Annotated in this window: 71 protein-coding genes and 3 pseudogenes; 45 read left to right on the top strand and 29 right to left on the bottom strand. The window is 60.6% G+C overall.

Annotation, left to right across the window (positions count from 1 at the left end; genetic code table 11):
* From NKH89_RS31900 to NKH89_RS31865, 8 genes and pseudogenes are all read left to right on the top strand, one after another.
* A partial coding sequence (locus NKH89_RS31900) for a sugar phosphate isomerase/epimerase family protein (RefSeq protein WP_352911249.1) occupies positions 1-725 on the top strand: 725 nt, incomplete at its 5' end.
* A gap of 11 nt (positions 726-736) precedes the next feature.
* The gene (locus NKH89_RS31895; RefSeq protein ID WP_023718630.1) at positions 737-1,045 is read left to right on the top strand and encodes a MocE family 2Fe-2S type ferredoxin; all 309 of its coding nucleotides are present in this window, start codon (positions 737-739) and stop codon (positions 1,043-1,045) included.
* Position 1,046: 1 nt separating this feature from the next.
* Positions 1,047-1,829: a TIM barrel protein gene (locus NKH89_RS31890; protein ID WP_352494522.1), complete on the top strand. Its 783-nt coding sequence runs from the start codon at positions 1,047-1,049 to the stop codon at positions 1,827-1,829.
* A gap of 9 nt (positions 1,830-1,838) precedes the next feature.
* The gene (locus tag NKH89_RS31885) at positions 1,839-2,663 is read left to right on the top strand and encodes a 3-methyl-2-oxobutanoate hydroxymethyltransferase (RefSeq protein WP_023718628.1); all 825 of its coding nucleotides are present in this window, start codon (positions 1,839-1,841) and stop codon (positions 2,661-2,663) included.
* Between the two features lie 127 nt (positions 2,664-2,790).
* Positions 2,791-3,791, top strand: a pseudogene (gene iolG, locus NKH89_RS31880) (inositol 2-dehydrogenase).
* A gap of 116 nt (positions 3,792-3,907) precedes the next feature.
* Positions 3,908-4,775 (top strand): annotated as a pseudogene (folD, locus tag NKH89_RS31875) (bifunctional methylenetetrahydrofolate dehydrogenase/methenyltetrahydrofolate cyclohydrolase FolD).
* 21 nt (positions 4,776-4,796) lie between these two features.
* Positions 4,797-5,681 (top strand): formyltetrahydrofolate deformylase, encoded by an 885-nt coding sequence (gene purU / locus NKH89_RS31870; protein WP_352911246.1) that lies wholly within the window; start codon positions 4,797-4,799, stop codon positions 5,679-5,681.
* A gap of 84 nt (positions 5,682-5,765) precedes the next feature.
* The gene (locus tag NKH89_RS31865; protein ID WP_084642600.1) at positions 5,766-6,074 is read left to right on the top strand and encodes a MurR/RpiR family transcriptional regulator; all 309 of its coding nucleotides are present in this window, start codon (positions 5,766-5,768) and stop codon (positions 6,072-6,074) included.
* Positions 6,075-6,487: 413 nt separating this feature from the next.
* On the opposite strand, the gene NKH89_RS31860 is transcribed toward NKH89_RS31865, so the two are convergent.
* The 5 genes from NKH89_RS31860 to iolD all read right to left on the bottom strand — a co-directional run bounded on the left by NKH89_RS31860 (position 6,488) and on the right by iolD (position 12,538).
* Entirely contained in the window at positions 6,488-7,621 is a 1,134-nt protein-coding gene (locus NKH89_RS31860; RefSeq protein ID WP_023718623.1) for a Gfo/Idh/MocA family protein, read from the bottom strand.
* Positions 7,622-7,653: 32 nt separating this feature from the next.
* Positions 7,654-8,724 carry a sugar phosphate isomerase/epimerase family protein gene (locus tag NKH89_RS31855; protein WP_031193888.1) on the bottom strand — a complete coding sequence of 357 codons (1,071 nt, stop codon included), beginning with the start codon at positions 8,722-8,724 and terminating at the stop codon, positions 7,654-7,656.
* 125 nt (positions 8,725-8,849) lie between these two features.
* Positions 8,850-9,665, bottom strand: coding sequence for an SDR family oxidoreductase (locus tag NKH89_RS31850; RefSeq protein ID WP_352494519.1), 816 nt, complete (start codon positions 9,663-9,665; stop codon positions 8,850-8,852).
* Entirely contained in the window at positions 9,662-10,567 is a 906-nt protein-coding gene (iolE, locus tag NKH89_RS31845) for a myo-inosose-2 dehydratase (RefSeq protein ID WP_031193886.1), read from the bottom strand. Before iolE ends, NKH89_RS31850 begins: the two co-directional genes overlap by 4 nt.
* 126 nt (positions 10,568-10,693) lie before the next feature.
* On the bottom strand, positions 10,694-12,538 hold the full coding sequence (gene iolD / locus NKH89_RS31840; RefSeq protein WP_352494518.1) for a 3D-(3,5/4)-trihydroxycyclohexane-1,2-dione acylhydrolase (decyclizing): 1,845 nt from the start codon (positions 12,536-12,538) through the stop codon (positions 10,694-10,696).
* Positions 12,539-12,646: 108 nt separating this feature from the next.
* Here iolD and iolG (NKH89_RS31835) point away from each other — a divergent pair, with 108 nt between their 5' ends.
* From iolG (NKH89_RS31835) to NKH89_RS31805, 7 genes are all read left to right on the top strand, one after another.
* Positions 12,647-13,666: an inositol 2-dehydrogenase gene (gene iolG / locus NKH89_RS31835; protein WP_352494517.1), complete on the top strand. Its 1,020-nt coding sequence runs from the start codon at positions 12,647-12,649 to the stop codon at positions 13,664-13,666.
* Positions 13,659-15,095 (top strand): NAD-dependent succinate-semialdehyde dehydrogenase, encoded by a 1,437-nt coding sequence (locus NKH89_RS31830; protein ID WP_023718617.1) that lies wholly within the window; start codon positions 13,659-13,661, stop codon positions 15,093-15,095. The genes iolG (NKH89_RS31835) and NKH89_RS31830 overlap by 8 nt, the downstream gene beginning before the upstream one ends.
* Before the next feature lie 12 nt (positions 15,096-15,107).
* On the top strand, positions 15,108-15,920 hold the full coding sequence (locus NKH89_RS31825; RefSeq protein WP_023718616.1) for an HpcH/HpaI aldolase family protein: 813 nt from the start codon (positions 15,108-15,110) through the stop codon (positions 15,918-15,920).
* Positions 15,920-16,885, top strand: coding sequence for a hydroxyacid dehydrogenase (locus NKH89_RS31820; RefSeq protein WP_031193884.1), 966 nt, complete (start codon positions 15,920-15,922; stop codon positions 16,883-16,885). Before NKH89_RS31825 ends, NKH89_RS31820 begins: the two co-directional genes overlap by 1 nt.
* Positions 16,886-17,182: 297 nt before the next feature.
* Positions 17,183-17,932 (top strand): ATP-binding cassette domain-containing protein, encoded by a 750-nt coding sequence (locus tag NKH89_RS31815; RefSeq protein WP_023718614.1) that lies wholly within the window; start codon positions 17,183-17,185, stop codon positions 17,930-17,932.
* Between the two features lie 55 nt (positions 17,933-17,987).
* Entirely contained in the window at positions 17,988-19,013 is a 1,026-nt protein-coding gene (locus tag NKH89_RS31810) for an ABC transporter permease (RefSeq protein ID WP_502895039.1), read from the top strand.
* 62 nt (positions 19,014-19,075) lie between these two features.
* Positions 19,076-20,080, top strand: coding sequence for a substrate-binding domain-containing protein (locus NKH89_RS31805; protein ID WP_352494514.1), 1,005 nt, complete (start codon positions 19,076-19,078; stop codon positions 20,078-20,080).
* Positions 20,081-20,443: 363 nt separating this feature from the next.
* On the opposite strand, the gene NKH89_RS31795 is transcribed toward NKH89_RS31805, so the two are convergent.
* Together NKH89_RS31795 and NKH89_RS31790 are read right to left on the bottom strand one after the other, a co-directional pair.
* Entirely contained in the window at positions 20,444-21,538 is a 1,095-nt protein-coding gene (locus NKH89_RS31795) for an ROK family transcriptional regulator (protein WP_352790743.1), read from the bottom strand.
* Between the two features lie 57 nt (positions 21,539-21,595).
* Complete coding sequence (locus NKH89_RS31790) at positions 21,596-22,246, bottom strand: SGNH/GDSL hydrolase family protein (RefSeq protein WP_023675551.1); 651 nt, start codon at positions 22,244-22,246, stop codon at positions 21,596-21,598.
* A 322-nt stretch (positions 22,247-22,568) separates the two neighbouring features.
* Here NKH89_RS31790 and NKH89_RS31785 point away from each other — a divergent pair, with 322 nt between their 5' ends.
* The 3 genes from NKH89_RS31785 to NKH89_RS31775 all read left to right on the top strand — a co-directional run bounded on the left by NKH89_RS31785 (position 22,569) and on the right by NKH89_RS31775 (position 26,053).
* Positions 22,569-23,648: a substrate-binding domain-containing protein gene (locus NKH89_RS31785; RefSeq protein ID WP_352790744.1), complete on the top strand. Its 1,080-nt coding sequence runs from the start codon at positions 22,569-22,571 to the stop codon at positions 23,646-23,648.
* A gap of 81 nt (positions 23,649-23,729) precedes the next feature.
* On the top strand, positions 23,730-25,241 hold the full coding sequence (locus NKH89_RS31780) for a sugar ABC transporter ATP-binding protein (RefSeq protein ID WP_352494510.1): 1,512 nt from the start codon (positions 23,730-23,732) through the stop codon (positions 25,239-25,241).
* An 8-nt stretch (positions 25,242-25,249) separates the two neighbouring features.
* Complete coding sequence (locus NKH89_RS31775; RefSeq protein WP_352790746.1) at positions 25,250-26,053, top strand: ABC transporter permease; 804 nt, start codon at positions 25,250-25,252, stop codon at positions 26,051-26,053.
* Here NKH89_RS31775 and NKH89_RS31770 read toward each other — a convergent pair.
* Positions 25,936-26,277, bottom strand: a pseudogene (locus NKH89_RS31770) (hypothetical protein); the annotation flags it as partial. The gene NKH89_RS31775 and the pseudogene NKH89_RS31770 sit on opposite strands and share 118 nt — an antisense overlap.
* Between NKH89_RS31770 and NKH89_RS31765 the strand changes: the two are divergent.
* Entirely contained in the window at positions 26,276-26,431 is a 156-nt protein-coding gene (locus NKH89_RS31765; RefSeq protein ID WP_352494508.1) for a YjiS-like domain-containing protein, read from the top strand. The pseudogene NKH89_RS31770 and the gene NKH89_RS31765 overlap by 2 nt on opposite strands.
* Before the next feature lie 10 nt (positions 26,432-26,441).
* Positions 26,442-27,425, top strand: a complete 984-nt coding sequence (locus NKH89_RS31760; protein WP_352855592.1) for an aldo/keto reductase — start codon at positions 26,442-26,444, stop codon at positions 27,423-27,425.
* 167 nt (positions 27,426-27,592) lie between these two features.
* Here the strand turns inward: NKH89_RS31760 and NKH89_RS31755 are convergent, their stop codons facing one another.
* From NKH89_RS31755 to NKH89_RS31745, 3 genes are all read right to left on the bottom strand, one after another.
* On the bottom strand, positions 27,593-29,797 hold the full coding sequence (locus NKH89_RS31755) for a calcium-binding protein (RefSeq protein ID WP_352911238.1): 2,205 nt from the start codon (positions 29,795-29,797) through the stop codon (positions 27,593-27,595).
* Positions 29,798-30,178: 381 nt separating this feature from the next.
* Positions 30,179-31,288 (bottom strand): acyltransferase family protein, encoded by a 1,110-nt coding sequence (locus tag NKH89_RS31750; RefSeq protein ID WP_352494505.1) that lies wholly within the window; start codon positions 31,286-31,288, stop codon positions 30,179-30,181.
* Between the two features lie 64 nt (positions 31,289-31,352).
* The gene (locus NKH89_RS31745; protein WP_352911235.1) at positions 31,353-32,201 is read right to left on the bottom strand and encodes a class I SAM-dependent methyltransferase; all 849 of its coding nucleotides are present in this window, start codon (positions 32,199-32,201) and stop codon (positions 31,353-31,355) included.
* A gap of 427 nt (positions 32,202-32,628) precedes the next feature.
* On the opposite strand from NKH89_RS31745, the gene NKH89_RS31740 reads away from it, so the two are divergent.
* The 8 genes from NKH89_RS31740 (at position 32,629) to NKH89_RS31705 (ending at position 43,799) form a co-directional block, all read left to right on the top strand.
* Positions 32,629-33,339, top strand: coding sequence for an AAA family ATPase (locus NKH89_RS31740; RefSeq protein ID WP_023718570.1), 711 nt, complete (start codon positions 32,629-32,631; stop codon positions 33,337-33,339).
* Between the two features lie 89 nt (positions 33,340-33,428).
* Positions 33,429-34,709: a hypothetical protein gene (locus NKH89_RS31735; RefSeq protein ID WP_352494504.1), complete on the top strand. Its 1,281-nt coding sequence runs from the start codon at positions 33,429-33,431 to the stop codon at positions 34,707-34,709.
* 227 nt (positions 34,710-34,936) lie between these two features.
* Positions 34,937-35,221: a Trm112 family protein gene (locus tag NKH89_RS31730; RefSeq protein ID WP_502896968.1), complete on the top strand. Its 285-nt coding sequence runs from the start codon at positions 34,937-34,939 to the stop codon at positions 35,219-35,221.
* A 337-nt stretch (positions 35,222-35,558) separates the two neighbouring features.
* Positions 35,559-36,782 carry a glycosyltransferase family 4 protein gene (locus NKH89_RS31725; RefSeq protein ID WP_031193856.1) on the top strand — a complete coding sequence of 408 codons (1,224 nt, stop codon included), beginning with the start codon at positions 35,559-35,561 and terminating at the stop codon, positions 36,780-36,782.
* Positions 36,779-38,035 (top strand): O-antigen ligase family protein, encoded by a 1,257-nt coding sequence (locus NKH89_RS31720; protein ID WP_023718567.1) that lies wholly within the window; start codon positions 36,779-36,781, stop codon positions 38,033-38,035. Before NKH89_RS31725 ends, NKH89_RS31720 begins: the two co-directional genes overlap by 4 nt.
* 4 nt (positions 38,036-38,039) lie before the next feature.
* Complete coding sequence (gene asnB / locus NKH89_RS31715; RefSeq protein WP_023718566.1) at positions 38,040-40,037, top strand: asparagine synthase (glutamine-hydrolyzing); 1,998 nt, start codon at positions 38,040-38,042, stop codon at positions 40,035-40,037.
* Between the two features lies 1 nt (position 40,038).
* A complete protein-coding gene (locus tag NKH89_RS31710; RefSeq protein WP_352494503.1) occupies positions 40,039-42,261 on the top strand; it encodes a GumC family protein in 2,223 nt (740 codons plus the stop codon).
* Complete coding sequence (locus NKH89_RS31705; RefSeq protein WP_051409648.1) at positions 42,258-43,799, top strand: lipopolysaccharide biosynthesis protein; 1,542 nt, start codon at positions 42,258-42,260, stop codon at positions 43,797-43,799. Before NKH89_RS31710 ends, NKH89_RS31705 begins: the two co-directional genes overlap by 4 nt.
* Before the next feature lie 181 nt (positions 43,800-43,980).
* Here the strand turns inward: NKH89_RS31705 and NKH89_RS31700 are convergent, their stop codons facing one another.
* Together NKH89_RS31700 and NKH89_RS31695 are read right to left on the bottom strand one after the other, a co-directional pair.
* Positions 43,981-45,063, bottom strand: coding sequence for an NAD-dependent epimerase (locus NKH89_RS31700; protein ID WP_084642620.1), 1,083 nt, complete (start codon positions 45,061-45,063; stop codon positions 43,981-43,983).
* 305 nt (positions 45,064-45,368) lie between these two features.
* Entirely contained in the window at positions 45,369-46,079 is a 711-nt protein-coding gene (locus tag NKH89_RS31695; RefSeq protein ID WP_031193850.1) for a helix-turn-helix transcriptional regulator, read from the bottom strand.
* 289 nt (positions 46,080-46,368) lie between these two features.
* Here NKH89_RS31695 and NKH89_RS31690 point away from each other — a divergent pair, with 289 nt between their 5' ends.
* Positions 46,369-48,108, top strand: coding sequence for a PAS domain S-box protein (locus tag NKH89_RS31690; protein ID WP_031193849.1), 1,740 nt, complete (start codon positions 46,369-46,371; stop codon positions 48,106-48,108).
* A gap of 182 nt (positions 48,109-48,290) precedes the next feature.
* Here NKH89_RS31690 and NKH89_RS31685 read toward each other — a convergent pair whose 3' ends face one another.
* On the bottom strand, positions 48,291-48,965 hold the full coding sequence (locus NKH89_RS31685) for a LuxR C-terminal-related transcriptional regulator (protein ID WP_352484593.1): 675 nt from the start codon (positions 48,963-48,965) through the stop codon (positions 48,291-48,293).
* A 509-nt stretch (positions 48,966-49,474) separates the two neighbouring features.
* Here NKH89_RS31685 and NKH89_RS31680 point away from each other — a divergent pair.
* The 5 genes from NKH89_RS31680 (at position 49,475) to NKH89_RS31660 (ending at position 54,460) form a co-directional block, all read left to right on the top strand.
* Positions 49,475-50,197, top strand: coding sequence for a nucleotidyltransferase family protein (locus NKH89_RS31680; RefSeq protein ID WP_031193847.1), 723 nt, complete (start codon positions 49,475-49,477; stop codon positions 50,195-50,197).
* 47 nt (positions 50,198-50,244) lie between these two features.
* Positions 50,245-51,381, top strand: coding sequence for a DegT/DnrJ/EryC1/StrS family aminotransferase (locus NKH89_RS31675; protein WP_352589439.1), 1,137 nt, complete (start codon positions 50,245-50,247; stop codon positions 51,379-51,381).
* Positions 51,378-52,052, top strand: a complete 675-nt coding sequence (locus tag NKH89_RS31670; protein WP_031193846.1) for a sugar transferase — start codon at positions 51,378-51,380, stop codon at positions 52,050-52,052. The genes NKH89_RS31675 and NKH89_RS31670 overlap by 4 nt, the downstream gene beginning before the upstream one ends.
* Before the next feature lie 74 nt (positions 52,053-52,126).
* Positions 52,127-53,131, top strand: a complete 1,005-nt coding sequence (locus tag NKH89_RS31665; protein WP_023718555.1) for an SDR family NAD(P)-dependent oxidoreductase — start codon at positions 52,127-52,129, stop codon at positions 53,129-53,131.
* Between the two features lie 66 nt (positions 53,132-53,197).
* Positions 53,198-54,460: a polysaccharide biosynthesis/export family protein gene (locus NKH89_RS31660; RefSeq protein WP_023718554.1), complete on the top strand. Its 1,263-nt coding sequence runs from the start codon at positions 53,198-53,200 to the stop codon at positions 54,458-54,460.
* Between the two features lie 47 nt (positions 54,461-54,507).
* On the opposite strand, the gene NKH89_RS31655 is transcribed toward NKH89_RS31660, so the two are convergent.
* Both NKH89_RS31655 and NKH89_RS31650 read right to left on the bottom strand, forming a co-directional pair.
* On the bottom strand, positions 54,508-55,806 hold the full coding sequence (locus NKH89_RS31655; RefSeq protein ID WP_352589441.1) for an HlyD family type I secretion periplasmic adaptor subunit: 1,299 nt from the start codon (positions 55,804-55,806) through the stop codon (positions 54,508-54,510).
* Between the two features lie 242 nt (positions 55,807-56,048).
* Complete coding sequence (locus tag NKH89_RS31650; RefSeq protein WP_023718552.1) at positions 56,049-57,800, bottom strand: type I secretion system permease/ATPase; 1,752 nt, start codon at positions 57,798-57,800, stop codon at positions 56,049-56,051.
* A gap of 408 nt (positions 57,801-58,208) precedes the next feature.
* Here NKH89_RS31650 and NKH89_RS31645 point away from each other — a divergent pair, with 408 nt between their 5' ends.
* Positions 58,209-58,901: a N5-glutamine methyltransferase family protein gene (locus tag NKH89_RS31645; RefSeq protein WP_023718551.1), complete on the top strand. Its 693-nt coding sequence runs from the start codon at positions 58,209-58,211 to the stop codon at positions 58,899-58,901.
* An 87-nt stretch (positions 58,902-58,988) separates the two neighbouring features.
* Here NKH89_RS31645 and NKH89_RS31640 read toward each other — a convergent pair whose 3' ends face one another.
* The 9 genes from NKH89_RS31640 to NKH89_RS31600 form a co-directional block, all read right to left on the bottom strand.
* Entirely contained in the window at positions 58,989-59,255 is a 267-nt protein-coding gene (locus NKH89_RS31640; RefSeq protein WP_023718550.1) for an acyl carrier protein, read from the bottom strand.
* A gap of 56 nt (positions 59,256-59,311) precedes the next feature.
* Positions 59,312-60,868: a class I adenylate-forming enzyme family protein gene (locus tag NKH89_RS31635; protein ID WP_352855582.1), complete on the bottom strand. Its 1,557-nt coding sequence runs from the start codon at positions 60,866-60,868 to the stop codon at positions 59,312-59,314.
* Positions 60,865-62,886, bottom strand: coding sequence for an asparagine synthase (glutamine-hydrolyzing) (gene asnB, locus NKH89_RS31630; RefSeq protein WP_023718548.1), 2,022 nt, complete (start codon positions 62,884-62,886; stop codon positions 60,865-60,867). Before asnB (NKH89_RS31630) ends, NKH89_RS31635 begins: the two co-directional genes overlap by 4 nt.
* Before the next feature lie 3 nt (positions 62,887-62,889).
* Positions 62,890-63,873, bottom strand: coding sequence for an NAD(+) synthase (gene nadE, locus NKH89_RS31625; protein WP_031193946.1), 984 nt, complete (start codon positions 63,871-63,873; stop codon positions 62,890-62,892).
* A complete protein-coding gene (locus NKH89_RS31620) occupies positions 63,870-66,608 on the bottom strand; it encodes an AMP-binding protein (RefSeq protein ID WP_352911230.1) in 2,739 nt (912 codons plus the stop codon). Before NKH89_RS31620 ends, nadE begins: the two co-directional genes overlap by 4 nt.
* Positions 66,609-66,875: 267 nt before the next feature.
* Positions 66,876-67,124 (bottom strand): hypothetical protein, encoded by a 249-nt coding sequence (locus NKH89_RS31615; protein ID WP_023718545.1) that lies wholly within the window; start codon positions 67,122-67,124, stop codon positions 66,876-66,878.
* A gap of 12 nt (positions 67,125-67,136) precedes the next feature.
* Positions 67,137-67,568 carry a hypothetical protein gene (locus NKH89_RS31610; protein WP_352494498.1) on the bottom strand — a complete coding sequence of 144 codons (432 nt, stop codon included), beginning with the start codon at positions 67,566-67,568 and terminating at the stop codon, positions 67,137-67,139.
* A gap of 98 nt (positions 67,569-67,666) precedes the next feature.
* A complete protein-coding gene (locus tag NKH89_RS31605; protein WP_031193844.1) occupies positions 67,667-68,566 on the bottom strand; it encodes a proline iminopeptidase-family hydrolase in 900 nt (299 codons plus the stop codon).
* Between the two features lie 172 nt (positions 68,567-68,738).
* Positions 68,739-69,464, bottom strand: coding sequence for a LuxR family transcriptional regulator (locus NKH89_RS31600; RefSeq protein WP_352911226.1), 726 nt, complete (start codon positions 69,462-69,464; stop codon positions 68,739-68,741).
* A 301-nt stretch (positions 69,465-69,765) separates the two neighbouring features.
* Here NKH89_RS31600 and NKH89_RS31595 point away from each other — a divergent pair, with 301 nt between their 5' ends.
* The 10 genes from NKH89_RS31595 to NKH89_RS31550 all read left to right on the top strand — a co-directional run bounded on the left by NKH89_RS31595 (position 69,766) and on the right by NKH89_RS31550 (position 80,460).
* Positions 69,766-71,439, top strand: a complete 1,674-nt coding sequence (locus tag NKH89_RS31595) for an ABC transporter substrate-binding protein (protein WP_352494496.1) — start codon at positions 69,766-69,768, stop codon at positions 71,437-71,439.
* A 107-nt stretch (positions 71,440-71,546) separates the two neighbouring features.
* The gene (locus tag NKH89_RS31590) at positions 71,547-72,575 is read left to right on the top strand and encodes an ABC transporter permease (protein WP_023718541.1); all 1,029 of its coding nucleotides are present in this window, start codon (positions 71,547-71,549) and stop codon (positions 72,573-72,575) included.
* Positions 72,575-73,549, top strand: coding sequence for an ABC transporter permease (locus NKH89_RS31585; protein ID WP_352911223.1), 975 nt, complete (start codon positions 72,575-72,577; stop codon positions 73,547-73,549). The genes NKH89_RS31590 and NKH89_RS31585 overlap by 1 nt, the downstream gene beginning before the upstream one ends.
* On the top strand, positions 73,539-74,561 hold the full coding sequence (locus NKH89_RS31580; RefSeq protein ID WP_352911220.1) for an ABC transporter ATP-binding protein: 1,023 nt from the start codon (positions 73,539-73,541) through the stop codon (positions 74,559-74,561). The genes NKH89_RS31585 and NKH89_RS31580 overlap by 11 nt, the downstream gene beginning before the upstream one ends.
* Positions 74,558-75,544, top strand: a complete 987-nt coding sequence (locus tag NKH89_RS31575) for an ABC transporter ATP-binding protein (protein ID WP_023718538.1) — start codon at positions 74,558-74,560, stop codon at positions 75,542-75,544. Before NKH89_RS31580 ends, NKH89_RS31575 begins: the two co-directional genes overlap by 4 nt.
* Before the next feature lie 345 nt (positions 75,545-75,889).
* A complete protein-coding gene (locus NKH89_RS31570) occupies positions 75,890-77,098 on the top strand; it encodes an ABC transporter substrate-binding protein (protein WP_352484604.1) in 1,209 nt (402 codons plus the stop codon).
* Positions 77,099-77,109: 11 nt separating this feature from the next.
* Entirely contained in the window at positions 77,110-77,883 is a 774-nt protein-coding gene (locus tag NKH89_RS31565) for an ABC transporter ATP-binding protein (RefSeq protein ID WP_352911217.1), read from the top strand.
* Positions 77,876-78,586, top strand: a complete 711-nt coding sequence (locus NKH89_RS31560) for an ABC transporter ATP-binding protein (RefSeq protein ID WP_352911214.1) — start codon at positions 77,876-77,878, stop codon at positions 78,584-78,586. Before NKH89_RS31565 ends, NKH89_RS31560 begins: the two co-directional genes overlap by 8 nt.
* Before the next feature lie 7 nt (positions 78,587-78,593).
* Positions 78,594-79,481: a branched-chain amino acid ABC transporter permease gene (locus NKH89_RS31555; protein WP_031193840.1), complete on the top strand. Its 888-nt coding sequence runs from the start codon at positions 78,594-78,596 to the stop codon at positions 79,479-79,481.
* Between the two features lies 1 nt (position 79,482).
* Positions 79,483-80,460 carry a branched-chain amino acid ABC transporter permease gene (locus NKH89_RS31550; RefSeq protein WP_352484608.1) on the top strand — a complete coding sequence of 326 codons (978 nt, stop codon included), beginning with the start codon at positions 79,483-79,485 and terminating at the stop codon, positions 80,458-80,460.
* Positions 80,461-80,479: 19 nt separating this feature from the next.
* Here the strand turns inward: NKH89_RS31550 and NKH89_RS31545 are convergent, their stop codons facing one another.
* Genes NKH89_RS31545 through NKH89_RS31530 form a run of 4 tightly spaced genes read right to left on the bottom strand, consistent with a single transcriptional unit; the run spans position 80,480 to position 84,506 of the window.
* Entirely contained in the window at positions 80,480-81,652 is a 1,173-nt protein-coding gene (locus tag NKH89_RS31545; protein WP_352911211.1) for an ABC transporter ATP-binding protein, read from the bottom strand.
* Positions 81,645-82,787, bottom strand: a complete 1,143-nt coding sequence (locus tag NKH89_RS31540; protein ID WP_352911210.1) for an extracellular solute-binding protein — start codon at positions 82,785-82,787, stop codon at positions 81,645-81,647. Before NKH89_RS31540 ends, NKH89_RS31545 begins: the two co-directional genes overlap by 8 nt.
* A 22-nt stretch (positions 82,788-82,809) precedes the next feature.
* Positions 82,810-83,631 carry an ABC transporter permease gene (locus NKH89_RS31535; protein WP_023718529.1) on the bottom strand — a complete coding sequence of 274 codons (822 nt, stop codon included), beginning with the start codon at positions 83,629-83,631 and terminating at the stop codon, positions 82,810-82,812.
* Positions 83,628-84,506, bottom strand: a complete 879-nt coding sequence (locus tag NKH89_RS31530; RefSeq protein WP_023718528.1) for an ABC transporter permease — start codon at positions 84,504-84,506, stop codon at positions 83,628-83,630. The genes NKH89_RS31535 and NKH89_RS31530 overlap by 4 nt, the downstream gene beginning before the upstream one ends.
* Positions 84,507-84,853: the final 347 nt, after the last annotated feature.

Here is an 84,853-nt window from a genome sequence, read left to right as displayed (position 1 = left end):
TGCACCCGACCGATCCGGCCCAAGGCCAAGGATTGAAAGACACGATCCGCGTCGCCGGAGAGATGGGCATTCGCACCGTCTGCACCATGAGCGGTCTGCCGGCTGGCAGCGCTGGCGACAGCATGCCGAACTGGGTCGTCTCGTCTTGGCCGCCGGAAACGCAGACCATCCTTAGATATCAATGGGAAGATAAGCTGATACCCTTCTGGACCGAGATCGCGGCGCTGGCGAAGGAAAACGGTGTCGATCGCATCGCGCTCGAACTCCACGGCAATCAGTGCGTATACAACGTGCCCTCGCTCCTGAAACTGCGGGAAGCGGTCGGACCTGTCCTAGGCGCCAATCTCGACCCCTCGCACCTGTTCTGGATGGGCGCTGATCCTCTCGCTGCCGCCGACGCGCTAGGCGAGGCCGTCTATCACGTTCACGCCAAGGATACGATGCTCAACCGGCCGGTTCAGGCAACGACCTCGCTGCTTGAGAATGGGAGCCTGATGAACATTCCGGCACGGTCCTGGAGCTACATTACACTTGGGTTCGGGCACGGCGAGGAGTGGTGGCGGCAGTTCTGCTACCGACTCAAGATGGCTGGCTATGACGGCTGGCTTTCCATCGAGCACGAAGACGTCCTTCTGAATTCGCTGGAGGGACTCGAGAAGTCCGTCGCGCTGCTCCAGGGCGTGATGCCGTCCGCTCCCGCAGACTTCAAACCGCAAGATATCTGAGGAGAGAATCAATGCCCTGGGTTGACGCTTGTGCCGCTGATGAAATCGAAGCCGAGGAAGCTAAACGCTTCGAGAATGGCGACCGTACCTTCGCAATCTTCCGCAACGACGCGGACGAATTCTATTGTACAGACGGGCTTTGCACGCATGAGAAGATCCACCTTGCCGACGGTCTTGTCATGGGGAATACGGTGGAGTGCCCCAAGCATGCTTCCGTTTTCGACTTCACGACCGGCGAAGTAGAGACGCCACCGGCGTGCGAGAACCTCAAGACTTACAAGACAAAGGTCGAGGACGGCCGCGTGTATATCGAGGTCTGACATGTCCGATACCTTTACGCTTGCGGCATGCGCCGAGATGCTCTGGCGCGACCGGCCGATGGAATGGCGCGTCAAGCGCCTCACCGAAATAGGCTTCCAGGTCGGCCTCTGGAACTGGCCCGATCACGACCTCGCAATGCTGGAGAAATCCGGCGCGATCTTCTCGATCATGAACGGCTATCTGCGCGGCAGGCTTGCCGACGACGAGGGTGCCGCCGAACTGTTGAAGACAGCAAAGGAGACGGCGGCGGTTGGCAAGCGCCTCGGCGTCGCGCGGCTCAATTTGCACGGCACCGGGCTCGGCGATGGCGGCATGCCGGTCACGCCTTGCGAAACGATAACCGGCGCGATGTGGCTGAAGGCGCGCGAGACGCTGAACCGTATCGCGGATCTAGCCGAGGCCGAGGGAGTGACCTTCACGCTGGAGAATCTGAACCTTCCGGTCGACCATCCCGGCGTGCCGTTTGGGCGCGCCGAAGACACACTTGCGCTGGTGTCGAGCGTCAACCGACCGGGCCTGCGCCTCAATCTCGATCTCTACCATGCGCAGATCGGCGAAGGGAATCTGATCGCGCTCTGTCGCGCCTGTCTGCCTTGGATCGGCGAGGTCCAGGTGGCCGACGTTCCCGGACGCATGGAGCCCGGCACCGGCGAGATCAATTACCGGGGCATCGCCCGCGCGCTTAAAGACATGGGCTACCGCGGGCCGGTTGGGATGGAGGCGTTTGCCTCCGGTGATCCCGAGGCGGCGCTACTAGCCTTCCGCGAAGCTTTCACCGTCTGAGGAACAAGAATGGTCACCAAGAACACCCGGCCCACCGTCGCAGACATTCGCGCCATGAAGGCGCGCGGCGAGAAGATCTCGATGCTTTATGTCACCACGGAAGAAGAGGCCGCGGCCGCGAACGCGGCGGGGATCCAGATGCTGTCGATCGAGGGGCGCTTTTTCAGTCCTCAAATGCGTGAGGCGGCTGGGCGCTGCTTCGTCCAGGTCGGTCTGCCGTATGGTGGCTGGGGAACCTTTGAGGGCCGACCTCTCGCAACTGCCGAGGACTATCTGCGAGCAGCTTTCCACTTCGCAGCGATGGGAGGTGACTGCTTCTATTGCGCTGCCTCCTATGACATCCAGAAGACATTATGCGATAATCACGTGCCAATCGTCGCACATGTCGGCCTCATTCCTTCCTACATCACCTGGACAGGCTTTCGGGCGGTGGGCAAGACCGGGCAGGAAGCCCTGAAAGTCTGGCAGCAGGTGAAGCAGCTTGAGGCCATCGGCTGCTTCGGCGCCGAGCTTGAAGTTGTCCCTGACAAAGTCGGTGCATTCATCTCGAAGAACACTTCGATGATCATGCTCGGCATGGGGGCCGGGCCGGGAGCCGATGCGCAATATCTGTTCGCCGAGGACGTGCTTGGCCATACCGATGGCCATAAGCCGCGCCATGCCAAGACCTATCGCAATTTCGCGGCCGAGTATGCGCGGCTCCAACAGGAGCGGATTGCGGCGTTCAAGGAATTCGTCGCCGACGTCGGTTCGGGAGCCTACCCGCAGCCGCAGCACAATGTTGCGATCGCGGAGGCGGAATACCGCCAATTCCTGGAGCAGGCGAAAGCCTAAACCAGATCCAGAGACATCCTTCAAATGGGGAGGGACGGGCTCGTCCCCCATCAGCGGGCAAGCGCGTTCAAAACTTTCTCGCTGATCTAAAGATCAACCAGACACACAGCAAAGCTAGAGGACAACTATGCTCAAAGTCGGCCTTCTCGGTGCCGGACGTATCGCCGGCGTTCACGCGACGGCTATCTCGTCGCATCCCGACAGCACGCTCGTCGCGGTGTCGGACATCAATGCCGCAGCCGCGGAAAAGCTCGCTTCCCAGTATGATGCCGAGGCTCGGACCACTGACGCCATACTCAACGATGTCTCGATCGACGCGGTGCTAATCGCAACTTCGACCGATACTCACTCCGACCTGATCGAGCGGGCGACTGTCGCCGGCAAGGCCGTGCTTTGCGAGAAGCCTGTGGATCTGAGCCTTGCCCGCGCACACGCTTGCCAGAAAGTTGCCGCCGGAACTGGCCGCCCGGTGATGATAGGATTCAACCGCCGCTTCGATCCGAACTTTGCATCTCTGAAGGCGGCCGCTGACAGAGGTGAGATCGGCAAGTCCGAACTCCTGTCGATTACGTCCTTCGACCCGGCGCCGCCTCCGGTTGCCCACATCAAGGTATCTGGTGGCCTGTTCCGGGACATGATGATCCACGATTTCGACATGGCGAATTTCATCATGGGAACTGCTCCCGTAGCGGTCACGTCGGTGGCATCCTCTATCGTCGATCCGGAGATCGGGGCAGCCGGAGACGTCGACTCGGCTGTCGTCACGTTGACCTACGCGGACGGCCGGATCGCGGTCATCAAAACTCCCGCCGCGCTGTCTACGGCTATGATCAGCGCGTGGAACTTCTGGGGTCCGAAGGGCTACTGCAGGCGCAGAACATGCTGGAAAACACGGTGGTGAAGTCCACCACCTCTGGCGTGACGGGGGCCAAGCCGACCTACTTCTTCCCGGAGCGCTACATGCCGGCCTATGCCGCCGAATGGGCCGGTTTTGTCGAGGCAGTCAATGGTGGCAAGGCGGTTCCCGTCACCCTAGACGACGGCATTGCCGCGCTGGCGATGGCAGAGGCAGCAACGGTGTCGGCGAAGACCGGTGCCCCCGTCAGTCTAGCGAGCGTTCTGGGCTGAGCCGGCGGATCACCAAACGTCGGGACTCTTGCCGGATCAGAAAGCATGGGCCCTCCGGCTTCGTCATTCGGAACCGGTGCAGGCAGTATCTAGCGTTTTGGAAAACAGGATTTGCCATGGAAAGTCCACGTCCTGAAATGATCATCGACGGGAAGGCCGCTGCGGCCGTTCTGGCGGGCAAGGTCACCGCTGATGTTGCGACACTCAGAGCGAAGACCGGCCTGGTGCCTGGTCTGGCGGCCGTACTGGTGGGTGACGATCCGGCCAGCGCCGTCTATGTCTCCTCAAAGCATCGCCAGACTATTGCCGCGGGGATGGCTTCCTTCGAGCACCGGCTGCCCGTGCGGACCACCGAAGATGACCTCCTCGGGTTGATTGAGAAGCTGAACGGCGATCCCGCAGTGCACGGCATCCTCGTGCAACTCCCGTTGCCGCCGCAGATCGATGCAAGCGCCGTGCTCAATGCCATTGTGCCGAGCAAGGACGTTGATGGATTTCATATCCAAAATGCCGGCAGCTTGGCGACCGGCCAGGAGGCGCTGGTGCCGTGCACACCACTTGGTTGCCTGATGCTCCTGAAGGAAAGGCTCGGCGACCTGTCCGGACTGCATGCCATCATCATCGGCCGCAGCAACATCGTCGGCAAGCCGATGGCCCAGTTGCTGCTGTCCGAAAACTGCACCGTCACCATCGCGCACTCGCATACCCGCGATCTGGCGCCGGTCAGCCGACATCCTGGTGGCAGCAGTGGGAAGGGCAGAGATGATCCGAGGCGATTGGATCAAGCCAGGTGCGGTCGTGATCGATGTCGGCATCAACCGCGTGACGCGAGACGGTAAGCCGCAGCTCGTGGGCGATGTCGCATTCGCAGAGGCGGCCCACGCCGGCGCCATAACGCCGGTCCCTGGCGGCGTCGGCCCCATGACGATCGCCTGCCTGCTTTCCAATACGCTGACGGCGTTCCGCCGCAGCCTTCAGGCGTAAGTCCGCCCAGGAAGAGAGCCAATGTTGAACTTTGCACTTCGCGTCAAATGCCGCTCGACCAGGGGGATTGTCGCGGCGATCTCGACGTTCCTCGCCGACCAAACCTGCAACATTACTGACAGCGCGCAGTTCGACGACGCCGACACCGGCAACTTCTTCATGCGGGTGAGCTTCCGCTCCGAAGGCGGATGGGGGCTGGAAGAACTCCGTTCGGGCTTCAAAGCAATCGCCTCGCAGTTCGGCATGGAGTGGGAATTCTTCGACGAGAGCGTCAAGCGCAGGGTCATCATAATGGTCTCGCGGTTTGGCCATTGCCTCAACGACCTTCTGTATCGCTGGCGTATCGGAGCGCTTCCGATTGACATCGTCGGAGTGATCTCCAATCACATGGACTACCAGAAGGTCGTCGTGAACCACGAAATCCCGTTTCACCTCATCAAGGTAACGAAAGAGAACAAGGCCGAGGCAGAGGCACATCAGATGCGCGTGGTCGAGGACGCGGGCGCCGAGTTGGTCGTCCTGGCGCGGTACATGCAGGTTCTCTCGGACGAGATGTGCCAGAAAATGTCTGGCCGGATCATCAACATCCACCATTCCTTCCTGCCCTCGTTCAAAGGCGCCAATCCGTACAAACAGGCCCACGACCGAGGTGTGAAGCTGATCGGGGCTACGTCGCATTACGTGACGGCTGACCTGGACGAAGGACCCATCATCGAGCAGGACACGATCCGCGTGACGCATGCGCAGTCCAGCGAGGACTATGTCAGCCTCGGCCGCGACGTCGAGGCACAGGTGCTCGCCCGGGCAATCCACGCCCATATCCATCGTCGGGTTTTCCTCAACGGGAACAAGACCGTCGTATTCCCCGCGTCGCCTGGATCGTTTGCTTCAGAGCGATTGGGCTGACGTGGCTCGTGAACGCCTTGCCGTCATGGGCTGGATTTCAGGGCTAGCTGGCTACCGATTCTTCGAAGGTCTGGAGGGTTTCGGATGAAATCGCCTGTACTTGCACACAGACCCAAATGTCTTGATGAGATCAAAACTGCGATCGCGAAGCGCGAGCTTCGATTGACCCCCGCTCTCGAGAAGGTAGCTCGGCAAGCACTTGAAAAGCCGGAGATCATTGCATTTGAAAGCGCGGCCGCGATTGCCCGCCGCTGTGGCGTGGGCACTACTGCGCCGACAAGGCTTGCCCGCTGTTTTGGATTCTCCGCTTTTCGCGAGATGAAGAAGTTCTTTCAGGATAGTATGCGCGTTCGGGGCGGGCGTCCTTTGCCGCCAAGCCACGAACGTGGTTGACCAGCCTGAAAATCTTCGACACGCGTGCAGAGCTAGCGTTGGTCGTCAGATTGCTATGCCGACTAATCAAATCGCATTGAGTAGCGCCGCCGGCATGATCGCGTTCCGTTTACGCCGCAGACCGGCTGGAACTCAATGCTAGAAAAGGTCAGGTGGTGACGACGTCCACCCCACCTACGGTCCGCTCTCTAAGGTCAGTAGCACGAGAGCTGCCATTCCGCGTCCAGCCCCCATGAAGTCATTCCGGAACATGCCTCCGAACGGCCGCCATTGGCGCTAACTTCTCGTTCCGGCAGCGGGAACTCCCCTTCCATCCTGACCACTTGGGTAGCCAGCTACTTGAGTTTTGACCCAGACTCCCCGGAAGGATTGAGGGCCCGCCGACCTTGCGTCGGCGCACCCCCGATGGCCTGTCAGACGGCGTGAGGTTTCAGCCATGGCTGCCCTTCGGCTTCGGCGCTATCGACGACTGCATCGACGAATGCCACACCCTTCAGCCCGTCATAAGCGGTCGGCACGTTCAACCCTATTGCCGCTGCCTTGCGCCCCTCGCGACGGGCGTGGATGGCTTCGGCAAAGCCGCGATAGAGATTGGCGAAGGCCTCCAGATAGCCCTCGGGATGGCCGGGCGGTGTGCGGGTTCGCACCTTCGCTGCCTCACTCAGATCGTCAGCACCCCGCTTGATGGTCTCGGTGCGACCGAACAGCGGTGAGAAAATCAGCTCGTTCGGTTGCTCCTGGAACCAGGTTAACCCGCCCTTTTCGCCGAAGACACGCAGCCGGATCCCGTTCGAGCAGCCGAGTGCGACCTGTGACGACCAAAGCAGCCCTCGCGCGCCCCCTTCGTAGCGCAGCAGCACATGGGCGTTGTCGTCAAGCACGCGTCCCTCGACGAAGGAAGCGAGGTCTGCTGTCAGGGACTCCAGCTTCAGCCCGGTCACGAAGCCAGCCAGATGATAGGCGTGCGTGCCGATGTCGCCGATCGAGCCGCCACGCCCCGATCGCTTCGGGTCGGTGCGCCAGGCGGCCTGGACATTGCCGGCGGTCTCGATGGCCGTCGCCATCCATTCCAGGGGATACTCCACCTGCACGATGCGGATCGCGCCAAGCTTGCCTGCTGCCACGATCTCGCGCGCCTCATGCACCATCGGATACCCCGAATAGGTATAGGTCACGCCCATGAAGCGTCCGGTCTCGCGCACCAGCTGCTCGAGCGCGATCGCGTCTTCGAGTGTGTTAGTCAGCGGCTTTTCGCAGATCACCTCGTAGCCGGCCTCGAGAAAAGCCTTGGCGATCGGAAAATGGGTGTGGTTTGGCGTGCAGATCGCCACCACGTCGATGCGATCCTCGCGATCGTTTTCCGCGGCGATCATGGCCTTGAAGTCGTCATAGGATCGGGCGGGATCGATACCTTGCGTTGCCGCGAAGCGGTGGCCGCGCGCTGCATCCGCGTCGAACGCGCCGGCTACAAGCTGGAAGGCGCCATCGAACCGGGCGGAGATGCGATGGATGTTGCCGATATAGGCGCCTTCGCCGCCGCCGACCATGCCGAGCCGAAGCGGTCGCTGAAAATCAGCAGTCACGAGCGTGCCCCCCTGTCGATACCTAAAATGGCATCGTTGATCGTGCGGTCCGCACTGGCCTTGACGAAGTCGTCGAAGGCGCGTTCGGAAACGCGGATGATGTGATCGGCGATGAAGCGGGCTCCCTCAGCCGCGCCGTCCTCTGAATTCTTGAGGCAGCATTCCCACTCGAGCACCGCCCAGCCGTCGAAGTCGTAGCCGGAGAGTTTCGAGAAAATCGCCTTGAAGTCGATCTGTCCGTCGCCTGGGGAGCGGAAGCGGCCGGCGCGCCGGATCCAGGGCTGGAAGCCGCCATAGGCGCCGGTCTTACCGTCCGGCCGGAACTCGGCATCCTTGACGTGGAACATTTTGATGCGCTCGTGATAGTGGTCGATGTAGGCGAGATAATCGATCGCCTGCAGCACGAGATGGCTGGGGTCGTACATGATGTTGCAGCGCGGATGGTTGCCGACGCGCTCCAGGAACATCTCGAAGGTCAGCCCGTCATGCAGGTCTTCGGCAGGATGGATTTCGTAGCACAGGTCCACGCCACTCTCGTCGAAGGCATCAAGGATTGGCCGCCAGCGCCGAGCCTGCTCATCGAAACCGTCGTCGATCAGCCCATCCGTCCATTGCGGATAGGGATAGAGGAACGGCCACAGCAGCGAACCTGAGAAGGTGACATGGCGGTCTATGCCGAAACGCCTCGACGCCTTGGCGGCGAGATGAAGCTGCTCGACTGCCCACGCCTGCCGTGCGGCCGGATTGCCCCGCACCTCGGGTGCGGCGAAGGAATCCGCCGGATGATCGTAGGCGGGATGCAGGGCCACAAGCTGACCTTGCAGATGCGACGCCAGTTCGGTGACAACCAGGCCGTGTTCGGCGAGCTTGCCGGCATAGTCATCGCAATAGGTCTGGCTTTCAGCCGCTTGCTTCAAATCGATGACGCGCTTGTCCCAGGTCGGTATCTGCACGCCCTTGAAGCCCTTGGCCGAGGCCCAGCCGGCCAATCCCTCGATGCTGTTGAACGGTGCTTCGTCGCCCGCGAATTGAGCCAGAAACACAGCTGGCCCCTTAATGGTCCGCATCTTGCTCTCCTTCTGGCGGCAGGGCCGCCGGTTCATCCGTTATCGGAGCCGCCCAGAAGAGTGATGTGGGTCCTCACAGGGCAGCTGCTTTCTTTTCCGTCTCCGCTTCGACGGTTCCAATGGCTTCAGAGCGCCATCGCCTTCTCAGGCACGGCCATGGGACCGGGTGCGGCGCCAAGCACGGTCTGGTCGTAATCCACCACCGCACCCGTCATGAGACCCGCATCGTCCGAAACGAGAAAGTTGACCGCTCGTGCCGCCTCGCGGGGGTCGATCAGGCGTCCGAAGGGCAGGTGTGCAACGGCTTTCGCTTCCCAGTCGGGATCGCCCTTCTCGCTCGCCTGCAATTCCCGCTCGTGGTCGGACGCCATCCAGCCGATATCCAGCTGGTTGACGCGGATGCGGTTCTTCATGACGGAAAATGCCGTGTTGCGGGTCAGTGTCGCCAGTGCCGCCTTGGTGGCGCAGTAGACGTTGATGAAGGGCTGGCCGGCCTGCTGCGAAATCGAGCCGATGTTGCAGATCGCACCCTCGATGCCATGGCCGATCATGTGCCGGATGGCTTCCTGCATGAGGAAATAAGGTCCGCGTACATTCACGGCGAACAGGGCGTCGAACAATTCTGGCGATGTGTCGAGGATCGTGCCTCGGTCCGTCCGCGCGCCTGCATTGACCAGCACGTCGATTCTTCCGAAAACGCGCTCCGCTTCCGCGATCACGCGGCGGCAATCCTCGACATTGCCAAGATCGGCGTTGACATAGTGCACGGGCACGCCCGTGGCGTGCGAAATGTCTGCGGCCACCGCGCGGCCCTTGGTTTCGTTACGACCAAGTGTGACGAGGCCAGCGGCTCCGGCTCGGGCGAGCTGGCGAGCGATAGCCGCGCCCAGTCCTTGCGTCGATCCGGTGACGACGCAGATCTTACCATCCATCCGGTTCATGCCTTGTCCTCCACTGTGTAGCCAGCCGCGGCCATGACGCGCAGCAATTCCTTGTGACCTATCTTCGCCATTTCGAGCGGCGGGCTTTTGACGGGATCCTGCTCGGCTTCAACGACGAACCAGCCTTCGTAGCCGTGGCTCGCCAAGCGCTTGATCATCGCCTCGAAGTCGAGCGAGCCGTCGCCGGGCACGGTGAAGGCTCCCTTGACCACCGCGTCGAGAAAACTTTCCCGGGTGCGGTCGAGCCCGTCCACGACTGCCTGGCGGATATCCTTGGTGTGTACATGCGAAATGCGGGCGTGGTGCTTGTCGACCACCCGCAGCACGTCGCCGCCGGCAAAGGCCATGTGGCCGGCGTCGTAAAGCAGGGCCAGACCCTCGCCGGAATGTTTCATCAGGAAGTCGAGCTCTTCCTCGGTCTCGATCGGCGCGGCCATGTGGTGGTGGTAGGAAATCGGCATGCCCTCGTCCGAACACCATTCGGCGAAGGCAGTCATCTTGCGACCATAGATTCTGATCTCGTCTTCCGAGAGCCGCCGCTTGGTGGAAAGCGGCGCGGAGCGATCACCCTGTATGGTGCCTGCAGTCTCGCCGTAGACGATGCAGGGGGCATCGACGGCCTTGAAGAGCTGCATCTGCTGGGCGATGCGGTCTTTCTCCGCTTCGATATCGCCGTCAAGCAGCAGACCGGAGAACCAGCCGCCGCAGACGCTCATGCCGTGCTGCCTCAGAATGGGCTCGAGAACCGCCGCGTCCATCGGGAAGCGGCGGCCGGTCTCCATGCCGGTGAAGCCGGCCTCACGGGCCTGCCGCAGACACTCCTCCAGCGAAACGTCGTCGCTCAATTCGGCGAGGTCATCGTTCCACCAGGCGATCGGCGCGATGCCGAGCTTGGCTCTCATCTTGATCTCCATCATCATTCCAGCTGCCGCCGCCCACTTTTGGCGCCGCGAAAAAACTGCCGGAACAATGCTCAGGGAGTGTGGCATCGTTCCGGCAGAGGACGCCCCAGGGGGCGTCCGAAAAACCTAGACTCCGATGCGCTGCCGTTTGCGGCCTTCGGCTTGAACCGAATGGGCCTCGCGCACCTCGGCCCGCTCGCTGACCTGCGGCACGCCGACATCCCACCAGGCGTCGCCGGGTGTCCAGGTGTAGCCATCGGAGACGATGGTGATCACGGTGGTGCGATCCGTCCCTTTGGCCCACTCCACAGCCTGGCCGAGATCGGCAAGGCTCTCTACCCGCCGCGTGAGGGCGCCCATGGCCTCGGCGTGCTTGGCGAAGTCGACCGAAAACGGCTCCTTGACCCGGCAATCCTTGATCAAGTTGTTGAACGACGCGCCGCCCTTGGCATTCTGCAGCCGGTTGATCACCGCATAACCGCCATTGTCACAGACGATCAGGATCATCTTGTGGCCGGCGAGGACCGATGAGTAGACGTCGGAATTCATCATCATGTAGGTGCCGTCGCCGATCATCACGATTGGCGTGCGGCTCGGATCCGCCATCGCCGCACCCCATCCGGCTGAGATCTCATAGCCCATGCAGGAAAATCCGAACTCGCAGTCGAAGGTGTTCGGCTCTTTCACGCGCCAGTTCTTCATGACTTCCCCGGGAAGCCCGCCTGCCGCGGTGATCAGCAGATCCCGCTCGCCGGCCTTCGCGTTGACCACGCCGACGACCTGCGCGTAAGTCGGAACCGGGTCATTCGTGGGTTTTTGGAATCCGTCGAGCGCGGTGTTCCACTTGGCAAACTCGACCTTGCCTTTTTCGGTCCAGCCGCTTTCGGCTTTCCAGTCACCGAGCGCGGCCTCGACCTCGTTGATGGTTTCCAGCGCATCGCCGACCACGGCGAGAGCCCGGTGCTTCGTGGCATCCCACCGCGCGGCGTTGATCGAGACGAATTTGGCGTCGGGGCTGAACGCACTCCACGATCCCGTCGTGAAGTCCATGAGCCGCGTGCCGACGGCCAGGATCACATCGGCCTCACCCGCAAGCGCGTTCGCCGATGTCGAGCCGACGATGCCAATGGGCCCGACATGGGCAGGATGGTCGTGCGTCACCGTGCCCTTACCGGCGATGGTTTCGGCAAGCGGAATACCGCGCGCCTCGGCGAATTTCGCAACAGCAGCCTCCGCACCGGAGTAACGCACGCCGCCGCCTGAAATGATCAGCGGACGCTTTGCCGCCTTGAGAAGACGCACCGCCTCTTCGAGACGCGCGCGATCCGGCCGGGGGCGCGGAATCGCATGGACCGTGGGTTCGAAGAAGGACTCGGGATAATCCCAGACGACCTCCTGCACGTCTTGGGGAAGGGCGATGAAAGCCGGCCCGCAGTCGGCCGGATCAAGCAGAACCGCGACCGCCTGGGGCAGCGAGGAGATGATCTGTTCGGGATGGACAATACGGTCCCAGTAGCGAGTCACCGCCTTGAACGCGTCGTTGACGTTTACTGTAGGATCGCCGAAGTGCTCGACCTGCTGCATCACCGGATCCGGCCGGCGGCTGACAAAGGTGTCGCCGGCAAGCATCAGTACCGGAAGCCGATTTGAATGGGCGACGCCTGCGGCGGTCACCATGTTCAGAGCGCCCGGGCCGATAGAGGTAGCGGCGATCATGATCTGGCGCCGGCGCTTCGCTTTCGCGAACCCGATCGCAGCCAGTGCCATCGACTGCTCGTTCTGGCCGCGCCATGTTGGCAGGACGTCCTGCGCGGCCTCCAAGGCCTCGGACAGGCAGGTGACATTGCCGTGACCGAAAATGGCGAACACGCCCGCAAACAGCGGAGCCTTGCTGCCGTCGATAACGGTGAATTGATTGCTTAAATAGCGCACGAGCGCCTGCGTCATGGTCAGACGAATGGTCTTCGTCATCGCTTCCTCCCTGGCGAATTTCCGTTGTGCAGACTATTACGAAATAGCCATTGACAAATCAACCTCTTCGCAACGATCATTGCAAAAATATTGTTGCGGAGGAATGCAATGCTGAGAATTGGCGTGCTCGGTTGCGGGCGCATCGGGCGCATGCATGCGGCCAATATCGCTGCACACCCACGAACGAAACTGGCGGCGGTGTATGACGTCAATCGCGCCGCCGCCGACGAAGTGTCAGCCATGCTCGGCCTTCCCGCGTTGGACTCGGCCGACGCCATGTTTGACACGGACGATGTGGACGCCGTGTTGATCGCGACGGCCACCGATACCCATGTCGACTACATTGAGCGGGCAGTGGCGGCCGGAAAGCCAGTGTTGTGCGAGAAGCCCATCGACCTTGACCTGATGCGTGTCGATCGCTGTGCCGCGAACATCCGTGGAAGCAAGCTGCCCATCATGATTGGCTTCGTCCGCCGCTTCGATCCCGGGCATGCTGCGGTGCGGGCGGCTCTCCAGAGTGGCGAGCTCGGCGAGCTCCACCAGGTGATCATCACGTCGCGGGATCCTGGCATGGCGCCAGCTGCCTACATACGCGTGTCCGGCGGCATATTTCGCGACATGACAATCCACGATTTTGACATGGCTCGCTTCATGCTCGGTGAAGAGCCCGTTGAGGTCTTTGCGACCGGCAGCCGGCTGGTCGACCCGGACCTGATGGCCGAGACGAATGACTGGGATACGGTGACCGTGGTTTTGCGCACCGCCAGCGGCAAGCAGTGCATCATCAACAACTCACGACGCGCGGTCTATGGATACGATCAGCGCGTCGAGGCTTTCGGATCGGCCGGCATGGCGATTTCCGAGAACCGACGCGCGCATGAGGCCCGTATCTATGCCGATGGGCTGAGCGATCGGGCGCAGCCATACCTTCACTTCTTTATCGAGCGATACAGGGAAGCGTTCAACGCTGAAATCGACGACTTCGTCGACGCCATCGAAAATGGACGCCAGCCGTCGGTCGTATTCGAGGACGGACGCCTTGCGCTGGTCCTCGCCGAAGCAGCGATCAAATCTGTCGCAGAGCGTCGGGTGGTCAGCACCAGCGAGATCGGTGACGGCAATGTATGACAAATACGGACTTTTCATCGACGGTGAATGGCGCGCCGCTTCCGACCGAAGCACGGCGACCGTAGCCAGTCCCGTCACCGAACGCTCACTGGGCGACACTCCAACCGCGACGCTGGACGATACACAATCTGCCTTGGCGGCCGCCGAACGTGGCCTTTCTGCCTGGCGAGCAAAGAGCGCGTTCGAGCGCGCCGACGCGCTTCACGCTATCGCCGACGAAATGGGCCGGCGCAAGGACGAAGCCGCCCGCATGATTACGCTGGAGACGGGCAAGCCCATTGCCCAATCCGAACGCGAGTGGGTTCTGGCGACGGATCAGTTCCGGTGGTACGCCGAGGAGGCTCGGCGTGTTTATGGCCGTATCATCGAGAGCCGTGTCCCCGGAGGTCGCTTCGAAGTGCTGCATGAGCCGATCGGCGTCGTGGCGGCCTTTACGGCATGGAATTTTCCGGCCGCGCTCGTCGCCCGCAAGGTCGCCCCGGCGCTTGCCGCCGGTTGTTCGGCCATCCTTCGGCCTTCGAGCCAGACGCCAGGGGTCGCGATGGTGATGATCGACTGCCTGCGTGCGGGCAGGCTCCCCCCAGGCACGGTCGGTCTTCTCGTCGGGTCCACGGCCACAACCTACGTGCCGCTGATGGCGTCGGCGCTTGTGCGCAAGGTTTCGCTGACCGGGTCTACACGGGTCGGGCAGCAAATGCTGCGCGACGCAGCCGATACGGTGAAGAAGGTGTCGATGGAGCTTGGCGGTAACGCGCCTCTCATCGTCTTCGACGACGCGGATATCGAAAGCGCGCTCAACGTGTCCGTGCCCACGAAGTTCGCCAATGCCGGGCAGGTTTGCGTCACGCCAGACCGCTTTTTCATCCACGAAAAGGTCCATGATGCTTTCGTCGACGGGTTCGTCACGCGGGCGAAGGCCCTGAAGCTGGGTGATGGTCTCGATCCGACGGTGCAGATGGGCCCCTTGATCAATGCCAGGAGGACCGACGAAATCGAACAAATCGTTACCGACGCGGAAAAGGCCGGTGCCAGGATTGCCGCAGGCGGCCGCCGCTCGCCGGCGTTCAACGCCGGTCATTTCTTTGAGCCGACGGTCCTTACCGATGTTGCTGACGACATGACCGTGTTTGCCGAGGAGAATTTTGGTCCGATCGCGGCCATCACCCGTTTCTCGTCCGAAGAGGAGGTCCTGGGTCGGGCAAACGCCTCGAAGATGGGGCTTTCTGCCTATGCCTTCACCCGGGATGCGGGGCGCGCCCGCAGAGTTGTCGCGACGCTCAAGGCCGGAATGGTCGGCATCAACAGCTTTGCGCTAGCGGCTTCCGAGGCGCCGTTCGGCGGGACCAACCATTCCGGCATGGGCCGGGAAGGCGGCGCGGAAGGTATCCGGGACTATCTCGATACCAAGCTGGCTCATATCGTATTCTAAGGAGCGTTTTTCATGATCAAGAACAGGCTCAAGCAGCTTTGGGCCGATGGGAAGCCCACCATCAATGGCTGGCTTTCGATCGGCAACAGTTTCACCGCCGAGATCATGGCGGCGCAAGGTTACGACTGCATCGGCGTCGACCTCCAACATGGAGCGCTCGATTACAGCGGCCTGCTGCTAATGCTCCAGGCGATGCGTGCCTCCGCTACGGTGCCGCTCGTCAGGGTGCCTTGGCTGGAGCCAGGCATCATCATGAAAGTGCTCGACGCAGGTGCTTACGGCGTCATCTGTCCGATGGTGAATACCGCCGAACAGGCGGCCGAGTTTGTCAGCTACGTGCGCTATCCGCCACTCGGCAGCCGAAGCTTTGGTCCGACACGTGTGAATTTCGCGGCCGGTGCCAATTACGCTTCTGAATCCAATGGCGAGATACTTGCCTTTGCCATGGTTGAGACGGCCGAGGCGATGGACAATCTCGACGCGATCGCTTCGACCCCTGGACTGGACGGGATCTACGTTGGTCCGGCCGACCTGACCCTCGGCATGACCCAGGGCCGCTTGCCGCCTGCCTTCGACCGCGAAGAACCGGAGATGATCGAGGCCATCCAGCATATCGTGGCGGCCTGCAAAAAAGCCGGCATAGCCGCGGGATTGCACTGTGGAACTCCGGCTTACGCGGCGCGTGCGATCGGGTGGGGCTACAACATGACCACCGTCTCCAACGACGTGCGCATGCTGGCCGGTGCGGCGGAAGCGAACGTCAAAAAGTTCAGGGAACTCACGGGCGGATCAAGCGTCAGCGCCGGTTCCAAGGGAGGGTACTGATGCCGCATGTTCTAGTTGCCGGGAAACTCCATCCGGCTGGAATTTCCTTGCTCGAACAGGCCGCCGGCATCACCTACGATTACGTGGAGGAAGTCTCCGAGCCAAGTTATGCCCCGCTGATCGACAAGGCCGACGGGCTGGTGATCCGCACACAGCCTCTCTCGGCGGCGACCGTTGAGATGGGGCACAGGCTCCGGATCGTGTCCCGCCACGGTGTCGGCTACGACTCTGTCGATTTGCCGTCCCTCAACAAGCGTGGGATCACGCTCGCCGTCGTCGGAGACGTCAATTCCATATCTGTCGCCGAGCACGCGATGATGATGCTCCTTGCCTGCGCCAAGCATGCTGTGCGCGGCGACCGGTCAGTTCGCGAGGGTGTGTGGAATTGGCGCAACCGGCTGGAAGCTTCGGAACTGGCCGGCAAGCGCCTGCTGATTCTTGGCTACGGCCGCATCGGCCGGCATCTCGCGAAGATGGCGGCTGCCTTTTCCATGGAAGTCGCCGCCTACGATCCGTATCTCGAAAAAATCGGATGGCCGGAAGGCCCTGCTAAAGCCGTCTCCGATCTGGCGTCGGCCCTTCAATGGGCGGATGCGATTTCCGTCCATGCTCCCAAGGGCGATGCTCCTGTGATCGGCGAGCGCGAGTTCGCCCTTCTGAAGCCGGGAGCCTGGCTCGTGAACACCGCGCGCGGCGGCGTCGTCGACGAAAAGGCACTTCTTGCAGCCCTTGCGTCTGGCAAGGTGGCGGCCGCTGGCCTCGACGTGTTCGACGAGGAACCCCCCGCCGCCGACAATCCGCTTCTGTCCTGCGATCAGGTGATCCTGTCGCCGCATATTGCCGGCCTCACCGCCGAATGCGGTGAACGGATGGCCGTGTCAGCTGTGCGCAATGTGCTCGATTTCTTCGAGAGCAGGATCGACCCGATGCTCGTGGTCAACGGCAAAGAGCTGAACGGCCATTGATAGCATCGCAGCCGCTAAGCAACCACCGGAAGCCGCTACCCAAGGTCTGTCAGTCCGGTGCAACAGGAAACCGTTGCAACAAAGCAGATGCCGCAATTGGGCAATCGCTTGAAAGCGATTCCGCATGAAGTCGCGCAAAAACATATCATATTAAAAACAGTTAGTTAATTGGCATCAAAATAGTTGTTGCAAATTATAAAACTCTGCAATAAGCATTGTTGCACAAGAACTTCATATGCAATTTCCGTTGCAAAATGAGGCGAGGCGAGACTCCAAGAGCCGCCGGTCCACGGGAGGATGAACCACGTGTCTTTGCTTGAAGTGCAGGGCGTCGGCAAAAGCTTCGGAGCAATCCGCGCGCTGTCCGACGTCAGCTTTTCGATCGAACCCGGTGAAGTGGCCGGCCTGATGGGGGACAACGGCGCCGGCAAGTCGACAATGGTCAAACTGATTTCGGGAAATTTTCCCCCGACCGAAGGGCAGATCAGAGTCGGCGGCAAGGCCTGCCACTTCCATAAGCCGCTCGATGCTCGCGCCGAGGGGATCGAGGTCGTGTATCAGGATCTCGCGCTGGCGGACAATCTAACCGCCGCGCAGAACGTGTTTCTAGGCCGAGAACTCAAAAAGGGCATCTGGCCTTTCCGAATACTCGATAAGCAGGCGATGATCGATCGCTCCGCGGAGCTGTTCAGCGAACTGAAGTCAGAAACGCGGCCACGCGATCTCGTAAAAAAAATGTCGGGCGGTCAGCGCCAGGCAATTGCGATTTCACGGACCCGTTTGTCCAACGCCAGACTCGTCATTATGGACGAACCGACCGCTGCGATTTCCGTGCGCCAAGTTGCTGAGGTCCTGGAATTGATCCGGCGCATGAAAGCGCGCGGTGTCGCGGTGATCCTGATTAGCCACCGCATGCCAGACGTTTTTGCCGTGTGCGATCGCATCGTCGTTCTACGGCGCGGAACGAAGGTTGCCGACAAACCCACCCTTCAGACATCTCCGGAAGAAATCACCGGACTAATCACGGGAGCGATCCGTGCAGCCTAGTCAACCCGAAGCGATCCAGGAAAGCCACGCCTCGATTGCCGACGTCGTCGGCATCATGGAACAAACTGCGCTTCAGAAGTTGAGAAGTAGCCAGGCCTTCTGGGTCTCGGTCGCGCTCTTCGTCCTTGTCGCGTTTATGGCAGTGTTGGAACCGAGCTTCGGCACAGCCGAAAACGCAACCAACATCACCCGGAATTTCGCGCTGATCGCCATCATGGGCCTGGGCATGACCGTGGTGTTGATTACGGGCGGGATCGATCTTTCCGTTGGGTCAGTCATGGGCCTCGTGGCCATCGTGGCCGGTCTTCTACTGACCTGGCATTATCCTTGGTACGTGGCGTTCGCCTCCGGCCTTCTCGCTGGAGTTGCCTGCGGCGCGTTCAACGGCTTTTTCGTCGCCTATATCGGCATGCCGTCCTTCGTGGTCACACTCGGCATGTTGTCGATCGCTCGTTCCCTTGCCGTGGTGCTGTCAGGCAACCAGATGCTCTACCAATTCGGACCTGACGCGCCGATCGTGAAAGCGATCGGCCAAGCGAAGTGGCCGGTGCACTCGCTGGAGGGATGGGCTCCTTACTGGATACCGCAGTTCTCGTCCCATTTCTGGGTGATGGTGATCATGGCGCTAGCCCTCGGCTGGGTATTCATCTTCACCGCGTGGGCCCGCCATCTGTTCGCGATCGGCGGTAACGAGAATGCGGCACGCATGACGGGCGTGCCCGTCGATCGGATCAAGTTCCAGGCGTATGTTTTCTCGTCCTTCTGCGCCTCGATCGCATCCCTGCTGCTGCTTGGCTATAGCGGTTCGGCGATCAACGCCGTCGGCACCGGGTATGAATTGCGCGTCATCGCCGGCACAGTTATCGGCGGCGCAAACCTGATGGGGGGCTACGGCACAGCCTTCGGCGCGGTCATCGGGTCGGCCTTCCTCGAGGTCATCCGCAACGCCCTATTGATGGCAGGCATCGATTCCAACTGGCAGGGTGCCTTTGTCGGCATCTTCATAATTCTCGCTGTGCTTCTGGGTCTGGGTACTTCCGGCAAATCGCTGAAGTCCTTCTTCACCATCAAGCGTGGCTAGAGCTCTGCCGGCTTATGCCGGTGGAATATCCTGAGGTGAACACAACAAACGGAGGAACATCGATGAAGAAATATCTTTTGGCGGCGGCGGTTGCCGCGTCCGCCCTGACGGCGGGGCAGGCCTACGCCCAGCAGAAACTCGTATTCGCGCTGGTGCCGAAGAACATGAACAACCCATATTTCGACCAGGCTCGTGATGGCTGCAAGAAGGCAGAGGCCGAGTCCAACGGCGCATTCGAGTGCATGTACATCGGACCCGGCGAGCACGGTGGCGGTGAGGAACAGGTTCAGATCGTGCAGGATCTGGTTGCCAAGAAGGTCGATGGCATCGCCGTTGCACCGGCGAACGCGGCAGCCATGGCCGTCGCTCTGCAAGCCGCGAAGGAAGCTGGTATTCCTGTTCTGACCTGGGACGCGGACGTGCTGCCCGAGAACAAGGACCTGCGCGCCGCCTATGTCGGAACGCACAACTACGAGATTGGCGTGAACCTCGCCAAGATCGTGCAGACGATCAAGCCGAAAGGCGGCACCATCTGCATCCAGTCGGGTGGCGCAGCTGCAGCAAACCATAACGAGCGCATGCAGGGCATCCGCGACACGCTCTCCGGGACCAAGTCAGCCGCTTCGCCCGGCGATCCCTTGACCGGTCAGAACGGCTGGACCGAGGCGCCAGGCTGCCCGCTCTATACAAACGACGACTTTCCGCTTTCGGTACAGCAGTTCCAGGACTACATGGCGAAGATGCCGAACCTTGACGCATTCGTGCCGACCGGCGGCTTCCCGCAATTTGTCCCGGACGCGAACCGTGCTGCGGTCGATCCCTACAAGGACAAGATCGCCAAGAAGGAACTGGCCCTTGTCGTTGCCGATACCTTGCCCACGCAGATTGACCAGATGAAGGAAGGATACTCCCTCGGCCAGGTCGGTCAGCGTCCGTTCGAAATGGGCTACAAGACGATGTTTGCGCTCAAGGACATGAAGGACGGCAAGCCTGCTCCGACCGATCCGACCTACACCGGCCTCGACGTCTGCACGCCGGAGACGGTCGCCACCTGCATCGCGAAGTAATAAAAAAGGGGGCGGGAGACATCCCGCCTTCTATTTCATGGCCGACCTACGGCCGATCCGCAAACGGCCGTCGCTGTCATGCCGGCCCTTCCAGCGCGACCCGCCGTCGTCACGACGAAAACAGATGCCGGAAGGGCCGCCATCGCTTGACGGAACTCCAACGACGTCTCCGGTGCAGCCGCGGCGCTCATGGGCCAACCAAAGGCCGGTTTGGTCTCATCGAACGCCCGCTCGCTCCATGCCGGGGTATTCGAGCGGGAATTCCGAACGGCCCTTGAGGACAACCTAAGTGGTAATGTGAGGCTGTTTTAGCAGAAGCGAGGCGAACGCCTGGGTCGGCTAGACAGAGCGGTTCGGGCACAATCACTGGATCATGAAGCGCGAGCTGAACGGCAGGCTCGCCGCTCCCACGGCCTTCGGGCTGATGGTGACCCGCGCCGGCAACGCTTCGATGGTGACGAATTCGCGGTTGATGTCGGCGCACAACGCCTTGGCGATTTTCCGCGGCGCATAGCTGGACAGGACGACCGTCCTGAACTCAACAAACTGGGTCAGCGCCGAAATCGACGCTTTCAGGCGATTGGAGCATTCCCCCAGCCATTCGCTGTAGGCCTCTCCGAGATCAGGCCACTCCGGGTTGCTGCTCCAGATGATTTGGGACGGGCGCCCGCGCTCGGTCAGTTCGCTCTCCAGGCGCACAAGGCCATGAGCGAAGCTTGCGCTGGAGTTTCCCTTGTAGATCTGGTGATTGAGGATAAGCCTGCTTTGTAGTCTCGCGCCGAGATAGAAGAACAAATAGTCGTTCAGCGGCTTTGCGACGCCGAACATGCTCTCGCCGCCGGCTGCCGCGGTGATGTCGTTCTGCACGAAAACCGGCAGCTTGCTCTGCTCTTCGATCTCGCCTTGCAGAGCCTTCAAGGAGGTGCTCGATCCGTTGCGGATTGCAGCCATGGCGTCGACTTCGTCGGGAACAGCCAGCCCGATGCCGGCGACCCGGCCGCGCGCCTCGATCGGCAGGCTCGTCATGGCCTGCCCGATCGCTCCCAGCAAATCGCTGCTTTGCGGAAAGGGATTGGCTTCATCCGCCGGCAGCTGCTTGTGGAAGCGCACGGTGCCGATGAAGTCGATGAGCGCGATGTCGATCCTGCGCCGGCTGAAGCCGACGCCGACCGCATAGGCGCCCTCCGGATCGAGCGAAAGCGGGATGGTGGGCGGCCCGACGCGGCCGCGCTGCGCCTCGCCCTGCGAGACCAGGCCTTCCTGCACGAGCGAGCGGACGATGACCGAGGCCGTCTGCGCCGACAGGCCGGTCTTCTCGCCGATTTCCATCCGCGAAATGCCTTCGTTCTGAAGCAGCAACGATAGCACCAGCCGCTCATTGTAGCTGCGGACGCTCAACGCATTCAGCCCGCTCGCACGATCCGCGATGCGCAAGGGATTGGGTGGTGCGAATCTCATGTCAGGCAAGGGTCTCCCCGTCGGTAAGAGCGCGTTGCCTGGCAGCGGTTTGGTTGCTCATGTCGAGCGGCTCCAGCCGATGGCGTCGACCGCGCGGGCCAGCTCCGTGCCCAGCAATCTGTGGGCTTCGGCATCGATGTGAAACCCGTCCGCTTCGCTGCAGGATACCACCGAGCCGGCATCGAAAAAGTGCAGTTCGAGCGAGTCCGCCAGAACCTCGAACTCGAGCGCCAGCAGGCGCGATTTCTCCGGCGCGCCGGCGAAGATGGACTTCCATTCCTTGACGTCGTCCTGCATCGGCGGCGGCGCCACGATCATGATTTCGGGCGTGGTGCCGCCCGGACCTGGCGCCAGCTCCTTGATGTCGTAAACGAGGCAGCCGATTCCCATCGCCACTTCCGACGGCGGCTTGTTGAAGCGGATCTTCAGGTCGTTAGTGCCGAGCATGATGATGACGAGGTCGAGCGTCGCATGGCTCTGCAGGCAAGGGCGAAGATAGGTTCGGCCGTTCTTGTGTGCTCCCTCGATCGGATCGTCATGGACGGTGGTGCGACCGCTCAATCCTTCCTCGATGACATACCAATCGGCCCCCAGCTGTGCACGCAGTATCCCCGGCCAACGCTCATCGGGACCATAGCGCTCGAGCGGCCCCCTGCCGGGGATCTGGCCGTGCGTGTTGGAGTCGCCGTAGCACAATACTGATCGCATGTTTTTCCCGCCGGGACTGACAGCGCGCCGAAGCCGGCGAGCGCCATTCATGATGGATAGAGGAGCGGTGAAAGGCAAGCAAGGGAATAGTCATTCAACATGACTAACTATTGACAGGCCGAATCCGCTGTGCTTCTAAAGTGCCCGGAGGAGTTCTCAACCGTCATCATCGTCCAGCCCAGGTTGGACCTCGACACGCATGTGTTCGGGGGCGGGAGAATTGCGTGCATCGGTCGGTTTGCGACGACGAGCGTGCATTGGGAGAGCGTCTCGCGGCCGTACGCATTCGTACGGCCGGGGCAACCACAAGGAGGAGAATTCAATGTTAGGATTGCTGAAAACCGTCAGTCTGGGAGTGCTCGTTGTATCAGCGCTTGCCGTAACATCCCTGGCGCATGCGGAAGATGTCAAGCTGATGGACGGCGTCGCGCCGCGCCCCGACGACACGCGCATGACCGCGGCCGGTGCGTTCAAGAAGGACCCGCCCTGGGTCATCGGAATGAGCGACTTCGGCGTCAACGCAAACACCTGGACCGTGCAGGTGGCGCACGAGGCGGAAAATGCCGCAGCAAAGGACAAGCGCATCTCGAAGTTCATCCTGCTCGATGCCGGCTTCGACCAGAAGAAGCAGGTGGCCGATATCGAGGATCTGATCGCGCAACATGTCGACGCGATCATCGTTCAGCCGGTGACCAGCACATCGGCCAACGCCAGCATCGCCAAGGCGGTCGCCGCCGGCATCCCCGTCATTCTTCATACCGGCCGCATCGATTCCGATGCCTACACCACCGAAATCCAGGGCGGCGCTGAACATTTCGGCAAGGTGATGGGCGACTGGCTGGTGAAGACCGTCGGCGAGAACGGCAAGATCTGGGTCCTGCGTGGCCTGGCCGGCCATCCGGAAGACACTAACCGCTACAACGGCCTCTTGGAATCGCTCAAGGGCACGCATGTGCAGATCACCGCCGAGGAGCATGGCGACTGGCAGTACGACAAGGCCAAGAAGCTGTGCGAGACACTCTATCTGAACAATCCGCAGGTCGACGGCATCTGGTCGTCCGGCGCCGACATGACACGCGCCTGCGTCGACGTCTTCAAGCAGTTCGGCACGCCCATTCCACCGATTTCGGGCGAGGGCAACAATGGCTATTTCGGCCAGTGGATCACGGACGGATTCAAGTCGATCTCTCCCGAATACAGCCCCGCCCAGGGCGCCGCCGGCGTGCGCGCCGCTGTTGCGCTGCTTGAGGGTCAGCAGCTCTACAAGCGCTATGTCTACAACCCCGACGGCTGGGACAAGGACAAGGCTGCCAAATACTATCGCGACGATTTGACGGCCAATGTCTGGTGGCCGAGCGAACTGCCGGAGGACAAGCTCAAGGAATATTACGGCAAGAAGTGACGGCGCCGTGGCTGGCGGGGAGTGGACAAGCATTCCCCGCAGGCCGTTCCATCTGTCGAATCCGGTTCGTTCGAGGGTTTCGTGACCAATCTTATCGAGATGTCCCACATTTCGAAGGCGTTCGGAGGGAGCAAGGCGCTCCACTCCGTTTCCCTCGATCTGAAGGCGGGCAGCGTCCACGCCCTGATGGGGGAGAACGGCGCCGGGAAATCGACGCTCATGAAGATCCTGGCGGGCGTGCATCAGCCCGATTCCGGCGAAATCTTCATGAACGGGGAAAAGCTCGATCTGAAGTCGCCGCGCGACGCGCTGGATGCCGGCATTTCGACCGTTTTCCAGGAGCACTCGCTGCTGCCCAATCTGTCGATCGCAGAGAACATGTTTCTCGGCCGGGAGCCGACGACCCGGTTCGGCTCGATCGACTATCCCGAGATGAGCAGCCAGACCGCCAAGGCGCTTGGCGAACTCGGCCTCACCCTCGACCCATCACAACTCGTCTCCAACCTGACGATCGCCGAGCGGCAATTCGTCGAGATCGCGCATTGCATCCAGGCGGACGCCAGCGTGCTCATCCTGGACGAGCCGACGGCGGCGCTGAACGCGGCCGACGTCGATGTGCTCAACCGCAACATCCGCCGGCTGCGCGATAAGGGAAAGGCTGTTGTCTACATCTCGCATCGCATGGAGGAGATCTTCGAGCTGTGCGACACGGTCACGGTGCTGAAGGACGGCGCGCTGGTCGGCACCAGGGTGGTATCCGAGATCACCACCGACGAACTCATCGCCATGATGGTCGGACGCGAACTCCAGGACCTTTTTCCCGATCGCACGGGCGACAAGGGCGACGAGATCCTGCGCGTCGAAAACCTCAGGATCACCGAGACATCGCAGCCGCTGTCGCTGACTTTGCACAAGGGTGAGATCGTCGCTTTGGCAGGGCTGGAGGGGCAGGGCCAGCAGCGCTTCCTGAGATCGCTGATCGGCCGCTACCATCCCTTTGCGGGGACGATTTCCATCAACGGCAAAGCGCTCAAGATGCCGCTCTCGACATCATCAGGCGTTCGCCATTTGCAGCAGCTGAAGGTCGGTTTCGTTCCCGAAGACCGCAAGGAAGAGGGGCTCTTTCTCGCCCTGCCGATCGCCCACAACATTGCCATCGGATTGCATTCGAGGCGATCCGAACTTGCGTCGGCGCGATCCTATCGAAGCGTTATCGCCCGCTTGATGGAGGTCATGAACATAAAGGCGGTAGGTCCATCCGCTCCGGTCGCCTCCCTATCGGGCGGCAACCAGCAAAAGGTTCTGCTCGGCCGCTACCTCGCCGCGGATCTCGATCTTCTGCTGGTGGAGGAGCCGACCCGCGGCGTCGACATCGGCGCCAAGTCGGAGATCTACCACCTGCTGCGCGACTTCACCCGCAAGGGCGGCGCGGTGCTGGTGCTGTCGCGCGAGACGATCGAGTTGATTGGGCTCTGCGACCGCATCTACGTCGTCCACCACGACACCATCGTTGCCGAAATGCCGGCGGCGCAGGCGACGGAACACAAGATCCTCGACGCGGCCCTGATGGGCGGCTCCACGCGCCAGCATTAGGGGCTTCCATGTATCATTCGCTGTTCAACATCCTGAGTGGCCGGAACACACGACAGGGCCTGTGGGGCCTGCCGCTGCTGGTCGCCTTGCTCATTTCGCTGTGGCTGACCGTCGAGACGACACAGTTCGCCACGGCCGAAAACCTTTTCAACCTGGTTGCCCAGGCGATGCCGCTGATCATCGCGGCGCTCGGACAGCTCATCGTCGTGCTGATCGGCGGGCTCGACCTGTCGGTCGGCTCGGTCATCAGCTTCACGACGGCGGTGCTGGCGCTGGACCAGCCGGCGATCGTGCTGATCCCGGCGGTCTTTCTGCTGGCCGCGTTCATCGGGTTGATCAACGGCCTGGCGATCACCCGCTTCAACGTCCATCCGATCATCGCGACGCTGTCGACGCAGTATATCGTGCTTGGCATCACGCGCATCTTACGTCCCGTCTCCGGCGGCACCGTGCCGGAAATCGTCATCGCTGCCGTTTCCGGCAGTTTCCTCGGCATTCCCTATCCGGTTTTCTGGGGGATCGTCGTGATCCTGGTGGGCTGGAAACTGCTCTACGGATCGCGGTACGGGCTGCATCTGTTCGCGATCGGCGGCGGCATCGCGTCCGGCGCCGAGAGTGCGGCCCGCAACTTCGGCGTCTCCGACCGTCGCAACAGCGGTTCGCCAATCTGCTTTTCGAGCGCGGTGACGCGTCGTCCAAGGGTGGCTGCGCTGAGGCGCGTGGTTCCCGTCGCTGCGCTCAAGCCACCCAGCCGCGCAACGTCGAGAAACAACCTCAGATCGTCCCAGCCAATATCCATTTTGCAGAAATGAAAAACTCCTTGCGACCGTGGCTGTAGCGCGAAGCGGGCATCGCGCGCAAGTATGCAGGAATTGGAGGCGTTGGATAATCTTGCCTGACGGGACAGGGATAAGCGCCTCGGCTGGCCAAGAAGCGAGCGCCATCTTTTCGATCGAGCATGCGATTCGCGCAGATGCTTTGCGCTTTCGATCAACCCAGGCGCGCGGGCATTCTGCGCGCCAAAGGAGACGACCATGTTGTATGAACTTCGATACCGTTTCACCCGCTGGATTGCCTATCGCCAGACGCTTGCGAGCTTGAGGCAGGCCCCGGACAGCACACTGGTGGATGCTGGCATTTCCCGCGATGAGATCCGCGAGCGTGCCCGCCATGCCAGCCTGCGCCGTTGAGGAAACGGGCATGGAGATGATGGAGCTTTGGGATGGCCGATCGGTGCCGCGCATCGGGATCGGCACCTGGGCAGCGGGGGGTGCCGCGCGCTGGCGCGACACGGCGACAATCTATGGCGAGGTCGACGATATCAGGTCGCAAGCCGCGCTGGCGATGGCCTATGACATCGGCGCGCGGGTGTTCGACACGGCTGCCGCCTATGGCGCCGGCAATGCCGAACTAATCCTCGGGCGGGCGTTGAAGGGTAAGGACGAAGCCGTCATCGTCACCAAGGTCGGCTATTTCGGCGATCCCGAAACGCGCAAGATCGCTCCCGAGGATGCCTCTGCCGCGGCGATCCGGACATCGATCGACAATTCGCGGCAGCGCCTGCAGCGCGATTTTATCGACGTCGTGCTGCTACACATCAACGAATATCCGATCGAACGCGCCGGCGAGGTGTTCGATACGCTCGGCCTGTTGCGCCAGGAGGGCAAGATAGGCGGCTTCGGCTGGAGCACCGATCACTGCGAACGGCTTGCGGCCTACGCGCCGCGCGAGGGTTTCGTCGCCGTAGAGAACGACTTCAATGTGTTTACCCCGGCGAACGAGCTGATGGCCGTTGCGGCGCGCGAGCACCTCGTCTCGTTCAGCCGGCTGCCGCTGGCAATGGGACTGCTCACCGGCAAATACACGCCGGCCATGAGGCTGCCCACCGATGACGTGCGCGGCGGGAATGCCGATTGGATGGTGTTTTTCAGGGATGGCGCCGCCAACCCGCAGTATCTGTCAAGGCTCTCGGCAATCCGCGACCTGCTCACCTCGGGCGGACGCACGCTTGCGCAGGGTGCGCTCGGCTGGATCCTCGCCAAGTCGGCAATCGCCTTGCCGGTTCCCGGCTTCACGCGGCCCGAGCAGGTCGCGGACAATCTCGGTGCGCTGGAAAGAGGGCCGCTGCCGGCAGCGGTGATGGCCGAGATCGACGCCGTGCTGAAAATTGCCGAGACCGCTTAGTGTTGCGAATCCGAAATTCGCATTGGTGATGATGCCGACCAACTTCGATCTCTCCGATGTCCGCCGGTATCTTATCTTCCCTTGGCCAAGCTTCCGTGGCGCAATTGAACAAAGACGGAGCGGCGGACCCGACTCCATTTGAAGGTCCGCCACTCCGGGTTTTCAGATCACAAAGACTGATGCTGCCACGGGAAATGGGTAGCGAGCTGCGCTTGAGCTGCGCCGCCGACTTCATCGCTGTCGATAGAGAGCGATCCGGTTGTACTGTCAAAGATGATGTGGTGGGAACCATCATCGGCGGCCGTATCAGCAGAGGAAGCATGCAATGAAAGCCCGCCCGACTTAAGCTCGGTAAGAGCGGGTTGATCAAGGTGGAGCTTGTCCTGGAGCTTGCTGAAGTCGAAGGCGTCGTTGCCTCCGTGGCCGGACATGATCTCGGCGGCGCCATTTTTTGCCTGGGCGCCGACATTTTCATCGGGCTGGACGGTCTGCGCGAACCCGTGGCGAACCAGGCTGGTTGCCGTTGTGTCGGACGGGTCGTTGGTCGGGAGAAGCTCCGAGCCGGCCGAAAGAGAATGGTTCAACGCAGCCAATATGCGGTCAACGCTGCTGCCCTCGCTTACCTTGTCGCCGGCATTATCGTGGGTGGTGTCAGTCGAACTGCCGTCGCTGGCAAGGAGGTGCGAAAGCGCGGTCTTGCTATCACTGCCATCGCTTGTGGTGGCGCCGGAAGCGGCGGTATCAGTCGAACTGCCATTGCCAGCGAGGAGGTGCGAGAGCGCGGTCTTGCCATGACTGCTATCGCTGATGGTGGCGCCGGAAGCGGTGGTATCAGTCGAACTGCCATTGCCGGCGAGGAGGTGCGAAAGCGCGGTCTTGCCATGACTGCCATCGCTGGTGGTGGTGCCCGAAGCGGCGGTAGCAGTCGAACTGCCGTCGCTGGCGAGGAAGGGCGAAAGCGCGGTCTTGCCATGACTGCCATCGCTTGTGGTGGCGCTGGAAGCGGCGGTATCAGTCGAACGGCCATTGCCGGCGAGGAGATGCGAAAGCGCGGTCTTGCTATCACTACCATCGCTTGTGGAGGCGGCGGTGTCGGTCGAACTGCTATTGCCAGCGAGGAGGTGCGAAAGCGCGGTCTTGCTATGATTGCTATCGCCGGTAGTGGTCTCGGCAGGGGCAGTCGCAGTCGAGCTGCTATCGCCGGTGATGGCCCCGGAAGGGGCGGTGGCAGTCGAGGTGCTGTCGCTGGGGGTGGCCCCGGACGGGGCCGTGGCAGTCGAGGTGCTGTCGCTGGGGGTAGCCTCGGACGGGGCCGTGGCAGTCGGGGTGCCATCGCCGGTGGTGGCCTCGGCAGGGGCAGTCGAGGCGCTATCGCCGGTGGTGGCCTCGGACGGGGCCGTGGCAGTCGAGGCGCTATCGCTGGGGGTGGCCTCGGACGGGGCGGTGGCAGTCGAGGCGCTATCGTTGGGGGTGGCCTCGGACGGAGCCGTGGCAGTCGAGGCGCTATCGTTGGGGGTGGCCTCGGACGGAGCCGTGGCAGTCGAGGCGCTATCGCCGGTGGTGGCTTCGGAAGGGATGCTCGCCGTAGAACTGGGATCAGTAGCCGCGGCTTCGGAAGGAGCAGTCCCTCCAGTGTTGAGATTGTGTTCCCGGAAAACGGCCTGCAGTTCCGAAGAGCTCTCCAACGCTGTGTCGCCTCGCTGCGAACCCCAGGCGTATGCGTAGTCGAAGGCGGGTGACGGAACCAGCTTGGCCCAGTGGTCCATCATGGTTTCCATCTGGGTGGCGGTGGGCACGACATATTTGCCACCCATGTCGGTGTTATAGTCGCCACCTCCAAACGTCTGGTAGCCTGGAATGATCTGGCTCGTCGGGATGCCCGATGCCTGAGCGGCGGCGACGAATTTGTCGATCATGTTGTAGTCGACCGCGCCATCCGTGCGGACAGGATAGACATCCACGCCGTAGTAATCGATACCCGTACTGGCGGGATTGTAGGTGTTCGAAAAATCTGGATTCGCCGACGTCCCCAGGCTCATCATCGTGATATAGGTCTTGGCATCCGGCACATTGGAATGAATCCAGTCGGATTCTGCCTTCAGATTTGCGGCAGAGGCGTAGGTACCCCATTGGCCGGTGGGATCCGGCTCGTCAACCAGGAAGAATCCGAACAGCTTTGGATTACCGATGAAGGGCGTGACCTTGTCGACAAAGGAGGAGGTTACTCCGTCGGTTTCGTTCAGATAGACCATGCCTTTCATACCGTCCGGCAGCGCATTGAGTTGGTCAACGGATGAAACGTCAGCCAGATTGAATCCGGCTTGAGCAATTTCCGTGCCCGATCCACCTGACGTGTAATGCAGAGTTGTCATCCAATATTCCTTTTTCTGTTTCGACAGCGCCCTACCTACAGACTGCGTATATTAGCGCCAAATCACATACCGGCACCCCGTGAGAGAAACTTTGATCGTAAGTTGATACACACAGTGCGACCTTCTCCCCGATAAGCCCTTCGATGCGGTGCCAGGTCGCAAGAGAGTCTTGCGCCATGTGCCGGACCTGGCGTGCGCTATTTGGAGTGCGCTTCGCTGCTCTTGAAGCCTCGTCATGCGGGGTGCTGGGGAATCGGCTGAGCCGTCAATGAAACCGGAAGCGGGACACATCCAGTGTGCCGTACAGCGTGCCAAGCCTGGATACCCCGGTGTTTCGCGATTAACGCGAATCTTTCTGGCACACCCGCCGAGCGCTTCTGATCACGATGTTCGTGCGGACGAGGTTGGCCGGATTGGCTGCGACGCTGGTGCAAGGCGATATATCCCAGACACCAGAGCGCGAACGAGCGGCTTGCGTACCGGCGTCTCGATGAAGCGCCAGACGAGAAAAGAGGCAAGAAGAATCCCGGCAAAGACAACGAAGAATGCGGCGTTCTTTCCGACATGCGGCGCCAGCGCGTTAAGCGAGATGTAGCCAATATACTGATGCAAAAGATACAGCGGATAAGTCAATCCTCCGAGCATCATGACAACCTTGGATGGAGCAATCACGGAGCGGAGCAGTATCGCGCCAGAGAAGACTCCGTAGACCACTATATTGGCAGCGAGGAGACCAGGATACGAAATGGCAGCGCCAAAGTGCTCATGCATCCAGTTGTGAGAGAAGATTATGGTCTGGCAAGACACCAGGAATGCGACGGCAAGAAGCAGGAACGCAGCCGGCGAACGGCCCCTTGCAACGATGTCTTCCGCGAGGATGCCGGCGGCAAACAAAGGCGCATAGTTTGTAATAAAGAGAATGCGTATCACCGCGTTCTCAAAGAAGAACTCGTTGCTTGCCGAAATTGCGAGCCAGATGGCAGCGATAGGTATTTTCCAGCGCTGAAAGGCACCCGCAAAGATCAGCACTGCAACCCAGCCGTAGAACAGGATCTCGAGCATGATCGACCAGTAGGCCCCATCCATGGATGGTCTGCCGAAGAGGCGGGCGAACATAGAGAGATTGGCTACATAGGTCGCAATATCGGTCGGAAAACGCTGGTCTTTGGCGACGACGAGAACAACAAAAGTTGCGGTCATGCAGACGAGGAATCCGGGATAAAGCCGGGCGAAGCGGGCGACCGCGAATTCCTGCCAGGTTCGACCTTCGGCCGACCACGCGATGACGAAACCGCTGATCAGGAAAAACAGATTGACGCCGAGATAGCCATAGATGGCGTAAGGTGCTGCGGCAGGATATTCCACATCGAGACTTCCGGCGATCGCGCCGCCAAAAAGATAATGATAGAGCACGACCGCGAGGGCTGCGGCCAAGCGCAGCAGGTCGAGTGATGCCATGCGCGCCGGAATGGCCTTGCCTGCCGGTTCCACAGCCACCTCCCGTCGCCGTTTCAGCTTTTGACACCCATCAGCGGCTTGATCCGCAATGCCAGTGCTAACGCAAAGGCTGCAAACCGGCGGCAGGCCACGCCTTTGCCTTCTCAAGTACGAACAGCTGCTCGCAGGACAGGAACCGGAGGACGCTGAAAGAGCGTACCAGTTCGAGCCCCGCCTCTGCGAAATCCTGTCGTGCAACGTTAAGATTGACGGGATGAGGCGCCGACAGCCTTCCGGTGATTATCTTCCGCAGCCTTAGTCGCATTCTCTGGAGGCGGGTGCCAACGCCGTAGGATACGATCAGACGGCGGCTGGCAACGCGCGCGAGCTCCATGATAATGTCGCGCCTGAGATGTGGCGGGATAAGATGGATGAGGCGAAGACAGACCACCGTGTCAAAGCTTTCGTCGGCGAACGGCAGTTGCGTCACGTCACATCGGATGAATCCCCGAAATCCGGGCTGACCTTCATATGCTGACTTAGCCAGGGCCATCATTTCCATTGAAATGTCTGCAGCCAGCACCTGACAATCATGCCGGCCCAGCACGCCAGCCAGCTTCCCGGTTCCGCATGGGATATCGAGCACCTGGGATGGAGGCGGGCTGCACCTCTCCAGCGCCTTGGCGATGCAGCGCTGCTCCCGTCGCGCAATGACGTAGGATGCAATTGTAGACAGCTTCAAGCGGCCTGCATATCCGTCCAGGTACCAGCTCGCAAAGCTCGGATCCTGATATCTCTGCTTTGTTGGGAGATCATAGGCCGCGGCCGCGACTTCGGCGTCGTAACTAGTAGGCATAGCGGCTGTAGCCCCTGCTGACGGATATGACTTGAGGTCCTCGCTCATCTGCCCGCTTTCATACGATTTCTCCTGAGATGGAATCGAAGATTTTTTGTCCAACATATTCATTGGATGCCCCCCAAGCTGTTCTATTGGCGATAGAGGCGGCAAAAGATCAGTTCTGGGTGGGGCCATCGCAGAGGTAAGGTTTCCAGATGGCTGGGTATCTCGCATCCCCCGAACGGATGAGACATGCCGAACTTATGACTACTGAGCCCCGTGGAGGTGCGCTGGGGCATTGGGCTACTGCACAGCCCTGTCGGGGACGGAACGGCAAACGGATGGAAGGCAATCGGGAAGGATAGTGACCGAAACGCACTCCTTCCGTTCACGATTATGGCCTTCGTCGATATCCTAACGTGACCACACCGTCATTCATACGGATGGCGCGAATTCCTGGCTCGTCGGCTAGACATCCCGGGAAGAGATGGGCGTTCGCTTCAGCAAATGGACATAACATCACTGCCGGAAGGCTTCCCTCAGTCTGGATTGAAAGATGATCTTGGAGCTATTTGGGCCGTCCGGTGCTGGTAAGACGACGTTGGCGTGCGAGCTGGTGCACGTTCTGCGAGCTCAGGGCTACTCTGTTGTTTTGCAGACCGGCGACCGTCGACACCCGGTTAGAAGAGCCGCCTTCAAACTAGTCTCCGGCTTGCATTCAAAGTGGATTGGACAGCGTTCTCTCGGTGCAGAAGTGCTTAAGATCCTTCCACCCAAGAATGAGCTGTGGGCGGCTCGTCTGAACTGGCATCTTGAAGCTCTTCTACAAGCCTGGCGCGCGGCAATAGCGTCCAAGGACACGATCTCAATTTTTGACCAGGGTATGGTGCAATTCGTGTGCTCGCTGGTTTTGTTCAGCGGCATAACGGATCGTGAAAGGGTGTCGTGCGCCCTCGAGCTTCTACCCAAACCGGACCTGCTTGTCCGATTGCAGGCGCCACGAGAGATTCTAGAGGCGCGGTTGAGGGAACGCCGGCGTAATCTCGGCATCATTCAGAAGTTCCTCGAAGTTGATCTGCAGAGCAGTCTTGATCATATCGACCACGTTAATCTTATCGAGGAACAACTTGGATCGTTCCCGGTACCGACAACTTGCGTTGAAAGCTTAGATTCAGACGGGCTCGCTGCCGCCACCGAAATAATAGCGCGTGGAGTAATTGACAAGTTTGGCGCGGCGCGGGCGAAATTTAAAAGGGTTGAAGCTTAGAGAGATACGGTTTTGAAGCGTCGAGAAGAAGGTGTCCAATAAAAACGGAAATCGAACTATTGAGACGGAACCGCGTGAGTTGACACGACATGCGCTTTTTTCGCTACCAAATTGTCTTGGCGTTGACGCTAGCTGCCAGCGCGACATCCATAGATCTGCGCGGAGCGGTGAGTGAAGAGGATGTGGCATCGACAAAGTTCGTCGCGCCGGTGGCCATGGACCTGCCTGATTACCTGCACCCGGCGAAGGATGCGGCATTTGGCACAACTTTCACGCGAATAACCAAACCCGGAATCCTCGGCGCCGGCATCGCATGCGGGAGCAAATATTGCAGCCACCGCTATTCGAGCGCTCAGGCCTGGAATTCGGATCAGAGCCTTCTTGTCATCAGCAACGGCTGCGGCGGCTTATGCTTCCTGGATGGGCGCACCTACGCTCCGCTTTTTCGCCGTGTTCGATCGATCGAATGCGAATGGCACCCTCGCGATCCCGACCTGATGATCTGCGTCGGTGGTCGGAAAATCTCGACGTGGGCGCCACGCACCAATCATGAGGAGGTCCTGTTTGTTTCGACTGACAGTAGCGATCTCCAGTTCGGCCCTTATAAAGGGAATCCGAGCCGTGACGGCAGCCGTATAGCCGTGCGCGCGGTTCGCGGGGACGGCAAAGCGGTCGTCTTTGCCTACGATCTCAAACAGCGGCGGAAGTTTCCGGAAATCGATCTCGCACAGCTTGTCGGGACCAACAGCGCCTGCTCAATCTCGCCGCTAGGCGTCAACATCTTATGCATTCAGTACCTAAAAGACGAAACTGAACAGACGTTCATCTTTTCGGTTGACGGCGTTCTGCGCCAAAAATGGACCGAGCATCATCGGCCTGGCCATGGGGACATGACGGTCGATGCCGACGGCAGCGAAATCTATGTGGGGATCAGTAAATCCGATCCGGACATATTCCAGGTGATCAAGCGAAGGCTGTCAGATGGGAAAGTCACCTCGCTGATGAGATATGGCGAAGCACAGCATGCATCGCTCAGGTCACTGGACAGGCCGGGTTGGGTGTTCCTTAGCTATTCCGGCGACCCGGACGAAGTATCGAAATATCCGAATTGGGCGCCGTATGCGCGGGAAGTCATCGCGCTGCGCATCGACGGCAGCGGAGAGGTTCGACGTATTGTGCAGACGAAGAACGCTCCATTCGACTACTGGAGTGAGACCCACGCCTCGCCGTCCCCAGACGGTTCACAGGTGGTCTGGTCAAGCAATTGGGGAGTACCCGGCGGTCCGGTTTACGATTTCGTCGCCCGTATTGACTGGCCGGAACGGTCAAACACTGGCTCGAGAGCATTAACCGCGAGCGGTCTTCAATAACGAAACCTTCCGGTCACCTATCACGGTTGTCTGCGATCGTGCTTACCCATTGTGCGTTCAACACCTCACCTCCAACTTCGCCGCCACGCAGCTCCGTTCAATGTCAATTCATTCAAACAGACGACGACAGGTGGCCAAGCCTGCACCTACCGTGAAAGTGCAGTTTGCAAGGCTTATGACACTTGCCGGAACTCTACGATTTACAGAAATGACTCGAACGTCGGGTGATGGCTTTTGTGCGAAAGACGCTCGCGTCGGAGCCGAGAAAGGAATGGCAGATGGATGCGGATAGGCGAGCCGAAGAGAATGCCTCTTTCAATCCTGAGTTGTTGAAACGGTTAGTATGCCCAGTGACCAAAGGCTCACTTGCCTGGGATGGGGATCGCGACGAACTCGTATCGAAGAGCGCAGGACTTGCCTACCCGGTACGCGACGGCATTCCGATCCTGCTAGCATCGGAGGCACGGGCGATCATCTCCCGCGTGGTCAAACTTCGCGCATCCAGAGGATGAGCTAGCCGCGCAAATTAGGCGGCATTCCGACGGCAACCAGCACCAAGACAGGAAAGTGCCGCGGAGCGCGAGCCGTTTGTCAACGGACCACTCCGTGCTCGGGCATCTGGGCAGTGCCGACCTTTTTGATGCAACGCGCGGCTACCTGAACCGGCTGGGCACGGCGATCCGTTTCCGGGACACGGTGTGTGTCATTCAAACAGACGAGGACAGTGGCAAGGCCTGCCCCTACCGTGATCTTGGGCGTGATGGGTAACGAAACCAACACTATGAAAGCAAATTCAACGGCCGGCCACTTCGCGCGATCGGGCTACGGCGAACGGTCAGGAGACGCAGGATGAATCCGCACCTCGTGTGTGTTGGAGGCGAGGATCACGCCCTGCGAATCCCCTTCCTGATGTCGCTGCGAGAGAAGGGATTCCAGGTTACTGCGGTTTCGAGCGGCGGTGAAGCCGCATTCCTGCGGCATGGCATTCCGCATCGCAGCTACGGTTTCGACCGCTTTTCCAGCAGCAGCGGGGAATGGGCCGCCATCAAAACCATTCGAAAGCTGATGGCGGAACTCCGGCCGGATATTATCCAAAGCTTCGACACCAAGCCCAACCTGGTGACGCCACTTGCGGTGCGCGGGAGCGTTCCAGTCGTGCGCACAATCAACGGTCTGGGCTGGACGTTCTCGTCCCTGGAACCGCGCGCCCTGGCCCTGCGCCCAATCTTTTGCGGACTGCAATGGCTTTCGTCCTTATGGACGGCCGCTACGGTGTTCCAAAATCGGGACGATCAGTCATTCTTTGAACGCTACCGACTGATCATACGTGGCAGCGGACGAGTGATCCGCAGTTCTGGAATCGACGTCGATGCGTTCGCCATGGCAAGGCATCTTGGCCCGTCGGCGATGAAAATGCGCGAGGAGCTTGGGCTCCAATCCGCCGAGATCGTAATTTTTGTCGGCCGGCTAACTCGCCAGAAAGGCATCCCGACACTCCTCAAGGCAGTCCCTCGCATTTTGGCTGAAAGGCCCGATGCCCGTTTCGTGCTTGTCGGGCCATTGGAATCCGAGGGCCCATTTGCGGTGGACAAGGCGGAGATTGATCGACATGCGCCCCATGTCATCGCCTTGGGCCCACGACGCGACGTTCCTGCCCTGCTTGGCATGGCCGATCTGTTCGCCTTTCCGACACAATACCGCGAAGGGATTCCGCGCGTCCTGCTGGAGGCAGGGCTGGCAGGATTGCCTATCGTCGCCTCAAGGATGCCTGGCTGCAATGAGGTGGTCGAAGACGGATGGAACGGCCATCTCGTCCCACCGCACGATCCGAACAGCCTTGCGTGTCGAATTATAGACGTCTTGTCCGACCGCCGGAAAGGAAGGACCATGGGCGCTCGCTCTGTCGAGCTGGTCCGGACGCAGTTCTCGCTGCCCTGGGTGGTCGAGCAATATTGTGATCTCTACGACAATGTCCTTAGCGCCAAATCCCATGGCGGCTTCGCTCGACCGGCGTCGCCGGCGTTGCTTGAAGAGGCTGCTGTAAACCGCGCATTGGGTGGAGCGCGCCGATGATCCGCGACGCGTTGCTGGCCTGCGGCGTTGCGATGTCCTATGCGGCGCAGCTCACCATTCCGGGAGTGCCGCTCGGCTATGGCGAGCTGTTTCTCGCGCTTTGGATCATGCTGTCGATCGGCCGGGTGCTCGCCGGCGGTCACTTGGTAGTCAGGCCCGCCCTGATCCGTGTCGCGGGCTTCTGGCTGATCATGACGCTTGCTCTGGGGATTGGCACCATCGTCGGCTATCTGACCACGGTGCTGTACCTGTCGGTGGTGATGCACGATATGATAGCCTACCTGCTGCTGATCTGCGTCACCTGCCTAGCCGCCGCGGAGCCCGAGGCTGATCGTCATCTGCGCAGTACTGCGTGGTGGGTGGTCGCGATCGCGAATGCAGGCTTTATTGTTCAGCTGGCACTTGGATGGGGTTGGATCCACCAATCCGGCGTCGATCCGTGGTACTGGGATCGCTTCCGCGGCTGGTCCGAGAACCCGAACCAGCTCGCGCTCTATTGTGCACTCTTTGGCCCATTCGCCTTGCATCTTGCGACGACCACTAGCAATCCGTGGGCGAGATTGGCCGGGCTCAGCAGCCTTATCCTGACCATCTATATCGGAAGGCTGACGAAGAGTGATACCTATCTGTACACGACGGTCCTGGCCTGCCTGATATTTCTTGGGCTGCGGGTTCGGACATGGCTCGCAACCGGTGACGGCAAGGCCAGCTTTTCCCGGCAAGTTACCCTCCTGTTGATGATTGGCTTCCTTCCGTTGGCCTTGTCGATGACGCCCTACATTCTCACGGAAGCGGGCAGCGTCGAACAGTTCGCCTTAAGTCTCACCAAGGACAAGGGCGGCGACGCGACCGCCGAAACCGCCGCACTTCGCCTCCATCTCTGGGGAGATGCATTGGGCAAGGGCCTGACGTCAGGATCCCTGGGCCTTGGTCCTGGGCCGCATCTGGAGCGCCCGCCCATTTCCTACAGCCAGTTTCTGCCCCGGCCTTTCGAGGCTCACAACACGATTCTCGATCTATACACTCAAGGTGGTTTGATTGCAGTCCTAGCCCTGGCCTGGATTGTCGGCGCGGCGGCTTTATGCGCATGGCGTGCAAAGCTCGATGCCCTGTTCGTGCTCGTCGTGTCGATCGTTATCTTCGGGATGCCACATCTGATCATCCGCCATCCAATCGTGTGGTTTGCGCTGACCATTTGCCTTGTTGCCGGAACGCCGCAAACGGTTTCGGCAACCTCGAGCGACCGGAGGTGATGGCATGTGTGGGATTGCCGGAATTCTCCTTGCACCCGATGCAGCCAGTGCCAGGCCGCTCACGGCCATAGGGCAGATGACGACGGGCCTTCGTCATCGCGGGCCTGATGGTGAAGGCTTCTGGGTCAACCGTGAAGCCGGCATCGCCTTCGGCCACAGGCGTTTGGCTATCGTCGATCTATCGGAGGCGGGACGCCAACCAATGCATTCGGCAAGTGGCCGATATGCCATTACGTTCAACGGCGAGATCTACAATTTCCGCGATCTGCGCCGCGAACTTGAAGGCGCTGGCCATCGGTTCCGTGGCGCCAGCGATACCGAAGTCATGCTGTGCGCAATCGAGAGTTGGGGTCTCGACACCGCACTGACGCGCCTCGCTGGCATGTTCGCATTTGGATTGTGGGATCTGAAGACCAGGACCCTCCATCTCGCCCGCGACCGAATGGGCAAAAAGCCGCTCTATGTTGCTGCAACACGCGATGCGCTTGTTTTTGCCTCCGAGTTGAAGGCGATCAATCGTTTTCCAGGGTTCTGTCAGGAGCTCGATCTCGACGCGGCTGCGACGATGCTTTCGAAGGGATGGGTGCCGGGTAACAGTTGCATCTGGCAAGGCGTATTCAAGTTACCTCCTGGCTCGGTTCTGTCTGTGACGGCGGCAGATTTTGCCGAGGCGCGCAGTGCCGCATCCCTTTCGCAACGCGTCCGACACTGGTGGTCGCTGCCTGAAGTCGCCGCGAACGGTCGACTGAATCCAATCGCCGGCACCGACGAAGAACTGACCGACGAACTCGACGACCTGCTGCGACTTGCCGTTCGGGAACGCATGGTAGCCGATGTGCCGCTGGGTGCCTTTCTGTCTGGTGGCATCGACAGCTCCGCCGTTGTGGCGCTGATGCAGGCTCAGTCGCCGAAGCCGGTGCGCACATTCACGATTGCTTTCGGAGAAGGCGGGTTTGATGAGGCTCCCCACGCCGCGGAGGTTGCGCGGCATCTGGGCACCAATCATACTGAACTACACCTTTCGGCCGCCGCTGCGCGCGAGGTCATTCCAGAATTGCCGCAGATCTGGGACGAGCCGTTCGCCGACGAATCGCAGATACCAACTTTGCTGGTGGCGCGGCTCGCCCGCCAGCATGTTACCGTGGCCCTGTCAGGCGACGGTGGCGATGAATGCTTCGCCGGTTACGCCCGCCACTTCATGGCGGCGCGGTTGAAACGACAGCATGCGCTGCCGTCGCCGCTGCGTCACACGCTTGCTGCAGGGGTCGAATTGCTGGCCCGTGCGGCGCGCTACGATCTCGTCAGCAAGCTGCCGCTTTCGGCGAGTGCACGGCTCGCGCTGCGGAGCGATCGGCTGCACCGCCTCGCTCGGCTGCTCGCCGCAGCAGATGAGGACGAATTGTATCAACGGCTGACCGGAGTATCGACCGAGAGCCTCACACTCCACAAGCCGCCCACATCAATTCAAGAGTCACCCCGGCTTGATGGCCTGCTGTCCCGTCTCTTGTACGACGACATGGCCGGCTACCTGCCCGACGATATACTGGTGAAGTTGGACCGTGCCAGCATGGCCAACAGCCTCGAGGGCCGGTGCCCGCTTCTCGACCATCGGGTTGTCGAATTCGCTTGGCGGCTGCCCGCACATGCGAAGGTTCGCAATGGCAAAGGCAAGTGGATACTTCGTCAGTTGCTGAGCCGCTATCTTCCGCAACGGCTGATCGACCGGCCGAAGCAGGGTTTCGATGTTCCCATAGCGGTCTGGCTGAGAGGCCCGTTGCGCGACTGGGCCAGCGATCTGGTCGCCGATATGCGCCTCTCCGGAGATGGGATCTTCGACTTTGCGAAGGTCGCGATGTGCTGGCGCGACCACCTTGACGGAAGACAGGACCATTCTCGTGATTTGTGGCCCGCATTGATGTTCCAGGCCTGGCGCAACGAGGCCGGGCGGCCCCCAGGGCCGGCAACGGGCATGTCTACAGTGCTCGAACTGACAGGAGTATAAGATGGAAGGTTCCATAGTCAGCCGCATTCACCTTCCGCGCGCCACTGAAATGCACGTGCCGACGCGCGAGATCAACCCGCGCATGAGGCCATTCCTGCGCGAACAGATCGACGCGCAGACCCCCTTCCATCAACTCCTTATTACCGTCGCGAGGAGAAAATGGTTCCTGCTTGCAATGGTGATTTTGGGCGGTGTGTTGGCTGGGCTTGCGGGTTTTGCGCGTCCCGTCCTGTTCGAGTCGACCGCACAGGTGATTGTCGATGCTCCTGGCAGGAATGCGGCTCCCGGAGGCGCAGATTCTGCGCAGGAGATGCTGGATGCGAGCATTGATGACCACTTAACCATGCTCTCTTCGCAGGGGCATCTGCGTCGCGTGGTGGCAGCCCTGCGCAAGACGGAGGTTGGTAACATTGCTGAGCAAGGGGATGTCGTAACCGGAAATTCACGCCCCGCTCCGGCCGGCGGCGACTTGCAGAACATACGCACCTTCGCAGCCGGTCTGCTGGAAAGCATTTGGCCGCAGGGCAAGCCGGCGGCCGCCGATGAAGACGAACTCAAGGCATTACGGAAGGGCATGAGGGTTGGACAGGAACTGCGATCAAGAGTGATCACGGTCGGCTTTACCGACAACGATCCGGCGCGAGCCGCCCTTGTGGCCAATACGTTCGTCCAAGTATACATCGACGATCTCGCACAGAAGCGCAGGGCGTCAGACAGACTGGAACTCGCCTCGATCGTCGCTAGCCTACCGGTCGTACAAAGCGACTTGGCGAAAGCAACCGACCGCCTGGAAAAGTATCGGCTGAGCCATGGCGCGGTCGATCAAGGTGCGGCGGACAACGCTGCCAAGGAGACAGCCGAGCTCAGCCAGCAGATATCTTTGTCGAAGGCGGATCTCTCCGCAACGGAATCTCGCCTTCAACACATCGAGGCTTTGCGAAAGGAAGGAGCATCGGTCGCGGCGCTCGCCGAAGCGATCGGGTCACCGGTACTGGCCGACATGGCGGCTCGCCAAGCCAACGACAATGCGGATGCGGGCCTGAGTACTGCAATCAACCGCGAGATCGAACAAGGCACTGCTCGCATTGCTGCGGAGGCGAACATCTACCGTGCCCAGATTGCGGCTCTGGAGGGGCGCAAGAATGTGCTTGATGCGGTGGTGGCCGACACAGCCGGCCGGCTTTCCGGCTTGCGTGCGCTCGAGCCGCAGGTCAGCATCTTGACGCAGCGATACAACCAGCTACTCACGCAACAACAGGATCTGGTGCAGCGTATCGCAACTCCCTTGCCCGGAGTCTCGATCCTTTCAGCGGCGTGGCCGCCGACGAATCCAAAAACCCTGCCGCCCATCTTCCTTATTCCGCCCGGCATGATCGTGTTTGGTCTCATTGGCGGGATCTTCGTGATGGTCCGCAGCCGCCTCAATCAGACCTTGTGCGGCGAGGCCGAAGCTGAAGCCGCGCTCAGGGTCCCATGCCTGGGGCTGATACCGGAAGCGCCCACAATACACGCGAAACGACTACAGCAGCTGGTTCTTGGCCAACGACAGTCCAGCTACAGCCGAGCCATCACTTCCCTCCTCGTCACCGTGACACTCAACAAGGCGAGGGGCCGCGCTTCGCACGTCATCCTCGTAACGTCCAGTATCCGGCATGATGGCAAGACCGAGCTTGCATGGAGCCTGGCGTTGGCAGCTACCCGACTTGGGGGACGAGTGCTTTTTCTCGATCTTGACAGCACGGGCGCCCGCCTCACGAACGAGTTCCTGAACGAATTCGGCGCGCTCCGGCCGCATAAATCCTTTGGAGACTATATGAACGACCGTTGTCCCCTGCACGACGCGGTCACGGGAATGCCTGAAATTGGAATCGACTTCATGGCGCTGGCACCATCAGAGGATCTGCTGCCGCAGCTGTCGATGATCGACGGATCCCTGGTCACAGATGAGCTGCGCTCAATCTACAGCGTCGTCATTATAAATGGACCGCTGGGACTTGGAGGACCTGAGGCCAGGCTACTGACGGGCTGGGCTGACGTGGTTCTGTTCGCCGTTCGCTGGGGCAGGACGCGTCGCAGCATCGCGCGCGGTGTTCTGCAGCTGCTGACGGAGGACGAGACGGCTCAGGTCCCCGTAGGCAGCGTTCTCACGCACGTCAATCTACAGAAACACGCTGGCTATCGGTTTGGGGACAGCGCAGATCTCTTGCTCGAGAGAACATCATGAGTGTCACATGCGGGCTTCCGCGTAACGACCGTCGCGGCAGTCAGTCTGTCGAGCGGAAGATAATATCGAAGAGTTCGCAGACCGGAGCTGGGCCCGCCGGCGCAAGAGACATCGACGATTGCAGCGATCCGAAGCTCGCCCGCTTCCCTGCGGCCTCCGTTGCTCCAACAAATATGGTTTTGCCGCACAAGGAGGACACGGGCCGGGGTCTCGGCTATGCCAGCATCTTCGCTCTTTTGGTCTATATCGGGGGTGCGGGCTTGACCAGCTTGGCGCAGTTATTGATTGCGCGCATCGTTGGCTCCACCAGCTATGGCATCTACTCCTATGTTCTGGCCTGGACCTCGGTGCTTGCCTATCTTGCAACGCTTGGGTTCCATGTATCCTTGCTGCGTTTCGTCTCCGCCTACAGTGCCAAAGGGCGGCTTGACCTGGTACACGGGGTAATCAGGTTTGCTCTGCAAAGGTCGCTGGCGGCAGCGACACTATTCGGCATCATTGGCGCCGCCTTGGTCTTGTTCTTTTCGGATTCTTCTCACAAGGAGCTTCAAACCAGCCAGCTGCTAGGCATGGCAGCAGTGCCTTTGGTCACCGCCTACGCGTTGGGCGCAACACTTGTTCGTGCTTTCGGCGGCGGTGTCTCGGCCCTCATGCCGGAACGCATCGTGCGCGACGGCCTATTGTTGACGTTGCTGGGAATGGCGGTCTTATCCGGATCATGGACCCCCAACGCACCCCTGGTGATGCAGGCGGTGCTGGCAAGTTCAGCCATCACGGTCGGCCTGGTGTTCATCATGGCGGCAAAATTTCAGCCGCCCGGCTTGCGGCAGGTTCAGCCAGGCGACGAGTCGCGGGAATGGTGGTCCGCGGTTCCGCCAATGATGCTCATGGCCGGGCTCGATGTTTTCATCAGCCGGGCCGGGGTCATGGTGCTGGGCTGGACGCATCACATTCGCGAAGCGGGCATTTTCGCCTTGGGATTGAACGTCGCATTGCTTGTGAGCCTTTCCCTGGTCGCTGTCTCGACGATGTTTGCGCCGACAGCGGCCGCCCTTCATGCCCGAGGCGATCGGATGGCTCTGCAGCAGCTGTTTTCACGGGCCGCCCTACTTTCCTCTGGCGGCGCCATAGCGATGGCCATCCCGATGCTTGCGATTATTGAACCTCTGTTGAGCTGGTTCGGCGGAGATTTCAGTACAGCGGCACCCGTCGCGCGGATACTCATTCTCGGATATGTCTTTGTCGCGCTATGCGGACCCCAGATGCTCCTCTTGATGATGACTGGAAACGAATGGGCGGCAGCCGCAACCATGATCGCCGGCGCCGCGGCCAGCATCATGGGCTGTGCCGCAGGAATTGCGCTCTACGGCGCGCCGGGCGCCGCAGTGGGCCTCGCGCTTGCGTTGGCGATTTGGAATGTGGCGATGTCGATTTATATCAGCAAACGGCTGAAAATTCTCCCTGGGCTGATCTTTGCGCTGGCGTCGCTCAGAACGCGCGCAGTCGAAGGCCAGCCGCCTCATTGGTTCCTGCGCTGATCTGATGTTATCGCGCCCGATACTCGACGGCATCAGCGTTCAGAAATTTCGAGTCCAAGATTGTGTCGGATAGAGGCTGGCGGGGGCGGCTTTGGGGCCGACACTCGCTTTATTCTCTGTCCGAAAAAATGCGAAATCTCAAATTTGCCGAGTGGCAGATCGTTGCCCGACAAGGCGCGGCCTACACCGTGGCCTCATCATTCACCGACGTTTGTTGCCGTATGCTGACCGCGGCATCCGTTCCATGAAAGTCCCGGTACCATTCGACAAAGCGTTGCACTCCGTCCTCAAGCGGTGTCGCCGGGGCGAAGCCGACGGCCTTGCGGAGATCGCTGACGTCGGCGCGCGTCTCCAGAACGTCGCCAGGCGGCAACGGCACATCCACGCGAAGCGCCCGGCTGTCAAGGGCGGTCTCGATGATCGAAATCAGCCGGTTGATCTCCTCGGGCCGGTCGTTGCCGATATTGTAGACGCGACACGGCGCGGAACTTGTAGCAGGGTCGGCGGTGCAAGGGTCCCAATTCGGATCGGGCCGCGGCGGTGCAGCGAGTGCCCGAACCACGCCCTCAGCGATATCGTCGACATAGGTGAAGTCTCGCCAGACGCGGCCGGCATTGGCTACTTCGATTGGCTTGCCCTCGATGATCGCGCGCGTGAACAAATAGACCGCCATGTCGGGCCTGCCCCAGGGGCCATAAACGGTAAAGAAGCGCAGTCCCGTCACGGGCAGGTCGAACAAATGGCTGTAGGAATGCGCCATGAATTCATTCGAACGCTTGGTGGCGGCGTAGAAGCTGACGGGATGATCGGCGCCGTGGTGCTCGGAAAACGGTATGGTTCGATTTAAGCCGTAGACGGAGCTCGAGGAGGCGTAGACGAGATGACTGACGCCGTAATGCCGGCAGCCCTCAAGGACGTTTAGAAACCCCACTATGTTCGATTGCACGTAGGCGTGCGGGTCAACAATTGAATGACGCACGCCGGCCTGAGCCGCGAGATGGACAAAGTGTGAGGGGCGAACGTTTGAAAACAGCAACTGAACGCGCGCGGCATCCGCCAGATCCATTCGTATCGGCGTGAACTCCGCCTCGCTACAGAGGCGTGCAAACCGCGCTTCCTTGAGCCGCAGATCGTAATAGGGTGTGAAATTGTCGACGCCCACGACTTTGACACCCAGACGCAAAAGCCGCGAGGCCACGTGAAAACCAATGAAACCTGCTGCGCCGGTGACGACGATCGGTCCTGTCCGCGCAAGTCTCTTCACCGCTTGATCCGAACGCGATCGGGCGATTTCCACCTTCTCCGTTGCGGCAAGGACAGACTCGCTGCATAGATCGTTGTCCAACTTGTCGCCTTTCGAATTCCGTTCGACAGTACCGAATTGCCGGTCCGAGATTCCAGCTTCCGATATTTACGTCAGCGCATCGAACCTGGTGGAGTTCAGGCGACGTCGGTGCCACGAACCGCGCAACGCGATGCACGACCTGCCAAATCATGACACTCCAAATTGCGTCGTCTGGATCCCGGGCGGACGCCGACGTCCGGCGATTGCATTTAAGTGGCCGGCCCTTATGGCAGGACCGAAATACGCCCAAGAAGGGCCACCAGTTCCGCCTGGCGTTTCGTTTCGGTCTTGGCGAACAGCGAGGCAAGCTGGGAACGGATCGTGGTGCGGCTGAGACGCCAGCTGCGAGCGATCTCCAAAGGTGCGTCGCCCTGAGCCAAACGCAAGGCGAGGTGCGTTTCTGCGCTCGTCAAGCCAAACATTCTTTGCAACGTGCGAGGATTTGGCCCCGACCTGTTGTCCCGGTCCAGCAACGCCACGATGCTCGTTCCGTCGGGAGCAATAACTCCGTTCTCGTTCAGTATCACCGGCCGGTCGCCCCTGCTGCGGATTACCACCCAGGATAACGAGCCCGGCAGGAATTGGCCCGGAACATTCGCGATCAGCCGCCTTAGTGCGGCCGTAAGCCCGCTCGCCGTGTCAGCCGCTTCGCCCTGGCGCTCAAGCGTGGTTTGGGCGGCTGCGTTCCACTCGACTACTTTTCTTTCGCGATTCAGCACGAGATAGCCACAGCCAATGCGATCAAGCACGCCGGTTATGGATTCCAGACTGCGGCCTTTTGGTTCCCCAAGCCGTGCGTCCAATGGATCCGATGCGCGATCGGGAAGGTGACCAGAAGAGGGTCGCGTATTCCGCGCGTCAAAATCGTACTTGGTCCTCGTAGCAATGTACCTACCGCCCGAAGAAGCATCAACATGTCTATCGATCAGATTCATTTTCTACCCCTAACCCAAAGTTTCACACACGCCCGAAAATAAGTATTCGGGATTCGGATAGTCTTTTATGTTTAGATGGATTCTAGTCTTCTATGCGCTGACGGATAACGTGTTCATCACCACCTTGAAAACTCAATATGATCTGACAGTTCTAAGGCAGCTCATAGCCCCTGCTGCATCCGATAAAATGCGCGCTATGATAGCGGTATGGCAATCCGGCAGTGGTACTAAGCTGTACGTTTTTTGCTCTAGTCTCGACGGGCTAGTCAGAAGGTTGTAGTCTGTGTCCATGAGCTCGCAGTCGCGCAGGTCGAATTCGAACCCGTCGGGCAGATTGCTAACTCATATTGCCTCTGCATCCGTACTAGCTGCCACACTGATATTTGAAATAAAATCGTCAGCCTATATTGGGCAAGGCGCCAGTTTTCTGGAATTTGTTCCGGCTATTATTATTATCGCTTATCTCGAAGATCGTGTGCCTGCGCTCGCTGCGACCATTCTGATGGTGGCGGTCGGCCTTTGGGCGCGAGGATACGATCAGATTTCAAATGGCGATTGGGCACGCGCAATCCTGCTTCTGGTTTCGGGTGGGGTGATTGCCATGACGTTCCATCGCCTACGGCAGGACTTGCGTGAGCTGCTGGAAGTCGCGGAGGCCAGGCTCGCTGCCGTCGAGGCGACCGAAAGCCGCTATCGTTGGGCCTTCGAACGTGCTGCCATGGGATTCGCGAACACCAACGAGAAAGGTGAGTTGCTGCAATCCAACAGACGCCTTTGTGAGATGACCGGGTACAAGGAGGAGGAGCTTGCCCAATTGCAGCTCGATACGCTCGCCCACCCGAACGACCGGGACACCTTGGCGCAATTGTTGGCGGGCCTAGGCAACGACATTGCTTCGTTCGTTTCGGAGGTCCGTCTTTTAAGAAAGGACGGTACGGCATTCTGGGCCAGGCTAACGCTTTCTTCGTCCGTGCCCGAGGGGGGACTCTCGGAGAGCATCTTCGTGGTGGTCGACGATATTTCGGAACGACGAGCTGTTCACGAAGCGCTTCGGGCTCAGAAGGAATGGCTAGACCTCGCTCTGTCTGCTGGACGCTTGGCCACGTGGCGGATCGACCTTAAAGACGGGACAGTCACAGGCTCGGACACGTTCTGGGACGTTCTCGGCTTGGCCCAGGCCAATAGCCGCAGTTTGGAGGAACTATCAGCTGTCGTTCATCCGGCGGACTGGCCAAAGCTGGCGGCATCGAGAAAGTCCGCATCATCGGTCATGAATTACGATGTTGAGATACGCGTCCGTCGACCGGACGGGCATATCCGCTGGGTTGCCCTGCGCGGAAGGGAGGAAAGACAGGGTGATGGAGGACAGCGGCTTGGAGTGGCTGCCGACCTGAGCGAGAGACGACAAACCACGCTGCTGCGCGCCGCGGCAAAGAAGCGGGAGCGCATTATGCTCGAACAACGCCACAGGTTCGGCAACGTTTTCGCGGTGATCACGGCGCTCGTGAAAATGGTCGATGTTCCTGGAAACAATGTTGCCAAATACAAGGAAATGCTGATCGACCGGATACGCGCGCTCGAGGCAACCCATCTGCTTCTTTCACGCAACGGCAGCGTATCGGGGGCGCTAAACGATCTCGTTGCTCAAGAGTTGCAACCATATATGGGAACACGCGCCATATCGGTCAGCGGTCCTTCCGTGGTGATGTCGGGAGGCGCCGCCGAGAGTTTTGCAATGATCGTCCACGAGCTTGCCACCAATTCCATGAAATATGGAGCGCTTGGCGATCCAAAAGGCCGGATCGACGTAAGCTGGACATTTGCACCTGAAGACACAGGCAGTGAGATCGTGTTCGAGTGGGTGGAATCGGGACGGCGGCGGACCTCGAGCGTAGTCCGTCATGGCTTCGGTTCCATGATAATCGGAGTAGATGGAGCGCCGCTTGTCGGTCACTCTCCCAAACTGGAAATAACTGACCACGGGTTGCGGTATTCGCTGCGGCTATCACGCAAGGAAATCGGATCCTAGTGCAGTGCTCCGATCGAAAAGCAGATACCTAAAAGACGCGTCGCGCTGAATGGCCTTGGAGATGCGCTTAGGTTCTTTTCCAGGGATGTCGTTGGCCAAAGGCCGCAGCGCAGTTTCGGTATATGCAGTATATGCATGAAACCTTGGGCGCCGTTTGCATGTCCAAAAGGACGCGCGGCGCTCTAGCTGGCATGTCTCGAAAGCCATGTCTTCAGCATAACGGCAGCTTCTGTCCGATTGCGTACCCCCAACTCACGCAGGACCGCAGCAGCGTGGATTTTCGTGGTCGCCTCTGCGATTTCCAGGTCGCGAGCAATTTCCTTGTTTGAATAGCCTTCCGCCATCAGCTTGAGGACTTCCTTTTGCCTCGAGGTCAGCCTGCCAAGGTTGAGGCCTGTGGTACGTCGCTGTGGGCCTTTCTCGGAGTGTGTATGCGCGTGGGTTGTTTGCGTTGCACCCGGGCGTGACAGAAGTGCAGGAACATAGATGCGGCCGGAGAGGATTTCATTGACAGCCAAAACGACCTCTTCGTCCGTCTGCGACTTTACGATGTAGCCATGAAGCCCGATCGAAAGAGCCGTGAGTATTTCCGAGCGTGAATCGTTTCCGGAAACGATCGCAAATCGCGTGTCCGGATAGGCGGACAGGATCCCGCCGAGCACCTCCTGATTGAACAGGCCCGGCATATTCAGGTCCAGGATCGCAAGATCCACGAACGATTGCTCTGCCAGCAAACTGAGCACCGCGTCGAAACAAGACGCTTCAAATATCTCCACACCTGGAATGCCTGCGGTCAGTGCCAATCGCAAGCCACGACGATACAAGCCGTGATCGTCGGCGATGACGATTCGATACATTGAACTACCCCAACGCGTATCTGAATGGATTGAACGGTGATGGGCCTGAAAGTCGTAGCCATTCACTCGTCGATTCATCCAGCCGACGCCGCGGCACCCCAACGCCGCAAACGCCAGATTTCTAATATAATCTTAAATGACGGGAAACGCTCCTCTTTTTTTGCCCCTTGTGAGCGAAACCCGCCGAACGTCGTCGAACATGTGTTCTGACCTCTTGGAAAGCTGACAGACCGGCTGGTCTCAGCACTGCCATAGGTCTGTAGGTATAGAACAGCAAAACGGCTGAATTGTTACCATTCGAATGCACGACGACACGCACCCCGACGGCCACATACCATCCAGATGCAATGTCCGGATCAGGGATCGGTGGGGAAATCTCACCGGTCTTCTACGGGAAATCTCACCGGTTCTTCTGAGGGGACAAGAACGCGTTTCCCGGGTGCTGACCAGGGTAGGATAACCGGCCCGTGACGATGGCGTTCAGGCCGAATGAACAAGGGAGGACCAGGATGAAAGCGGTGATTCAATGTGGTGGAATGGGAACACGCCTCCGCCCCTTCACTTCGATCTTGCCGAAGCCGCTCATGCCGATCGGTGCACGGCCGGTTCTCGAGATGCTTCTGAAATGGTTGCGACGCAACGGTATTCAGGAAGTCTATATTACAACCGGATATCTCGGCCACTTGATCCGCACCGTGTGTGGAGATGGCTCGCAGTGGAACCTGAAAATTCGATACACGCAGGAGATGGAGCCGCTGGGCACCATCGGGCCATTGTCTTTGATCAGGGACGAACTGACGGAGCCATTCATCGTTCTCAATGGCGATGTCCTTACGGATCTAAGCCTCAGTCGATTTGTAGCAGCGCACCGTAAGCACACCGATCCAGTGACGATCGCAACAGCCTGTCGCCTGATCAAGATGGATTTCGGCGTCATCGACGAAGTCGACAATACCGTGCAGACCTTTCGCGAGAAACCGACGCTGTCGCATCTGGTCAGCATGGGGATTTATTGCATGAATCCAGACGTTCTGCAGTTCATCCCGTCCGGCATACCCTTTGGGTTCGACGACCTGATGCTCCAGATGATGCAGAACGGCACAACCGTGCACGTGTACAAGCATGAAGGTCTCTGGCTCGATATCGGGCGCGTCGACGACTTTCAGAACGCACAGACCATTTCCTGGGAAGACCAGTCGGCCTCGATCGAGGTCACTGCGACGGCTGCATGATGAAGTCACAAGCGCGGTTCCCACAGTTATCAGTCTAGGAGGTTGTGATGCTCTTGGTCAGTGCCCCGATCTTGGGTGTGCCGGAGAAGACTGCTTTGACCAAGGTCATCGACAGCGGCTGGCTGACCATGGGGGAGCAGGTACGAGCCTTCGAACAAGCCTTTGCCGACGTGCATGGTGCGGAGGATTGCGTCGCGGTCAGTTCTTGTACCGCAGCGCTTCATCTCATTTTGCACGCACTTGGTATCGGTCCGGGCGACGAGGTGCTGGTCCCATCCTTGACTTTCGTGGCGACCGCAAATGCGGTCCTCTATGTTGGTGCGACCCCCGTTTTCGTCGACATCGAGTCGGCCGATGTGCCGCTGATGTCCATCGCGGAAGCCGAAGCGAAATGCACGGCCCGCACCAAGGCAGTCATTCTCGTCCATTTCGCCGGCTACCTCGCCGATCGGGAACAATGGCAGAAGTTCGCCCGTGCCCGTGGGCTGCATATCGTCGAGGACGCGGCGCATGCGCCCGGCCTGAAGGAGGTGGGGACATTTGGTGCCGCGGCCGCCTTCAGCTTCTACGGCAACAAGAACATGACCACGGCGGAAGGCGGGGCGGTGATTGCCAGGGATGCCGGTCTGCTCGAGACGATCCGCCAGGCGCGTGGACATGGGATGACCACCGGGACACGTCAAAGGCTGAACAGCCGCACCCCGCAGTATGATGTCACCATGCTCGGATTCAATTATCGCATGGATGAATTGCGGGCTGCGATCGGATTGGTCCAGCTGCAAAATCTGCAGGAGTGGAATGAGATCAGGCGTATCCTGGTGATGCTGTATCGCCGTCTCATCGCGAAGCATTGCCCGGCCGTGACCATCCCGTTCCACGAGCCGCGGACGTCGGCCTACCACATCATGCCTATCCTTTTGCCGCGTTACGCCGACAGGCAAGACGTCATCGACGCACTGCGCGCGCAAGGGATACAAACCACTATCCACTACCCGCCGGTGCACCAGATGACGCTCTATCGTGAGCTCATTCCCGGTACTCATTTACCGCGCACGGAAGATTTCGCCCAGCGCGAACTCACTGTACCGCTGCATCCGCAGATCACCGCACCTTTGGTCGAAACGGTAGTGGTCGCTCTTGCCGCGGCGGTCAATAACTGCGCTCAGACAGGAACAGCCGCATGAATGCCCTGGACCTAGCCATTCACCGGCCTAACGTCTCGAGCGCCGCCCACGGGGCTGTGAGACGAGCAATCGATCTCGTCATTGCTGCAGCCGCGGCGATCGTCTTCGCTCCGCTGATGCTGCTGATTGCCCTGGCGCTGCTGCTGGAAGGCGGTCGGCCAATCTTCTTTACGCAGACCCGCGTCGGGGCCGGTGCTCGCCCATTCCGCATGTACAAATTCCGCAAATTCAGAGTGCGATGCGATCCCGGTGGCCTGGCGCTGACCATGGCCGATGACAGCCGCATGACGCCAATCGGGCGGTTCCTCGCCGCCACCAAATTCGACGAGCTGCCGCAGCTATGGAATGTCTTCAGAGGCGAGATGGCAATCATCGGTCCACGCCCGGAGAGCCTTGCCTTTGCCGATTGTTTTCGTGGGGGCTTTGAGGACATTTTACAATACAAGCCAGGCTTGTTGGGTCCGGCCCAGGTTCTCTTCCGGAATGAAGCGCATTTTTATCCGCGATCCGTGGACCCGCTATTGTTCTACCGCCAGGTTCTGTTTCCTGCCAAGGCCAGGCTCGACCTTTCCTATTATCCGCAGCGCACGATCGTCTCTGATGTCGTCTGGATGGTGCGCGGCTTGCTGGCGGTGCTTGGCGTCGTTTCGCCGCCGCCGATCGGAACGTGAGAGCAGGTGGAATACCCGCGCTCTCGTGGATTTGCAAAGTCAGTGCCTCACGTCATAGGGGGAACGCTTGGGTCATGGCATACAAGGGCAGGAAAGTTCTGGTTACCGGTGCCGATGGGTTCATCGGGTCGCATCTCACCGAAGCACTCGTCCGTAGCGGCGCGGATGTCACTGCGCTGGCTCTCTACAATTCGTTCGACAGCCACGGCTGGCTGGACGATTTGCCGGACACCATTCGAAGCCAGCTGAACCTCATCCGCGGTGATGTTCGTGACAGCGCGTTCCTTAACCGGATCGTGCGTGGCCAGGCGGTGGTGTTTCATCTCGCCGCACTGATCGCGATCCCATATTCGTATGCCGCGGCCCAGTCCTATGTAGAAACCAACATCCTGGGCACGGTCAACGTCCTCGAAGCGGCGCGGCAATGGGAGACGGAGCGGGTGGTGCACACCTCGACAAGCGAGGTTTATGGCACCGCGCTGACAATGCCCATCAGCGAATCACACCCGTTGCAGGGACAGTCACCATATTCGGCATCCAAGATCGGTGCGGACATGATGGCGGAGTCGTACGCCAGATCGTTCGACGTCCCCGTGGTCATCATGCGGCCCTTCAATACGTATGGCCCACGCCAGAGCGAGCGGGCCATCGTACCGACCATCATACGTCAGGCTCTCGACAAGAAATGCTCGGCGATCATGGTGGGAGACACCAGCCCGATCCGCGATCTTACTTTCGTGGAAGACACTGCGGCGGCGTTTTTGACCGCAGGTTCGGCCGAGCTCGAATTTGGCCATGCCTACAATGCCGGAAGCCAGCGCGCCGTGACGATCTCGGACATATTGGATCTGGTGGTCGAGTTGAGTGGCTGCAAGAAACCAATTCACCGCGACGAGCGCCGCCTGCGGCCGCAGAATTCAGAGGTGCGTGCCTTGCTGGCTGATTCTTCGCTCCTCGAAAGCAAGACTGGATGGCGCGCCCAGACCAGCCTGCGCGAAGGGTTGGAGCGGACCATCGGATGGTGGCAGGGACGCCTCAGCGAAGGCCGGGTGCGCCATGAGATGGGTTACATGACATGAGCTTTCGCCTGGGTGGATTGGCTCCGCCGTTGTCGCTGGATTCGAACCAGAAGGAGATTGTCACCAATGGTCCTTGTTAACCGAATCCTTCTTGTCGTGCTCGGCATGCTGGCTGCCATGGATACGGCCGCTGCAGCGGAAGCGCAGGTCGCCTATCGACTTTCCGCCGGCGACACCGTCGAGATAGGAATTGCCTCCATCCCGGAGCGAACGCAACGTGCCGTGGTCCAGATGGACGGCACGATCGCGCTTCCCGAAGTCGGGATGGTTTCGGTGGGCGGCCTAAGCCCGGCCGAACTGCAAACACGCATGCAGACGATCCTGCCAACCAAGATATTCCACCATCGTCTGCCTGACGGGCGGGAGCAAATGATCGTCATCAAGCCGACAGACGTGACCGCCGTGGTCGCAGAATATCGGCCGATCTATGTGACAGGGGATGTGCTCACTCCCGGACAGCAGGCCTACCGGCCGCTGATGACCGTGCGGCAGGCGATTGCCGTGTCAGGTGGTTTCAGCCTTTTGCGGTCCCGGGCAAACCAGGTTGGCCCCGATCCGGTGGATCTGCGGCGCGATTACGAATCGCTTTGGGGGGAATACACGAGAGACTACTATCACAGCGCCCGCATTCGCGCCGAACTTCAGGGCAAATCGAGCTTCGACATGCAGCCACCACAAGGATCGCCCTTGCCGGCAGTTTTTGCATCGGCGATCGCCCAGGCCGAAGCAGAAGGGCTGAAGCTCTCGTTGGACAACTTCCAGCAAGAGCAGAGCTTTCTCGATAAAAGTGGCAAGGATGCCGCTGCACAAACCGAGACCTTGCTCAAACGCGAGCAGGCCGAAGCGGATGGCGTGAAGGCGGACGAAGACGAGCTGGCGCGCGTAAGGAAAGCGTTTGAGTCCGGAAATCTCACCAATAACCGGCTCGCCGACGTCCGGCGCGCTTTGGTACTCTCTTCCAGCCGGGCACTCGAAACGTCGGTTGAACTTATGAGAGCACGACGTCAGCAGGCTGATTTTGCCAGACAGCACGAACGCAATGACAACCAAAGAAGGATAGGTCTGCTGACTGAGTTGAAAGATACCAATGTGCGTCTTGCCGACATCAATGCAAGACTTCGCGCCGCCAGCCAGAAGTTGCAGCCCACGGGAGCTGCCGCCCTGCCGTTGCCGGTTGCCGGTGAGACGATCCAAGCCGAGGTCACGATCGTTCGCAGGGTCGGCGAAGAATGGCGGAAACAGCCGGCCCAAGAAGACACCGAGGTCATGCCGGGAGACACGATCGAGGTAAGGTTCAGCAGCGCTCTCGAGAGCGCGGCGATCCGATAGATCGGCTGCGCCTCGAGCCAAGCGGCCGCCACTGGGTTGGCAGCCGCTTACTGCCTGAAAGCTCTGGAAAATTGGTCGGTAAGAGGTTTCATCAAGTAGGACCAGACACTGCGCTCGTCGGTTCTTATATGGACTTCGGCGGGCATGCCCGGTTTGAGGATTTTCTCTCCTGTCAGGCAGGTCGCTTCGTTCTCGACATCGATGCGCGCCGAAAAATAGGAAAGCTGACGTTGCTGATCCTTGATCAGATCTGCGGAGACGCGGTTGACCGAGCCTTCGCAAGCCGGTGTAGTGCCGGCGTCGAACGCCGGAAAGCGGATCGACACCTGCTGTCCGGGATGGATCTCATCAATGCGCGACGGAGGAATGGAAGCGTCTACGACAAGGTTGTCGGAATCGGGCACAATCATCATGAGCACCTCTCCGGCGCCAATCACGCCTCCGACGGTGTGGACCGAGGATTCTTGTACCGTGCCTGATTGCGGGGCGCGAATGTCTGTCCTGCCGAGCTCGTCTTCGGCCACCACCTTGCGCTCACTGAGTTCGGTCTGCTTGGCTTCCGTTTCGCGAAGTTCGTTGGTCACGTCGCTCCGCATTTGTTCGTCGAGCTGAAGCACCTGCAGGTCCGTTTCACTGATGTGAGCTTGTACCTCCGCTATCGCTGCGACAAGGCGTCCCGATTCGCCGCGAGTCCGGGTCTTCTCCAGGCTGACAGTGCTCAACCTCTCCTTGGAGACCAACTTCTTTGCGTAGAGAGATTCAACGTCAGCAAGGTTCTTGGTCAGCAGATCCAGAGACTCATCCGTCGCAGACTGCTGCGATTTGAGGCCATCGATCTGACGTTCCAGCTGCTTCGCGCGGCTTTGCAATTGTGCCTTCTGGCCAGCCAGCGCCGCAGCACGGCTTTCGAACAAGGCACGTTCGCCACTGACAAGCGCCGCCACTTGCGGGTCACCCATTTGAACCCGAAGGCCAGGCGGGATCTGCATTTCCGGCAGACCCTGGCGCTCGGCTTCCAGCCGGGCCAGACGAATGGTGGCTCGATTGAGGTCCTCGGTGATTATCTGCAGGTTTGCTCGGGTCAATGTGTTGTCCAGCCTGACCAACACGTCGCCGGCCTTCACGTGATCGCCGTCCTGCGCGAAGATTCCGCCGATGGTGCCGCCGGTTTGATGCTGGACTTTTTTTATGTTGCTTTCGACCACCACAGTTGCAGGCGCAATCACCGCGCCGGCAATCTTGGTCAATCCCAACCACAGCCCTCCGCCAAAGATCAACAGCAAGCTGGTTGCCAAGCCCAAGAGCAGATTGGCCCGGATGCCATCCGGATCCGGCTTCGTTTCCAACGAACGGCTTTCGCCACCGGGCGCGGCGTATGGCGACACGGTAACAGTAGAGCGATACCTCACATATGCCCGGCTGCACCTCTGTGCAGCGGAACGAGAATGTTCTGCCAGGCTCCGGAGCAGATTGCCCCAGGGTAAATTGGCTCGAATGCCATCCGGCTCTGGCTTCGCCCCGGTCGGCTGGCCTTCGCCAGCGACCGCAGCATATGACGACATGGTCACGTTAGACACTAAGCAATACCTCACGCATGCCCGCTTGCACCGTGCTGCAGCGGAACGACAATGTTTGGCTTGTCCGGACGCGGGAAGGGCCGGATCACATTTGCCAGAACGTCTTCGCGCGAACCGAACGAATGGAGCATCCCGTTCGACAGGACGAGTACCTGATCGATGTTGACGAGAGCGGAGGGGCGATGCGCAACGACGATCACGATACCGCCGCGCTGACGCACTGCCAGGATCGCGCCGGCCAAAGCAGCATCGCCGTCTGCATCCAGATTGGAATTTGGTTCGTCAAGAACGACGAGGAATGGATCACCGTAAAGTGCCCTGGCAAGTCCGACGAGCTGCCTCTGCCCAGCCGACAGGGCTGCGCCGCCTTCTCCGATGCGTGTTTGAAAACCCTGCGGAAGACGCATGATCATCTTGTCCACGCCCGCAGCTTTGGCAGCTGCCAACACGCCCCTTGCGTCGCTTTTGCCGCCGAACCTTGAAATGTTGTCGGCGATCGTGCCGTCGAACAGCTCAACGTCCTGCGGCAGGTAGCCAATATGAATGCCGAGCAGCTCTGAATTCCACTGATCGAGCGAGGCGCCGTCCAATCTTACCGTTCCTCGAAGCGGCTTCCATGCCCCGACCAAAGCGCGCACGAGCGTGGTCTTGCCGGAGCCGCTCGGGCCGACGACCGCCAACCCTGCGCCCCTCGCCAAGCGGAAGCTTACATTGAAGATTGTTGGCTTCTGCAGACTTGGTGGCGCGACCGTCAATTCCTCGACCGCAAGCTCCGCCTTTGGGCGTGGCAGTTCCATTGGCTCTTGCTGGCTATCAAAAGCATCCAGCGCTGCCGCCAGCTCGGAATAGCTTTTGCGGGTTGCCAGAAACCCTCTCCAATTTGCGATCGCCACATCGACCGGCGCCAGTGAGCGGCCCAGCAATATGGACGACGCTATGATCACACCCGGCGAGGCCTCGCCCCCGATCACGAGGTAGGCACCAAGCCCCAGCACGCATGATTGCAAGGCCATTCGGAGCGTCTTCGACAGTGAGCTCGCTGCGCCAACGACGTCGGAGAGCCGTTCCTGGTTCTTCAGATAAAGATGACTGACCTCGTTCCAGCGCCGGCTAAGCGGGGCGGACAGGCCCATAGCCTGAACAACCTCTGCGTTGCGGCGGCCGGAATCGGCCAGAAGCCGCTGCGCAACGAGTGTTTCAGACGCACGAGCCGCAGGTTTGCGGCCGATGATCTCCGCAGCCACCGTCAAAAGCACAACGGCGCATGCGCCGAGCGTTGCCAGCACGCCAAGCGCAGGGTGCAGCAGATAGATGACCACCATATAAAATGGTATCCAGGGAGCGTCGAATAAGACTGTCGGCCCCAGTCCGGAAAGAAAGCCACGTAGCTGGTCCAGATCACGAAGCGGATGTACCCGGTTCGCATCCGGCCCGGCAACGAGGGGCAGGGAAAGCGAGGCTGCGAACGCCTTTTGCTGCAGATTTCTATGCAGGCGGCTGCCGATGCGGACCAACAGGCGAAGCCTCACGAAATCGAGGAGCCCGTAGGCCGCGTAAAGTCCCAGCATCCCGACTGTAAATCCGACAAGAGTCGGCACGCTCTGCGAAGGCAGCACGCGATCGTAGACCTGGAGCATGTAGACGGAGCCGGTCAAGGCGAGGATATTTATCAATGCGGAGAAAACGCCTACGCCAACGAGGCCGTGCACACAGCCGAACATCGCGGATCGTAGATCGAGCGAGCGCCCTTTGGTTGACTTCATGATATGCGCTCTTTGACGCGAAATTGCCGCGCAATCTCGTCGGTTCTTTCGATGAGGGACAAACTTTAACCTTCCGGGAAGCAGCAGCTCCGCCCTTCGCTGCTGGAACATTACGAATTGCTTACATATGTGCCTTCTTTGATTAAAATGTAGCAAAATCGTGACGCCAGGCTGAGAATTCGGCAACTGGCTCGCCAGGCTGGGGATAACCGGGTCTGGTAAGGAGATATTCCTAATCATGACACAGCGCAGAAGCTTATGGTCATCTTTGTAGCATCAAGGCGTCGAAGCGTCTGGGGACGGATGGGTTTTGATTTTGTCGATCGAGAGTTAAACGGTTTTGAGATACACTTCATCGGAACGCAATTGTCGGCCACCAACGCCGGCTAAAACGGGGAGGCGAGTGTCGTGAGCGAAGAGATCAATGTTGCCGACGCCTACGGCAGGGGCCGCAGCACCTTCATGGGATTGCAGCTGCTGGTCTCGCCCGGTGCGCTTGTTCCTCGGCCGGAAACGGAACTGCTCGGCAACGCCGCTCTCGATGTTCTGAGCCAACTGAACTTGCCGGTGCCTCGCGTTGTCGACATGTGCTGTGGGGCGGGCAATCTGGCGTGCGCCATCGCGCACCACGCTCCCACCGCGCGCGTGTGGGCAAGCGATCTTACCGACGGATGCGTGGAGGTCGCGCGCCGCAACGTCACCCATCTTGATATGGAGGAGCGGGTAACGGTGCTTCAGGGCGACTTGTTCGGCGCCTTCTCCGGCTTGGAGCTTGACGGCACGATCGACGTGATCGTTTGCAACCCGCCCTATATTTCGGAAAAACGGCTCGAGGGCGATCGTTCGCATTTGGTCGAGCTCGAGCCGCGTGAAGCGTTCGCAGCCGGACCCTACGGTCTGAGCATCCATATGCGAGTGCTCAAGGACGCGCCGCGTTATTTGCGGCGCGGAGGCATCCTGCTTTTCGAGGTTGGGCTTGGCCAGGACCGGCAGGTCATGAGTTTGCTCGAGCGTTCCAAGGCTTATGAGAGTATCCGGGCAGTCACCAACCAGGCCGGCGAGGGCAGGGTGGTTGTGGGGCATACGAAGGCGCAGGCGTAAGCACCGCCGTCGCGACAGGCCTAGACGCGCTGTCGCAACCGGAAACGGTCGGGGACTTGAAACAGAGTTGCGCGAGATGTCGGCAAATCAGTTTCTCTTGCGCATGACATATTGCGCAATTCCCTCGATGGAATCGAGATTCTCGGGCAGCAGCTCGCTGTCTTCGACCGTGATGCCGAAGGTCTCCTCGATGAAGCCGATAACCTCGAGCACCCCCGTCGAGTCCACGATGCCTTGGTCGAGAAGCGAGGTGTCGCTCTCCAGGCTCTCTGGATCGGCTATATAGAAATTCGACGCCAGGAAAGCGCGAATTTGATCGCTGCAGGTATCGGTTCTATCCTTGGTAGACAACATTGATTTCGCCTCCGGTACAAAAAATGAATGCTGATCAACTTCGCCCTGATACCGACTCATGACAGGGCGGTTTTTTTGAGTTTGCCCGTGTCGGTCATCGGCAGACTGGGTACGATGACGATCGACTTTGGAACCATGAAGTTTTCCAGTCGTCTCTGGCACTCTTTCTGCAACTGCTTTTCACCGATCATGCTTCCTTGCTCCATCACGACAAATGCCTTCACTGCTTGTCCAAGCAACTCGTCCGGAACGCCGATGACCGCGGCTTCCCGTACGCCCGCAATCTCCATCAACACGTTTTCCACCTCCTTCGGCGCTATCTTCTCGCCCCGCGATTTTATGATCTCGTCGCCGCGACCGACAAAGTAGAGGTAGCCCTCGGCGTCCATCCGGCAGTAATCGCCGGTGTACAGGACCTGCTCGCCCGGCAGCGGTCCGGGCTTGAGCTTCCTGGCCGTCGCCTCCGGCTTGCCCCAGTAACCCTTCATCACCGTCGCTCCGCGGATGACGAGCTGGCCAACGACACCGTGGCCGACCCGCCTGTCATGCTCGTCGACAATCCACATTTCCGTATTGGGGATGGCGATCCCGACGCTCAACGGCTTTCGCTCGAGATCCTCCGGCGGCAGGTAGGTACAGCGCTTGCATTCGGTAAGGCCGTACATCGAATAGATACGGGCACGAGAAAATAGCTCCTGAAGCAGGAGAATGTGCTTGAGCGGCAGAGCGGCCGCAGTGTTCGTGACATAGCGAATACTCGAAAAATCCTGATCCCTGAGAGACTTGAGCTCCCCGAGTGCGGCAAAGATGGTCGGTACGCCGGGAAAGCCCGTCACCCTTTCTTGCTTGATCAGCCCAAGGATCTGCGCGGGGAAGGCGAACGAGCGTTCAAGCACCAGCCGGGCGCCCGCGCCGAATGCCATGATCATCTGGTACAGGCCGTAGTCGAAGGCGAGCGGCAGGACGTTGAGGATCACCTCGTCTTCAGCAAGCGCCAGGTATGAGGAAATCGAGGCGCACGCGGCAACCATGTTTCGGTGCGTCAGCATCACGCCCTTGGGCTCGCCCGTCGAGCCGGACGTATAAATGATTGCAGCAAGATCGATATCGATGCAGCGGCGCGCGGGCGGCGTGCTGCGGGCTGCCGCGACCGCAGTTTCCCAGCGCACAGCATGCGGCGGTTCTTGCAGGTCGTCGCGTTCGATCGGCCCGGAGACGATCATGCAGCGCAACGATGGGCAATTCCGCGCCGGCTCCCTGAAAATCGAATGCAGGTGGTTGTCGGTGATCAGTGCCGTCGGGCGGCAATCGTTGAGCAGATAACCAAGCTTGTCGCTTTTGGTGAGTGGATTGACGATGCACACCACGGCGTTGGCCTTGAGCACGGCCCAGAAAGCGACGACGGCCTCGACAGTGTTGTCGGCGAAGATCACCACCCGATCGCCGCGCGCGATTCCGGCCTGGCTCAAATGATGCGCTATGGCGTTCGAGCGCATATCGAGATCGCCGTAGGTGACACGTTGATTACCGCACACCAGGGCCACCTTCCCGCCGAGCCGGCTGGCAGAGTGGATGAGATAGTCGTGCAGGAGCGGTACGGCGCCATGCATCATGCGAGCACCTCTGCGCGATGCTCGCGGTCGATGTCGACGCTGAGCTTGAGCGTGCGAGCTCCACTTGGTCGGCTCGCGATAAATTGCTCATGAAGAAGCTGCGTCGACAGCACCCCGACCAGCGCCATATTGTCGGAGTTGGACAGGTCGGCGCCGCCGGCGCTGGCCTGGCACTTGCTCAGGAGACGGGCAACCGACTTAGGATCGAAGACGTTTGCCTCGCGCAGCGCCGCCTCCGAAAGTGCTTCGCGAATATAGGCCGGAGCGCCATCGGCGACGAAGCAAAGCGCGTTGGGGGCCCGGTAGGGCTGCTTCTTGCGAGTGACGATTTCCGACGGCACAATCGGTTGCGCCACACGCTTCAGAACATGCTTTTCATCGAGCACGCGCAGCTTATAGGCGGCCGGAAGCGAATTCGCGAGCCTCACGAGTTCATGATCGAGGAATGGGAAGCGCCCCTCGACGGAATGGGCCAAGAGCATCCTGTCCCCTTGCGATGAAAGCAGGTATCCCGACATCAGCGTCTGGATCTCGATATGCTGGTCCTGCGCAAGGGAGCCCCATCGCGAAAACTCCGCCGGCAGGCGGGCAAGCAGCTCGGACACGGCGTTGCGGCGCTCCGTTTGGGCCCGCATGTCTGCCGAAAACAGCCGCTTGATAGCGCTCGTGGTACGCCAGCGCGTGCCATGCGCAAAACCAGGCGCGTCATGGGCGTGGATGTCGCGCCCGAAGAACTGGCGTGCCATCGCCTGCTGTTGCACCGGCGAGCGGCTGAGATAGGGATAGAGGCGCTCCAGCAGCCGGGAGCGTCGCGTCGAGGCGGGCTGGCGTCCCCAGAAACGGCGGACCTTGCCCTCGCGGAACAGATCGTAGCCGGCGAACATTTCGTCGGCCCCTTCGCCGGTCAGCACGACCTTGATGCCATGCTGACGCACCAGTCTCGATAGCAGGAACAGCGGCGCCGGCGCGGTCCTGAGGATTGGCCGCTCGGTGTGGTAGATCACCTCAGGGAAGATGCCAGCGATATCGCTGCGCGAAACAACCACCTCATGGTGCTCGCTTCCCGCCACGCCGGCAACCAGGCGCTGGAAATGAGTCTCGTCATACTCGGCGTCGGCAAAACGCAGGGAGAAAGTCTGGAAGCGCCCGCCGGCGAAGCGTCTTCCAAGCGCGGCGACCAGCGAGCTGTCGAGCCCGCCGGACAAATAGCAGCCGACCGGCACGTCGGCGCGTACTATCCTGAGCGCCGTAGCGGCTTCCAGGGCGCCGCGCACTTCCTCCACCGCGTCATCAAGTGAACCGGCGAATTCGTCATCGCCGGGTCCGTCAACCTCTGGATAGCTTGGCTTCCAAAAAGCCCGCTCGCGAACGATGCCACTGTCATAAATGCGAATGTGCCCTGGAGTGAGTTCGCTTACTCCTCCAAACACGCCTTGTGGCGGCACGACGGTCCAGAGCGTGAAAGTCTGATCGATGCCGGCTGGATCGAAGGCGCGGGGTATATCCGCATCGGCCGCGAAAATGGCCTTCACCTCGCTGGCGAAGTAAAGCCGTCCGCCGTGCTCGCAAAAATGCAGCGGACAGATGCCGAACCGATCCCGCGACAAGACGAGTCGACCCGCCACGGAGTCCCAAATGGCGACTGCCCATTGCCCATTCATCCGCTCGAAGGCGGCCTCGCCCCAGGCATGATAGGCATGGACGATGACCTCCGTGTCGCTGCGTGTGCGGAAGCGATAACCGAGCGCGACCAGGTCTTGTCGCAGCTCGATGTAATTGAAGATTTCGCCGTTAAAGACGATCCACATTGTGTCGCCCGCGCCAGCGAGTGGCTGCTGGCCACTGGCGAGATCGATGACGGACAGACGGGCATGCGCCAATCCCGCACGTTTGTCCCGGTAAAGACCGCGCTCGTCCGGGCCGCGATGCGCCAGTGTGCCTACCATGCGCATCAGCGCATCACGGGAAGGGGGCGCCGCGGCGGCGCTCAGCGACACAATTCCGGCGATGCCGCACATCGCCTAGCCCTCGCCCATTGAAGAGGACACCAACGGCCGCGCGTGAAGATAGCGTGCGGCGCGCCGTTTGCTGTCGATATCCTTGAAAACTTTCTGAACCTGCACCACGGTGAGACCGGTGGCCTCGGCGACGTCTTCGCTAGCGATCCCGTGGTTTAACCCGTAGAGGCACAAATCCATCAGATAATAAGGCAGTGCGAAGTAGAACTCCTCCTGGCTCTGCGCCATCGAGAAGGTGTCCGTGGTGGGCGGTCTGCGCCGGACCTCTTCCTCCACCCCAAGATATTCGGCCAACTGGTAGACCTGGGTCTTGTAGAGGTGAACGATTGGCATCAGGTCGGCGATTCCGTCGCCCTGCTTGACGAAGAAGCCCTGGTCGTATTCCAGGCGGTTCGGCGTGCCCGCTACCGCGTAGTTGAGGCGGTCGGCATGATAGTACTCGGTCATCTTGCGCAGGCGCTGCTTGTAATTGGTTGCGGCGACGATCTGCAGATAGGCTGCCGACGGCAGACGCACCGTGTCGGTCCTGCCCTCAGGGTCCTGAACCGTGAGGCGCGTGATGTTGAGACCATTGCTCTCGAGAACTGAGGCCAGCACCAGCTTGCATTTCCAGCCGTCCCCATAGTCGGGAACGACAGTCTGGATTGCCTCGGTCTGCCGACAATAGGCGCCGATCGCTTCGAGGGCCGGTGTTATGTCCTCCAGGATCGCATCGATGCCAAGCTGTGCGGCGACAGTGCGGCCAAGCCTTAGCGAGTCACCGGAGGAGTGGCGCTCCGGCATGAATATTCCGAGGACCTTGTCTTTCCCAAAGGCGCGAACACACAACGCCGCGACGACGGAGCTGTCGATGCCGCCTGAGAGGCCGACAACCGCGCCTCGACGTCGCAGCGTGCCAAGGACCTGCTGGCGCAGGATCTGGACGATGCGATCGACCTCCGCAGCAGCGTCGAGCACAAGCGCGTCCTTGCTGAATGTTGAGATCAGGTCGATAGCTTGTACTCCAGTTTGCGAGACTCGGTTGGCGAATAGGTTTGCGCCACCGCTTTCTCGATAAGCGGGCGGTTGGTGGCGAGGTGAGGTTCTACGACCAGATCGATGTGGCTGCCGACGATCGGAATCACGTCCAGATGTCCGAAAGCGCGATCCCAGCCGATGGCCAGAGGCATTCCGGGTCGAGCACAGCGGAACAGGGTGCCTGTGATCGGCAGCGCCGGCTTTGGCTCGGCCACCCACTGGAAGAAGGCTCGCGCGCGCAAAACCTCTTGCAGTTCCAGTTTGGTTCTAAAACTCGTCGCGTTGAACTGTCCCTGAGCGAAACGATCGAGAAACCGGACCAGTTGCGCCTCGCGCCGCATTGCCACGGCGACTTTCGCGAGGGCCCGGCAAGCCATCCGATAAGCGGATACGCGGTTGGTTCGGATTCGATTGAATGTGCGCGTAAACGTCTCCCAGCGAGCGCTTCGCTCGCCGACGAGACTGGTGTCGAGAATGCCAAGGAACCTTACGGTCCGCCCCGCGGCCAGCAGCCGCGCCGCAACTTCGAAAGCGACAGCACCGCCGAGCGAATGACCGAGAAGTCGTATATGACCCGCGGGTTGAGCGCGGCGGATCTGCTCGACGGCGGCATCGGCCATGTCGGAGAGGCTGTTTTGCCCGCGCAGGATCATGGTCAGGGCTGGGTACCTGATCGGGGCAACGCGGGTGATCTTGCCCATCGCTGCTGCAAAGGCAGCAAGGCTCGGGCCGTAGCCGACGGATCCCGGGAACAGAAAAAGAACTGGAGGATCATGCTTCTGGGCGCGCGCGCTTTGGTCGCCTGCCTGTGCAGACGCGACCGCCTTGACCATCTCGTCCAGGCTCATTCCAACGGTGAACGCCTCAAGGCCGAGTTCCTGCCCGATGGCGCTTTCGATTTCCATGACGCAGTGCAGCAGCTTCAGCGAGTCTCCTCCGGCGTCATCCCAGCGTCCCGCCGCTACGCGCGTATTGAGGATGCTGGTCCACGCCCGCTGGACGATCTGCTGCGCCGTCAGCTTGCCTCGCGGCTCGAGCGGACGCGCCGTCGCTGCCGTCCCTCTGGCTGAAAGATCCATCTCTGCAAGTGTCGAGATGTCCACCTTGCCGCTTGGCAGACGCGGGATCTCGGCGATCGTGTGTAACCGCAAGGGACGCAGCGGCGGTGGCAGATTGGTCCTCACAAGCTGGCGAAGCTCGTCCGAAAAGCTCGCTTCGGCCGAGCGCCGAGGAACGGCAAAGGCGACAAGCTCATTGGCCGCAGTCACGATTGCCACGGCATCCGCAACAGCAGGCGCGCAACGCAGCACCCGTTCGAGTTCGGCTGGCTCGACGCGTCGACCGTTGATCTTTACCTGCCGTCCCTTGCGACCGACGATGTGCAGTAAGCCTTGATTATCAAGTCGGACGAGGTCACCTGTCGCGAAAATCCGAAGGCCTGGATCGTCCGGATCTGATGTCGCCGGCATAACCGCCCCGTCCTCCCAATGGCCAAGCAAGACATACGGGCTCCTGATCAGAAGCTCTCCGCTGCGGCCCGATTGAACGCAGCGGCCCGCTTCGTCGACAATTGCGAAGGTGATTCCAGGCAGCAGCCAACCAACTGGAACCGAATCTCCATGCTCCGGCCAGTCTCGCGGCAAGAACCATTGTGAGCCGGTGGTCTCGGTTGACGAGTAACCGATCTGGATGAGGCACGTATCGGAGACGGCCTTGCGCAGCAGTGCGATGTCGGTCCAGGGCACCTTCTCGCCACCGATCCGGGCGACTCTAAGCGAATGGAACGCTTCAGCAGGTCCGTCGGCCATGAGCGCGCGAAGCAGCGCCGGCACCAGATAGGTGATTGTCACGCCTTCGGATCGCACTAGGCGCTGAACGGCGCGCAAGCCGACCGCTTCGACTTCGACCAGATGCAAAGTGGCCCCGGTGAGAAGGGCTGCAAGAATCTCCCGGTACCCGGCGATTGTGGCGGGTCCGGTCAATGGCAGGAAAACATCATCCGAGTTGATGTGGCATGCATCGACATATTGCTGGACCCGGCACAGCAAGCTGCGCTGGCTGTTAACGATGCCTTTGGGGCGGCCTGTGCTCCCTGACGTATAAAGCACGATGGCGGGCGCATCGACCGAGACGGGGTAAGGCTGAGGCACTTGTACCGATTGCGAGGCCGCACTGGTGGGCACATCGATCCAACTGACTTGGTGAGGCAAACCGGCGGGTCGGACATTGCCCTCGCCCAGGATGGCCGAGAGCCGCGCCCCCGCCACGATTTCCAGGATCCGCGAGCTGGGATCTCGCGCGTTGAGTGGCACCGAAAGTCGCCCAGCCGTCATGCTTGCCAGGATGGCGATGGGATACCAGGCCGAGTTGGCCTGAAGAATCCCTATCGCCTGTCCGTCTGGGACGGCGGCAGCGATCTGGTAGGACAGCGTCTCAACTGACCGGAGAAGCTGGGAATAAGTCAGACGATTGGCGCCGTCGCTGATTGCGAGCTTGTCGGGGTACTGGCGGACCATATTTCTCAGGTGATCGAATACGGCAACGTTGGTAAAATCGGTGCCCAATCCTTGAAATGGGCGCAGTACCGGACCACCCTGATCCAGTGCGTATTGTGGAACACTTGACCATTTATTGGAGGTCGTTGTCTGACAATCCACCGCTAGATCCTGATCCGCGACTTCTGATCCCAAATATGCCGAAGACATGAGTTGCCCACGCTAAGATTAGGATCACTTATCGCCTCCCGCCCCAATCTTTTCATCGATCATTCTGATGATGCCCCGATCTTCGCCCAAGGACGCTTGGTTAGTCACTTCGCCTGTTTCGCAAGCCGCCGGCAGAGCCAATCATGCCGGGCTCGCGTGGTGCGCTTGACGCAGCGAGCACTGGCGTTCGTGCCAAGTTGGCAACGCCTGTTACACATCTGCCAAGGTGGGATCGAAGACGGAATCGCCGCTATTCAGGCACATTGCCTATTCTGTGGTTCTCCCGGGCGATACCGGCAATGGTTCAGTATCGGAGTAGCTGCCGGCGACAAAACAATATGCATAGATCTGTCCCCGATTTTCGTCAGTCACGCGGATCCAGTCTTTTTCCCACTTTCGGAAGGTAATATGTCCATCGGTCACCATGGCCGCAGCCTTGAACGGACTCGGCGCGTTGACGACGCGCACCGAGATCACATCGTCGCCGTCCATACGCTCGACGAGATACGTCTGCATGAAAGCCTCCCGCTAAACCACCCGCACTTTAACGCCGGCTAATAGATTCGGTTGCAACGTGCTTGGCGAAACTTGGGGTGGACACGTTCCATACCTGCAGGCACCTTCGCACTCGGCGTCGGCCGCGATGGTCTCGCCTGTCGGCAACGGTTCGCGCGCCCTGAGCGTCGAGACCAAAAGAAGCTCAAGACAGCTCAGCGGGCTGAGATATCGGCCGGATGGCTGAGCGCGCAGCCTGCGCGCCGCCCAGACCGGCACCATCGCCGCGCCGATTTCGGACGTCACCAATCCCTTTTTCGCCGAGTTCGTACGCGGACTGGAGACGCAGCCCACCAGCGCGCCGAGCGCTATAATATTCTGCTGTTCAGCACCGAGGAGAAACACGGCACGCGAAGCGCGCGAGATCGACCGGGTGCTGGAGCGCCGCATCGACGGCATCGTCATGGCACCGGCGGCGGCAACGAGGAGTTGCTCGCCGACCTCGCCGAGAGCGGACTGTCACTCGTCTTCGGCCACCGCAGGCTGAAGGGCGTGCTGGAACGTCAGTCGTATTTGGCCAGGAAGCGCCCGACGGCGGCGAGGCAGTCGTGCTTTTCCTCGACATGCGGCATGTGGCTGGAATTCGGGAAGACCAAACCTTCGACGTGCGGGATAAGATCCAGAAAGGGCTGGACGCAGGCCTCGGTCGCTTCGTCGTAGAAGCCGCGGAAAACCAGGGTCGGCGCCTCGATCTGATGCAGGCGGTCGACGATGGTCCAGTTCCGCATCGTGCCGATGACGTGGAACTCATTGGGACCATTCATGGTGTGATAGACGGTCGGATCTTCCTCGATTGCCGCAAATGTCCGGGCGACCTCTGGCGGCATCGGAACGACGCGACAGACATGGCGGTCGTAGAAAGCCTTCGTCGCCGCAACATATTCCGGATGATCGGTGGTTCCTGCCGCTTCGTGCCGGTCGAGCGCGCTTTGCACATCGGCTGGCAGCCCGGCGCGCAATTGCCGGGCTCCTTTCACCCACAGCACCATCGAGGCCAGCGAATTGGCCAGGATCAATGCCTTGAGCCCCTCCGGGCGGCGCACCGCGTGCTCGGCCGAAAGTATGCCGCCCCAGGATTGGCCCAGCAGGGCGTAGCGGCTGGCAATGCCGAGATGGGCGAGCAGCGCATCGAGTTCGCCCAGGAAGAAATCGACGGTCCAGAAGTCACCGCCCTTATCCGGCAGATGGGTCGATTTGCCATTGCCGATCTGGTCGTAGTGGATGACGGCTCGTCCGGTTTCGGCAAGCTCCTTGAATGAATCCACATAGTCGTGCGTGCAGCCCGGTCCACCATGAGCGACGATCAGGGGCAGCTTGCCCGAGGTGAGGTTTCCGGTCACTCGGTACCAGGTGCGATAGCCCTGGTATTGGCTAAATCCTTCGGTGATCGCATGCGCCGTCACAATCAAAGCTCCGCATCATGGCGCGGCAGGAGCCGAAGTGTGGACCCTCCCAAGCCTTGTTTTGCGGCCGACGGTACTAAGCGGCCCGGCGCATTTACAGCTAGCACTATTTATAGGTTTGCCGGTTATGAGTTTGCCCGAGGCAAGGCCGATCGCCCGCAGGTCGAGAGCCTCAATGCTCCGGTTCAAGCAGCCGGTAATGGGCGGCGAGCGCGATGGCATGGAAGCGGTTGCGCGCGCCAAGCTTTCGCGTCGCCGCGTTGAGGTGCAGCGTTGCGGTAGGCACCGCGCGGCCAATCTCACGCGCGACCTGCTTGGCCGTCAGTCCGGCAGCGGCCAGGCGCAGGCACTGGCGTTCGCGCGACGTCAGATGGACATATTGGCAGGTGCGGATTCCAGCATCGAAACCGGCATAGACGGAATCATGCAGCAGATGACCCAGATCGCCGATCTCGGCGATGAAGGGTCTGGCTTCGGCCTCGAACCCGGCCTCCGGATCGGCACGGATAGCGGTGAAGGTGGCGAGATCGCCGCCGGCAAGGCGAATGGGTACGGTGACGCCGCAGGTCATCCTCGTGTCAAGCAGATAGCTGACCACAGGATCGTGCTTGGACTGAAGCACACGCTGCATGACGTTGCTCTGAACGCCGTTGTGCGACCAGAGAAACGGTCTCGATACCGCGAGCGCGGCCTCCTGCACCGGGTCGAGCTGATAATATCCGCCCTTGCACCAGAGATCCTGCATGTCGCGCGGCACGTTGCGCAGAGCCATCAGCGAGGGCGTGATAAGCTCGCCCTTGTGGCTGACCGGCACCGGCGTATAGTCGTAGATGAATGCGGTGAAACCGATGGGCTCCAGCACCTCCGTCGCCATCGCCATGGCAGCGTCGATGCTCATTCCAGTTCGGAACCGGCTCTCTAGATCGCCTGGAAGGCTTTGCATCCGGCAAGCTTACCCGCTGATGATTGCTTGTCAAATAGCCATGTCGGGCGACTGCTCAACAAATAGGCGGGAATAAGCCTGTCCGACCCTATCTATCTTAATAGCTATCCCGTCCGGCTTCGCTCGCCGTAGTCTTTTGCGATTGGGCGAAGTAGCGAACGCCGTTCGCAAACCCAGGACTGTTTTCAGCCGCGCGGCGGTCGATCGACCGGATTCAGCGCGGCAAAAGCCGACACGCCTCCATGAGGGAACAAATATGCGACCCCAAAAAGCATTTGCAGCGTTGATACCCGGGCTGGCTCTGCTCGGCGTGACGATGATGTCGCCGGCAAGCGGTGCCTTGGCCGCCGAGGGCAAGCCAGGCGGCACGCTCCGATTGCTGGCCAATGCCGCGGCAGGCACCGCCGATCCGCACATCAATTATACGCTGCAGTATTTCCAGATCAATTATGTCCTCTACGATGGCCTGGTGACCTACAGGAAGGCCAGAGACAAGACCGGCTTCGAGGTCGTCGCGGACCTGGCGGAAAGCCTCCCGCAGGTCGAGAACGGCGGCAAGACCTATGTCTTCAAGCTGCGCAAGGGCATCAAGTTCGCCGATGGCTCGGACGTCACGACCAAAGACGTGGTCGCTTCGTTCCAGCGCATCTTCAAGATCAGCGGGCCGACGGCCGGGACCTTCTACAAAGGCATCATCGGCGCGGATGCATGCTTGAAGGCGCCCGCGACATGCTCCCTCGAAGGTGGCCTGTCTGTCGACGATGCGGCCGGAACCATTACCTTCAACTTGGTCCAGCCGGATGCCGAGTTCCTGCAGAAGCTTGCCGTTCCACACGCGTCGATCCTGCCGGCGAGCGCGCCGCTCAAGGACGCCGGCACCGATCCGATTCCGGGCACCGGACCCTATATGATCGCCAGTTACGACCCCAACAAGCTGATGAAGATTGTGCGCAACCCTCACTTCAAGGAATGGAGCAAGGAAGCGCAGCCGGCCGGATATCCGGACGAGATCGACTATGAATTCGGCCTTACCGACGAGGCGGCGGTGACGGCGGTCGAGAATGGCCAGGCGGACTGGATGTTCGATCCGCCGCCGTCCGACCGTCTCGCCGAACTCGGCACCAAATATGCCAAGCAGGTCACGGTTCACCCGCTGACGGCGATGTGGTACGCGCCGATGAACACCAATCTGGCGCCGTTCAACGACATCCGCGTTCGCCAGGCGGTGAACTTCGCCATCGACCGCGCCGCGATCGTCAAGCTTTTCGGCGGCAGCAATCTGGCGCAGCCGGCCTGTCAGATCCTGCCGCCGGGCTTCCCGTCATTCGCAGCCTATTGCCCGTTCACCGCCAATCCGGGTGAGAAGTGGTCCGCGCCGGATATGGATAAGGCCAAGCAATTGGTTGCTGAATCGGGAACCGCAGGTCAGGAGGTGACGATCATCACCGAGGACACCACTGTCTCCAAGGCGATCGGCGTCTATCTGCAGGACGTGCTCAACCAGCTTGGCTACAAGACGTCGGTCAAGCCGATTTCGCAGAACATCCAGTTCACCTACATCCAGAACACCAACAACAAGGTGCAGATTTCGATCTCGCAATGGTTCCAGGATTACCCGGCGCCATCGAATTTCCTGCAGGTCTTGTTCAGCTGTGCCTCGTTTACGCCAGGTTCCGACGCCTCGGTCAATATTTCGGGGTTCTGCGACAAGTCGATCGACGCATCGATGGACGAGGCAGAGGCAGCCACCATCGCCGATCCGGCCAAGGGCGCGACACTCTGGACCGCCATTGACAAGGCGGTGACGGACAAGGCGCCGGTCGCCGTCCTGTTCACGCCGAAGCGGGTCGATGTCATCTCGTCCAGGCTGAAGAACTTCACCTTCAGCCCACAATTCTACTGGATCGTCAGCCAGTCTTGGGTGGAATAACCTCCCGGAGCCAATGCGACGGAGCGCCGCCGGCTCTCCGTCGCATTTCCTTTTCCGGCGGATCAGCGCATCTTTCAGGCCGAGATTTTTCCTAGGCAATCCTGTTCATGGTCAATGTCATTGCGGATCAGCCCGCCATCTCGGTTCGCCGGGCCACCGATGGCCCGTGGCGCACGGCATGGCGCAAGCTGAAAGGCGATCGTTCGGCAATATCGGCATTCGCCGTGCTCGTCGTCGTCGTGATCGCCTCGCTCGCGGCGCCGCTTTATGCGCGGTACGTCTCCGGCACCGATCCATTTGTGACCAATCTCAATGGCGAGGTCGTCGTCGATGGGGTGACCCAGCCGGTGCTGCAGCCCTCCACAGAAGGCCTTGGCCTCGGCATGACGCCGATCGGGCCGACGTGGCGCATCGGTCCCTACCTGCTCGGAGCCGACAACCAGGGCCGCGACGTCGCGGCGCGGCTGCTTTACGGCGGACGGGATTCGCTGTTGATCTCGGGTGCTGCAGCCGCGCTGTGTCTCGTCCTCGCGACGTTTCTGGGGGTCGTCTCCGGGTTCTTCGGTGGCATCGTCGACATCGGCCTGTCGCGCATTCTCGACGTGCTCTGGGCCTTCCCGATTTTCCTGCTGGCGATCTCGCTGTCGATCGTGCTGATTGCGCAGAGTATCCAGATCGGTCCATTCGAAATCCGCTCCGGCAGCCTGTGGCTACCGGTCTTCATCATCGGCATCGTCTATGTGCCCTATGTGGCGCGGCCGATCCGTGGCCATGTCCTGACCTTGATGCATGCCGAATTCGTGACCGCTGCGATCGGCCTGGGCGCGTCGCCCTGGCGCATCCTTTTGCGCGACATCATGCCCAATGTGGTGACCCGGATCATCGTTTTCGTGCCGTTGATCCTGGCGCTCAACATGATGACGGAATCCTCGCTGTCGTTCCTGTCGATCGGCGTGCAGCCGCCGGATGCCAGCTGGGGCACCATCATCCAGGACGGCCAGGGCCTGCTCTATTCGCGGCCGGTCGTTGCACTGGCGCCGGGGCTGGCCATCGTCATCACGGTCCTGGCCCTCAACATTCTGGGCGACAGCGTACGCGACGCGCTCGATCCGAAATCCTCGCCGAGGGGCGTCTAGTGGTTGCCGCGCTCGGCTTCCGGCTTGGCCAGATGGTGCTGGTCATGTTCGGCATAAGTGTCGTTGCTTTCCTGATTTTCTTTGCGACGCCGGGCGCCGATCCGTCGGCGCGCATTGCCGGCCGCAATGCTTCGCAAGAGACGTTGATCCAGGTGCGCCACGATTTCGGTCTCGACCGGCCATTGCCTGTGCAATATGGGCTGATGATAAACCGGCTTTTTGTCAGCCGTGATCTCACCTCCTTCGTCAATCGCGGGCAGCGCGTCATCCCGACCGTGATAAGCGCCATTCCGGTGACGCTGTCGCTGGTCGGCGGCGCGGCAGTGCTGTGGGTGCTGGGGGGACTGATTGTCGGGGTGATCGCAGGCGCAACGCGCGGTACATTCGTTGATCGCGCGCTGATGATCCTGAGCCTGGTCGGCGTGTCGATCCCGGTCTTCTGGCTGGGCGAGGTCGCCAACCTGCTGACACAAAGCCGCTGGCACGACAGCTGGCTGTTTTCCTGGGTTCCTCCGCTCGGCTACATCCCCCTGACCGAGAATCCCTGGGGCTGGTTCAAGGCGCTCGTCATTCCGTGGTTCACGCTGGCAACCCTCTATGTCGGCCTCTATGGACGGGTGCTGCGCGCAAGCCTGATCGAGATGATGCAGGAGGATTTCATCCGCACCGCCCGGGCCAAGGGGATCGGCGAGCGCCGGGTGTTGCTGCATCATGGCCTCAGGACCTCGCTGGTCGCGTTCGTTACCATGTTCGGCCTCGATTTTGGTGCCCTGGTCGGCGGCGGCGCACTGTTGACCGAAGTGGTCTTCGGATTGCAGGGTGTCGGGAAACTGACCTATGAGGCACTGCAGACCCTCGATCTGCCGATGATCCTGGCCACGGTGATCTACGCCGCCTTCTTCGTGGTGATGGCAAACTTCATCGTCGACGTCGTCTTCGTCATCATCGACCCGAGGGCACGCAATGTCGGCTGATGCTCCTCTTCTGGTGGTCAAGGACCTCACCGTCTCCTTCCGCAGCGACGAGGGCCTGGTGCGGGCGGTGGGAGGCGTCTCGTTTGCCGTCGAGCAGCGCGAGATCATCGGGGTGGTCGGCGAATCCGGTTCGGGCAAAAGCCAGACCTTGCTCGCCATCATGGGGCTGATCGACAGCCCCAACGCTATCGTCTCCGGTTCCATCCGTTTCATGGGACAGGAGCTGATCGGGCTCAGCCGGCGTGCGCTCGATGCCATTCGCGGCCGCCAGATCGCGATGATCTTCCAGGATCCGATGTCGGCGCTCACTCCTGTGCATACGATCGGCAACCAGATCGGCGAGCAGGTGCGCGCGCATGAAAAAGTGTCGGCGAAAGCCGCGCGGGCGCGGGCCGTGCAATTGCTGGATGCGGTCGGCATCGCAAATCCGGATCGGGTCGTCGACAGCTACCCGCACCAGCTTTCCGGCGGCATGCGCCAGCGCGCGGTGATTGCCATGGCACTCTCCTGCAACCCGGCGCTGCTCGTCGCGGATGAACCGACCACAGCCCTCGATGTTACCGTGCAGGCGCAGATCCTCGAGCTGATCGGACGATTGCGCGACCAGTTCGGCTCGGCGGTGATCCTGGTCACGCATGATCTTGGCGTCGTTGCCGAAGTCGCGGACCGGGTGCTGGTGATGTATGGCGGACGCTTTGTCGAGGAGGGCGGCAAGAGCAGCGTGTTCCGGGCGCCGCTGCATCCCTACACATGGGGCTTGTTCGGCTCGATCCCGTCGATGGAGGGACCACGTCCGGCCCGGCTTGCCGCTATCCCGGGGATTCCGCCCTCGCTCTCCAACCTGCCGAAAGGCTGCGCCTTCGGCCCCCGGTGTGCCTTTCGCCACGACGCCTGTCTGGTCCAGCTGCCGATCATGCAAGGCGAGAGCCATCGCGCCGCCTGCGTGTTGCCGGAGTCCACGCGCAGACAATTCGCTGTCCAGAAGGCTGGCGGCGTGGAGATGCAACGATGAATGCCGTGCCGCGCCCGCTGCTTCGCGCCGGCGATCTGTCGAAACGTTATAGCGTCGGCCGCTCGATCTTCCCGGCACAGCGCCGGACCGTACATGCGGTCGATAAGGTGTCTCTCGACATCTGGCCCGGGGAAACGCTCGGCATCGTCGGTGAGTCCGGTTGCGGCAAATCCACGCTTGGCCGGTGTCTGGTGCGTCTGACCGAAATCAGCTCGGGGTCGCTGGAATTCGAGGGCCGCGACATCAGCGATGCCTCCCAGCGCCAGCTTCGTCCGTTGCGGCGGCAGATGCAGATGGTCTTTCAGGATCCCAGCGCTTCGCTCAATCCGCGCCGGCGGGTCGGCGATCTGCTGGCCGATCCATTCCGTATCCATGAACGCCTCTCGGCATCGGAAATGGCGGATCGCGTGGCCGACCTTCTGCGCCGGGTCGACTTGTCGCCCCAGCACGCATCGCGCTATCCGCACGAATTCTCCGGCGGCCAGCGCCAGCGTATCGGCATCGCCCGTGCGCTGGCGCTGCGGCCACGGCTTATCGTGGCCGATGAGCCGGTCTCGGCGCTCGACGTGTCGATCCAGGCGCAGATCGTCAATCTGCTCGCCGATCTGCGCGAGGAGTTCAACCTGACCTATGTGTTCATCGCTCACGACCTTTCCGTGGTGCGTCAGATCTCGAGCCGTGTGGCGGTAATGTATCTGGGATCGATCGTGGAGAGTGGGCCGACCGACGAGGTCTTTGCGGCGCCCAGACACCATTACACCGCGGCGCTGCGTTCCGCCGTTCCGATACCCAGCATCGACCGGGCGCGGCGCGGGCGGTTGGTACTCAAGGGCGACCTGCCCGGCCCGATGAACCCACCTTCGGGATGCCGGTTCCACACCCGCTGCCCAGCCGCCACCTCCCTCTGCCGCAGCGAGCGTCCGCTTCTTCAAAGCATCGGCGATGGCCGCCTGGTTGCATGCCATCATCCAGCCGGCGGTTGAGAACACACGTTTCTCGTTCAGCTGCATCATCTGATCACGACCGCTCGGGCCGGGATTTCATCACGGCACGTCGGCTTCAGAGAGATCAGACGCCATCTGGACCCTGCACGATCCGGCCCTATGTTGCGCTTCGACGTCCGCGGCATGGGCACCGCGAGCCTAATACTAAAGTAACTGTTCTCGCGTTGCCGCGCGATGCTACGATTTGAGGGACGGGCATAGGCGGCCGTACAGCGCTGCGATTTTCCGCCGGAGAGGACGGAATATGGGAGGCCACTCTTCGTGCCGCAGCAGGCAGCCGCCGACATGTTGCTCGGTTGTCGACCATAAGGGAGGAAGTCACCAATGAAGATATCGTACCTGGCCTCGGCCGCGCTTCTTGCAGCGACTGCGATGCCTGCCGCAGCCGCCGAGATTTCTGACGGCAAGGTCAAGATCGGCATTCTCAACGACCAGTCGGGCGTCTATGCCGATTTCGGCGGCAAGTGGTCGGTCGAGGCCGCCAAGATGGCGGTCGAGGATTTCGGCGGCAAGGCACAAGGCGCGCCGATCGAGATCGTCAGCGCCGACCACCAGAACAAGCCGGACATCGCCTCCAACATTGCGCGGCAGTGGTATGATACCGAACAGGTCGATTCCATCATGGAACTGACCACCTCCTCGGTGGCGCTGGCCGTCCAGGGGATTTCCAAGGAAAAGAAGAAAATCGACATCGTCACCGGCGCCGCAACCACCGAGCTGACCGGCAAACAATGCTCGCCCTATGGCTTCCACTGGGCCTATGACACGCATTCGCAGGCGGTAGGAACCGGTGGCGCTCTTGTCCAGCAAGGCGGCGACAGCTGGTTCTTCGTCACCGTCGATTATGCATTCGGCTATTCGCTCAAGGAGCAGACCGCCAAGTTCGTCGAGAGCCATGGCGGCAAGGTGGTTGGCGAGGTGCGCTATCCGCTCGGCTCGACCGATTATTCATCCTTCCTGCTGCAGGCGCAATCGTCGGGCGCCAAGGTCGTCGGGCTGGCGAACGCCGGCCTCGACACCTCCAACTCGATCAAGCAGGCGGCCGAGTTCGGTATCGTGCAGGGCGGTCAGCGGCTTGCAGCGCTTCTGTTCACGCTGGCCGAGGTGCATGGGCTCGGCCTCGAGGCAGCGCAAGGCGTGGTGCTGACCGAAGGCTTCTACTGGGATCGCGATGACAAGAGCCGCGAGTTCGCCCAGCAGTTTTTCAAGCGCACCAACCGCATGCCGAACATGATCCAGGTCGCCACCTACTCGGCAGTGACGCAGTATCTGAAGGCGATCGACAAGGCCGGCACCGACGCGACTGAAGCCGTCGCCAAGGAATTGCATTCGATGCCGGTGAACGACGTCTTTACGGCGAACGGCAAAGTGCAGTCCGACGGCAACATGGTCCACGATATGTATCTTTATCAGGTCAAGTCGCCGAGCGAGAGCACCAAGGAATGGGACTATTACAAACCCCTTGCCACGATCCCCGGTAACGAGGCGTTCCTGAGCCCCAAGGAAAGCGGCTGTCCTACGGCCAGCGAGTGATTGGCGGGCCGATGGCGCCGCCCGAACCGAATGGGCCGCGGGTGGTGCTTTCCGCCCGGGGCCTGCGGCGCGACTTCGCCGGTTTCGTCGCGGTCAGGAATGTCGATCTCGACCTCTACCATGGCAACATCCACGCGCTGATCGGGCCCAACGGCGCCGGCAAGACCACCGTCTTCAACCTGCTTACCAAGTTCCTGCCGCCGACGAGCGGCAGGATCGAACTGCTCGGCCACGACATCACCCGCACGTCGCCGGCCAAGGTCGCGCGGATGGGCCTGGTGCGCTCGTTCCAGATATCGGCGGTGTTTCCGAATCTCAGCGTGCTCGACAATGTGCGCGTTGCATTGCAGCGGCCGGGCGGGCTCAGCGTTCAGTTCTGGCGCTCGCTGGCAGCGCTCGATCGATTGACGCCGCGCGCCGAGGAGCTTTTGCGGTCTGTCGGCCTCGACGATGCCAAGAACAGGCCCGCCGCCGATCTCTCCTATGGCAGGAAACGCGTGCTCGAGATCGCCACGACGCTGGCCCTCGATCCGAAAGTGCTGCTGCTCGACGAGCCGATGGCCGGCATGGGGCATGAGGATGTGCGCACGGTTTCAGATATCATCCGCTCGGTCGCCAGGGATCGCGCCGTGCTGATGGTCGAGCACAATCTGACTGTTGTAGCCGATCTTTGCGACTGGATAACCGTCATGCAGCGCGGCGAAATCCTTGCCGCCGGCGACTATGCCACGGTCAGTCGCGACGAACGGGTGAGGATCGCCTATATGGGCACCGCCGATGAGTGACGCCGCGCCTCTTCTTGCAGTCCGCGGCCTCAACGCCTGGTATGGCGAAAGCCACGCGCTTCACGGCGTCGATCTGGAGGTCTTTCCAGGTGAAACGGTGACATTGCTGGGCCGCAACGGCGTCGGCAAGACCACGACATTGCGCGCCATCATCGGGCTGATCCGCCAGCGGACCGGCCAGATCGCTTTCGACGGCAAGGATCTGATGCGCCTGCCACTGCACCGGACGGCGCATCAAGGCCTTGGCCTGGTGCCGGAGGAACGCGGTATCTTCGCGACGCTGACGGTGGACGAGAATCTGGTCCTGCCGCCGATCGTAGCCGAGGGCGGCATGAGCGTGGAGGAAATATTCGATCTCTTCCCCAATCTGAAGGAGCGCCGCAACAGCCCCGGCACCAGGCTGTCGGGCGGCGAACAGCAGATGCTGGCGATCCCGCGCATGCTGCGGACCGGCGTGAAAATGCTGCTTCTCGATGAACCGACCGAGGGACTGGCTCCCGTTATCGTGCAGCGCATCGGCGATCTGCTGGCGACGATGAAAAAGCGCGGCATGACAATCCTGCTGGTCGAGCAGAATTTCCGCTTTGCCAGCCGTGTCACCGATCGTTTCTATCTGATGGAGCACGGCAAGGTAGTGTCGGGCTTTCCGGTCGGCGAACTGCCTGATCGCATGACGCTGCTGCATGAAGTGCTGGGTGTATGATGGCGCCATGACGATGATCTTCGGAATACCCGTTCAGGCATTCCTCGGCCAATTGCTGGTCGGCCTCATCAACGGCTCTTTCTACGCCATGTTGAGCCTCGGCCTGGCTGTCATATTCGGCCTGTTGCGCGTCATCAATTTCGCTCACGGCGCGCTCTATATGCTCGGCGCCTTCATCGGCTATCTGCTGCTCACCCGGTTCGGCATCGGCTATTGGCCGGCTCTGATCCTGTCGCCGCTGATCGTCGGCGGCTTCGGTGTCGTGGTCGAGCGCCTGGCGCTGTCGCGGCTTTACGATATCGACCCGCTTTACGGTCTACTTTTCACCTTTGGCCTCGCGCTCGTGCTCGAAGGCGTGTTCCGGTACTACTATGGGGTATCGGGAAGTCCTTATTCCGTGCCGCCGCTGCTGTCCGGCGGCACCAATCTCGGCTTCATGTTCCTGCCAAATTACCGCGGCTGGGTGGTGGTCGCCTCGATGATCGTCTGTTTCGGCACCTGGGTGCTGATCGAGAAGACCAAGCTGGGCTCCTATCTGCGCGCGGCAACGGAGAACCCCCGCCTGGTCCAGGCTTTCGGCGTCAACGTGCCGTTGCTGCTGACCCTTACCTACGGCCTCGGCTGCGCTCTTGCCGGTCTCGCCGGCGTTCTCGCCGCGCCGATCTATCAGGTAAGCCCGCTGATGGGATCTGACCTCATCATCGTCGTGTTCGCCGTTGTCGTGGTCGGCGGCATGGGATCGATCCTCGGGGCGATCGTTACCGGTTACATGCTTGGGCTCGCCGAAGGCCTGACCAAGGTTTTCTATCCCGAAGCCTCCAATCTGGTGGTCTTCGTCATCATGGCGATCGTGCTTCTGGTCCGGCCCGCCGGTCTTTTCGGAAGGGACGTCTGAGATGGCCGAACTCTCACTTCGCGGGACGCGCGCCAAAAGTTCGGTATGGCTTGAATGGACGCTGGTGGGGCTCGGCATCCTAGCGCTGCTGGTGGCGCCTTTCTTCGTCTATCCGATCTTCCTGATGAAAATGCTGTGCTTTGCGCTGTTTGCCTGCGCGTTCAACCTTCTGCTCGGCTACACCGGGTTGTTGTCCTTCGGCCATGCGACGTTCTTCGGCGGGGCGGCCTACTTCAGCGCATATGCGGTCAAGGTCTGGGGCTGGCCGCCGGAAGCGGGCATCCTGCTCGGCGTCCTGGGTGCCGCGCTGCTTGGCCTTGTGATGGGCTTCTTTGCCATCCGCCGGCAAGGCATCTATTTCGCCATGATCACGCTGGCGCTGTCGCAGATGTTCTTCTTCTTCTGCGTGCAGGCGCCGTTCACCGGAGGTGAGGACGGCATCCAGGGCGTGCCGCGCGGCAGGCTGTTTGGAATGCTCGACCTGAACGTCTCGATGAACATCTACTATTTCGTTCTGGCGGTCTTCCTGATCGGCGTGTTCGCCATCTGGCGCATCATCAACTCGCCTTTCGGCATGATCCTGCGTTCCATCCGCGAAAACGAGAGCCGGGCAATTTCGCTTGGCTATTCCGTCGCCAACTACAAGCTGGCGGCTTTCGTCATGTCGGCAACATTGGCCGGGCTGGCGGGCGCGCTCAAGGCGATCGTTTTTCAGTTTGCCACGCTCACCGACGTCACCTGGCAGATGTCGGGCGAGGTGATCCTGATGACGCTCCTCGGCGGCATCGGCACCATGGTCGGGCCGATCATCGGCGCCAGTCTGGTCGTCGGCCTGGAAAACACGCTCGCTACCTCGAATTTTCCGGTGACCATCGCCACCGGCCTGACCTTCATGGTCTGCGTGCTGGTTTTCCGGCGCGGTATTGTCGGTGAGGTCTATGCGCGGTTTCTCGGGCCAAGGGGTGACGCGAAAGACTGAACGGCTCAGCGCCTCGTCGCTACGCGATACGTACGCCTTGCGCGTCGAGAAGCACGCAACCCAGCGGGTCGAAGCAGACATCGACCGTTTCGCCTTCACGCAGCGGCTGGCCGTCGATCAGCGTGTTGGCGCGCACCGGCGTGCCAGCGCCGATGTCGATCTCGTAGACCGCATTGCCGCCGAGATAGGAGGTCGAGACTATTCGTCCCGCCAGCCTGTTGGCAGCACCCGCCGCGCCAACGGTAAGCTTCTGCGGGCGAACGACGACGGTGATCGCGCTGCCGGCCGTGAGCGCCTTCGGCGCGGCCGCCTTTACGACATGGCCGCTGGCCAGCGCGATCGTCGCCATCTTGCCGTCCATCGCCGTCACGCTGCCGGGCAGCATGTTGGCCTTGCCCAGGAAATTGGCGACAAATGCGGTGGCCGGCTGGTCGTAGACCTGCGCCGGGGAACCGATCTGCTCGATCAGGCCGGCGTTCATCACGACGATGCGGTCGGACATCGACAAGGCTTCTTCCTGGTCGTGCGTCACAAAGATGGCGGTGATGCCCGTCTCTCGCTGGATTTTCTTGATCTCGACGCGCATGTCCTCGCGCATATTGGCGTCGAGCGCCGACAAGGGCTCGTCTAGCAGCAGCACTTCCGGTTCGAAGACGATGGCGCGGGCCAGTGCGATGCGTTGCTGCTGGCCGCCCGAGAGCTGTGACGGCAGCTTTGTCTCACTGCCGGGCAGCCGCACCATATCCAGCGCCTTCTTGACCCGGCGCACGATTTCCGGTTTCGGCACGTTCCGGTATTTCAGCCCGAATGCGACGTTGTCGAAGACGTTCTTGTGTGGAAAGAGCGCGTAGTTCTGGAACACCAGGCCGATGTTGCGCTTGTAGATCGGGATGTCGTCGACGCGCTTTCCGCCGATCGAGATCTGCCCGCTGGTGATATCCACCAGGCCGGCGATCGATCGCAGGATCGTGGTCTTGCCGCATCCGGACGGCCCCAGCAAGGTGACGAAACTGCCCTTGCGGATCGCCAGTGAAAAATCGCGCACGGCGGCGAACTTGCCGTAGAAAATATCGATGTCGCGAAACTCGACCGCAGGCTTTCCTGTCGGCTGGCTTTCGCCCCGAGCGAGCGGGTCGCGATCAGCCCCGGCCGATGCCGGCCGGGGCTGATCGTGGCTGTTATCGTCATGCACCTTTCGACACCCTGTCCCATTGCTTGGTCCAGGCGTCTTCGTTCTTCGCCCAGTAGAGCGGATCGGCGAAGGTCAGCGACTTCATCGATCCGGTCGGGTCGAAGGCCGGAAGCGCTGCGATCTTGTCGGTCAGCTTCACCTTGGTCGGATCAAGCGAGGGTGGATAATTCTGGCCTTCGGCGACAGCGATCGACGTGGCCGGATCCAGCATGAAGTTGATCAGTTCCTCGCATTCGGCCATCGGCGATCCCTTGAGCACCAGCATGTCCTCCATCCATGCGTATGAGCCGGCGGGGTCGAGATAGCCGATCGGCTGGCCCTGCTGCTGCAGGGCGGCGACGCGTCCGGACCAGGCATCGGTAACGACGATTTCGTTGCGCGACAGGAGGTCCATCAGTTCCGCGCCGGAACTCCAGAACTTCTTGGCCAGGTCGCGGGTCTCGCGAACCTTGGCCCAGACCGCATCCATGTCCTGGATGTTGTTGGGGTCCTGTTTCGTCTGCAGCGCCGCATACCAGACGCGCGTCGTCATATCGGCGTAGCCGCCGACCTTGCCGCCATATTTCTTGTCGGTAAGCAGGTTGGCGCCCTTTTCCTTGGCTTCCTCCGGCGAGATGACCTTGTTGTTGTAGGCGATGCCGGTGGTGCCGTAATCATATGGCACTGCCGACAGCTTCGGCGTGATCTTGCGGAACGGCTCGATCATGGCGGTCAGCACATTCGCCATGTTCGGAATGTTCGCCTCGTTGATCTCCGAGTTGAAGCCGCCATTGACGTATTTGATGTAGTAGTTGACGCCGGAAGAATGGACGATCTGGAAGTCGCCCGGCTTCGACGTCTTGATCTTGGTGATGATCTCGTTCTCGTCGCCAAAGGTGCCCTGGACGACCTTGACCTTGGACTTGGCGGTGTAGGGCTGGAACGCGTACTTATCGATCGCCTCCTGCACCACGCCGCCCCATCCGTCGAAGCGCACTTCCGAAACCGCGGCCAGCGCGCGTCCCATCCAGGGCATGGAAAGCCCGGTGGCGGCGGCAGCGGCGGCCGTCAGCGTCAGGAATGATCGCCGGCTGATGTCGCCATTGGCATAGCGTTCGTTGAGCCGTTCCAGTCGTTTGGTGGTTGTCAGTTTCATTTTCATTCTCCCATTTTCATTTTCACTTGCCTGCCTTGAACCAGGTGAGGCTTTGCAGGATGAGCCCACCAGCCAAGGGAATGCCGACCGTCAAAAGGATCATGACAGTGCCCAGCGCGTTCACCTCGGGGCTGATCGAGATCTTCAGCATCGAGAGGATTTGCGTCGGCATGGTCTCGACGCCCGCCGGTCGCCAGAACAGGCTGGCCGAGGTGTTGTCGAACGAGATGGTGAAGGCGAGCAGCACGCTGGCAAGCACTGCGGGAATGAGCAGCGGCAGCGTGATCTCGCGGAATGTCGACACACGCGGCGCCCCGAGCGACAGTGCCGCCTCCTCATAGGAACGTTTAATGCCGACCATGCGCGCCTGAACGATCAGCACCACGTAGGGGAGCGTGAGCAGAATGTGGCCGAGCACCAGAAGCGTCATGCTGCGCGGTTGGTCGACGGCTTTGATCATGACCAGCAGGCCGACGCCCAGTATCGTCTCGGGGACCAGCGCGGGAAGAATGACAAGCGTGTTGATCGCCTGCTTGCCACGGAACTCGAAGCGCACCAGCGCCAATGCCGCCATGATGCCGAGCAGCGTCGTCACCGTTGCCGTCACCAGGGCAATCCACATCGATGTCCGGAAGGCATCGAGGACCGGCCCGTTGGTGAGCAGCTTCTCGTACCAGCGCAGGCTGAAGCCGGTGAGGGGAAAGCCGCCAAACATCGAGGCGTTGAAGGAAAGCACGACCGTGGCGAGGATCGGGGCGAACATGAAGACATAGACGCACACCGTGATCGCGCCGGTTAGCCGCCACGCCCATCTGCCTTCGCGATCGGGATGCTCCGCTCTCATGCACTGAGACCCTTCATGATCTGCGACAGGCCCATATAGCGGCTGTAGGCGGCCGCGGCCGCACCGAGCAGAACGAACAGGACGATGGAAAGCGTGGCGCCCATCGGCCAGTTGAGCTGCCCCATGATGGTGTCGTAGATCAGGTTGCCGAACAGCGCGTCGCGGCTTCCCCCGAGCAATTGCGGCGTCACATAGGAGCCGGCCGCCAGCACGAAGCAGAGCAACAGTCCGGCGCCCAGCCCCGGAATCGACAGCGGCAGGGTCACTTCGCGGAACGCCTGTGCGCTGGTGCAGCCCATCGAGCGGGCGGCGGCGATCAAGGTGCGGTCGATGCCCTCCAGGCTGACATAGACGTTCAGGATCATGTAGGGCAGCAGAAAATGCAGCAGCCCCATGATGACGGCGCCCTCGGTGTAGAGCATCGGCAACGGCTCGTTGATGACCCCCAGCCGGATGAGCACGACGTTGATCAGCCCCTGTTCGCCGAGAATATGGATCCACGAGAATGTCCGGATGGTGAAGCTGATCCAGAACGGCACGATGAGCAGCAACAGCAGCAGCCATTTGTGCTTGAAAGTCGTGGCCCAGATGAAATAGGCGGGGAAATAGCCAAGGATCGCGCAGATCACAGCGGTGATGGCGCCGACGCGAACGGTCTTCCAAAGAAAGCCGTGATAGTAGCTGTCGGTGAGGAATTCCTTCCAGTTGTCGAAGGTCAGCACCGCCGACTCCACCCCAGCGGTAACGAAGGTGAAAAACGTGTAGACAGTCATCATCGCGATCGGCAGCAGCAGAAGCAGGGTAAGCAGCAAAAGCACGGGCGCGACGAGGACCCAGGCCAGTCGCTGATCATATAATTTCCACCCTTTGGTCACGACCCGTCCAACCACTTCATGTCCAAGCCGCCATCACCGGGCTCGGCTCCGGACTAGATTGGGCGATCGGCGTTCAGGTGTCCACTCTGCATATGGCTCCTGCACAAATTCTGTGCAGGGCCACCGCGCGACCGTCGCCCTGCTGGATTTAACAAATTGCTCGGGTTCGCCTGCGCATTGATTAAATCAGATATCCCGATATACAGGATAATTTCGGATATAGATTTGGCATGGGCCCGGGCATTTCATGAGTCGCAATTTTCTGGTGATTGAACCTGAGGAAGGCATTGCCGTGCTCAAGGGGCTTGCCTCCTCGGCGCGTATCTCGATGCTGAAACTGCTGCATG

This window comes from Mesorhizobium sp. M0923 (assembly GCF_040319365.1).
Lineage (GTDB): Bacteria > Pseudomonadota > Alphaproteobacteria > Rhizobiales > Rhizobiaceae > Mesorhizobium.
This window is presented reverse-complemented; position numbering and strand designations above follow the sequence as displayed.

Excerpts from the sequence above, each read along its gene's own strand:
- NKH89_RS31895 (WP_023718630.1), top strand. The coding sequence starts at position 737 with ATGCCCTGGGTTGACGCTTGTGCCGCTGATGAAATCGAAGCCGAGGAA.
- NKH89_RS31890 (WP_352494522.1), top strand. The coding sequence starts at position 1,047 with ATGTCCGATACCTTTACGCTTGCGGCATGCGCCGAGATGCTCTGGCGC.
- NKH89_RS31885 (WP_023718628.1), top strand. The coding sequence starts at position 1,839 with ATGGTCACCAAGAACACCCGGCCCACCGTCGCAGACATTCGCGCCATG.
- purU (WP_352911246.1), top strand. The coding sequence starts at position 4,797 with ATGTTGAACTTTGCACTTCGCGTCAAATGCCGCTCGACCAGGGGGATT.
- NKH89_RS31865 (WP_084642600.1), top strand. The coding sequence starts at position 5,766 with ATGAAATCGCCTGTACTTGCACACAGACCCAAATGTCTTGATGAGATC.
- NKH89_RS31860 (WP_023718623.1), bottom strand. The coding sequence starts at position 7,621 with ATGGTCGGCGGCGGCGAAGGCGCCTATATCGGCAACATCCATCGCATC.
- NKH89_RS31855 (WP_031193888.1), bottom strand. The coding sequence starts at position 8,724 with ATGCGGACCATTAAGGGGCCAGCTGTGTTTCTGGCTCAATTCGCGGGC.
- NKH89_RS31850 (WP_352494519.1), bottom strand. The coding sequence starts at position 9,665 with ATGAACCGGATGGATGGTAAGATCTGCGTCGTCACCGGATCGACGCAA.
- iolE (WP_031193886.1), bottom strand. The coding sequence starts at position 10,567 with ATGAGAGCCAAGCTCGGCATCGCGCCGATCGCCTGGTGGAACGATGAC.
- iolD (WP_352494518.1), bottom strand. The coding sequence starts at position 12,538 with ATGACGAAGACCATTCGTCTGACCATGACGCAGGCGCTCGTGCGCTAT.
- iolG (WP_352494517.1), top strand. The coding sequence starts at position 12,647 with ATGCTGAGAATTGGCGTGCTCGGTTGCGGGCGCATCGGGCGCATGCAT.
- NKH89_RS31830 (WP_023718617.1), top strand. The coding sequence starts at position 13,659 with ATGTATGACAAATACGGACTTTTCATCGACGGTGAATGGCGCGCCGCT.
- NKH89_RS31825 (WP_023718616.1), top strand. The coding sequence starts at position 15,108 with ATGATCAAGAACAGGCTCAAGCAGCTTTGGGCCGATGGGAAGCCCACC.
- NKH89_RS31820 (WP_031193884.1), top strand. The coding sequence starts at position 15,920 with ATGCCGCATGTTCTAGTTGCCGGGAAACTCCATCCGGCTGGAATTTCC.
- NKH89_RS31815 (WP_023718614.1), top strand. The coding sequence starts at position 17,183 with ATGAACCACGTGTCTTTGCTTGAAGTGCAGGGCGTCGGCAAAAGCTTC.
- NKH89_RS31810 (WP_502895039.1), top strand. The coding sequence starts at position 17,988 with ATGGAACAAACTGCGCTTCAGAAGTTGAGAAGTAGCCAGGCCTTCTGG.
- NKH89_RS31805 (WP_352494514.1), top strand. The coding sequence starts at position 19,076 with ATGAAGAAATATCTTTTGGCGGCGGCGGTTGCCGCGTCCGCCCTGACG.
- NKH89_RS31795 (WP_352790743.1), bottom strand. The coding sequence starts at position 21,538 with ATGAGATTCGCACCACCCAATCCCTTGCGCATCGCGGATCGTGCGAGC.
- NKH89_RS31790 (WP_023675551.1), bottom strand. The coding sequence starts at position 22,246 with ATGCGATCAGTATTGTGCTACGGCGACTCCAACACGCACGGCCAGATC.
- NKH89_RS31785 (WP_352790744.1), top strand. The coding sequence starts at position 22,569 with ATGTTAGGATTGCTGAAAACCGTCAGTCTGGGAGTGCTCGTTGTATCA.
- NKH89_RS31775 (WP_352790746.1), top strand. The coding sequence starts at position 25,250 with ATGTATCATTCGCTGTTCAACATCCTGAGTGGCCGGAACACACGACAG.
- NKH89_RS31765 (WP_352494508.1), top strand. The coding sequence starts at position 26,276 with ATGTTGTATGAACTTCGATACCGTTTCACCCGCTGGATTGCCTATCGC.
- NKH89_RS31760 (WP_352855592.1), top strand. The coding sequence starts at position 26,442 with ATGGAGATGATGGAGCTTTGGGATGGCCGATCGGTGCCGCGCATCGGG.
- NKH89_RS31755 (WP_352911238.1), bottom strand. The coding sequence starts at position 29,797 with ATGACAACTCTGCATTACACGTCAGGTGGATCGGGCACGGAAATTGCT.
- NKH89_RS31745 (WP_352911235.1), bottom strand. The coding sequence starts at position 32,201 with ATGAATATGTTGGACAAAAAATCTTCGATTCCATCTCAGGAGAAATCG.
- NKH89_RS31740 (WP_023718570.1), top strand. The coding sequence starts at position 32,629 with ATGATCTTGGAGCTATTTGGGCCGTCCGGTGCTGGTAAGACGACGTTG.
- NKH89_RS31735 (WP_352494504.1), top strand. The coding sequence starts at position 33,429 with ATGCGCTTTTTTCGCTACCAAATTGTCTTGGCGTTGACGCTAGCTGCC.
- NKH89_RS31730 (WP_502896968.1), top strand. The coding sequence starts at position 34,937 with ATGGCTTTTGTGCGAAAGACGCTCGCGTCGGAGCCGAGAAAGGAATGG.
- NKH89_RS31725 (WP_031193856.1), top strand. The coding sequence starts at position 35,559 with ATGAATCCGCACCTCGTGTGTGTTGGAGGCGAGGATCACGCCCTGCGA.
- NKH89_RS31720 (WP_023718567.1), top strand. The coding sequence starts at position 36,779 with ATGATCCGCGACGCGTTGCTGGCCTGCGGCGTTGCGATGTCCTATGCG.
- asnB (WP_023718566.1), top strand. The coding sequence starts at position 38,040 with ATGTGTGGGATTGCCGGAATTCTCCTTGCACCCGATGCAGCCAGTGCC.
- NKH89_RS31710 (WP_352494503.1), top strand. The coding sequence starts at position 40,039 with ATGGAAGGTTCCATAGTCAGCCGCATTCACCTTCCGCGCGCCACTGAA.
- NKH89_RS31705 (WP_051409648.1), top strand. The coding sequence starts at position 42,258 with ATGAGTGTCACATGCGGGCTTCCGCGTAACGACCGTCGCGGCAGTCAG.
- NKH89_RS31695 (WP_031193850.1), bottom strand. The coding sequence starts at position 46,079 with ATGAATCTGATCGATAGACATGTTGATGCTTCTTCGGGCGGTAGGTAC.
- NKH89_RS31690 (WP_031193849.1), top strand. The coding sequence starts at position 46,369 with ATGAGCTCGCAGTCGCGCAGGTCGAATTCGAACCCGTCGGGCAGATTG.
- NKH89_RS31685 (WP_352484593.1), bottom strand. The coding sequence starts at position 48,965 with ATGTATCGAATCGTCATCGCCGACGATCACGGCTTGTATCGTCGTGGC.
- NKH89_RS31680 (WP_031193847.1), top strand. The coding sequence starts at position 49,475 with ATGAAAGCGGTGATTCAATGTGGTGGAATGGGAACACGCCTCCGCCCC.
- NKH89_RS31675 (WP_352589439.1), top strand. The coding sequence starts at position 50,245 with ATGCTCTTGGTCAGTGCCCCGATCTTGGGTGTGCCGGAGAAGACTGCT.
- NKH89_RS31670 (WP_031193846.1), top strand. The coding sequence starts at position 51,378 with ATGAATGCCCTGGACCTAGCCATTCACCGGCCTAACGTCTCGAGCGCC.
- NKH89_RS31665 (WP_023718555.1), top strand. The coding sequence starts at position 52,127 with ATGGCATACAAGGGCAGGAAAGTTCTGGTTACCGGTGCCGATGGGTTC.
- NKH89_RS31660 (WP_023718554.1), top strand. The coding sequence starts at position 53,198 with ATGGTCCTTGTTAACCGAATCCTTCTTGTCGTGCTCGGCATGCTGGCT.
- NKH89_RS31650 (WP_023718552.1), bottom strand. The coding sequence starts at position 57,800 with ATGAAGTCAACCAAAGGGCGCTCGCTCGATCTACGATCCGCGATGTTC.
- NKH89_RS31640 (WP_023718550.1), bottom strand. The coding sequence starts at position 59,255 with ATGTTGTCTACCAAGGATAGAACCGATACCTGCAGCGATCAAATTCGC.
- NKH89_RS31635 (WP_352855582.1), bottom strand. The coding sequence starts at position 60,868 with ATGATGCATGGCGCCGTACCGCTCCTGCACGACTATCTCATCCACTCT.
- asnB (WP_023718548.1), bottom strand. The coding sequence starts at position 62,886 with ATGTGCGGCATCGCCGGAATTGTGTCGCTGAGCGCCGCCGCGGCGCCC.
- NKH89_RS31620 (WP_352911230.1), bottom strand. The coding sequence starts at position 66,608 with ATGTCTTCGGCATATTTGGGATCAGAAGTCGCGGATCAGGATCTAGCG.
- NKH89_RS31615 (WP_023718545.1), bottom strand. The coding sequence starts at position 67,124 with ATGCAGACGTATCTCGTCGAGCGTATGGACGGCGACGATGTGATCTCG.
- NKH89_RS31610 (WP_352494498.1), bottom strand. The coding sequence starts at position 67,568 with ATGACGATGCCGTCGATGCGGCGCTCCAGCACCCGGTCGATCTCGCGC.
- NKH89_RS31600 (WP_352911226.1), bottom strand. The coding sequence starts at position 69,464 with ATGAGCATCGACGCTGCCATGGCGATGGCGACGGAGGTGCTGGAGCCC.
- NKH89_RS31595 (WP_352494496.1), top strand. The coding sequence starts at position 69,766 with ATGCGACCCCAAAAAGCATTTGCAGCGTTGATACCCGGGCTGGCTCTG.
- NKH89_RS31590 (WP_023718541.1), top strand. The coding sequence starts at position 71,547 with ATGGTCAATGTCATTGCGGATCAGCCCGCCATCTCGGTTCGCCGGGCC.
- NKH89_RS31580 (WP_352911220.1), top strand. The coding sequence starts at position 73,539 with ATGTCGGCTGATGCTCCTCTTCTGGTGGTCAAGGACCTCACCGTCTCC.
- NKH89_RS31575 (WP_023718538.1), top strand. The coding sequence starts at position 74,558 with ATGAATGCCGTGCCGCGCCCGCTGCTTCGCGCCGGCGATCTGTCGAAA.
- NKH89_RS31570 (WP_352484604.1), top strand. The coding sequence starts at position 75,890 with ATGAAGATATCGTACCTGGCCTCGGCCGCGCTTCTTGCAGCGACTGCG.
- NKH89_RS31565 (WP_352911217.1), top strand. The coding sequence starts at position 77,110 with ATGGCGCCGCCCGAACCGAATGGGCCGCGGGTGGTGCTTTCCGCCCGG.
- NKH89_RS31560 (WP_352911214.1), top strand. The coding sequence starts at position 77,876 with ATGAGTGACGCCGCGCCTCTTCTTGCAGTCCGCGGCCTCAACGCCTGG.
- NKH89_RS31555 (WP_031193840.1), top strand. The coding sequence starts at position 78,594 with ATGACGATGATCTTCGGAATACCCGTTCAGGCATTCCTCGGCCAATTG.
- NKH89_RS31550 (WP_352484608.1), top strand. The coding sequence starts at position 79,483 with ATGGCCGAACTCTCACTTCGCGGGACGCGCGCCAAAAGTTCGGTATGG.
- NKH89_RS31540 (WP_352911210.1), bottom strand. The coding sequence starts at position 82,787 with ATGAAACTGACAACCACCAAACGACTGGAACGGCTCAACGAACGCTAT.
- NKH89_RS31535 (WP_023718529.1), bottom strand. The coding sequence starts at position 83,631 with ATGAGAGCGGAGCATCCCGATCGCGAAGGCAGATGGGCGTGGCGGCTA.